Here is an 81,288-nt window from a genome sequence, read left to right as displayed (position 1 = left end):
TCGCGGGTTTCCTGCAGGCGGGTCCGAATATCATGCAACACTGACGATAAGGTGTTTTCGCATCGGCAGCCCATTGTTGCCGGAATTATCGTCAGCGACCGTCATACTGAGACTGGCAATCAGGCTCTGTACATCGCGCAGATAAAGATCGGCCGCCATCCAACGACCCAGCAGCAACACTTCACGCGTCACCTGATGAGTCACATTCGGATTGCCGTCCCGATCGCCGCCCATCCAGGAATAAAAATGGAACGGACTGACGTCCCGCGATATGCCCTGACCGGTTCGGCGACGGGCAATGGCATCGAGCTCACGCAGAAAATCGGGCACGGCGCGCCAAAGTGAGTTCTCGATGACGGCAAAGCCCCATTTGGCCTCGTCCACCGCCGTTGGCCGCTCTTCCCGGACCTCGTCGGTGTGCCAGATCTCATCCACCGTCGAGCGCAAGCGCTCACGAATCTGGTCCAGCTCGTACTGATGCAAGTCAGTACGACTGAGATCATTCAGCGATTTCGACACGTTTTCGTACTTACGTATCAAGGTTCGACGGGTCACTTCCGTCGGGTGTGCGGTTAACACCAGTTCAATGTTCAGTCGATTAATAGCGTCCGCCAAAGACTCTTTGCCCAAATCATCGACCAACTCCTCGATGGTTTCTTCCAGGATGTCCCGGGTATGGGCTTCGGCACTTGAAAAATATTGTTGTTCGGCAATGTTGGCGAGGTTTAAAAATTGGTTAAACGAACGCGCGATCGGCAAAATATCTTTGTCTTCCAACTCAGACAACACTCGTGTCAATGGCGTCGGATCGCTGTTTTCGCTGCGATTGACCTCTTTGCCCAGTCGTCGGATTTCTTCCACTTTTCGAAACAGCTCAGGACCATGGCTTTCCATGATGGTATCCCCTAACAGCTCGCCAAGAATGCGCACATTCTGTCTCAGGGTATCCGGTATTACGGTCATTAATGCTCTCCTTGTTTACACAAGAACATGAATTAATCAGGTTAAGGTCAGTCCAGCAGCGGCCGGACGTCGATCGCAGTCATACCTGCGGCGCGAATGGCTTCCAGGCCAATATCAGTGTCTTCAAACGCAACGCATCGCTCCGGAGCTATCCCCAGGGCAGCCGCCGCTTTCAGAAAGACATCGGGTGCTGGCTTGTGGTTTTCAACATCATCCGCCGTCATCACAGCCTGAAACATCTCAATCAGCCCTAACCGGGTCAGTATAGACTGTGCATTGTTGCGACCGGCTCCGGTCGCAATAGCCAAGGGTTTCGTGTTGGCATATTGTCGTGCCACGTCAGCGATGGGGGCTATTTCCGTCACTTCACTGACGTACTCGCGATACAGCCCTTCCTTACGGGTTTTAGCTGCATCAAGATCAATGCTTACACCAGCCTCCGCCGAGAGTATCTGTAAAGTTTGATACGTCGGCACACCACCGAGTTGATAGAAACGGTCACGATCCAATGTCAGCCCATACTCATCAGCCACCTGGCGCCACGCTTGATAATGCGCAGGCATGCTGTCTATCAGGGTCCCATCCATGTCAAAAATCAACGCATCGGCCTGCTCAATCACTTCAGACCAGTCTGAAATACGACTCATAGCGTTCTCTGTTCAGCTTTAGGGAGGTGAAGCATATCACGAGTGTGAATGCCGGAAATTGCCCGATTTGCATTCGAGTATTGCAGGAAACTTCGGAAAATGGCGGTTTCCGCAGGAATGAGTGGCTAATTAGGGAAAAGTAATAACGTCTGCGGATTTTACAAAAGACAAAAAAAAGCCCCAAACAACTAGGTTTAGGGCCAGCAACTTAATGCAAGAGAGTCAAAATCAAGAGATATTTTACTGACCATTTGGTCACTGTAAACCCTACCGACCTTGACTACCGTTTTGTTAAAACGGCAAATTTTGTAAACTTACAGATACACCTTAGTTTTCACCCTCGACCTGAGGTGAGCCGTTGATGTAATTCCCTTCAAAGATGTCATCCACACTTGGCTGTTGAATTGAGGATTCATCTTTAATGGTTTGAATTCGCAGCTCCCAAACACCATTCAAACGATTCGCCCGAATCTCATCCATATTGTCTTCAATGACACTGGGTTTAAGAATGATCAGTAAGTTGGTTTTCGTTTTAAGCGTCGATTTGGACTTAAATAAATGACCAATGATTGGAATGTACCCCAGAACAGGCACCCGGGACTCCAGTTCACTGACCTGATCCTGAATAAGCCCTCCTAAAACAATGGTTTCTCCACTGTTAACCAATACTTGCGTCGTTACCTGTCGCTTCTTTGTCACCACGTCGGATGCATCGTAGCTGACCGTCTCATCAACCGATTCCACGATCTGATCGACTTCCAGTCGAATCGTACCGTTTTGCTGAATATGAGGAATGACCGTCAACGTCGTCCCCACATCTTGCCGTTCAATCGTAAATGGATTGTCTTCATCTCCGCTGCCGCCGGTTTTAAATGGCACCGAGTTACCAACGGTGATCACCGCTTCGCTGTTATCCAACGTGAGAATGCTGGGCGTAGACAGAAAGTTCGTATTGGATGCCGACTCCAATGCCTGAATCGCGACGCCAAAATCGACTCGGTTACCGAATGGATCGGCCAACCCCATAAAGGTTCCTGCCGGCACGCTGGTCAAGGCACCTAAAGGCGAGCCACCGGCCTGACTAATGCCCTGACCAACAGACTGCGCCAGATTGCCCACCGACGCCCCGGCCACTTCAGACGACACCGAAAGGAAGGGCACGCCGTCCTGAACCACTTCCGGATTAGTTGCCCACTGCACACCCAGAGTGTCGGTATCATTACCAGTCACCTCGACAATTGCGGCTTCGATCAGTACCTGTTCGCGAGGAATATCCAATTGACTGATGATCGACTCCAGTTCTTTCATGTCACTCGGTTCAGCTCGGACAATCAAGGCATTCTGTTCTTCGTCGGCAAGTACGGAGATTGGTTGGGATGGCGGTTCGTTTTGCCCGGAAGCCCCCTGACTCGTGCTCGCAATACCTTTCAGAATCTCAGCCATCTTAACGGCGTCAGCATTGTTCAGGAAAATAACCTTATAGGACGCATTCTCCTGGGAAGGTGTGTCCAGCTTTTGGATCAACTCAATGATCTGCTGCCGAGCTTCGGTTTCCCCTTTTACGATGATTCGGTTACTGCGCTCATCCCCAACCAGCGTCACCGTTCGGTTTGAGCCGGAACGAGCGCCTTGGTTTCCAGCGGCGACGGCCGTGGGTGAAATGCGCTCCAGCAAGGTAATCATGGCACCAACCCAGGCGTGCTGGAGGTTAACAACTTCAATCTCTTCACTACCGGCTTTGTCCAGCAAATAGACAATCTCTGACAGCCGATCAATGTTGGTCGCTCGGTCGGCCACAATCAGGACGTTAGCTGACGGCACACCGGCAAGATGGCCATAATTAGCCACCATTGGGCGTAAAATAGGCACCAGTTCCATGGCGGATGCATTCTGGATTGGGAACACGCGGGTAATAATCTCTTCACCAACACGACCACCCTGCGTTTCTACTTCAATACCTGCAGACTTAATGTCCGATTGACCAATAATCTTAGTTACATCACCGGCCTGAACCGCTGAAAAACCATACACTTCAAGCGTTGCCAGGAACGTTTCATATATCTGGCTCTTCGTCATCTCTTTGTCGGAAATGACGGTGACCTTACCTCGAACCCGCGGATCAATGATAAAGGTACGACCAGTGACTTTGGCAACCAGATCGATCACCTCGGTGATATCGGCTTCCTGCATGTTCAGCGTATAAGTCTGATCGTCCGCAAACACACTCACCGTTGTCAGCAACAGACAACAAGCCAGTATCACGTTTCGAAACATCCCCGACATGGCCATGAAATTTTCCTTATTCTTAAAAAGTTGGTATCGATTGATAAATGGTAAAAGAGCGTGATCCCCGGCGGATCTGAATCTTCAGTTCCCCACCGGTCTGGAGAATCTGATTGAGCAGTGCCTGATCGGATTGAATGTTCCCAACCGGTTGATCATTCACGGAAGTGACAATATCGCCCGGCCGCAGTCCAACCATCTGTAACTGACGAGCGCGCCGGGTCACCTGATACCCTTCAGACGTTGCTTCCAGCCCCATCTCCTGTACAAAGGCGGCCGGATCTTCGTTTGCCCGCTGAGTGACGTAGTTCACCATGCCTTGTACTGATGAAGCTAAATCACCACCTCTGGCAACCTGCTCATTGGCCTGACTGAGCGCTTCCTGAAAACTGTCGGCCGAATCGGTTTGGATCACGTCGTCACGGCTGTTACTGACCGACTGCAACAACGAAGACGACAACTCTTCATAGCGAAGCGTTTCTAACTGCCCCCGACGGTCGATGATGACGCGATCGCCATAAACGGCCTGCAACGCCGCCTGTCCAAACAGATCATCGCCGACGCCGAACACCTTACCACTGCCGCTGCGCTCACCGATAACGGCAAAGCCCCGGCCTTCACCTGTCGCCATGACCGCCTGCAATGTCAGGTTAAGATTGGTTTCCGGTGCATCCACAACCTCGGTCGGTTCCTCAGCCGCTTCAACCACAACGTCGCCAAAGAACTCACGCTGCGATAACTGCGAACCCAGTTGTTGCCAGTTGGTGCCCGCATTAGAACTGGTGCTTGAGGCTGGTCGAATCGTCGGAGCTGCCAGTTCAGGTTGCGGATCCAGAATCATCCAGGTGATTTGTGCCAGCCAGACACCACAGAGAATCGTCGCAAGACCCACCAAAAGAGATTGCATCGGTGGCCAGATTTTTTGAAGCTGTGAGTAAAGTTCCATCAGTACACAACCTCAAAGGATCGTTTCAACAAATTATCACCCATATCCGGTAACGGAATGTCCATAGCCTGTGCCAACGCGGTTTTCACCGCATAGGTTGCGACCCAATCCCGCGTCAGGTCAGCCTCCAGCATGATGGCCTGATCGGGTCCTGTGACCTCAGCTTTCCAACCGCGATCATCGGACTGAATGGTCCCTAGCAAAGTAGGCACGTTATAGGTTTGAGTCGACCGGCCGACGGGCACGGTCACCGGTCCGCCTGACCAACTCAGATCGCCACTGGCATCACCAAGCCGGCGGTTCCATCCGATATCTGCAGACACGCCGTTTAACTGAAGTCGACCTGACAGCGTGGCCCGATAAGATCGATAGACCGATTCAAATGCTTTTTCGTCAACATGGCCGCTAACGTCGGTAACGGAGAGCCCAAAAGGCGACAAACCAAGTTCGCCAGAAACGTCCAGATAGGTGTTTGACAGAGTGACATCGACAGGCAGTGCCAGCCGAAACAGGCCTGAGGCCCGGGTATCCCACTGCACATTGACCGTGCCCAGCTGGCGCTCAATAATCTGACCCTGACCGGACCACAGATTACCTTCCATCTGATTCAATCTGACGCCCGCCTGATTCAGCTGTGGCTCAACCAACGGCGTAAGCCAGGACAGCGGGATCATGGCCACCAGTGCCAGACTGTAGCTGATCACCAGCAGAGCCAGAATCTTTAAGTTAACTAACTTCATGAATTAAAAAGCATTTCCGTCGCCTATACGTGAGCGACAGTGTATATGAGCCCTCAGGGCTCCACAATTGGTTTACATGCTACATACCGACTGGCGTTCGAACCGACTTATTGGCCTTAACAATTATACCAAACCAGAGCATAGGCCTTGCTCAGTGACAGAAGTGATGGACTGTCAGACAACAAAAAAGCCGCACGTTTCCGTGCGGCTTTCTAACTTCTACGCTGGGTTTTGGGCCCGGGCAGGCGTCTGTCGGGTAGCCAGGGCGCATTACTGCGCCCCAGCCCCCTAAGAACCGTACGTGCGAGTTTCCCCGCATACGGCTCAAGCCTTTTTAAGTTTGTACGAAGTACAAACCAGCATCTATCACATCAGCCTTTTGGTGGATGCGGATCATTTCCGTACGAATCTTTGTCCCGGATTTTTCCGTCTCTTCCATGTATAACCACCTCAGACTTCTGGTTTCTAGCGATCTCTACAGCAGCTTGTCTCGCCTCCTCCTGAGTACGATGATGCGAAGTATCTTTCTTATTACCCGCACCTTTGACCGCCCAGCCATCGTCACGCTTAACTACATGTTGATTTTTACCAGACATACAAATCTCCTCATACTTAAGAAAGCACCAGACCAGTCGAATGATGAACCCGAGGTTTGAACCCAAAAATCTGGGCATTACACCAGCAGTCATCTTTATTGTGATACCCCTCGCTTGAGGCACCAATAATTCGACCATTTGTAGCCCGGCATCTCCAACGCCATTGGGAACTTGAGTCCTTATAAAAGTCCCATTCAAAGTCATCTTTCATCACACACATATTGTCGATCTCCGTATTGCTATGACCAACTCAGTACAACTAAATCTGAATATTGGTTAATTTTAATACAATATTAAGACTAAACACAATACCTAGTGTTAAAAAACCTAAATGACCACTACAAATTGCGCAGGATAAACATACAGCTGTTTATAAAACCATACTATGAAATTGCCGATGACAATTCGGATGTAACAACACCAGATTATCCAACTGATCACTGCCGCCTCTGTGTTTCTCTACCACATGATGGATATTCCATCCCGTTTCCGGTGTGATTTTCTGATTACACATAGGGCAGCAATAATTCTGCCGGAGCCAAAGTGTGCCAACCTTTCTTTTCCCTTCCATTGAACTTCTGAAAGTCGCTTCAACACGATCCTCAAAATACATCTCAAATTCAGGGTCGTAAGGATTGGCTTCTCCTTTAACCTTTTTGTGTCGCTTTATGGGTATGTCATTGGCGTACAACAAATCCCAACGATCCCCATATTCATCAAGCCCATGAAATATCCAGCTTCTGGTTTTGTTTCTAGCAAAGTACTTTTCTCGTATCCAACGCTTCCCCTTGTTAGGGTGACGTCGTTTACACCATTGCCAGAGCATCTTCCAGATGCGGTAGTCCACATAGTTAAACGTTTCCTTCGCTACTACACCGCGATGATAATTTGCCCAACCTCGAATCTTAGGATTCAACGTTTGGACAACCACTTTCGCAAGCACAGTTTTGTTGGCATTCAACCAGTCTCTGAGACCACGCAGAAATGTTTTAACGTTCTTCTGGCTCGGCTTTATCAAGCACTTGCCGTCATACTTGCGAACATTCTGCCCCAGAAAATCAAACCCTTGCTCAATGTGCGTAATCACCGTTTTTTCTGGTGAGAGCGTTAACCCCCGTTCGGCCATAAAGGCCTCGACGAGTGGTTGTACTTCGCGCTCAAGCAGCTCTTTCGAGATGCCAGTAATGACGAAGTCATCCGCATACCGCACATAATTCACCTTAGTTTTGTAGCTAGCTTTCGTGTTTTTCTGACCAAACTGATCTTCTAAACACTTTTCCAGCCCATCTAAAGCGATGTTGGCCAGTACAGGTGAGATAATCCCACCTTGAGGTGTACCAGCTTCTGTTGCAAAGAGTTGACCGGATTCCATGAACCCTGCTTTCAACCATTTCTTGACCACGAGCTTGTCCAACGGGACATGTTCGATGAGCCAATCGTGACTGATATTGTCAAAACACCCCTTAATATCGCCCTCTAGCACCCATTGCGCAGATGATTTCCGACTGAGATTGATGAACAATTGCTCAATCGCGTCTGCCGTGGAGCGCATCGGGCGAAACCCGTAAGAGTTACGATCCGCCGTTGTTTCCGATACGGGTTCAAGAGCCAGCAAGTACAATGCCTGCATCGCCCTATCCCTCATGGTCGGAATCCCTAAAGGTCGCTTCTTGCCATTCGCCTTGGGTATATAAACCCTTCGCAGTGGCATTGGGCGATAACCTGTTCGGGTTAACGTACTGATTGCATCCCATTTTGCGGTTGGAGTATCCCAACGTTTGCCATCAACACCCGGAGTACTTCTACCCCGGTTTTCTGTGACTCGTTTTACTGCCAGTACTTTTGCTGAAAACGAGCGAACCAACATCCGTTGCAGAGCTTTCACTTTGCGCCATTGTTGATTCTTCGATGCCTTCGCGATTCGTACCTGTAGCCGCCTCACTCTGAGATGACAGGTTTCCCAGTCAACCTCGTGCCAACCAGTTGGCGAGTGGGTGAATGCAGGTACTTCTAGTGAAATACTCATCTTGCTATTCTCCTCAATGCTTTAGTTAAAAACCCATGAGAAAAACAGACAGACGAGCCCCAAACGGGGAAGTCAGTTGCTTTCCCCGTTTGGGCAGTTAAATGTGCGCCGGAGCGATTGCACTCGCATCCGGAATTTCTTTAGGTGGCTTTACACGTTTGCACGCGATAAAAGACCAGAACGAAGTGGGCATCCTTTCAGATCAGGGCAAAGTTCGAACCCCTATCTCAGCCATTACAGCCAAGCATTCGCTTTTTCGCTCCTCCTCTACCCACTGACTCAACAGATCATCTTGCGAATCACCTGCCTTCAGCATGAGCTAAGGCGAGTCATTGGGCTTACCGAGTTCCATTATTGTTACACGACCAAGTTAGGATCTACCTATCCACCGATAGCTGAACGTCAGCGTATTCCCAGATGTAAGAGGAATAGCCAGCTACATACCTTTTGGTTAGAGCCTGACAGCAATTTTGGCTCGTCGCGGTTGACGGTGTTTAACAGCAGTTCACGTACGTTATCCATATTGGTCAGCCTAGCGCCTCATCCGCGTATTGCTCGCAGAATCCGATCAGAAACTTCACAGCTCTGATTGCTTCAGAAGAAGGGCTACATTGTCAGGAAGCTTCGCACCCCACCGTTACCAGTGACGCACTATCCGTAGACTACGAATGGCTGAACATTCGGTCTCACTACTCTTTCGAGCCGAGACAATAACAACAATGGCTTACGCCGGATGGTCACAGACCAATAGCATAATCCCATCGATAAGTTTTCAGCAGCCGCAAAGCTACCTACCACCTTATTAGCATGAAATAATTCTGCGTTAGCAGAGAGTGAAATGCGCTCGTTTAATTCCTGTGAACTATCCACAGAATGAGCTAACTCTTTAGTTCAGCCGACGACTCGCCGACGAAACTCCTAGAAAGGAGTCCCGATTCGGACGAAATCGCCCGATATCGGGATTAGTAAAATGCTATCTTTTGCGGGACATTGGGAAGGCGATACATCAGTATCGCCTTACGGTGTAGCCCGCGAGGCTAGCGACCTCCGCGACTCTCGTCGCACTACATCATGCCGCCCATACCGCCCATGCCACCCATGTCTGGCATGCCGCCACCAGCAGAACCGCCTTCTTCAGGCTTATCAGCAATCATGGCTTCTGTGGTAATCATCAGACCAGCAACAGAGGACGCCGCCTGCAGTGCAGTACGAGTCACTTTCGCTGGGTCGATGATACCGGCTTCGATCATGTCCAGATATTCACCGGTCGCAGCGTTGTAGCCGAAGTTACCGGAACCGTTTTTGACTTCATTCAGAACAACAGCAGATTCATCACCGGCGTTTTCAACGATCTGACGCAATGGCGCTTCCATCGCTCGCAGTGCCAGAGCAATACCGACGTTTTGTTCTTCGTTGTCACCTTTCAGGTCAGCAACGTTCGCCATGGCACGAACCAGAGCAACACCACCACCAGCAACAACACCCTCTTCGACGGCCGCACGGGTCGCATGCAGAGCATCGTCAACACGGGCTTTTTTCTCTTTCATTTCAACTTCAGTAGCTGCACCAACCTTAATGACCGCGACACCACCGGCCAGTTTAGCAACACGTTCCTGAAGCTTCTCTTTGTCGTAATCAGACGAAGACTGCTCAATTTCTGCGCGAATCTGTTCGACACGAGCATTGATGTCCGCTTCAGAACCGGCACCGTCGACGACAACTGTGGTTTCTTTAGTCAGGTTCACTTTCTTAGCAGAACCCAAGTGCTCCAGAGTGGCACTTTCCAAGTCCAGACCGACTTCTTCTGAAATGACGGTACCGCCAGTCAGAATCGCCAGGTCTTGCAACATCGCTTTACGACGATCGCCAAAACCAGGCGCTTTCGCAGCGGCGACTTTAACTGTGCCACGCATGTTGTTAACAACCAGAGTGGCCAGCGCTTCGCCTTCGATGTCTTCCGCGATGATCATCAATGGACGGCTCGCCTTCGCAACAGATTCCAGGACCGGAATCAGATCACGAATGTTAGAGATCTTTTTGTCCACCAGCAGGATGTATGGGTTTTCCAGCTCTGCAGCCATCGATTCCTGGTTAGTCACGAAGTAAGGTGACAGGTAACCACGGTCGAACTGCATACCTTCAACCACGTCCAGCTCATCAACAAAGCCACTGCCTTCTTCAACAGTGATCACGCCTTCTTTGCCGACTTTTTCCATTGCATCAGCAATCAGCTGACCAATGGTGGCGTCAGAGTTGGCAGAAATGGTACCGACCTGAGCAATCGCTTTGTAATCGGTGCAAGGCTTAGACAGCTTCGCCAGCTCTTCAACAACAGCCGCCGCCGCTTTGTCGATGCCGCGCTTCAGATCCATCGGGTTCATGCCCGCAGCAACGGACTTCAAGCCTTCGTTAACGAATGCCTGAGCCAGAACGGTGGCCGTAGTGGTACCATCACCCGCTTCATCGTTCGCTTTTGAAGCAACTTCTTTAACCATCTGTGCGCCCATGTTCTCGAACTTGTCTTCCAGTTCGATTTCTTTGGCAACAGACACACCGTCTTTGGTGACATTCGGTGCACCAAAGGATTTATCCAGAACGACATTTCGGCCTTTAGGACCCAACGTCACTTTTACCGCGTCAGCCAGCAGGTTAACGCCGTTTTGCATTTTGTCTCGAGCAGAGATACCAAACAAAACTTCTTTAGCAGCCATGATACTTACCTTGTTAAATCTGAGTGAGAATTAGGTTTATTCAATTACGCCGAAGATGTCGCTTTCGCTCATGATCAGCAGTTCTTCACCGTCGACCTTAACGGTGCTGCCTGAGTACTGACCGAACACAACCGTGTCGCCGACTTTAACGTCAACTGCGCGCACTTCACCGTTGTCCAGTACACGGCCGTTGCCTACAGCGAGAACTTCACCCTGGGAAGGCTTCTCTTTGGCTGAGCCCGGCAACAAGATCCCACCAGCTGTGGTCTCTTCTTCTTCTTTGCGGCGTACAACGACGCGATCATGCAAAGGACGAATTTTCATGAATAAATCTCCTGAATATCGGTTGGGAGTATTGTTCTGGTTTAACCTCAGACAGCGCTATTCATTGCGCTGCCTGGCATTTGTTTCATTGCAGGCGGTAAATTGGGGGCGGCAAAATACTTTTCAACACCTCTGCAACACATTTTTTTACAGAAATTAGTCACTTTCGCGCTTTCTCTGGACGAGAAAGGGGTTTTCGGGTGATCACCCACTTAAATATGGCCTGTACAGCGTTTGAACCTACCTACTCAGGTATTAATATGACGATTTCCATCAACCATGACCGTCCATTGGTCGGATACTCGCACTTTGCGGTGTTCAAAGCTTGCTCAGAGACCTTTCCGAACACTATACTGGGCCCGTTCTGAAGGAGATTCAGCCGCCAACTGACTGGCGCTGACAGAACTACATCATAGGACGGGACTCACCGTACCTGAACAGGGAATTTGCTTTCGCAGGCAGGGATAATGCAGCCAAACTCAACCTCCATACTGATCGTAGACGATACAAAATTCAGCAGCGCGGTGGTTAACAAAGCGTTGAAGAATGATGGCTTCACCGATATCCGGGTTGCTGATAACGCTATTGACGCCCTCTCCATGATGAAGGAGCGCAGCGTTGATATTCTGATCGCCGACTGGCTGATGCCCGGCATGGACGGACTGGAACTGACTCAGCTGGTTCGTGAGCTGAACCGGCGCCAAAACCATTTCAGCTATGTCGTTCTGTTAACCGCAAAAGAAGAAAACGACGATCTCAAAGAAGCTTTCGCCAAAGGCGTTGACGATTTCGTTGGTAAAACGACTCTGAAATCGCACTTGCTACCGCGTATACACGCCGCGCAGCGCATGGCACGGTTACAAAACTCACTATTGCGACGCGAACTGGCGTTGAAGGAACAGTTCCGGGGTCTGACGCTGATGAACCGGATCGATCCAACCACCGGCGTTGGTAATCTGCAGTTTCTCGAACAGCAACTCGGTCGTTACCTTAAGCAGCATCGCGGTCGCAGCGGGTCTATCGGGTTACTTCTGTGCCGACTCGACAATCTTCCGGAACTGAAACTGCAGCACGGCGAGGCCCTAAAGAACCGGCTCGTCAAACAGGCAGCCGAACGGCTTCAGGAAGCAGCCCGCCCCATGGATGACGTGGCCAGAATCGATGAAAACACACTGGCACTGGCGCTCTACGGCCGGGAACCAAACTTCATTACGCACGCACTGGTTCGGAGAATCCAGGAAGCCCTGCTTATTCGGGCCTACCCGACAGATAATGGCTACTGCACACTTGAAGGAAGCATTCAGTACGATGTTATTGACGCCAATGGTCATGCCAGTGCAGTGCAGGCTGACGAAGTCATTCAGGCGGCCATGCAGCGGCTCAGCGACTTGCCTGCAGGACAATCAGTATACTTCTGGGAAGCCAATCAGGAACTGGCATAGCAAAACCAGCACCGGAGCGATCACATATCTTTTAAGGTAGACTCGCTCCGAACTTCACAATTCAGACAGCCCATGTCAGATTTTTCATCACTCATTATCGGCCCCGGAGCGATCGGCTCACTTGTTTGCGCAGAAATTCAGCCATTCAGCCGGGTGTCCGTATTTGCACATCGCCAGAACCTGACTCTGGCGACTCACCTTGACCTACCGGGTAAAACACTGGCGCTGGACTGGACCGTTACTCCGGCACCATCGGTTGACGTCATCTGGGTTTGCTGTAAAGCCATGCACGCTGAACAATCGACACAACAAGCCCTGGCAAGGTACTCGAACGCGACCGTCGTCCTGTTACACAATGGTATGGGTCCGCAACAGGCATTAAGCGAAGCGTTTGGTGATCAAATCATCTGGGGGTCGACCACCTGTGGTGCCTTGCCGATCTCACCTCAACACTATGTGCAAACATCTTTTGGTCACACGCTGATGGATCAACGAGCCGCTCACGAGCGGCCAGACTATTTTAATGCGCTTATTGCCAGAAGTGACCAATCCAACATTCTGAAGCCCGCCGCCATTGAATCGATTGAAGCTGTGCTCTGGCAGAAAATTCTGGTCAATGCCTGCATCAACCCTTTGACGGCCTACCATTCGGTTAAGAACGGCCAACTCAGTACGAACGATCATCAAAGGGAAATCTGCGCCATTCTTAATGAAATCACCAAGCTGATACAGGCAAAACACCTGACGCTCAGCGAAGACCCTCTCACCATGGTCAATCAGGTTATCACCAACAGCGCCGAAAACTGGTCATCGATGGCGAGGGATGTGCAGGAAGGACGGAAAACTGAAATCGACTTCATTAACGGCTTTCTGATACGCGAAGGGGCTCGGCTCGGTATCAAAACGCCTGTACTGGAACGGTGGTACAAACGAATTGCACAACGCCAAGTTTCCTGAGAGGCTACGATGAGAACTCAGCCCATGCCTTGCGACTCATGATGAAATTCCGATCCCTCAGTCAACGACTGTCCTTTGGCTACATCAGTGGCACGGTCATACTCGGCGCGTTACTGACCCTCTTCGATGTGACCGAACTGGGCATGATGGCTCAGTTCGCGCTTTCGATTCTGGCGATTGTCGCAGTCTTTTTGGTCATCCATCTGTTCTTCTATCGTCACTTCCTGCGACCGGTGCATCATTTGATTCAGATAACCCGCGAGCTGGCTAATTCAAACAACTCCCAGGTCCGCGCGCAAAAGCTGTTTGACGATGAACTGGGTGATCTGGTCGATGCGCTCAATGAAATGATCAATCAGATTCAACTGCGCGAAGAAATCATCATTTCGGAAAGAGATCGGGTAGCAATCGCATTAGAACAGGCCGACGACTACGCCCGGGTCACTCAAAGTACCAACAAAAAGCTGGAGTTCGAAGTCAAGGTTCGAAAGCGTATCGAGGCCAAGTTAACGGATTTCCAGAAGTTTCTGAACTCCATTATCAACTCCATGCCTTCAGGCCTCATTGCAGTCGATGAAAATCTGACCGTGACACAATGGAATCAGGAGGCGTCAAACATCAGCGGCACACCTGACTCCAATGCCATCGGCCGTCCGGTACAAGACGTTTTCCCGTTGTTTGGTGGACACAAAGATTGGATCGCCGATGTCTGGCGCGACAATAAAAACCGTACACTGCGTAACCAACTCTCCCCCTACTCGGGTCGCCGCTTCGACATTGTGGTTTATCCATTAAAAAACACTGAGACGCCAAGCGCGGTTATTCGCATCGACGATGTCAGTGAAAAATACAAAATGGAAGAAGCCATGGTGCAGTCTGAGAAGGTCAAGTCCTTGGGTGGCATGGCTGCCGGTATGGCTCATGAAATCAACAACCCGATCAGCGCGATTATACAAAACGTTCAGAACATTCAACGCCGACTGGACCCGGAACTCTCAGCCAACATCGAAGTTGCACAACGCCATCAGGTGGACCTGCACCAGATGCAAGCCTACATGAAAGATCGCCGCATCTTGTCTTTTTTAAATCATATTTCCGAGTCTGGCGTGCGTTCCTCGCAACTGGTCACCAACATGCTGCAATTTAGCCGGGCGAGCGACCTGAGACTGCAACCGTGCCTGATGGTCGACGTTCTGGAAAAGGCCGTTAACATTGCCGTCACCGATGACCAACTTTACGGCGTCAAAGGGGCGTTTGAGCTGAACATTGACCAGGATTTTAAAGCGCCCGAAGCGACGGTCATGGGCGTGTTTAATGAGCTGGAGCAGGTCTTTCTGAACCTGATTAAAAACGCGGCACAAGCTATCAATGAACGTCGCCTGACGCTGAACGATATTGATGAAGGCATTATCACGCTGCAACTGACCCAGTCCGACCGTCATTGCCTGGTGCGAGTCAGTGATAACGGCATTGGTATGGAAGCCAACACCCGTAAAAAAATATTTGAACCATTTTTCACCACGAAGGAAGTCGGTGCAGGAACAGGGCTGGGGTTATCCGTCAGTTACTTCATCGTCCGCTCACACCACAATGGCCAGATGACCGTTGAATCCAGTTTTGGATCCGGTACCGTATTTGAGATTTCGATTCCATTAGCAGAGGGTTAACACCGTGGGCAACCGCCTGACCAAAATCTACACCCGAACCGGAGACGCCGGAACGACTGGGCTTGGCATTAACGAACGTATCGCCAAAGACAGCCTGCGCATACACGCCATTGGCGACATCGATGAACTGAACAGCGCGATGGCTCTGGCCGCTGAAACCTTAACGGAGCAACCTGACGTCTTGGCCGATCTCCGGCAGATTCAACACGATCTCTTTGACTTAGGTGGCGAACTGGCCATGCCCGGTCACAGTTTGCTGGATGAAGCCATTGTCGCCGAACTGGAAGAAAAAATTGATGACCGAAACGCCGAACTGCCCCCGTTAAAGAACTTCATTCTACCTGGCGGCAGCGACGCCAATGCTCGTCTTCATCTGGCGCGTGCTATTTGTCGGCGAGCAGAACGAACCGTGATTACGTTTAACCAATCGGAAGATCACCCTCATTTGTTGGCTCAGACTTACCTGAACCGACTGTCCGATTTCTTGTTTGTGTTGTCGAGGTTCGTCCTGAAGCTTCAAGGTGGTGACGAAGTACTGTGGCAAACTCGGCATAAGCCATGATCCAATTATTACGTTACTCACTTATTAGTGGTCTCGCCCTACTTCTGACAGGCTGTGCGTTGCTGGCGCCCAGTTACCCAGCGGCATCAGCAATCACTGAGCAGCCTTCTTATCAGACCAGCCTAAGCGAAACAACCGGTTGGTTGGTGTTTTCGCCCACCACTCCTGTCAGTACCGGTGTCGTTTTTTATCCCGGAGGAAAGGTTCAACCCGAAGCCTATGCCCCTCTGGCAGAGACCATCAGTCAGACCCTGAATGCCACCGTGATTATCGTGCCAATGCCACTGAATCTTGCTGTTTTGGGGGCATCCCGGGGTGAAGAGGTGCCTGACGCATTCCCATCGATACAGCATTGGTTCATTGGCGGCCATTCTCTGGGCGGTACCATGGCCGCATCTCGGGTATACAAACACCCCGAACGGTGGGATGGTTTAGTGCTGCTGGCGTCTTATCCTCAGGACAGCCATGATCTTTCACAATTGGACCTACCCGTCATCAGTATTATTGGCGACCGTGATGGTCTGATTAACCAGGACACCTGGCGCGCATCCTTACAAAGACTGCCAGCGACTGCGCAACGAGGTGTGATACCAGGTGGTAACCATGCCGGCTTTGCCGACTATGGGCCGCAGGAGCAAGACAACTTCGCCGGTATCTCACCGGAACAACAGCGCGCCATGACAGCGGAATTTCTGGCAGACTGGCTATCCGAGGAAAGCCATTCTTCGCCGTGAAGCAAGATGGAATATTGTGAACCAGACAACACATTTCTCATTCATGTTCTGAGATAACTTGCCGATAGCTTTAGCAACGTTCATCAACCAAGGGGCCAATGTCATGGCGGCCATCATTCTCGGCAAAAACCTGCTGTCAGACGACGAGCTGATAGAACACGCTTTCAGCGATCAGAACCAAGGTAACCGCAACCTTGTGCAACTCAAATCTCTTGCGGCCGATGCTGCAATTCAATCCTCCTTGCTGCTGATTCGTATGATGAAAATTGAACGCATCTATGTCGATCCGGCGCCAAGAATGTCAAGCCAATCGCCTGCCTCTCCGACTCAAAAGTCACCCTGGAAGTGATAATCCATTAAGCCCTCTGAACGATCAGCGGGCTTATCATTCTCTGTAAAACCCTCAAGACACCTGACCGATCGTTCAGATCCTGAACTCTGAAATGACAACAAATGGCAAAATACGGTAGCCTTGCCAGACTTTTCATAACGGAGATTGGTCAGGTATGGCTAAACAGACCCCGCTTTTTGATGCGCATCTTGATAGCGGCGCAAAACTGGTCGATTTCGGCGGTTGGGAAATGCCCATCAATTATGGCTCGCAGATCAGTGAGCATCAGGCTGTGCGCGAATCTGCCGGCATGTTTGATGTCTCTCATATGACCATTGTCGATATCCTCGGGGACGACGCTCAAGCCTTTTTACAGAAACTGCTGGCGAATGACGTTGCCAAGCTCAAGACCCCCGGCAAAGCTTTGTATACAGCCATGCTAAACCCTCAAGGCGGGGTGATCGATGATCTGATCGTCTATCGCCTCGACGAGGGTTACCGAACGGTTGTGAACTGTGCCACCCGTGAAAAAGATCTCGAATGGATTCAGCAACAGGCCACCGATATGGCCGTGACTATCAAAGAGCGCGATGACCTGGCCATGGTTGCCATTCAAGGGCCACAATCGGTAGAAAAAGCGACGGTGGCCTTGGGTGAAGAACACGGTCCGATTGCCAATCAGGTAAAGCCATTTCAAGGCCTGCCCAGCGGCGACTGGTTTATTGCCCGAACCGGCTACACCGGCGAAGACGGCCTCGAGGTCATGGTACCGAATAACGAAGTGACCGATTTCTGGTCCAGACTGCTCGACAATGGCGTACAACCCTGCGGTTTAGGCGCACGAGACACGTTGCGTTTAGAGGCAGGTATGAATCTCTACGGCAACGACATGGATGAACAAACCCACCCGTTGGAGTCCGGCATGGCCTGGACCGTGGCCTGGGAACCGGAAGAACGTGACTTTATGGGTCGCGACGCCCTGACCAAACTTCGGGAACAAGGCGGTTATCGCAAACTGATCGGTCTGGTTCTGGAGCAGCGCGGCGTTATGCGGGCACACCAGACATTGCACGCCAGTGAAGACGGCCCCGCAATTGGCGAAATTACCAGTGGGACCTTCTCCCCGACCCTGAATCAATCCATTGCGATGGCACGGATCGATCGGGAGGTCAAGGACTCCTGTTTTGTTTCAATGCGCGGTAAGATGCTGCCGGTAAAAATCGTGAAACTGCCGTTCGTCCGAAACGGCAAGAAGCAATTTGATTAATCGTTAAACTCTCTGTTAAAGGATACGCCCATGAGTAACATCCCTGCCGATCTGAAATATGCTAACTCCCATGAATGGGTCCGCGATGAAGGTAACGGAATCGTTACCGTCGGCATCAGTGACTTCGCTCAGGAAAAACTCGGCGATGTGGTCTTTGTTGAGTTACCGGAAGAAGGGGCGACAATCACCGTCGGTGACCCGGTCGCGGTCGTTGAGTCGGTAAAAGCGGCGTCTGACATCTACGCTCCAGTCACCGGAACCGTGGTCGAAGTCAACAGCAGCCTGGAAGACTCTCCTGAACAGGTTAATGAAGACGCCTACGAAGACGGTTGGTTTTTTAAGGTTCAGGTTGCAGACGACAATGAAAACGTCGACCTGATGGATGCCGATTCTTATGCGGACGTTTGCGCTGAAGACTGATACATCATCGCAGACAGCCCCAACCGCAGCCTCCACGGTTTCCTGACCTGAACACGGCTATCCACTGAAAGCGGACAATAATAACGGCATGCCATGAACGCATGCCTTTGATTTATCGAGAGTACGATGACTTCCCTGACTGATCTTGAATACCGCAATGCCTTCATCGACCGCCACAACGGTCCCGACCCTCAACAGCAGCAGGACATGCTGAATCAGGTCAATGCCAAAGACCTGGACGATCTGACCCAACAGATTGTGCCGGCCAACATTCTGTTGAACGAACCACTGTCGATGGAGGATGCGGTTCCGGAAGCTGAAGCACTGAGTTACCTGAAAGCGGTTGCGGACCAGAATGATGTCTTTACCAGCTACATCGGCATGGGCTACCACGACACGCACGTGCCGAACGTGATCTTGAGAAATGTTTTGGAAAACCCGGGTTGGTACACGGCCTATACACCCTATCAGCCGGAAATCGCGCAAGGCCGCTTGCAGGCACTGATCAACTACCAGCAGATGGTCATTGACCTGACCGGTATGGAAATCGCCAACGCGTCGTTACTCGACGAAGCAACGGCCGCCGCTGAAGCCATGGCCATGGCCAAACGCTCTGTCCGAAAAAACAAATCACAGTCATTCTTTGTCGACGCGAATGCCCACCCACAGACGCTGGATGTCCTGCGAACACGGGCTGAGTATTATGGGTTTAACATTATCACCGGCAAGCTCAGCGAATTAGAAAACCACCACGTCTTTGGTGCCCTGATTCAATATCCTGGCAGTAATGGCGCGGTTGTCGACCCGGAGCCCTACATTCAGGAACTACACCGAAAGGATGCGTTAGCCATCGTTGCCACAGATTTGATGGCCTTATGCCTGCTGCGGTCGCCGGGTGAAATGGGCGCCGATATTGTACTCGGTAACAGTCAGCGTTTTGGTGTCCCGATGGGCTTTGGCGGTCCGCATGCGGCATTTTTTGCCGTGCGTGAGACACACAAGCGTGCCATTCCCGGGCGTATCATCGGTGTTTCCAAGGACACCACCGGAAAACCGGCTCTGCGTATGGCCCTGCAAACACGTGAGCAGCACATCCGCCGGGAAAAGGCGACGTCGAACATCTGTACCGCTCAGGTTTTACTGGCCAACATGGCCGGATTTTACGCCGTTTATCACGGCCCGGAAGGACTGAAACGTATCGCGGAACGTATCCACCGCCTGACCGGCATTCTTTCCGAAGGTCTCGAAGCCAAAGGCGTACGGGTTGTCAACTCACACTTCTTCGACACCCTGACCATTGATCCACTGCATAATCTGGAACTGATTCAGGAGCGCGCCGAAAAACATCGGGTGAACTTCCGCGTCACTTCCGATGGCCGAATCGGTCTGTCGGTAAACGAAACCACGACCCGAGACGACATTGAAGAGCTGTTCGACATTCTGCTGGGTGACAATGACCTGGATGTCAGTGACATCGATCGGGAACTGGAAGCACAGAACACAACGTTCCTTCCAGAAAACCTGGAGCGAACCACGGATTACCTGACTCACCCGGTCTTTAACAGCCACCACAGTGAAACCAAGATGCTGCGGTACCTGAAAATGCTGGAAAACCGGGATCTGGCGCTCAACCACAGCATGATTGCGTTAGGTTCGTGCACCATGAAGCTGAATGCGACGGCACAGATGATTCCGGTCACCTGGGAAAAGTTCGGTCGCCTGCATCCCTTTGCACCGGCCACCCAAACAGCTGGGTATCAGACCTTGGTCGATGAGCTTCAGTCCATGCTCAAAAGCATTACCGGGTTTGATGCCATCAGTCTGCAACCCAACTCCGGCGCACAAGGCGAGTACGCCGGCTTGCTGGCAATCCGCAAGTACCAGGAAGCCAATGGTGAAGGCCAGCGAAACATCTGTCTGATTCCCCAATCGGCACATGGAACGAACCCGGCCTCCGCACAGATGATGGGCTTGAAAGTCGTGGTGGTCAAAACCGACGATCAGGGTAATGTCGATCAACAGGATCTTGAAGCCAAAGCCGAACAAGCCGGCGACCAGCTGTGTTGTCTGATGATTACCTACCCCTCCACCCACGGCGTCTACGAGGAAGGCATTCGCCATATCTGCGAAGTCATCCACCAGGCCGGCGGACAGGTCTATATGGACGGTGCAAACCTCAATGCCCAGGTGGGCTTAACCCGCCCAGCGGACATTGGTGCCGACGTCTCCCATATGAACCTGCATAAAACCTTCGCCATTCCTCACGGTGGTGGAGGCCCTGGCATGGGTCCGATTGGCGTGGGTGCGCACCTGGCACCCTTCTTACCGAACCACTGCGTGACCCCCATTGAAGAGCGAAACCCGCTGATGGGTGCCGTCTCTGCCAGTGCTTACGGCAGTGCTTCGATCCTGACCATTTCCTGGATGTACATCCGCTTACTGGGTGCCAATGGCTTGCGCAAAGCCACGCAAACGGCCCTGCTCAACGCCAACTACCTGGTCGAGCGATTGAAGGATTACTACCCGATTCTCTATACCGCGCCCAACGGCCGGGTCGCACACGAATGCATTCTGGATTTACGACCGCTGAAAGCGCAGACCGGCATCACGGAAGTGGACATTGCCAAACGACTGATGGATTACGGTTTTCACGCGCCGACCATGTCATTCCCGGTGGCCGGTACTTTTATGGTGGAACCGACGGAATCAGAGTCCAAAGATGAGCTGGATCGATTCGCTGACGCGATGATCGCGATTTATCATGAAATTCAGAAAGTGGGTAACGGCACCTGGCCCGCAGAGGACAACCCGCTGGTCAATGCCCCTCACAGTCAGCAGGATTTGATCGGCGACTGGAGCCATCCTTACAGCCGGGAAACCGCGGCCTTCCCGTTAGCCTGGGTCGGCGACAATAAATTCTGGCCGGCCGTCAATCGCATTGACGATGTCTGGGGTGACCGAAACCTGTTCTGTGCCTGCCCGACCACCGATTCGTATGCGGAGAACTGAGATGGAACTGATACTAACCGTAATGGCTGAAGACCGCCCAGGCATTGCCGAGCGACTGGCCCGAGAGATTGAAATCAATCAGGGCAACTGGCTGGAAAGCCGCATGGCGACCATGGCCGGAAAGTTTGCCGGCATCATCCGGGTCGATGTTAAAGCCGAGTCGGCGGATGCCTTGACGTCAGCATTGTCGGCGTTAAGCAAAGAGGGTCTGAATGTTCAGATAGAATCCGGTGAAACGGCCGATGCGGAACTCAATCGATACTGCTTTGAAGTGGTCGGTAATGACCGTCCGGGTATTGTCCGGGAAGTGACCAATGCACTGGCGTCCGTCGGAGCCAATGTCATCGACTTAAACACGGTCATCGAGCCGGCGTCGATGTCCGGTGGTGAGCTGTTCAAAGCCACCATAGAAATCACTCTGACGCCGGAACAGCAAATGGATACCGTTGTCCAGGCTCTGGAACGGCTATCGCCGGATTTAATGGTCGATCGACCGTAATTATCATGTCTGAACAAAAAAGGGGCTCAGGCCCCTTTTTTATTGTGTTTACCAATAACGAACGTCAAACCGGCTCAATCGTCTTTTACATCGGCAACCGGCTGCATTGTTTGCCCATCGGCATGATTGTCCGATGCAAACTGCAGATCGGCTAAGCGCTTGTACAACGGCGAACTGGCCAGCAAGGAACGATGTGTCCCTTCGGCAACCAGTTCACCTTCGTGAAGCACGACGGTGCGGTCCGCGCCGAGAACGGTAGCCAGCCGATGAGCAATGATCAGCGTTGTCCGGTTTTTCATTAATTCATTCAGTGCCTGCTGGACCTGGTACTCGCTTTCCGCGTCCAGTGCACTGGTGGCCTCATCCAGTAACAGAATGTCCGGGTCATTCAAAATCGCCCGGGCAATGACAATCCGCTGTTTCTGGCCGCCGCTGAGCCGAACGCCGTTTTCACCAAGATCGCTGTCAAACCCTTGCGGCAGATCCATAATAAACTCATAGGCATGCGCCGCTCGTGCTGCTGCAATCACTTCATCGTCTGTCGCGTCTGGCCGGCCATAACGGATGTTATACCAAACATTATTGCTGAACAGGACGGGCTGCTGTGGCACCAGCGCCATGGGACGACGAAGGTCCTCCAGCGCCAGTTCGGATATGTCCGCTCCATCCATCAGAATGCGGCCTTTTTGCGGGTCATAAAACCGGAGGATCAACTCAAACAAGGTCGACTTACCGGCCCCACTGGGTCCAACCAATGCCACCGTTTCACCCCGCTTCACTACCAGATTCAGATCATTCAGCGCGGCTCGATCCGGACGGCTTGGGTAGAAAAAGCGAACCGATTCAAACCGCAGGTGTTCACTCACCGACGAGTCTATCGACTGAGCCTGATCCGGATCTTTAATTAATGACGGTTCCGCTAAAAGCTCCATCAACCGTTCGGTCGCGCCCGCGGCTCGCTGAATCTCACCATAAACTTCAGAAACACCCGCCACGCCAAAGGCCACCATCAGCGCATAAAACACGAAGGCCGCCAGTTCACCGCCGGACATGCGACCGGTCATGACATCGTAGCCACCGACCCAAACCATCGCCGCGATGGCCGTAAAGGCTAGCATGATTACCAGACCAAGCAACAACGACCGTTGTCGAATGCGCTTCTTGGCCACTTCAAATGCACGGTTCACTTCCGCACTGAACGCATTAATTTCAAACTGCTCCCGAGAATAGGACTGAACCGTTTTCACCTGACGAATTACCTCTCCGGCATAGCTGCCGACGTCAGCCACGCTGTCCTGACTTTGGCGACTCAGCGTGCGAACCTTGCGCCCAAGTAAAATGGCCGGTACCAAAACGGCGGGCACTCCAAGCATGACCACGGCCGTCAGTTTCAGGTTGGTCACGAACAACATAATCAAACCACCGGTTACCGTCAGCGCATTACGCAAAGCAAAGGACAGGCTGGACCCAATGATCGATTGCAGCAGTGTGGTATCGGTGGTCAGGCGTGACATGATCTCGCCGCTTTGGTTCTCTTCAAAGTAACTTGGGTGCATCCGCACCAGATGACTGAAGACATCGTTACGCAAGTCTGCCGAGACCCTTTCGCCTAACCAGGTCACCAGATAGAACCGAACGAACGTACCGATGGCCATGGCCACTACCAGAATCAACACCAGGCCCAGCATCTGATTCAACGCCGTCATTGACTGTGACAAAATGCCGTCATCAATCACCAGCCGGACGCCCTGTCCCAGGGCGAGGGTGATCAAACTGGTAAAAATCAGCGCTGTGGCAGCTCCGGTCATGACCTTTTTGTAGCGAGAAAGGTACGGCCACAACTGCGCCAGAAATGAGACCGGAGGGACCGGTTTTGGCTGTGTATCGGCGTTGTCAGATGAAGTGGCGTCGGTCATGGCGGGATCCTTGGTAATGTCGGACACGTCCGCCCATTATCAGGGCTAACCGCCCGATTAAAAGCCAAGCCTCGGTTAAAGTGACTAATGGCCCATCGCTGCCAAAACGTTCGCTCACCGTGAGATATGGCCGGACTAAGGCAAATTCAGCGCTTCTGGCTGAACGCCAGCCAGGGCTTTCAATTGGTCGTAGTGCTGCAGCCGCCCGGCCTGAGAGGCATCAAACTTTGTGGTGTACCAGCGCACATCAACCACGTCATTGCTTGTCTTTGCCGGCAAACGACGCCGAACCTCCATGGCAATGGCGTCACTGGTGTCAATGACTCGGGCCCGTGCACCCGCCAGCTGTTCAATCTGCGACCGTATCAACGGGTAATGCGTGCACCCGAGAACAACCTGATCAACACCTTCATCAAGCAGCGGGCACAAATATTTCTGCAACAAAGCCGGAATGGCCTCAGGGTCAGACTCAATCGCATCCGCCAGACCCGAGCAACCCTGGCTAATTACCTGAACATTGGGCAAAAACGCCTGAATGAGTCGTTGATAGCGTTGCGAAGCAACGGTGTTTTCAGTGGCCAGAATACCAATTTTCCGAGTACGACTAAGCAAAGCGGCAGGCTTAACACCCGGCTCAACACCCACAATAGGTACTGAGAACTCCCGGCGCAACTGATCGATGGCGATGGCTGTAGCCGTATTGCAGGCAATGACTATGAGCTGGCACCCCTGCTCGATCAGCCATTGACTGATTTCGCGACTGCGCTGAGTGACGGTTGCTTCTGACTGATCTCCATAGGGTGTATAGGCCTGATCGGCCACGTAAATCAATGCCTGATCCGGCAACAGACTACGGATACTGTTTAAAACGGTTAAGCCGCCGAGGCCAGAATCAAATACGCCTATCATGTTTCGCGATCATCACAACAAAACGGGCAGTTTATCCGACTTATGAACACTGGGGAAATAGCTTGAAGTCAGGCGGCCGTCAATCGGCCGCCTGTGGAGAAAGGAACATCAATCAAATTAATGCAAGTGCATCTTCCGCTGAGACATGTTCCAGGTTCTGATCATCAGCAACGCTCTTGTAAGTCACTTTTCCGCGGCACACATTCAAGCCATCCAACAAATGCGGGTTGTCCGCCATGGCTTGTTTCGCGCCTTTGTTTGCCAACTGAAGGACAAAGGGCAGCGTTGCATTGTTCAGCGCCATGGTCGACGTTCGGGCAACGGCACCAGGCATATTGGCCACACAGTAATGCACCACACCATCGACGATGTAAGTTGGCTCTGCATGTGTGGTGGCTTTCGAGGTTTCAAAACAACCGCCTTGATCGATCGCGACATCCACCAGCACCGCACCTTTCTTCATACGACTGATCATATCGCGGGTAACCAGCTTCGGTGCCGCCGCCCCGGGAATCAATACCGCACCGACGACCAGATCAGCCTCAAGCACATGCCGCTCAAGCGCTTCTTTGTTTGAATAAACGGTCTTAATTCGATTGCCATACTGCTTGTCGAGTTGACGCAATACATCCACATTCTTATCCAAAACGACAACATCAGCGCCGGTTCCCACGGCCATCGCAACCGCGTTTTGTCCGACAACACCGGCTCCGATTACGACGACTTTGGCGGCCTCGACTCCTGGCACACCGCCCAACAACAGGCCACGACCACCCTGTGCGATTTCCAATGAATGAGCACCCGCCTGAACGGACATCCGCCCGGCCACTTCCGACATCGGAGCCAGTAATGGCAACTGACCTCGTGCATCCGTCACCGTTTCATAAGCAATGCAGACTGCGCCCGATTTAATCAGGTCCTGCGTTTGAGGAACATCCGGAGCCAGATGCAAGTAAGTAAACAAAGTGTGCTCTGGCTTTAGCATGGCACGTTCAACCGCCTGAGGCTCTTTGACCTTGACAATCATTTCTGCCCAGTCAAACACATCGGCGGCCGTATTCAGAATCTGCGCGCCGGCGGCCTGATACTGTTCATCACTGAAACCAATGGCATCGCCTGCCAGTGTTTCGACAGCAACGTCATGGCCATGGTGTGTCAGTTCAAGCACTGCCATCGGCGTTAAACCAACGCGATATTCGTGATTTTTGATTTCCTTCGGGATACCGATTTTCATAACTAATCTCCAGGGTGACATTCGTTCTGCAGTTATAGCGATGTTTTGACTCTGCGTTGCATGCCGTAGCAGACGAACTTATTTATTTTTCCGACATCCACACTCAAACCGGGAAGCCGATGTTATCCATGGAAAATAGTATAAAAATAAGTGTTAAAAATGAGTCTCTGAATCAGACCCATCATTCAAGAAGATTAACCACCAGGACTCAATATATAAGTCCAATCATCTGATTTCTCGCCATAATACCGAGCATTATCGCGCAATCACCGATTGTCTCTCTATCAGTCTCGGCGTAAAACGCAGCGATTGATCGCGGTTGATCGGGCTGTCGTCCATCGAGGAAAGCGCGAGTTTCGCGGCCAGTGCGCCCATTTCATTAATCGGGTATCGAATGGTCGTCAGGTGGGGCTTCAGAATCCGCGCGAGAATAACGTCATCAAACCCTACCACCGAGACTTCCTGCGGAATGGCCCGGCCAGAGTCCTGTAGCATGACCATGGCACCCGCTGCCATGGCATCGTTATAGGCAAAGAGCGCCGTAATCCCCAGATCCCGGGACATAACCTCCGACATCGCGTAGTTACCGCCTTCTTCATCCGGAAAGGCTTTTACGACCATTCGGTCGTCATAAACGATGTCCGCCTCTTCCAGGGCTTTTCGGTACCCGGCTAATCGGCTTTCACCATCTTCAATGGCGATGTTGGTTCCGATGTAAGCAATCGACCGATGACCGCGACTGAGCAGGTGCCGGGTCGCGAGATAGGCACCGTATTCATTATCCAGATACACGCACCGATCTTCCCAACCAACAATCACACGGTTAATGAGGAACACCGGCGTGTCCAGCTTCAACAGCTCAATGAGCTCATCATCGGGGATGGCTTTTGAGTGAATGATCAGCGCGTCGCAGCGTCGTTCCTGCATAAACTGAATGGCTTTGCGTTCGAGGTCCGGCTGATGATAGCCCGCGGTCACGATCACGTGTTTGCCGGCCTCCATCACCACCCGATGAACGCCCGCCATTAATTGCGCAAAAAACGGGGAATCGATCTCACCGACCAGCAAGCCAACACAGTCTGATCGGTTACTGACCAAGGCACGAGCCAGCGTGTTTGGTTGGTATTTAAGCTTTTCCATGGCCACCAATACGGCTTGTCGCTTATCCGGTACCACCGATGCCGAGTTATTAATTACTCGTGACACCGTTGAAACGGACACACCCGCTTCTTTTGCGACGTCTTTGATATTGGCCATGCAAGGGCACCCCAGATGTTTGAAACAGGTTTCAAATAGTGACCCATTTCTTGATTTTAAACAATGGGATAGCACTTGAAAACGTTTTCAAACTAGGTAAAATTCGAACACTTTCTTTACAAAAGGGTGAGACCGAGATGGCCAACGACACTTTTGACCCAACAGACCATCCACACAAACGTTATAACCCATTGACCGATGACTGGGTGCTGGTCTCGCCACACCGGGCCAAACGCCCTTGGCAGGGTCAACAGGAAGCCGCCGACATTCCGCAACTGCCCAGTTACGATGACCAGTGTTTTTTGTGCCCCGGGAATACCCGAATCAGTGGTGCAACCAATCCGGATTATCAAACGACCTTTGTTTTTGAAAATGACTTTGCAGCCCTACAGAAGACCACACCGTTATCGTCTCAACAGGACCCGCTGTTCCGCTACGCCTCAGAACAGGGTGAGGCGCACGTCATCTGTTTCAGCCCTGATCACAGCAAAACATTGCCTGAACTGCCATTGAGCGACATTTTTGCCGTCATCAACACCTGGATAGAGCAGCACCAGCGACTGTCACAGAGCTACGAATGGGTACAGCTGTTCGAAAACAAAGGTGAAATCATGGGGTGCTCACAACCACACCCACATGGCCAGATCTGGGCAAATACCACAGTACCCACGCTGCCTGCCCGCGAGCACAATCAACAACAGGCTTACTTCCAGACTCATAGCAGTGCGATGCTTCTGGATTATGCGCTTCGGGAGTCGGCCGATGGTGCGCGCACCGTCGTCGAAAATGACGATTGGATTGCGGTGGTCCCCTATTGGGCCGCCTGGCCCTTTGAAACCCTGTTGTTACCAAAGTTCGCCTGCCGACATATCGGAGAACTCAGTGAACCACAGCGCCATACACTTGCGGCCGCACTGAGCGAACTTACTTGCCGGTACGACAACTTGTTCAACACTTCATTCCCCTATTCAATGGGCTGGCACGGTGCGCCGAGTTCCGAAGCCGAAAACCCAGCCTGGCAGTTACACGCACATTTCTTCCCGCCTTTGTTACGCAGCTCAAGCGTTAAAAAGTTTATGGTGGGTTATGAGATGCTTGCTGAAGCGCAACGTGACCTGACACCGGAGCAAGCCGCTGAAAAACTGCAGACCGTATCGACTACGCATTTTAAGGAGCACTCTGAATGAGTCTGACAGCCCAGGTAATATCCGGTTTCAAAGAGGCCTTTGGCTATGAACCAGCCAGCACTTATCACGCCCCCGGACGAGTCAATCTGATCGGCGAACACACGGACTATAACGACGGATTTGTCCTGCCGGCAGCGATAAACTTCGGTACCGTCGTAGCCGCATCGCCCCGTTCAGACAACACCGTCCGCATTTGCGCGCTGAATTTTCATCAAGAGGTCGTTGAGTTTTCGCTTCAGGATCGCCTGGAGAAATCGACGACGTCGACCTGGGCAAACTATGTACGTGCGGTGGCCGACACACTGTTGAAAGCCAACTTCACGCTTCAGGGTGTGGACATCTGTGTGATTGGTGACGTCCCATACGGCGCTGGATTAAGCTCATCAGCAGCGCTGGAAATTGTTCTGATTCGCATGTTCGCCGACCTGAACCAACTCAGTATTTCGTCTGTCGAAGCCGCACAATACGGTCAACGTGCCGAAAACGATTTTATTGGTGCTCAAACCGGGATCATGGATCAGTTGATCAGCGCTCAGGGGCAGGACAATCATGCATTACTGATTGATTGCCGCTCACTGACCAGTCAAGCCGTTCCCATGGACGCGGACTTCCGGATCGTGATTTTCAACTCGAATGTGCAACGAGGGCTCGTCGACAGCGAATACAACACGCGGCGACGGCAGTGCCAGCTTGCCAGCGACCTTTTAAAGGTTCCGGCACTCAGGGACGCCTCGCTAGACGATTTGGAACGGGCACGTCCATCTATGGATTCAGTCATCTATCGCCGGGCGCGGCACATCATCAGCGAAAATGCTCGCACGCTCGATGCCGCCACTGCATTGCGCGATCGAGATTGGCAAACCATGGGGCGTCTGATGCATGCTTCTCATGAGTCGATGAAAGACGACTTTGAAATTACGGTTCCGGCGATTGACGGCTTGGTTGACATCATCAGAGACGCTCTCACGGGTAAACCCGGCGGTGTTCGAATGACCGGCGGTGGCTTCGGCGGCTGTGTTGTCTCGCTGGTTCATCGCGATCAGGTCGACGCAGTCATTGCCCGAGTGGCGGATCAGTATGAAAAACGCTTCGGTATCAAAGAATCGGTTTACATCTGCCGAGCCGTGAACGGAGCCTTTGTGGCATAATCGCGGCTTTGCAGTAAACCTTTACGGATACGTTTATGACCGCGAGCATTTCCGAGCAAACCTTCGGCCATCTGCCAGATGGCACGGAGGTCAAACGATTCACTCTGACCAACGCACGAGGCACCCGCGCCCAGTTCAGCAGCCTGGGGGCTTCTTGGCTTGGTTTTACCCGGCCGGAAGATGCCGAAAGTCTGGTTTTGGGTTGCGATACGCTGGATGCACAAAACAGTCAGCGCGGCTTCATTGGCGCGACCGTTGGTCGTTTTGCCAATCGCATCGGGCATGGCAAACTGACGGTTGATGGCACACCGCTGCAACTGGAAGTCAATCTTCATCCTCACCATATTCACGGTGGTTCAACCGGGTTGGCCAGCAAAGTCTGGGACAGTTACCTCACCTTAAAAAATGATCACATTCCGACCCTGACTCTGCGCTGCCAATCTAGGGCGGGCGACAGCGGGTATCCTGGCAATGTTTCTTTCGAACTGGTCATAACGCTCAGTGACGATGATCGCGTCCGCTTTGAGTACCGTGCTGAAACCGACGCGGCCACTCCCATCAGTATTACCAATCACACCTATTTTAACCTGGCTGGAGAAACCACCGGTCATTTAAATGGTCAACTGGTCAAAGTCGACAGCGATCAGTTTCTGGAAGCCGATGAGCAGGCTCTGCCAACAGGGACAGTCGCATCGGTTACCAACACCGGACTCGATTTCACCCAATGGAGCGATGTCGCCGAGCGACTTGAACAGTCCAATGATACCAGGTTGCAAAGAGCCGGCGGTGTTGATCACTGCTACTGTTATCCGCAGGATCGCGCCTTTCGTCGCCTAGCCTCGGTCCGGCTGCCTGCGCGAGACGTTCAACTGGAGTGCTGGTCCGATTTGCCTGGCATGCAGCTCTATACCGGTAATTTTGTCGGCGGCTCGCCCAAGAACGATCACTATCGTTTCCAGCAACATGGCGCGTTTTGCCTGGAACCCGGCTTTTGGCCGGATTCGCCGAACCATGCACACTTTCCAGATTGCATCATTGACCCGGCTAAGGCCTATTCCGCTATAATCGAATACTCATTCCAAACCATAAACGAGTGACCATGATGAAAAAGACGATTCTTGCTGCGGCTGTCTCTGTCGCGTTAGCAACTCCGGCATTTGCCGGCGGAAAAGGTGGTACCGAGCTGGCACTGGCAAACTACAGCGGCCTCGGATTTGTAGCGTCTCAGGGCATCCCACTGGACATCGCGTTTTTGCGCTCTAATGGCATCAACACCTTTGGTGAGATTGAAGTCGGTGCCGGGTTTGCGGATGGCTTAGCCATTGGTGCAGAACTGTCTGGTGGCCTGCTCATTGGTCTTTCAACCGGTTTGAGCCTTTACGGCAGCCTGGGCCCAGCCATCAGTGGCGGTGAATCAACCCAGTTTGGTCTCGGTTTTGAAGTGGGCCTGAACATCGATGTCAATCAGAGCTCCATCGTCATCGAAGGCGGTTCTCACCCGTCTGAAAGCTATGTCGGCGTCGGTCTGCGTTTCTGATCGATGAAGGGTGAGTGCTTGTGCACTCACCCTTAGCTTCCGTTTACCCTTTCATCAGCCATAGCTTTTAAGCGATTACAGATTCTTCATCAGCAGACCGTATTGCTCAGCGTCTTGAGCCAGCGCTTCCGGCACTCGAATACGCACTCGATAACCGGCCCCAGGTACTTCTTCCATATCGTGGTTATTTTTAGCATTTTGCACATGCTCTAACACGAAGGTCTGGTTACCTTTTGGCGTCATCAATTCAACGGAGTCGCCGACGGCAAACTTATTTTTAACTTCCATGGTCAGCGCTTCGCCATCGCGCTCTATCACTTCTGCAACGAACTGCTGATGCACACTAATGGATCGGCCCGTCTCATAGTTCTGATACTCATCATGAACGTGTCGGCGATAAAACCCTTCTGTGTAACCCCGATGCGCGAGATTTTCCAGAGTATTCATCAAGCCTTTATCAAAGGGTTTACCCGCCGCGGCATCATCAATGGCCTGGCGATAAGCCTGAGCCGTTCTGGCTACGTAATAGTGGCTCTTGGTGCGGCCTTCGATTTTCAGACTGTGCACGCCCATTCGGGTCAGCGTATCCACGTGTTGAATCGCACGCAGATCTTTAGAATTCATGATGTAGGTACCGTGCTCGTCTTCATAGGCGGGCATAAACGTCCCCGGCCGGCCCTCTTCTTCCAGCAAGAACAGCTCATCCGTCGGTCCACCTGCGCCTAAGGTCGGCGCATCCGAGGCAATTTTCTGCTCCGGTGGCGTCCAGATTTCAGGGTTGGTCGGCACCACATCGCCGCTGTCGTCTTCGCGCGCTTCATGGGCATTGTATTTCCACCGGCAGGTATTGGTGCAGGTCCCCTGATTCGGGTCGCGTTTATTGATATAACCACTCAACAGGCAACGACCGGAGTACGCAATGCACAACGCACCGTGGACAAAGGTTTCAATTTCCAGATCCGGGCAATGCTCGCGGATCTGCGCGATCTCTTCCAATGACAGCTCGCGCGACAGAATAATCCGACGGATGCCCTGCCGGTACCAAAACTCCGCGGAGGCATAGTTAACGACGTTGGCCTGGACCGATAAGTGCACCACCTGATCCGGGAAACGATCACGCACCATCATAATCAGACCGGGATCGGACATGATCAAGGCATCCGGCTTCATCTCGATAACCGGTTCGATATCGCGCATGTAGGTTTTGATTTTGGCATTATGAGGCGCAATGTTACTGGCCACATAAAACTGCTTGCCCAAGGCATGTGCCTCGTTGATCCCCTGCTCCAGGTTCGCCAGCGTAAAATCATTGTTGCGCACCCTCAGGGAATACCGGGGCTGACCGGCATAGACCGCATCGGCACCATAGGCAAAGGCATAGCGCATGTTGCGGATCGTGCCCGCCGGAGACAAAAGCTCTGGTTTAAACGTCATGAACGCGCCTCCGATTTCAGGTTGAGTTGACGCTGTGCTTCCCGCTCGCGTTGTTTGCGTGCCTTTTGTTCAGCGATGGACTCAGTGGCGTCAGCACCCAAATGGGCCATCCCCCGTTCACGAGCAATATCAACCTGCTTTTGCCGTTCTGCAAAGCGTTGTTTCTGTTTTTCACTCAGTTGGTCATAACAGTGATGGCAACTCAAACCGGCCTGAAAGTGTTGATGCTGTCGATCCGCCGGTGACAACGGTTTACGACAGGCGTGGCAGAGCTCGTACTCACCCACTTTAAGCTGGTGACCGACCGTTACGCGGTAGTCAAAAACAAAACACTCACCCTGCCATTTAGACTCTTCCGCTGGCACCTCTTCGAGATACTTGAGGATGCCGCCTTCCAGGTGATAGACCTCGTCAAAGCCCTGTTCTTTCAGGTAAGCCGTCGATTTTTCGCATCGGATACCGCCGGTACAGAACATGGCGACTTTTTTATGCTTAGTCGGATCCAGATGTTCAGCAACATACTCCGGAAACTCCCGAAAACTGTCGGTATTCGGGTTAACGGCATTTTCAAAGGTGCCAACGTCATACTCATAATCGTTACGGGTATCGATCAGCACCACATCCGGGTCCGAAATCAGTGCATTCCAGTCTTTGGGTTTAACGTAGGTACCGACTACCCGATTCGGATCTATGCCTTCAACGCCCATGGTGACGATTTCTTTTTTCAGCTTTACCTTAGTCCGGTAAAACGGCTGTTCATCGTGATAGGACTCTTTGGCTTTGACCGCGTTAAGTGGCGGGTGTTCATCAAACCAGCGATAGAGCTGATCGATCGCATCCCGGGAGCCGGATACGGTGCCGTTTATACCTTCAACGGCGAGAATCAGCGTTCCGCGGATATTGTGATCTTTCAAGAACGTCAGTAGCGGCTCTTTCAGGGTTTCGGGGGATTCCAGGCGCACAAAATGATAGAGCGCCGAAACAACGATGGGCTTCATAAGGACCTCTGCTCACTGCAGCGTAAATGCAGCGCAAATTGGATGATTTCACAAGGGCGCGGATTCTATCAGACCCGACGACGCCTGCAACTGATCGTTTATTGAACATGACCAGCAGGCAGGCTCCTACAAAAACACCATCACCCTGTAAGAGCGAGCCTGCTCGCGAACAGTCCGACTTCAAGAAATCACATTGGTCTTCAGAAAACTCATCATATCCGCCAAACGCTGCTCTGTGGCTTCAGGCCGTACAATGTCACCGGCAATGACATGATTATTGTCGTTTGGCTTAGCCGCCACAGCGATGCGGTGTTTGATATCCGCCCCCCAACGCTTCATTGCCCGGTCGGTATATAAAGCACTGACGACCTGATCGTCATCGCTGTAGATAAAGAGCGTGGGCGCGGTAATGGCTTCCAGATTGCTATTTCGAACGGCCTTGACCAAGGCCGCCATACCGTAAACAGCCGAGACCGGATAACGGTAAGTCCAGTATTTTGCGCCTAAATCATTGGAAGGTTCCCAACCATAGGTCGGACCGGATAGCCGTGGCAGCCACCGTCGGGCCAATGGCCAGAGGAACATTGGTGTTGCCCAATGCCCGGGCTGAAAGTTCGGAGAAACCATTAACAAGGCCGCTAAGTAGGGCTGCACCTGATGCTGTTGTGCTAACCAGGTAGCCAGGGTGGCACCGGTTGACGTGGCGATGACAATGACCTGATCGCCCAGTTGTCGGGCAACCTGCCAAGCTTCCATCACATCAAAAATCCAATCTGATGGGGTCGCGGCGGCCAGCGCTTCACCATCCAAGCCATGCCCGGTCAGCCGAGTCGCATAATAATTTGCATGTAAGTTCTGAGCGATGGTTTCAGGAATCGGAGAAATTTCCTGCCGGGTGGCCGAAAAGCCGTGTATGTATAGCACGACATAAGGCGTTCTCTTAGGTCGGGATTCAGCCGAAAACCGAATGGCTTTTTCAGCACCATCGGTGACATCGGGGTACTCAGCCTCCTGCTCAGCAATTTGCTCTCGCAGTGCTCGCAAATCGGCGGTCGTCAGATCCTCCAATGGCTTATCCACGGTAAAACGTCCGCTGTCTGTGCGCCAGAACAGCGCAACCCGCTCTCTTGGCGCCCAAAGCCAGACCCCGATGACAATTAAACCTATCAGCACTAACCCGACTATCATTTGGACCTCCCGTCCAGAAAATCTCATTTGGTATTAATATTAACGCCATTTAAAAGGCATTTCAGTAACCACGTCTATCTATACGCACCCGTTTAAAGAGTTTTTCGATCGTCATTTCATTTTAGATCGCACGCACACTCATTGAACGAAAACTGGTCTACTCTGTGCAATGTTTAATCAACATCGGTTTTTCGGACAACTGACTGGCATCAGCCAATCAGGGCCATAAGGACAAACAACCACAGCCTGACTCTACCTTGCTGTGGTTACGGTTTTACCCACAGCAACCCGGAGACACAAAACCATGGCGATCAAAAAGAAGTTCCTGAAGACAAAACCCATCTGTAAGTGCACATTCTCGTTGCCAAAAGACGCCGCCCCTGAAGCGACCCGAGTCGCGTTGGTCGGCGACTTCAATAACTGGCAACCGGAGTCGCATGAGCTCAAACAATTAAAAACCGGCGACTTTAAACTGGAGGTCGACCTTGAAACCGGTCGAGAGTATCAGTTCCGTTACCTGATAGATGGTGAAATCTGGGAAAACGACTGGCAGGCAGACGATTACATACCAGTACCCGAATTTGGCACCGATAACTCTGTAGTCACACTCTGAGATACTCGCTCACAGCACAGAAATGGTGCGACGAATCACGCATCCGCACCATTTCACACCAAAAACCAGCCGTCACTTGCTTCGTTATTGACCAATCAGCACAACCCGAAGAGATCAAACTCAGTCCGCACTAAGAAAACGCATACCTTCGACCCATTCGCACTCATTCGGCACACTTCTCGCTATACCCTGCCTCGAATCACATAAATCACACAATAAAAGCACCCTATCGGTGCACTCTCAATCATTGGAGGTAATCGTGGACCCGATTAACAGTGCCGTCGAAACACTTATGAGCGGAACCAATACACTTTTCATCCTGCTGGGCGCCATCATGGTGCTGTTCATGCACGCGGGATTTGCGTTTCTGGAAGTCGGCACCGTTCGCCACAAAAATCAGGTTAACGCGCTGGTTAAAATCATCACCGATTTTGGTATTTCAACCATTGCCTACTTCTTTATCGGGTACTGGGTCGCATACGGAGCCACCTTCTTCTCCGGCGCTGCCGAACTGACTCAAAACAACGGCTATGACCTGGTTAAGTTCTTTTTCTTACTGACATTCGCGGCCGCTATACCGGCCATCGTTTCTGGCGGTATCGCAGAACGGGCTAAGTTTAATCCGTTCCTGATTGCGTCCTTCTTTATTGTTGCGCTGGTTTACCCCTTCTTTGAAGGCATGATCTGGAACGGTAACTTTGGCTATCAGGCTTGGTTAGAAGCGACTTTCGGAGCCGCTTTTCATGACTTTGCAGGCTCTATTGTGGTCCATGCTGTTGGCGGTTGGGTGGCCTTTGCCGCGGTTTATCTGCTGGGTTCCCGGCAGGGTCGCTTTCGCAACAACAAACTGGTGGCTTTTGCACCGTCTAACATTCCCTTCCTTGCGCTTGGTGCATGGATTCTGACCGTCGGATGGTTTGGCTTTAATGTCATGTCTGCACAAACCATCGACGCCATTTCCGGGCTCGTTGCCGTTAACAGCCTGATGGCGATGGTCGGCGGCACGCTGGTCGCGTTAATGGTAGGCAAAAATGACCCGGGCTTTATTCACAATGGTCCCTTAGCGGGTCTGGTCGCAGTCTGCGCAGGGTCTGACATTATGCATCCCATTGGCGCCCTGCTGACTGGCGGGATTGCCGGCGCACTCTTTGTCTTTGTATTTACCTGGGCTCAAAACAACCTGAAGTCATTTGATGACGTACTGGGTGTATGGCCGTTGCATGGATTGTGTGGCCTTTGGGGTGGTTTGGCGGCTGGTATCTTTGGGACAACCACCTTTGGTGGCCTGGGGGGCGTGAGCTTCTTAGCGCAGCTGGTTGGCTCACTGACGGGTGTGGCCATTGCAACGCTGGGCGGATTTATCGTTTACGGTGCCGTTAAACAAATCTCGGGCTTGCGATTGGAGCCGGAAGATGAGTTCCAGGGCGCAGACCTGGCGATTCATAAGATTGCGGCTTCGAGTATGGATGATTAATAAAGCGGTCAGTTAATAGCGATCAGCTATCGGATAGGGATGACGACAACATCCCAACTGATAGCTGACAGCTTGCAGCTTCGAACTATCTTTTATTCTTTCGAAGCATTCATCGCTTCAAACTGCTGAGTTAAAAAGTCTTCGGTTGTTTTCAACTGACTGATGAGTTTATCGTTATACAGAAACTTAGAGCGTAACCTCGCTTCAAAAGCAGCGGTACGCTCATCGACCTCAGTGCGTTCTACCTCGATGTCATCCATTTCGTCTTCGAGGTTCTGCTCTTTCACCGTCAACAATCCATTGGCATTGAGGATGCTATCAAACAGATCATCCAGCTTTTTCATCACGCCTTCGACATACGACACGCTGCCACGGTCACCCGTTCGAGTGCCTGTGACTTTCAGCATCAACCCGGCAGCCTCATCCACAGATCCAACCGTATCTTTACCTTTCACGCCCTGCGTTGAGGTCGTGAAGCCAAAGACATCAATAGCGCCACTGGCAATTTCAGAGACTCGTACCGTCGACTCAGCCCCTTTAGAGATAGAGAATATCCCGAATGTCGCAGTGTCTTCATCATATTGAACATCGACAGCTTTGTTCGCTGCCTGCAGGTTTGAATCGGCATTGATTTGTGCTTTCAGTTCAGCGGCCAACGCATCGCCAGAAGCATAAGCGCCGCTGGTCAATGTCACTGTGTTGGTTTCCACGCCATCAATCACAACTTTCAACGTATTGTTTGAGCCATCAATAATTTCTGCGGAGGAAAAGTCAGATCCCGTTCCACCAAGCAGATACCCGTTGGTCGCCGCTTCATTGCCTTCAGACGCGGTCAAATATTGCCCTCGACCGGTGGCTTCCACGCCATTAATGGTCCCTTCGACATCCTGACCACTTGTTGAATCGTTGACAGCCTGGTTGCTACTCGACATCCCCAACTGAGCAATGGCATTGTTCGAGACGTTGCTGAGCGTGATATTAGTGCTGTTGTCGAAACTGATGACGAATCGACCTTTGCCATCCTCATCGGCCTGATAACTCACGCTGGCTTGTGAATCGAAGCCAGTGTAGACACCTTTGTCCAATCCAAACCCGTCGAAACCATTCACATTGGGCGTACCTGCGGAGACCCCTAAAGCACTATTGGCATTAGCATCAGCCGACGTTATCTGAATAGAAGCGTCCGCTCCAAATGTGGTTTCAGTAGCCACCCCGTTTTTGGAGACGGTTTCGAAATAAAGTTGGTTAGAACTGTCAAGTTTGGCAACAACGTCACCTGCTGAAAACTCACCGCCACCGCCAGCCGCGGAAAGCGCGGTATCTAATGCCTGTTGAATTACGGACAGGTTGGACTCACCATCATTTGATCCCGCCGTGCCATCGCCATTAACGGTAACGTCAATACTTTGACCATCAACCAATAAACTAAAGGTTGCCGGTGTTGCCGAAAAATCGACACCCGTTGATAGGTCAACGGTTCCTGGCGCAGTGGTCGCACCAATGCCGTCTCGCTTGACTTCCAACGTCTCAGACGCTCCCGTCGCGGCTGTCGTCAACACCAGACCATTACTGTCCAGACTTGCAACTACGTCACCGGCACTGGCCCCACCAGCGATCAATGAAGTATCGATGGCCGTTTGAATAGAATCTAGGTTATCAGCACCATTCGCATTCACCGTGACTTCAAAATCGGTACCGTTCAAAGAGAAAACAAACTGCGCTTCATCCGAAGAGAAATCAATTGCCGAACCTATATCGCGCGACCCTTTTTCAGTCATGGCCCCTTGGGCACCTGCTGCAATATTTGGATCCGCATTAATGGCACTTTCCATTGCAGCGGCCAGATCGGCTGCAGTTTCATAGTTTCCATCGGGGACATTAATTGTCGCCGCTGAGCTGACGGATCCATAGCGATTGCTGTAAGAAAGATCGAAGCTATTTGAAGTGACACTCACGCCAGAGCTTGTCGTACCGTCGGTAATCCCCAAGTAATCTACACCTGTTACCGAGGTATTCGCGATGGTAATGCTCTGCGAACCTGCCGCGGGATCGGTTCGAAATACCAAACGATCGCTGCTGTTAAACTCAGCAGTGACCACACCGGCTAACCCAGCGTTATTCAACTCACTCTGAATATAAGTCAGAACATCTGCGCGATCTCGGTCAGTCACAATCTCGCCATCGGTGTCTAACACATCGGCCCAGTCTTCATCCAAGGTGATCGATTTCGTTATACCGTCTTCAGATGAGCCGGTACCATTAACCGTAATATCAAACGACACAGGATTGGTGGAAAAGTCGACACCTTCTTCGGCCCCTAAGGCTTGAGTACCCGGTGCTGTTGATGCAGCAAAAGCCGCGTCGTTCAACGTAGAGAAGTACGCACCGGCATACTGACCACTACCTGCCGTGGCAAAACCAAAAGTATCCGCAACCAGCGCATCACCACCGCCGAAGCTGACCGAGGAGGAGCTACCAAACTTGCTTGAAGTGATATTAAAACGATCATTAGCATCATCAAAATCCACAGTGACACTTTGACCGACGAATGCACTGTTGATGGAAGTCTGTAACATTAACGCCAGGTCTTCACCAGAGCTGTAGGTGCCCTGCTCCAAAGAGACAAGCTTACTGGTTCCATCGATGTTCATAGAAAACTGATCGTTCAGATCGGAAACAATTACATCGTCCGCAAAACTTAAAGCTGCTGACGATAGACCGGTGTAGGTTCCCTGAGTCGCGGCTTTGGTAATATTGACATCGTAGCTACCCGGTTGCGTGTTTGGCCCAACGGTCACCACACTGATTTGTGCATCACTGGCTTGCTTGTCTGTTGCCAACAAACCCACCACACTTTTCGCATCGTTGGCCATGGCTTCTTCGAACTTGGCACGGTTGAACACCAGATTAAAATCATCGTTCTGGTCAGTCGACAAACCGATTTCAATCATCGATGAGTAACTCGATCCTGTAAGACCGGTTATGACTTCGGATATACCGGCCCTTAATTGAGTTTGAACGGTACGCAACACATTATCGCCCAGCAAAATGCCACCGATTTCATCTGATGGGTCGTACTTGGTTAATTCGTCATACAGTCCTTTGTACTCATTGTATTTTTCAACGAAAGTATCAATCTTATCCGCAATATCGCTAACGTCACGGCTGACATTTAAAGTCACAGCACTGTCACTGGTTTCCGTCAGGTTAATGGTGACGCCTTTAATGACTTGGTCCAGGCTGTTATCGGTGCTGGTGATGGCAAGGCCATTGATACGGACAGAGGCATCGGAGCCTTTTTGGGTCTCTTCCATGTTTGTGCCGGCTGTATTTTGTGCCCCGTTATAGGCTAATGCTTGCAGTCCAGCATCACCGGAAGCTGTAATCTCCATACTGGTTTCTTCGCCGGTTTCGTCACTGGTCAACAGCAAGCGATAGCCGGTTCCGTCATAAACAACAGACGCGCTGACACCAAAGTCCGCGTTATTAATAGCATCACGCACACCACCAAGCGTATTGTTCTCCGAATTGATCTCGATACTGGTGACTTCAGAATCAGCGCTTTGTTCAAAGCTCAGATAACTGTTATCCGTATCGTAATTGGTGGTACCGAACTTAAAGGTAAGTGTACCGGTACCAATGGTGTCATCGACGGAGTTGTACTGTTTGCTGGCCAGCGAGTGAGATTTAGCTATTTCATCAACATTTATTCGATAAGATCCCGGTTCTGCCGTACTACTGGTAGAAGCCGTCAGAACCGAATCATTTGAGGAAGTCGCCGAAGAACTTTGGATGGTGGCAGCTTGTGACAGGCTGGAAATGCTCGAAGACAATCCATCAAGCATATTACGCACTTCCGCATAAGCGGTAATTTTCGCCTCAACCCGAGCCGTTCTTGTATCCAGGCGGAGATCACTTGCCGCCCGTTCCGCTTCAACTAACTGTTCGACGAGTTCTGACGTCAGCAGCCCTGAACCGATACCGAGAGATTGAATGCCAGCCATGCGAATACCCTATTAATCGAACACTTTTTGATAGCAAGAACTTTACCAATGGGGTAAAGATAGACTATCTGCTGAACTTTATAGCGGCAGGATTCTCGAAAACTTTAGGTTTGTTGGGCTGCGGGCTGCGGCGAACAGTGTTATTTTCCTGACGACTCTGTCAAGGAATGAGTAAAAGGAATATGAATTTTGAGAAACTGGATGTGTGGAAGCTCTCTGCGCAATTAAGCAGTGAACTGTATCTTGAGCTGAAAGATCTAAAAGACTATGGGTCTAAAGACCAGATGACGCGATCTGGGCTCAGCGTCCCGTCAAATATCGCAGAAGGCATGTCTCGAGAGAATGTCGCGGAAAGAAAACGCTTTTTGAATATCGCCTATGGCTCTGCTGCAGAACTGAAAACCCAGCTCTGGATTGGAATGAAAATCAACTATATCGATAAAGTAAAGGAAAACCTTGGGTCACAACCATAGACCAAATTTCAGCAATGCTCACCAGCCTGGCACGGAAAATCTCGTAGCTCGCAGCCCGAAGCACTCAGCAAAAAAAACCGCCTTACGGCGGTTTTTTTTTCAGACCTGAGCACTAAACAAACTAAGCGGCTCTTCCTGATTCAGCCGTCTCGCGAGCTCCACGGCTTCTTCATTCGGAATCTGTCGAATCAATTCATCTGAGTTCTTGTCATAAACTCGGACGATAGTATCACCCGATTCGTCATCTAACTGAAATTCCAGTTTCCGTTCAGTGTTTTGAACATAATCGTTAAGCTGTGCTACCGCACGCTCGACATTTTCATCCTTTTGTTCCTCAGCTCTCTGTTTCTGCATTATCTCCAGTGGAGAGAGCCCTGATGCCTTTTCGGTCTGGCGCGCTTCCGACGCTTGACCCTTAGATGACACATCCTGTGCATCGGCACGTTGCTTACCAGCATCTTTGGCGGGTGCGGAAGCTCTAGCAGTCAGCGTTTGCTGAATACTGATATCACTCATAAACACCTCCGATCACCAATCAGTTAACCCCTTTCGGGAAGCTTCAGGCTAGGCCGCTAAACGGCCTGCCTGAGAGACGTTATTAACCGAGCAGTGACAGTACCTGCTGTGGTCGCTGGTTAGCCTGGGCCAGAATCGAAATACCAGCCTGCTGCAGTACCTGGGTTCGGGACAGTTCAGCAGTTTCCGCTGCAAAGTCCGCATCCCGGATTCGAGAGTTCGCAGCCGCCAGGTTTTCAGAGGTAATCTGAAGGTTAGAGCTGGTCGACTCGAATCGGTTCTGCAAGGCACCGAGCTCTGCTCGCTGACTGGCCACCGTCTTCAAGGCGTTATCGATGGCTGTAATGGCATCCTGTGCACCCTGGAACGTAGAGATATCCACATCCTTAAGGTAGGTACCGTCCATGCCCCCACCGTACTCACCTCGTGCAAAACCAGTGTCAGTCAAACCTGTTGTACCGTTAGATCCAGCATCGATATCGATGGTACCCGCAGACTCCAAACGAACCGTTGAGTAAGTAGTCGAAGCACCAGTATCGAACGTGGCAGCTGCCAGGGTTGACGTAGCGCCATCCGCAATCGCACCAATACCGTCGACGGTTTCACTCAGGCCGAACTGCCCCTGAGCAGCCGTTCCGGCACCCGTTTCAACCAGCGCAACGGAAATGTTTCGACCGTCGGCTGCTGTCAAGGTAATACCTTCACCGTTATCGGTTGCCATCACACCAGTTTGACCCGACTTGTTGTTAATCGCATCAATGGTCGCTGCGCGGTCTTTCTGTATATCGCCTTGCGACACAACATCACCGATGTCTACGCCGTTGATCATGATGCCGATGCTATCCCCAGCAGTTGCTGCAGTTGCAGCACCCGTGACACCCACTACAACGGTTTCATTGACGTAGGCGGTTACACCGGTGTCATCTGCAGAACGGTTAATAGCGGCGGCAACGGCAATACCGGAAGCAGAAGCGTCAGAGGAGTTCGCAACCGTATCCGAAGCTTTATCGTCCACTGAAGAAGACGCTCCGATGGTTACGCCGTTGATCACCAAGTCACCTTCAGCAATGGCAACGTTAGTTACACGGGCGGCCGTTGCCGCCGTGGCAGAAGTCACGGTAACGGCTTCGGTAGAGTAAACCGACGTTTCACGCTTGTAACTACCTTCTGTCAGACCAGTATTCGCAAGATCGCCGGTACCAGTACCATCACCACCTTCGATATTGATCGTTTTGGTATCGCCATTTGCTACAAGAGTAAAGCCGGCTTCATACACACCGACCGATGTACCGGTGGTTTGTGCTGCAGCGGCAGTATGCACTGTACCCAGACCGAAGGCTTCTTCAGTAATCTGAGTAGCACCACTGGTCAGAGTAATGTTACGACCGTCTTCGGCAGTCAGAATTACACCGTTTTCGTTACCACCATCGGTCGCAACAACACCTGTCTGGTCGGACTTGGCGTTGATTGCTTCAATAACCGATTGACGAGTCGCCGCTTTCTCCACGTCATTGTTGTTCGTGGTGGCCTGCAGATTAATGCTGACGCCATTCAGAATCACGGTCGCGGTTGTACCACCGTTTGCTGCCATGGTAGAGCCGTTCACTTCGTTTTCATTGGCAAACGCAGTAACACCAGTCTCATCGCTGTAGCGGTTGATGGTCGCCACTTTCGCAATGGCTGAGGCGTCACCACCGATAGTGGATGCGGTGTCGTCCGTAGCAGAAGAAGGGCCGATTTGGACACCATTCAACACCAGGTCGCCATTGGATATGCCGTAGTCGGTGCCGATAGAGGACACACCAACCTGGTCGGAAGCACCCAGTTTTTCCGCAGTGAGCTCAGAAATCTGTACGTCGACCGTCTGGCCAGCGTCGGCGCCAATCTGGAAAGTCCCCTTAAAGGTACCATCCAGCAGGTTACGGCCGTTAAAGTTGGTTTCAGAAGCCGTACGGCTGACTTCAGCCATGAGCTGTTTAACTTCCTGTTGCAGTGCAACTCGGTCATCGTCAGAGTTGGTGGCGTTAGAGGACTGTACCGCCAGCTCACGAATCCGCTGCAGGTTTTCAGTCATCGACCCCAGCGCACCTTCCGCTGTCTGAGCCAATGAGATACCGTCCCCTGCGTTACGAATAGCGACGTTCAGACCTTTCACCTGAGATTCAAACTTGGTAGAAATGGCCAGACCGGCTGCGTCATCTTTAGCACTGTTAATACGTAAACCTGAAGACAGACGCTCAAGAGCTGTAGCGTTCGCACCTTGAGAAGTGTTCAAATTACGTTGTGCCGTTAAGGAAGCAATGTTTGTGTTAATAATTTGAGGCATTTTTTTCTCCTAAGCCGACACCAATCTTCTGTGAAGGTGCGACGTTGTTTGCTTACAGTCTCTATAACGGCCACGACTTGAAAATCTTTTATATCTTTTGGATATATATTAGTCTTTTTATATGCTAACCGAGTATTAAATAACCATTGCGTGTCTAGGCACAGTTAGTGCTTTACTGATAGATGCACTCGTTTATGGACAAAAAAATGACGTCACCACAGCAGATGCTCTCGGAAATCACGGCCCGAAAAACGAAAAACCTGGCCTTTTTCCAGAAATACTTTCCGGACACCTACAATGCATTCAAAGATCGGGTGCTTGAAAGCCTGAAAATCAACATTGACCCGAATACCCTGACCTTTGAAATCATCGAAAACGACAAGGCTATCTACAACGGCGATGTCTATAAAACATCCATCAAGGAAGCCCGAACCTTTTCCAACGCGTTTCAAGCAGGCAGTTCCAACCTGCCATTGAGACAATCGTTCGCTGACGAGTACAACTGGAACCGCTTTTTTCATGGTTCAATTGGTCGATATTTGCAAGAAGCCGGTTCGGTTAAAGGCAATGTAAAGCCCTATTCTTTTGATTCTGAACTACCACAGGTTGTTTTTCTCGGTAGCGGTGCCGGTGTCCATGTAGCCTCTTTAGTCAAAGAACGGCATATCAGGCATGTGACACTTGTAGAGCACAATCCGGACAAATTCCTGGCTAGTATGTACTTTACCGACTGGGAAGAAGTCATCATGCCTTTCATCACTGATGCCACCCGGTCATTTGTGTTTTCAGTCGGTGACACCTCTCACTCCGAAAACAAAGACCAAATTCATCAGGCGTTTGCTTCAGCATGGAATGGCATCTGCCTGAACGTTCCCTTTATGCCCATCCAAACTGTTTATTACGTTCATCAGGGCGATGCTTTCTACACCCAAGTCGCCAACCGGTTGAATAAAGAAATTGAATCTTACATAACAGTTTGGGGATTCTATGACGATGAAATAAACCAGCTGAATCACATTAAACACAATCTGACCAGCGGCACTCCTTTACTGAATGTTCAGGATTACTCCGGTTTGTCAAAACCTGTAATCATCTGCGGGAATGGTCCGTCGCTGAATCATTACGTTGACATCATTCGAGAACACCGAGATAGCCTGACTGTTGTCGCAGCAGGGAGTGCGGCCTATTCTCTCAGCAAAGAGGGGATTCAACCCGATATTGTTGTCACGTCTGAATCGGACTTGGTCGCATACCGAGCCTTTAAATTGCTCGACCGGGATGCATTTAAAGACACGTTAATTATCGGCGCCTCACAGATTCACCCCCGGACCTGGGAACTGTTCGGACACAGCCTCGCATATATTAAACAGGAAACGGCTACTTCCGAAGCGTTTGAAAATCTCACGCATTCAGTAACCTTTGCAACACCGAGTGCTGCTAACGCAGCCCTTGCGGTTATGCTGGATCTTAAGATTCAGAATCTGTTCATGGTCGGCATGGACTTCGGTTTTACTAAATCCGGTAAAACCCACGCAGATTCCTCATTCTACTTTGACGAAAAACATGACAAGGTTGAATTAATCCAGAGGGCTAAAGACTACGTTGCCAGCGATACTTTCTTTCTGGAAAAAAATCAATATGGTGAAATTCATACCACGCCCTTCTATAACAACTGCAATCTTTTCACACAAAAGAAACTTCGAGATGTCAACCGAAAAGATATCATCAACTTAAGTCGTGGGGCAACGGTAGAACTGGCCGAATTTGGAACACCAGATGACCTGCTGAATGCCATCCATGCCTGGACGCCATCTGAAACCGATATCGATCTTAAAGCTGAACTGATAAAAAACGCACACACCATTAGCCGGCAGCAGTTCGATGATGCTATTAAGTTCATTAAAACCGATATGGAACAACGACTTGCGAAGATGCGAAAAGAAGTTGCTCAACTAAAGCCAAACCGACAATCGATTGATACAGCGCTCACAAACATCAACCGGGTGAATGTTAAAAACAAAAAAGCGTCTGGATCATTGTCAATGCTTTTACGAGGGTCGATCTGGTATTGGTTGTACAACTTTTACGCATTATCAAAGCAAATCAATCCGGAAAAATCACTCGAGGAACAAACAGAAATTTTCCGACGGCATTTTCTCAGATTTGCAGACCGACTTCCTGATCACTTTTCGTTTTATCTGTCTACAGAAACGAATGACCTCAGATTGGAACGAACAATTCTGGAAGCCGAACCCGAGATTGAAGCTTGGTTCGAGGACTTTGAAGATCAGTAAAAATAATGTGAGATCAGCTCATTTGAACCCGACACTATTTTAGTGTCGGGGTATGAGCCAACCACCGTTGAGTCATCGGGTACCTTCACGCCTTTGACAAAAGTATTGGCACCAAAAACACAGCAGCTGCCCGTTTGGACATTGCCAATCGCACTCACCCCGGAATATAAAACACACCCTTCTCCAAATTGTGGATAGATGCCATCAATATCCGATCCAACAGTCACATTCTGATACACCACTAACCGATCCGAATAATCGGCGTTACCTAAAACCGTGCCTAACGGATGCACCAATAAAAACACCTCGGGAAGTTCGACCGCATAAAATGCATCCAGTCCATGTAAAGCCTTGTTGAGCGCGAATACTTTTTCAGCGACCGGTTCAAACCTCTGTCGATAGAGTTCATTAGACAACAAATACAGAAAAGCAGCATAGTGATCCGTGTTCAAATGATTAAAAAACACGTCATCATTCTGGCGATAGTAACGACTTTTAATACGTGAAAATGACGCCTCTACCCTTTCTAGGGCTGCGCCAATGACCTGGGCGACGCCGGATGTTACAGATTTATTATCAGGAAAAAATTGTTGTAGCTGCTTTACAACGTAATGGGTCAGTTCGGTTTGCGTCATACGTGTTTTCATCAGTGAGCCACTATAGTGTGAAGCCGTCATCAACAATCAGGTCTTGCCCATTGACGTATTCGGAACGATCGCTGACTAAAAACTCCATGGCTCCGCACAGATCCTGTGCATCTAACATCCCTTTGTTTAACGTTTTCGAACGGTAGGCTTGTAAAAAAGAATCCGGTTGACCATCGATGATGCCACCAGGGCTCAGTGAATTAACTCGCACCTCATGTCCCGCGAGGTACCGAGCGAAGTAGCGAGTCAAATGAATCACACCCGATTTGATGACAGAATACTCCACAGGCATAGTCATGTGTGTGTTCTGGTATATTTCAAACTTTGGCGCAACACTGCCATAAATGCTGGCAACGTTAACCATAGAACCACCACCATGATCCATGAAGTGTTTCGCGAATACCTGAGAGCATAAAAAATACCCTCCCAGATTCAGACTCACGTTCTCAGTAAAGCTATCGTAAGAAACCTCAAAAAGCGATCTACCGTATTCACGATTCCTGGGGTAAATGTTATTGATCAATCCGTTTACTTGCCCGAATGCATCGATTGCGCTGACTAACAAGCTTTCAACGCTGAGTTTATCTGTCGCATCGAACTCGCAAATGATGTGTTGTGAAAAGCCCTTCAAAGAAAGCGACTCGGATTGCTGCCTCAATGCATCGACGTTGATGTCTGCCAGAACCAGACGATAGTCTTTTGTCAGTAAGTATTCACTGAAGGTACGGCCAATCAGACCAGCGGCGCCAGTCAATACAATAACCTTGCTCATTCAAGTACCGCATTTTTCATCAATTAAAGGTCCGAAAAACCGGTTTGACAACCGGCCCCTGAAGCAGTCCATCCACCCCTGTTGACATAGCTCGAGCAACCATACTGAAGGCTTTACTCACAGCTGTTTCCGTCAGCTCAAGCTCATCTTGGCCCATGCGATAACACAACGCAATCCATGGCATCATGACGCCCTCTTTGAACATTTCCTGCATAAAAAGCGTTCGAAGTTCCGCTGAGGACGCCTGGGAACAGTCCCGAAACATATAAAAAGGGCTGCATGGCACGCCCCCCGCTTGAAAAACCGAGACAACACCCTGTTTTTCAGCAACCTGATTCAACAGACCAATCAAACGGTCGCCATATGACCAGTAATGCGGAATCACGTCGTGCTGTTGCATAAATCGATAGGTGGCCACAAATGCACCCAGTCCAGACATTTCGGCGCCATGCGTTGTGGACAATAAAAAAACCCGTTCCTGTCCTTCAAGCTCAATGGACCCGAGCTGCATGAGTTCGCGCTTCCCTCCAACCGCTGCAACCGAAAAGCCGTTCGCCATGGCTTTGCCAAAGGTACACAGGTCTGGTGAAATGCCATAGTAGTCTTGCGCGCCCTGCTCGGCCCAACGAAACCCGGTGATCATCTCATCCAGAACAAATACGATACCGTGTTTTTTACACAAACGCTGAACATCATGAAGAAATGTTTCACCGTCGACATCACGAGACGGCCCAGGATGAGCAAGCGTACTGGCTTCAAGCACCACGCAGGCAATGTCGTTCGGATAACGATCTATGAGTGCTTCCAGCGTTTCAATCTGGTTATAGGAGAATATTTTGGTTTGATCAATCACTGGCTGCGGAACGCCTTTCGGGATGTTGGTAGACCCGATAAACCAGTCATCAAACGAGAAGAACGGATGATCAACGCATCTCGCTATAAGCTCTCGCCCTGTGGCCGCCCTGGCCAGTTTAACGGCCGCGGATACAGCAGTAGAGCCATTTTTAGTGAACTTCACCATGTCCACACTTGGTATCGCCTGCACAAACAGTTCGGCCGCTTCCAGCTCAATTAATGAAGGTCGAGTCAGATTGTTACCGAACCCCATATACTTAGCCGCTGCGGCATTGACTTCGGGTTCGGCATAGCCAATTCCCACCGACCGCAAGGCCATTCCATAATCCAGATACCGACGACCGTCGACATCAAACGTATAAGCGCCTTCCGCTCGCTCAAGAATGTCTGGTGCGTTACTGGGGAACTGATCAAAGCCTCGAGAATAGGTGTGAGCACCACCTGGAATAACGTTCAATAGTCGTTGTTGGTAAGAATCAGACATGACCGCCTCTGTTAAATCAAATGGTGGTGACGCGCAATGGCTTCAACAATCACAAAATCCAAAGGCGTATCAATTTCATAAGCCATCCAGTCGGGGACAACGTTGGCCATCGTCCGCTCATGATAAAAGCTCTCCGTTGCCAAGAGTGCCCCTACAGTGCTGATGTAACAAGAACCTTCTGGCCGATAAACTGCGGTTAAATCCTGTCGCCTCAGTCCCGAGCCAATTGATGCTGCAGAAGTCGGTTTTAGCAAGTCACCCGGACCAAGTGTAAACAAATAGGAGGGATGCGCATTGATTTCCTGAACCATACCGACACTGGCGTCAGCATGGACCCGGTTTTTATCCAACTCGGACAACCCTCGGTCAATAACTTCCGGACTCGTCAATGGTGAGGTCGGTTCCAGCAATACCACATAGTCATCCGAGGACAGGTTCATCCCCGATTCCTGAATGGCATGTTTGATTACATCAACTGATGTCGCGGTATCTGTTGCCAGCTCAGCCGGTCGAAGAAACGGTACGGTCGCACCCTCTTCCCGACCAAGTTCAGCGTAGTCTTCTGAATCAGTCGAGAGGATAACGCTATCAATATATTCCGACCGACGCGCAGCCTGTATCGGCCATCCAAGCAGCGGTCGCCTCCCCAGCAAAGTTGTATTTTTGCCGGGCATACCTTTACTACCGCTTCTGGCGGTAATGACAGCCATCACCTGACGTCCGCCTATCACCGTTTACCCTCTGGCGGCCAACAGCTGACGACGAGAAAAGCGCGATGAATAGTCGATCTGAGCCTGTTCAAAATCTGGTAGTTGGCCAATATCAAGCCAATACTCATGAATCGGAAACATCGAGACTTTTCGTCCCAGCTTAATGCGACTTTCTATCAAGTCCGGCATGTCCAAGACATTAATGCCATCCACCGCGAACGCGGCCGAGGGTGAAATGCAATAAATACCAGCATTAATAAAATAGTTTTGAACCGGTTTTTCAACGATGTCTGAGATAACGGAGCCCTGATGCTGTACGACACCAAAGGGTACCTGCATCTGATACTCACGTACCGCAACACTGACGTCAGAGCCTTCTCGCATATGGTACTCAAGCAGCTCGTCAAAGTTTACCCGAGTCAGCAAATCTCCGTTCATCATTAAAAACGGCAGCTGTTTCGCGCTTTCGGGCAATAAACCGATCGCACCTGCCGTTCCCAGCGGGGTTTGCTCATTAATATAGGATATACTGACGCCGTAGTTGGCACCGTCGCCGAAATACGCTTCGATCTGCTCATTGAGGTAATGTGTCGATATAAAAAAATTATGGAAACCAGCATCGATAAACTGCTCAAGAATGGTTTCCAATATGGGCTTATCTCCCACCTTCAACATCGGCTTCGGGCAATTATTCGTCAGAGGACGCAGACGCTTACCAAACCCCCCTGCCATCAGGAAGACCGCATTGTCTTTACGTTGGCAGGCCGGCTTCAAACCCAAAAGGTCGACCACACGCTGTTCGTTGTCCAATTGCGGAACACCATTCAATCCGTACTGAAGCATGAGCGCTCTGGCCTGGCGAATACTTCCATCCAACCCCAAGACTTTTGGCTGGGTTTCCATGAACTCATTGACCGGTGCATTCAGAGGCAGATGCCTCAATAGGCCACGTCGAATATCACCGTCCGTTAATGTACCCAACAATCGATCTTTATGATCGGTTACCAGAATGAGCTTGATTTTGAGCCGGTTCAACAACTCCACCGCGACCTCGGCAGACGCCGTTGGCGGCAAAAAATGCTGTTGGATGCCTTGATAATTCATGTTTCGAGCCTCTTCTCACCTCAGGGCGTTTTACTGCGATCGTTTGACGCAGATTCCTGCCTTAATGAATGTATCGGCAGATAGTGAGATCTCTTGAATAACGGTTGCGCCTGCACCGATGTGAACTCCGGTACCAACCTGTACTGACCCGCATAAAACGGCGCCTGGCGCGATGTGTGTAAAATCACCCACCATGGCATCGTGGTCCACAGATGCCTGAGTATTGACGATTACAGCTATACCAAGCACAGATCGTGCCTGCACGATACTCCCGGCCATTACCTGCGTACCTTCGCCGATCTGAACAGTCGGTGATAACCAAGCCGACGGATGAACCAGTGAAGGGAAACCGAACCCCTGTTTCGAGTATTGCTGATACAACGATTGTCGGAGACCTTTATCACCAACCCCCAATGCCAGCAGCGTATTTTCGGGCGCGTAAGCCGCTGCAAATTCAGCATCCGATCCGAGTGATGGCAGATCTTGATAAACCAACTGCCCCTGTGGCACGTTTGGCGTCACAAACCCGGCGACCTGCGAGCCAATGGATTGGATTAGATCGGCGATCACACAGGCATGCCCGCCACCCCCTAATATGACAAATTTGTGATCACTCAATAAACTCATCGGCTAGGTAATCCCGAGTTGCGGTTTGATTGAGACACGAAAATAAATCCTCCGGGGGCCTTCCCGTGCCAGGTCGCTTGATGGCTAGATTTTCAGAAGTAAAAACATCACCCTTCCGGATAGCTGTCTTAGCCACCAGACTTTTTCGAGCGGCTTGTTTGACATCCATTTCGCTGGTTTGAGGTTGTTTATTCCCATCACCCAGCATGCTGACTGCCTCTCGGCAGACCGCGACCCATTCGTGCAGCTCCGCTGGAGACATTGACGCCCGATGATCCGGTCCGGACAACGTTTTATCCAGGGTGACATGCTTCTCAATCACACGAGCCCCCTTAGCAATAGCCATAATTGAGGCAGTTGTCCCCTGTGTATGATCCGAATAGCCGACCGGCAGTTGAAAAATTTCAGCTAACGTTGTCATTGCCCGAATGTTCACAGTATCAGGCGCAGCAGGATAGGAAGACGTACAGTGCAATAACGTCGTGTTCAAGGCAACGCTTGGATCTCGCTCTATCCACGCCTTTCTTAATGCCGAAATCGAGGGTGGATAGTCTTTCTGAACCCGACCCCAGTAGATACTCGCTAAAGCCAGCTCTATTTCACCAAGCGTGGCCATACCTGTACTGAGTATCAGATCTTGTTGTAAGGCCGCATGTTCAATCAGAAACGGAAGATTGGTCAGTTCGCCCGATGGAATTTTATATCGTCGCACTGCCAATTGACTAAGTAAGGCTAAACTTTCGGATTCGAAGGCAGTCGACATAAACTCGATGGCTTTTGAATCAGCATAAGCCTTCAGTTCGTCGAAAACAGGCAATGGCAGCGCTAACGCCTGCAACATAGCGAGTTGTGATTCTTCATGCGCCGTCTTTTGATAGCCTGCTTTCCTAGCAGTTGTAGTGACCAATGCTTCGGGAATGAAAGTTTGAAACTTGATCGCATCTGCTCCCGCTGCGGCAGCCAGTTCAATGAGCTCTTTAGCGAGCTCCACATCACCATTGTGATTAACGCCGGCTTCAGCGATCAGAAAAACCGAATCATTCTTCATTGGAAAGCGCCTTAGTCAGCAACGTCTCTGACAGATCGGAAAAGCTTCGCGGAGTTGAAAATAGTGACGTAGATGTCAATGTTTCGAGCAGCCAGTACGACAATCTTTGAGCGAACCCTGCTTCGCCATATGGGTTGTCAAACCGGGTCGGGGCCGTACGAAAAGATGGATCTGTCACAGCTGATAACGCTTGTTGGATAGCCTCAGCCTGAATGGGTACGTGTAACACGCTGCTGGCCGCTTCCCTACCTGCCTGTCGGGTACCAATGTCTATGGTTGGCGTATTTAAGGAGGGGACTTCAATAATGCCACTGGACGAATTACCGACAACCGCAGTCGCGAGGCGGGCAGCCTGAATATATCGCTCCAGTCCAAGACTTTTGACTACGACCATCCGATCACCTAGCCGGTTATTCATTTCGGTCAACTGATCAATGATGATTTCATAGCCTTCGTCCATATTCGGATACGTTGCTAACACCTTCATATCCGCAAAGCCTGACAGTGCAGTCTCAATCGCAGGCAGAATCTTTCCGGTATTTTCCGGATGCTGAGTCTCAGGGTGAACAGTCACCAGGACAAACGGCAAACTGGACATGCCGAAACCTGATAATAAGGTGGCAGGCTCTATATGAGCAACTTGAGCAGTATTGTCCTGACCGGGAGCCCCTAATTTCAGAACCCGATGTTCCGCAAAACCCAGCTGAATGCAGCGTAACCGATACCGTTCAGTCGCACAGACCAATACACTGGCCAGCTGAGAGATGCTGTGCCGAATAAAATCATCTTGCGCGCCGTCAGTCCGCTCACCGGCATGCAGATGAACAATGGGCACCCTGGCATAGAAAGCAGCTTGCGCGGCCGCGAGGGCTTCATAGCGATCCCCCAGAATTATCAAAACATCAACCGAGGACAGAATACCGTTTTGATCAATGAGTCGAATCGTCTCAGACACCTGGCATGCGACGGTTGTGTTCGAATCATCTGAAAGACGTGCTGCACACCAGATGTCAAAACCATCTTCGATAATATCTCGATAGGTTTCACCAAAGACAGTCGAAAAGTGATTGCCGGAGACAATAAAACCAACCTCGACCTGATCGCTGCGCTGCAATTCGGCCGCGGTTGGTGCCAAAAGCCCATAGTCTGCTCGGCCACCGGTAAAAAACGCTACCCGATACACAGCCGCTGCCTCAGGTTTGCACTGCTTGGAAGACTTACTATCTGTTCATAACTTCTTTCGGCGACAGGACAAGTCATACGTTCACAGGGCTGTAAAAACGGAGTCATGTGCATGGGGCGCCATAAAGGCCGGGTCTGGATGCCCGCTTGGTTCGTGTCTTCTAAAAACCGATCACGCTCCTTTAAAGACGACAGCCGAATATTGTTAAGCCAGTAATTCGAACGGCCATAATCCGGTTCCAGCAATAACTCACCATCCCGTTCAGAAAAAAAAGATTGATAGTGCCGAGTCAGATCACGTTTCAATGACAGTCGTTCCGGTAAGACCTCCAACTGTGCACATCCCAAGGCCGCATTAAGATTAGGAAGTCGATAGTTGAAAGCAGTTTCCTCGTGAAGAAACTCATAAGGGTGCGCTTGCTTAGCGGTCGTTGACAACGATTTTAAGCGACGTGCCAAAGTTTCATCATTGGTGGTAATCATGCCGCCACCACCAGTGGTTACAATTTTATTGCCGTTAAAGCTGAAAACACTGGCTTTCGTATGTTGGCCAATACGCTTCCCCTGAAACTCAGTACCAAGTGCTTCTGCAGCATCTTCAACAACCGGCAATAAAAACTCGTCGGCAACGGATTGAATCGCATTCAGGTTAGCCGGCATGCCAAACACATGCATAGGCATAATGGCAGCAACTCTCAGACCAGTTTTACGAGATCGCAATACGCCTTTATGATCACGTTCAGTCTCAGATGTAAGATAGGACTTCAGTTGCTCAGGGCACAAGCCAAGTGAATCTTCGGCTGAATCGAGCAATATTGGCGACGCGCCTGATTGTAAAATGGCATTACAGGTAGCCACGAAGGTCAGCGATTGCGTAATGACGGCGTCACCATGTCGCACACCCATCGCGGTCAGTAAAAGATGCAAACCCAAGGTGCCGTTGCCTACAGCGACAGCATAGTCTGCATCAACAAAGTCTGCCATCCCGGATTCAAACTGATCAACATACCGACCAACGCTGGACACGAAGGTGGAATCCAGCGTATCTAAGACATAAGTGCGTTCGTTTCCATAAAACTCAGGTTCGTGCAAGGGCACAATGCCTTCAGGTATTGCTGCACGAAAATGTTCAATAAATTCAGTTGCTAAGTTCATTACACGTTATACAAATCAGATTTATACCGACGCAGGTTTTCGGCCAACAAAAACCACTCGATGGTTTTAGTCAGTCCGGCTTTAAGATCGTGCTGGGGAACATAACCAGTCAGTTCCTTGATTTTCCGATTGTCGCACCACAAGCGATGAACTTCTGATTTTTCCGGTCGCAACCGGGCTTCATCAGTTTGAATCGCAACATCCGCCTGCATTATCTGACGAATCAGCTCGAGAGTATCGTAAATCGAAATCTCAGAGTTTGAACCTATGTTAATGATTTCACCTTCCGTACCCTTTGCCTCAGCGATGCTGAGAAAACCGTGGCATGTATCGGTAACATAATTGAAATCTCGAGTTGGACTTAAGTCACCAAGCTTCAGCACTTTTTTACCACTGGCGATCTGAGTGATCACCGAGGGAATGACCGCGCGAGCTGACTGGCGAGGTCCATACGTGTTAAAAGGTCGGGCCACGCTCACCGGCAAACCAAAGGCATTGAAAAAGCTCAAAGCCATGTGGTCACCACTCATTTTGGAAGCGCTATAGGGTGATTGCGGTTGTAATGGGTGCTGTTCATCGATAGGGACGTATTGAGCGGTGCCATAAACCTCACTGGTTGACGTGTGTATGACCTGCTCAACACCATTGTGCAACGCCGCCTGACAGATATTCAAAGTACCCTTAACATTTGTATCGACATAGCTGTCGGGGGCAGTATAAGAGTATGGAATGGCGATCAATGCGGCCAGATGAAACACCCAATCTATGTCTTTGGTCAGCGTTTGGCAGAAATATGGATCTCGCACGTCACCGCATACAACCTCGACCTGGTCAAGACAATCCAGATCTTCCAGCCAACCCCAAAAGTTGAAAGAATTATATTGCGCTAAAGCTCGGACCTGATATCCCTTCGCAACCAGCAGTTCAACCAAATGTGAGCCGATAAAACCGTCGGCGCCGGTCACCAATACCTTCTTTTTCACTTCCGTCTCGCCTATTCCCACTCGAACGACCGATTATGCCCGAATCATTTAGAATGCTAAGTGTATTTTTTGGCTTTTTTTGCCTTTAACGGGTTGTCTGTCCCCGTTTCTAACTCCGACTTTAAAGACTTCTGATGTTTTTCCAGCAACGCCCGATTTTCCTCAAGAACAGACTGCCAATGGCTCATGTATGATTCAAACTCTCTGATCTGACTATCATCGTCAGTCTGTTTCGCCAAAAAATCACGGACTAATTGCTGCCACTTGTCCAGCAATGCGGGCATTTGAGCGGTGTTACGCCAGATTTGATGAAAGGCCTGATCCAGATCTTTCAGGGTAAGTTCGTTGGGCATGTTAGGCTCACTATCCTCCTGCCATCGCTATCAACAACTAACATTAAACCCGTTAACACTGTCCGAGCTGAACGTCACCTAGCGGATAAAATCAAACAGGTTCAATTGGGTTGTCGTTGCAAAACTCTGCTGGGTCGCCTGCAAAATAAACTCTTCCAGCTGCAGCCGACTTACCGCTTCAGCATAGTCGAGATCACGGATATCTGCCCGGATATCCTGCGCTGCCAGCTTGTTATCTGCATGTTGATTTGCCGTATTTTCGGTGGTATTGAGCCGAGCACCGATTCTGGCACGAACCTGAGAGACATTCTGTAAGGCATTGTCGATGTTTTCCAATGTATTGGAAATCGCCGTGTCGTACACATCAGAAAACTCAGGCGAGGTGCTGTAGTTGTTCAGCGCAAAAGTCAGCTTTTCGACAGTGACCATCATGTTCTGAGAGGGAGAGGTCTCGACGATAAATTGATCACCCGGTGCCGGATTCCCGATAACATTGACATTCATCCCGGCGAACCCGATGGGAGAACCCGAGTTGTAGGGAATGTTTTCTAATCCGTCGATGACCCGGCCGTCTGACTTTTGACGAACGGTGTAGTTCTTTCGAGGCGGGTCCACGTCTAACGGGTTTTCGAAGGTGATTACCGCATTTTCCGGGAAAAACTCATCCAATGCTTCCTGATCGACAGTAATACCCTGAGAAATAATCCCCGGTGGATTGCCTCGATTCTCATTGCTCGCATAGCTGTTAAACGATGGTACGGTGGCAGGTACATCCATGAAGATGTCTTTTCCCGTATCGCCAGAAGCCATGGTAATGGTACGACTGATCTGCAGAAAACGAACGCCTTCATCCCCCTGATAACCATAACCACCACCCGGGTTCTGAACGAAGGTCTGCTTTTCACCCTGGAAACCGGAAAACAGATACTCACCGCTGCCGTCCCGACTGTTGGCCAGGTCGAAAAGCTCTTTAAGCCGCTCATCCAGCTCCAGAGCAATGGCCTGCCGTTCTGATTCGGAATAAACAGCGGCATTACCCGCCTGCACAGTCAGCTCGCGAACCCGTTGCAGTACCGAGGTGACGCCATCCAGCACGCCCTCTTCCTGCTCAAGACGGGAGTCCAGCAGGGTTATGTTCCTCTCGTACTGATTCAGCAGTGCGATTTCCTGATCCAATTGCAGCACACGGGCTGCCCCCACTGGATCATCAGCCGGTGACAGCATTTTTTTCCCGCTGGCAATCTGTTCTGATGTTTTGTTCAGGTTCGATTGCAGTCGGAGCATGTCATTTACTGGACGCTGAAACGTCCAATAGGTTGAGACTCTGTCGACCATGGTGTTCTCCTTTTAGACTGCGAGCTTCTGGCTGCGAGCCGCGAGCTTTACGGCACCGACCTAGTATTGTTTGCCAGTTTAATGGCTGAACGGCACGTAAAATTAGTTAATAAGCACTAGGCGTCAACACTCGAAGCCCGAAGCCCGAAGCCCGAAGCCCGAAGCCCGAAGCCCGAAGCCCAAACTTAAAACGCCGCCAAAATCGAATCAAACAGTTCTTGTGCAACGGCGATGACCTTGGCATTTGCGTTATAAGCCACCTGGAACTCGATCAGTCTGGCGGCTTCTTCGTCCAGATTAACGCCTTGCACGGAATCGACTTCAGATTGCGTGCCTTCCAAAACAGCGCGTGATGCATCCGAACGGATTTGAGCCTGGCTTGTCAGGGTGCCAATTTGCTCGACCGTTTGGCTATAAGATTCCGTGAAGGTCATCCCGCCGTCGATGTCATTAATGGTATCAGTGGTTTCTAATCCCACTAGGTCTAAGGCATTTCGGTTGTCTGACACACCCGCATCGTTCCATTCAATGGTGAACTCGTCGCCGGCTTCGGGACGACCACCAACTTGAAACTGAAACCCCATATAAGATGAGCGCGCGTCTGGTACACCATTGAAGATGCCCCCGACTTCCGGATCGGTTTCCAACCGAATGCCATCGGCCATCACGACATCGACCTGACCTCCGACATTGACTCGCGACACCGCCTGGGTGCCGGTCCCTTCGACTCGCATAAACACTTTGTAGCTGACGTTACCCTGCTCATCGATGTCAACCTCGGCTCGACCCGGGCTATCCAGTTGCGCTTGAATCTGTTCTTCGAAGGCGGCCTTGACGGCGTCACCATCGGCATAGATGCCATCCAATCGGACGGTCCCCGTTCGACCGTCTGGCAGATACATTTCATATCGGTACGGCCCGCCTTCGGAGAAATCATAACCGTTCAGATTACTGAGTTGACCGTTCGTATTTCCCTCAAAGGGATCAACTGACCAGCTTTCGCCGGTACTGATTTCAAAGGTATCGCCCGGATCGATGTAGTCCGTCACATTGCCAGGAATGCCTGGAGGCAACACAGGCGCTCCGGAAATCACTGGTTGCGGTTTATCGCCCCGCATTTCAACCAAGATGTCATTGCCGTTTTCATCGGTAATGGTCAGCGTTTCACCATCGCTCTTAGCAGTAATCCCCAACTGCTGCAGTTCATAATGATGGTTAATTCGATCCGCCAGGAAGTTTGGATTCATCTCTTCAGGCACTTCAACCGGAAAACCGTCCATGTAGATGTTCTGATTCTGGTTCGGAATCTCCTGCGTCAGCTCAAACCCGTTCACCCAGACTTCCATCGGGTTATGCGGGTTGTAAGTTGGCGCACCCGAGGTATCCGTTGAGTTACTGAAATTACTGAGCTGTACTTCGGTATAGGCTCTTGCTGTGACGCCCTCAACCAGGTTCAGTTCCTCAGCAATTTCGTAGGCAGATGCGCCGTATCCAGTCGAAACCCGATCCAGCTCTGTTTCTTTGCCGGTCACCGGATCGGTTTGAAAGAACTGAAATCGTTCCGGATTAATGCCGTTGTAAAGGTAAGCTGTGGACGGTCCACCATTTCCGATCGCGGGTGTTTGTGGTAACCGTGCCCGCCAGGAACTGACGATGGTTTCGCCGGGATCATCTGTAAAAATGGTGTTGGCCGTACCCGGTACAAAGGGAATATTTTCCAACGGCGGCTCCAGTGGTACCGGCCTTCCGGGGTCAGAGTTGTCGTAGACCGAATAGCGTGTCGGGCTTTCAAACTTAATCACCAGCGGCGGCGTCAATGCCCCATCAACGGCAAACGCTTTCGAGTCCCGACTGAGCATCTGGCCTTGGTCGATGTATCCACTGCCGACATTACTTAAGCTGGATTCGGCGCGCACTGGATACGCCAGCGCCAACTCGGCCGGACGTTGGATCATTTTCTCAACGTCTTCGGCGGCGAATCTCAATGGCGCGATGGTAAAGGTATCCCCCTGTTGGAAGGTGCCCGATTCCAAGGTGACCTTGAGCCCGTCAAACTCAATCGCCTGCGGATAATCACCGGTCAGCGCACCCTCTTCAACCACCTTACCATCGAATTTTCGAATCACCTCAAACCGTGACGCATCCGGGCCGGGCAAATTCAGGGTGTACTCACTGGTGGTCAGCTCTTTGGTGTTTTCGAAGGTAACATTAAACACACGATCGTTTGGCGGTTTATTGGTGCCGTAGGCATATACACGATCACCGGTCAGTGACGGGTCGTTCATATCACGGAAAAAGTCGTTACCAAACCGACCCTCCAGGTCAATCCCCTGCTTATGCTGAGCATTCGTTTCCTGAACGAAGGCGACAGCCAGTCGACCCAGGCTATTGACTGCCAGGTCTAAGGCTTCTGAACGAAACTCAAGCCGCCCACCAATGGAGCCGCCGGTGATGTTGTCGGTAATGTCGAGGTTTTCAGTCTTACTGGTATAACGAATGCCATACCGGTTCGGGTCTTCCAGACTGGGGGTTGCTTCCAGGCGATTCGCGTCGTATTTCAGTACCAGAGGCTGTCCATTGCCTATGGCGATGTTGTAGGTTTCACCCACTTTTACCACGTCGACTTCGACCAACTCTGACAGCTGACGAACCAGTTCATCCCGTTTATCGTAAAGGTCGTTGGGCGGTTGTGCCGCGGCATCACCGCGTGCCGTAACAATTTCCTCGTTCAGCTCGGCAATGCCTTTTGCAATGGCATTTACCTGCTCGGTGGAGGTTTTCAGCTGCCCGTTTAAAGTGCTGTTGATGTCCTGAAGGTATCGCGAGATGGTTTCAAACCTGTCCACTAACCCCTGCGCTTCGCCGAGAACGACATCACGCGAGGGAATGTAAGCCGGGTTGTCAGCTGCGCCTTGCAATGCGGCGAAATAACGATCCAGCTGAGGCTGAAGCCCAGTCGCATCATCGGCCAGAATACGGTCGACCTGTTCGATGCTTTCCCGATAGGTCTGTAAATCGTGGAAAGTCGAGGTGTCCTGGCGCAATTGAATGGTGAGAAACTCATCGGTCACCCGACGGACGGTCGAAATATTAACACCCTGACCAATATAACCCACGCCTCGAAACAGCGGATTATTGGTGGCCATCACCGCTTCCTGGCGCGAATAGCCGGGCGTGTTGGCATTGGAAATGTTATGACCTGTGGTTTCCAGCGCGGTCTGATGCGCTTTGATTCCCGTGATGGCTGTACTTAATAGACTCATGGCAACCGACCTCAGGCGTTGTCAAACCAGGCGCTGTTGGCGATGCCCAGTATTTTGTTGGCGTACTCAGGGTCCGTCGCATACCCGGCATCCTGAAGCGCTTGCACATATCGAGACGGGTTTGATGCGTTAGCCAATGCAGGCTGATACCGTTCTGATTGTTTCAAAAACTGCACGTAATCGGCAAAGCTGTCTTCCGGAGAGGCATAAGCCCGGAACGGTGCCGATACGGTCATGGCCTTACCGCCCAGAAACTCGGTGGTCTTGGTCATCGCAGACTCACCGTCCCAACGATGATCGGCCTTTATGCCGAAAAAGTTATTCGAGTTAGCGCCGTCAGATTTAGTAATCATCCGCTGCCCCCATCCGGTTTCGAGTGCAGCTTGGGCCAGCAATACCTTGGGATCGACGCCCAGTTCATCCGCCTGTTTTTCAGCGATTGGCATCAGCGTGGCGATAAAATCCTGCGGCGAAGAAAAGCCCTCATCGACACCGCTGGTTGGCGCTACCGGCAATTCAGGTGACGGCGATTCAACATCATTTCTATGATTGGGTTGCGGTGGTATCACCTGAGGGCGGATGGAATTTTCCATCGACTTAATATTAATGGTGTAAGGATTAAAGGGTTCTGGATTTTTCGATTGTGACAGCTGCTCATACAGAACATCGGCCAAGCCGAACCCGCCGTTTTGAGCCAGCGACAGCGTGAGCTGCTGGTCATGCATATCACGATAAAACTCAGTCTGATAGCTGCTTTCCAGATCGGATTTGATCACATCCGTTGCATCGCGCATGGACTTCATGATCAGACCCATAAACATCGACTCAAATTGTTGCGCGACCGCTCGCAACGCTTCCGGGTCATCTTTACGCGCACCCGACTTCAGAGACTCAAGGCCCTGAAGGTCGTTATAGTTAAAGGCGGCATCGATTTGAGCTGACATCGGAATCTCCGGTTAAACTTTGCCGGTTTTTTTGGCGGCATACAGTCGTTAAATATGACTATACAAAGGTTGTGCCAGTTGGGTGGGAAATAGTTTTTAGATCTCAGGAAAACGAATAACTGAAGTAACCGGTACGAGTGAGCCTGCTCGCGACTAAGTGCCGCTCGAGTATGGTTTCGCCAGCAAGCTGGCTCTTACCGTTGAGTCAGTCCGTGGGAGGGAGCGTTGCTCGCGAAGGTGTGCCACCTGGGTACAGTTTCGCCAGCAGGCTGGCTCCTACAAGAGCAACCTCAACAGACTTCTCTTCGCGAAAGTTAAATCACAATCAGCTCAGCTTTCAACGCGCCAGCTGACTTGAGCGCTTCCAGGATCGCCATGAGATCGCCAGGTGCGGCGCCGACTTCATTAACCGCATCCACCAAATCACTGAGTGTGACGGTTGGACCGAACAGGAACATCGGGTTCTGTTCTTCTTCTGCATTGACTTCTGCGTCCGGCACGACGACGGTTTCTCCGGCGGACAAGCCTTCGGGTTGAACGGCTTCGAGATCATTCTGAATGGTGACCGTTAAATCGCCATGCGTGATCGCAACCGGTTCGATTTTCACATGTTGGCCAACCACGATGGTTCCGGTACGGCTATTGATGATGACTTTGGCGGCTTCTTCCCCGGGGGTTACTTCAAGGTTTTCCAGCACACTGAGAAAACTGACGCGCTGGCTGGCATCGCGCGGTGCTGTAACTCGAACGGACGCGGCATCAACAGCGTAAGCAGCGTCAGGACCGAGCAGCTCGTTAATCACCTCCTGCATACGTTTAGCCGTTGTGAAGTCTGGCCGGTGCAGGTTAAAGGTCAGGTAATCGCCCTGTGAAAAAGCCGTTGGCACTTCACGCTCAACAATGGCCCCATTCGGTATTCGCCCTGCGCTCTGAATATTAACTTTAATCGAAGAGCCATCTTCACCTTCGGCGCCAAAACCGCCGACAATCATATTGCCCTGCGCAACGGCGTACACTTTGCCATCGGCGCCTCGCAACGGTGTCAGCAACAAACTACCACCGCGCAGACTGTCACTGTTGCCAATGCTGGAGACGGTCACATCAATTTCCTGACCGGGCTTGGCAAAGGGTGGCAAGGTTGCGTGAACGGACACGGCCGCCACGTTCGCCAGTTTCGGGTCCTCGCCTTCCGGAATGGTAATGCCGAACTGTTCCATCATGTTGCGAAACGTTTGATTGGTAAACGGAGCTTTATCGCCGGAGCCGTCGAGACCGACCACCAGGCCATAGCCGACCAGCTGATTATTGCGCACCCCTTGCACAGCTGACAGATCTTTAATGCGATCTGCAAACGCAAACGACTGGAGCAGGCACAATGTGAAAATCAAAATACGGGTCATGGCTGTCATCTCATTGACGAAACGATGGAGTACCGTCTATCAAAGCAATTCTCAGGCCAGACCTGGTGACTTAAATCCCCTCTTCGTCGGCAATCAATCGCAAGGCGGCTTCAACATCCTGTTGCGCGTCTCGGATATGGCGAAAAATTTGCTGATGCACCCAGGCTTGCTGCGCGTTCTGCGTTTTGCAATCCAGGCTGTAATAGGCAAATGACCGAAGTTGTTTCAGTATGCCGGCAATGTGGTTCGGGCATTCGCAATCCAGCTCTGGTTTGAAGGTTAAAAAGCGTTCAAGATCCTCATTGGTAAACTGTCTTTGTGCCAACTGGTTGTTCAATCGCTGCGTCAGCCAGTCCTCATTGACCGGGCCGGTCACAGCATCGTAGCCCAGCGCGCCAATGGCCTTTTGCATCGGGCGACTGGCGTACTGGTAGATGACAATGTTCAACTGCTCTGAACTCACCGGCGTCAGCATTTTCAATGCGTCCTCCGTCACGGTGTCCATTTCAAACACCCGAAGTGCCTGGCTTTGAGCTCCAGGATCGTCCGATAGCCACTCGATGTCGGCAAAACTGGCCTGCAATCGCGTCCGAGCCGGTCCTGACCAGTATACCCGGGGTTCCCCGCCCTGTGATCCAACGGCTTCCGCCAGTCCGGCAATGGACAGCCGCGCCAGATCCATCAGGCGGAGACCTTTCTCCCGTCCCTGAACGATCAAGGTCAGACGCTGCAAGTCCTGCTCACTGTATAGTCGCTGCCCGCCTTCTGTCCGATGACTCGCCGTAATCCGGTAGCGGCGTGCCCACTGCCGCAGGGCGTGCTCACTGATGCCCAACAACTGCGATACCTGTCCAATTCGATAAAACATTGTCTTTGTCTCAATTTCGTCGCAGTTAGTACGGAAAAATCGCTGAAAAAGATCTTTTTTCTATACAGAAACGAACCTTCTGTATCACTTTCAGAGGAGTCGTTGTATGACCAAGCAGGAACTGTCTATCGAAATAGAACGACACCTGTCAGGTTATGATGTCTGGTCAGATCAGTACCCCCTGCTCTCGGCAGAGACGGAGCGAGATCGCCTGTGGGAGCATGAGCAGGCCTTTCAAGCCCTCGTCATCGGGTGCGCAGAGCATCATCCCGACTGGTTTCGGGATAAGTACACAACGTTGGATTTATCCGGTCCGGACTGGCTAAACGTACTCTGGGAACGTCGTCCCACCGGCAGTGACATTGTCGAGCTGATGCGTCTCGAATCAAAACCGGACTTAAACCCGATCTTTGAGCGATGGCTATCGGTTCGGGAATTTTTGATTGCAAGCAACATTCGCCTAGTATTTAAAGTGGCTCATCGCCATACCGAACGGGGTTTGTCTTTGCTCGATTTGGCGCAGGAGGGGCAATTCGGGCTCGTTCGTGCACTGGAACGTTTTCGCTGCGATAAAGAGTTGCGCTTCTCAACCTATGCGACGCACTGGATCACGCAATACATTCGGTTGGCGATTAAAAAACAGACGCGAACGGTGCCCATCCCGACCAACGTGCAGGATGATTTGGCCCGGACCAATCGGGCCTTGGCCCGCGCTCAACAGCAGCAAGGGCGCCCGGTGAGCGTGACAGAGTTCGCCCGTCTGTCCAATCAATCAACCGATGCCGCCGAGCATCTGATGAGCCTGAATGCGCCGGTTCAATCCCTTGATGAACGATTGTCCGATGACTCCGAAGTCTCTGCGCTGGACTTGCTCGACAGTGATCTGGCCCGCCCGGAATCTGAGCATGAACGATCCGATAACCAAGAACGGGTACAGGCGCTGTTGGCTCACCTGACGAGCCGCGAACAACAGATTCTTGCCATGCGTTATGGCATTGGAATGGGGGCTGAGTATGGCTACCGGGAAATTGCCGACCAGTTGAACTTAAGTCGTGAACGGGTGCGTCAGTTGGAAAAACAGGCGCTTGGGTTTCTCAGGGCGCAGATGGAGAAAACGACTCATTAAAGCCGTTGGTCGGCTTTAGCTGTAATAGCCGACCACGCTAAGAGGATCGCGAGCAGGCTCGCTCCTACATGAAGTTTGGTGATTTGTTCTCAATGTAGCGAACACAATCTCCAATCTTCTTATTACCACCGAATCACTGTGTCGTTAGAACGGAAAGACCGGTGAGTTAAAAAAAGCGCTGAGCCAGCCCTGTTTGCTGGAGTTAGCGATGGCACCGGCCCCGCTGTATGAAATGCGCGCGTCGGCAAGTTTCTGACTGGATACAGTGTTATCGAGGTTAATATCATCCGGACGTAACATGCCCTGAATGCGAATGAACTCGGACCCGTTGTTTAGCGTGATCCACTTTTCACCGCGAACGCGCAAGACACCATTGGGTAGAACTTCTGAAACCGTGACCGTGATGTTACCAGACAGAGAGTTCGACTGATCCGCATCACCACGTCCACTGAACGAGCGATCCCCCTGAATCGATGCGCCGAGTTGATCAATCGGGCCGATACCACCCACCGAGGGGGCCGAGATCGTAGCTTCACTGGTCTTGCTGGTGTTGGACGCTGACGATTTGCTGCCCTGCGTCTGTTCATCCAACAATACCGTAATGATGTCACCCACCCGACGGGCTTTTTTGTCCCCGTACAAACTCATGCCGTAAGCATCAGCATAGAGCGAGCCTCCGGTGTTCGGTGGTGGCACCAGTGAATCAGACGGTACCGGTGCGAACTCCGGATCACCCGGCTGCGGCGGGGACGGCAGGTTCGCAATCTGCATGGAACCGCAGCCGGTCATGATCACCGCTGTCAGCCCTATGAGCAAATTTCTGAGAATTGACATAATACTGGCCCCCTTAGCCGTTATTCTGCGTACTTAGAGATTCGACGTAATGAATCCAAGCATCTGGTCGGCAGTACTGACCGCCTTTGAATTCATTTCGTAGGCACGCTGGGTCGAAATCATATCGACCATTTCTTCCACAATCGTCACGTTCGAATTTTCCAGTGCGCCCTGGATGATGGAACCGAAACCGTCCAAGCTGGGGACGCCTTCTGCCGGAGCGCCACTGGCTGCCGTTTCCAGAAACAGGTTATTACCGATAGCCTGTAAACCGGCCGGGTTAACAAAGTCGACAATGTCGATATTGCCGATTTCGACCGGATCATTGTCCCCGGCCGAGACCGCAGTCACGATGCCATCGGTGCCGACGGTGATGGTTTTGGTCTGTTCCGGTACCTGAATGTTGGGTTCCAGAAAGTATCCATTGGCCGTCACCACATTACCTTCAGCATCGAGGTGAAAAGTACCGTCTCGGGTATAAGCGATGTTGCCGTCCGGCATCAACACCTGAAAGAAACCGCGGCCGTTAATCGCCATGTCCAGCGGTTGTTCCGTCATGTTCAGATCGCCCTGGACAAACTGCTTTTGCGTGCCAACAGTTCGAACCCCGGTACCCAACTGCAGACCCGAAGGCAGCTGCGTATTTTGTGAGCTTTGTGCACCGGGCTGCCGCTGCACCTGATAAATCAGGTCTTCAAAGACCGCCCGTTCTTTTTTGTAACCCGTGGTTGCCGCGTTTGCCAGGTTATTGGAAATGGTCGACAGCGCAATGTCCTGCGCTTCCAAACCCGTTTTTCCGACCCATAATGCCTTGTGCATATTGTTACCCTCTCAAGCCTGCTGCGACGTTCGGTTCAGTGTGCGCAGCGACTGAAACAAATCGATTGTTTAACTCAATTGCAGAATCCGCTCGGATGCTCTAGAGACATCATCGGCAGTCTTCATCATCTTCACTTGCGTTTCGTACTGTCGGTTCAATGCCAACAAGTTGGTCAGCTCATGAACGGAGTTCACGTTACTCGCTTCAACAAAACCGGACACAACACTCAGTAATGGATCGTCCGGTAAAATCGGCGCGCCTTCGACAGGACGGAACAAACCGTCTGTGCCCTTTTCAAAATCCTGAAAGTTTGGGTTCACTATTTTCAGTGCATCAACGGCGATCATTTCATTAGGTCCGGCACCGGCCGGCCGAATTGAAATGGTGCCATCGCCGGCGATCTCGACTTTTTCATACGGCGGCAACACAATCGGGCCGCCTTCGCCGATCACTGACTCGCCCGCACCGTTGATCAACTCACCCAATGGTGTCACTGAAAAATCACCACGACGGGTGTAAGCCTCCTGCCCTTCGGCATCAAGCACGGCAAAAAAACCATCGCCGGTGATGGCGGTATCCAGTTCGTTGCCTGTTTCAATCAGGGCGCCGTCATTAAAGTCGGACGCTGGACGTTCGGTCATGGAAAAGGCTCGGGAAGGATGGTGTTCGCCCCACACCGGGATCGCGCGCGCCTGAGCCCAATCGGCTTTAAAACCAAAGGTTCGGGCGTTCGCCAGGTTATTGGAATGTGACGTCTGCGCCATCATGTTGTTCTTGGCGCCTGTCATCGCAATGTAGATAGCACGATCCATATCCGGCCTCCTGAAAATAAGTGTCAGAAGTTAGATAGCGAAAGGTGTGCCAGTTTAAGAGAAAGTGTTTAGTTGTTAGCTTTCAGCAGTCAGTAAGGGCGGGCTGCGGGCTGCGGGCTGCGGGCTGCGGGCTGCGGGCTGCGGGCTGCGGGCTGCGGGCTGCGGGCTGCGGGTAATCAGTTTTCCGGTTGCACTGCATACAACAACCGCTTGAATGGGGAAATTCGTTGCCACTAAACCAAAAAGCGGCAAGCCGGATTGCCGCCAAATTAATACCAAGCCAATGACTTCGAAGCGGCGACACTCATCTCGTAGCTCGCCGCTCGAAGCCCTTAGCGGATTACCTCAGATTAATAATCGTCTGAGTCACCGCGTTGGCCGTTTCAATGGTCTTGGCGCTGGCCTGATAATTTCGCTGCGCGATAATCAGATGCACCAACTGCTCGGAAAGGTCGACCGTTGAATCTTCCAGCGCGGCTGACTGCAAGGTGCCCAGCAAGCCGGTTCCCGGCTCGCCGATGGTGGCATCACCGGACTCAAAGCTCTCCTGCCACTCGGTTTGCCCGACTGGATTTAACCCTTCCATGTTGGCAAAGGATGCCAATGCCACCTGCCCCAGGACCTGCGCTTCGCCGTTGGTGTAACGGGCATAGATGGTACCATCATCGTCAATCTCCAGATCCTTCAGTCGACCACTGGCGTAGCCGTCCTGCTGGAAGTTGTAGCGGGCAAACGGTCCGCCGTACTGCGTGGTGCCACCAAAGCTGACGGAGAAGTTCGAGTTGGTGTTGGGATCGGGTATGGGCAAGCTGCCGCCTTCAGCCACGTTCAACGATGTGTAAGCACCGTTGGAATCGCCGTTTTCGTCCACCGGATCCCAGTTGGAAATCAGCCATTCACCGGTGTTCTCTTCATCCAGCGTTCCGTCGGCATTGAAGTAGAGTTTGAACTCCGCATAGGTTGGCTCAATGTTTTCCGGGAACGGCAGGCTGGCGTCCGGGTCACCGACATTCTCACCGTCGATCTGTGCATAGACGGTCCAGCTGTTCAAAGCCTGCGGGCGAGCCGGATCTTCCGGATCTTTCACATAAAACAGCTGCAGTCGATGCTGGTTACCCAATGAGTCGTAAACCGTTAACGAGGCCGACTCATTGTAGGTTTCCGGATCGTCCGGATTAAACTCGTTGATCACGTACTCTTCGAAACTGGACTCGGTCAGGCCGTTAAACAGACCCGCGACACGAGGGTCCGGCTCGGTCATGGTGTAGCCTTCGTTGAGGACGATATCCACATAGCCACCAATACGCGCATTGGTTTCAGCGTCCGCGCCCCGCCCCAGTGTGACCGGTGGTGTGCCGGTATAACCCTGAACGGTTAAGCCGTCCTGCTCGCGAGGCGATTCAATAGCGACCGAGATATCAATACCGATACTGGAGTTGATGAGGATGTCACCGGTTTCATCATCAAGGTCAGCACTGATGCTGTTCAATGATGTACCGGAATAGCTGTTGATTTCATCAACGATGCCCTGGAACGTGTTGGCTTCAATGATCTGGCCATTGATGTACAGCTCCATGTCACCGCCGTTGACGTAGTCTTCTGCCAAGATCCGGACATCGGTTTCCGCAGTGGCCGTCACACCGGCATTTGCAGACAGCTGAGAGGCAATGGCTGACGCCTGTGTGCCTTCATCGATGGTGATGTTGGTCCTTACGTCGTTTTCTTCATCCAGCAGAACAAAACTCTGTTCAGGATAACCGTTAGTAATCGCCGGTTCGCCAATGGTTAACAGCTCAGATTCATACTGGTCCGATTGCAGCAAGGCATAAAGCTGTTCAACATCCAGATCATCACCGGGCGCCTGAATGTTGGTGATCGAAATCTGCGACGCTTCCCCACCTTCAGTGGCTTCAAAAACCAAAATTTCGTTATCGTTTTCGTCGCGTCCAACAATGGCTCGAACGCCGATATACTCATCTTCCGGTACCGCGGCCAGTTCACGATTGATCGCCGCCGCCAATTGATCAACCGAGTAAATGGTTTCATCGAGGCTGATCGCTACCGAGCCGGAACGGCCTTCTTCATCAGGCAGTGGTACCGTCAGATTGATACGGAACGAATGACTGCGATCAATCGGTTCTTCACCCAGCGTTTTTGTGGTGCTGGTCATTCCCAGATTCGCCAGCGATGCCGCCGTACCAGTGACGTCTATGTCAAGCGGGAATGCCCCGGTATCCGTTCGTTCGAAAATCAGTCGGCCGTTCACATGGGAGACCGAAACTTCACCGGCCAGATTCGGGTTCGACGAAATCAGGTTCTGAATCTGCTCGACCAGCTCATTCTCGGTAGTGTAGACACCTTCCGGAATGGTCAGGCGCTGAGCGGCGCCACCATCAATTGAGATTTCAATCTGGTTATCAAATGGAATGACAGCCTCACCCAAAACAGTGGTGGGTTGCGGTGTGGAGTTTGTCGCAATGCCCAAGGTTGTTGGCGTCACTGTCGAAGTACTACCCACATCGGTAATGCTGATCGTTTGTGGACCAATGCCCATATCATCAGCTGTGATTTCCATCCGGTTGGTCACCGCATCGGCCGTCACACTGACGGAGTTCAAACCGTAGGCGGCGGTAAAGGCGGGCTGCGAGTTTACGGCGTTTTCAAAGTCGTTCAGAAAGGCATTCGTTGTCGCCCAACCACCGGCTGGGACCGCTAACGTCACGTTGCTGGTCACACCCCCCAAGTTCATCGAGAAATCCATCACCGTGCCACCCGGAGCGGTCGCTTCAATCGGTGCTGCAGGCAATGCAACGGAGCTCGTTAACTGCGTCAATGTACCAGGCACCTGATCGGTGAACTCCAGATTGGTTTGATTGTTCGCCTGCACGGTGGCATTGGCACCCGGGTCGGAAGTCAGATCGATGAAACCATCGTTAGCAAACAAGTCCAGACCGGCAACCGCCGACACGGTTTGTGGTGTGGTGTATTGCGTAGGAGAATCGACTCCCATATAGGACTCAGCTAACGGATCTTCAACAAAAGCGCCATCGGTAAAGTTAACGTTTAACGTATCGCCCACGGTGGGGTTATCGATGCGTGCAAAGTGCAGTACACCACCGACGTGATACGCCTCAACTTCGTTAGCCAACGGGGCACCGGCGGCGGTGATCTGCGCATTAATATCGGCGACCAATGAGTCGTGGTCTGCATGATTCACGGCAGACAGTGTTAGGTTAGAAATCGAGCCATCCACATCAAACTGGATCAAGTTGTTCTGCGCCTGACCTTCCGTCAACGTTGGAGGGAAGATGGCATTGCCGGTCATACCCAGCTCATCCATAGTGATAGCACTGGTGGTCCCAGTGGATACCGCCGTCACGGACACGTTGGTCGGTCCCAGGTTACCGGCACCGGTCACCTGGAACTCCAATCGCCCGGCGTTAATCTGGAACTGGCCTTCCGCCTGAAGCCCTGCAGACGCTTGTGCGTTCAAATCGGCAGCAAACGCACCAAGAGTTGCGTAACCGGCCGCATTGAACGTGAAGGTCTCATTAGCAAACAAAGTGCCGCCAATATTGACGTTATAAACAAGATCCTGACCGGCGACAGCCGCACCATCGAAGAAGTTCACCGTGGAATCGAGTGAGTTCAGGTTGCGACCACCCGTCAACCGGGAGCCGGTATCCGCACCGGTTATGTTCAGTCCGGCCACGGAGTTACCCGCAAAGGTAACGCCCGTACTGCCGAAGTTCAGATACTCCGGATCAGAGAGATTGTTCACGTTATCGGCAATGGACACGATGTTGGTACCATCAGTCGCATAGGTGCCTGCGGTCTCAAAAGTAATACCGCCAAAGTTGTTCACAACGGCCTGGACTTTACCCGCGAGGTCCGGGTCGCCATTAATGCTGGCGTTAATGGAAGACACCAGATCATTCACATCGTCATAAATAATGGAATCGGAAAATGGTTGAACGGTCGCGGTCAGAGGCGACAACCCTCCGTTAATGTTCGGTCCCTGAAGCGTAAAGTCGATGGTCGATGATGCTTGAGACGTATTGGGCTGCCATGGGAAATTGATCCCCGGTACCGTTCCTGAGAAACCAATCGGACCGCCTACAATTTGTGAGGCCGTACCTTCGGTTGTTGGAATGCCGATTGGAGTCAGTGTCGTCGTCGTATCCTGCGCCGGGCCTACCTGAGCGACACCGACAGCCAGACCGGTGGTCCGGGTCGTTGAGCCGATGGACTGCAGCACATTAGCACCCGCCGGTACATTCACCTGAGCTTCCACACCGTGGGTTCCACGCGGAGGCTGACTGCCGGCATCCACACGCAAATCCGTCAGAATACCGGAGACAATGCCGTTTTCATTGACACCAAAGCCCTGAAGTGTCGCACCCTGGTTACTGACGATGTAACCATCTTTGTCGATACCAAAAATACCGGAGCGCGTGTAGGTCACTGAGTTGTTCGGATACTCTGTGACAAAGAATCCGTTGCCGTCAATTGCCAGGTCCAGCACAGAGTTGGTCTGAGAAATATTGCCCTGCTCGAACTTCTGGCCCACGTTGTTGACATTGACACCAGAGCCAATCGGGTCTTGTCCCATGCCCAGAATCGAAGTGGTGTAAGCGTCGCCAAACTCAGCCCGACTGGCCTTAAAGCCCGTCGTACTGGCGTTGGCAATGTTGTTACCCGTGATTTTTAAATCTTTATTGGCGGCGGCAACGCCACTCAAACCTGAACCAAAACTCATGTGCGGTTACCTCTTCTGGTCTGACCCGGTATTCAGCCGAGACCGAACCCGGCCACGGGATGAAACCCTTTCTGTTGTGCTTCGCTGTTCAAACCGTCTATCGGTTAGGATTAATAGACGGCGTTAATCTGTTTCACATCGGCCATGGTGGCAGTTTCGCCGCTGGCCAGGTTCAACTGGATATCGTTGTTACCAAGGATCGTCACCGAGTCAACGCGATCAGACATGGACACATCCATGACCTGAGCCTGCCCCACCACGCTGCCCTGAATTCGAAACGTATAGTCACCAGCCGGATGCGGAATAATGTTGCCGTTCTCGTCGGTTTCGAACTTGCTGTAATCGATGTCCGCCAGTTCGCCATTCACTTCAAGATTGGCACCATCCCACTTGAAGGTGAGCTCACCATTGGGCTGATAACCCAGCGGCACATCTTCGATTATCTGACCGGTCGAATCCTCAATCTGCAAAAACAGATTGTCACTGCCGGACGGAATCTCAGCGCTGCCATACACCAACTCACCATGGCGTAACTTACTGCTGGTGTTACCATCAATGGTGACAGCACCACCAACTAAGGAACTGGCTTGCAAGGCCTGAGAAGACTTGTAAGACGTTGCAAGCTCTTCAAACCCGGCACTCATATTCTGAATGCCTTCAACCGTGGAGAACTGAGCCAGCTCAGCAATAAACTGAGCATCGTCCTGTGGCTTTAACGGGTCTTGATTGTTGAGCTTGGCGATCATCAGCTCAAGAAACTCGGTTTTACCCAACTCGTCGTTGGACGTTTCCTCTTTTTTCTTATTGCCGATGTCATATTGACCCAAGGCCGAATTGACGTTATTCACATCCGTCATGACGGTTCTCCTTATTTACCCATGGTCAGGGTTTTCTGCATGAGTGTCTTCGCAGTGTTGAAGACCTCCACATTCACCGTAAAGCTGCGGGATGCCGACATCATGTCCGCCATTTCCTCGACCACATTGACGTTGGGGTAATAAACATAACCCTCTTCATCAGCCATCGGATGGGTTGGTTCATACCGAATTTCCAGTGGCGCGTCTTTTTCAACAATGGCCGCCACTTCCACGCCATTGCCGACGTCATAGTCCATATCGACCGGCACCAGAGAGCGATCGATGTATTGCGACTGGATGTGCTGGAACACCGGCTTACGTGCACGATACGTTTCATCGATACTCGAGCTGACGCTCTGCGCATTCGCCAGGTTACTGGCGGTGGTGTTCAGCCGGATCGACTGCGCATTCATGCCGGATCCGGAAATGTCAAACACATTACCCAAACTCATGATTATTCTCCTCGAAGCGCGCCGGTCAGGCCTTTGAACTTGCCGTTAAGAAACTCAAAACTGGCGTTATAGCTCATCGCGTTTTCTGTGAACTCTTTGTTTTCTACGTTCTCTTCTACGGTATTACCATCAATGGATGGCTGCAGCGGGTGCCGATAGAGCTTTTCCCAGCCTTCGTGCTGTCGTCCTGGAATATGCCGGCTGTTGGTTTCCGCCATTTCCAGACTCTGCTGCTTTTCCACCTCGCCGCGAAGAATGGCTTTAAAGTCCATATCCCGGGCTTTAAACCCTGGGGTATCGGCATTGGCCAGATTGTTTGCCAGCACGGAGGAGCGTTCTGAACGCACCAGTAAAGCGTTATCGTGTATGCCCAGAGAGTTTTCGAATCCGAGTGCTGACATGTGTTGCCCCTTATTGCCGCTTTTTTTAAGACTTACTGGGATATAGCAATCCCGGTGCCAATATAAAAAACCTATATTTTTCAGTGGGTTAGCAAGGATAGAAGTCGATAAACCGGAGCCCCCTGATGAAACCGGCAACGGGGTTCCGCTTTAGAATCGGTTCACAGTATTTCCGATTAATCAGCAGAGGTTCAGACCAGTCATAACTCGAGATAAGGCCGTGTCGCACGACTTAAGCGCTCGCTTGGAGCCTGTTACCCTGCGAGACAGTCAGGCAAGTCGACTACGTCCGAAGAGCAGGCAACCACAGGCTTTAACAACTAAACTGGCAATTCAGATATTCTAGGAAACAACCACGATGAACCGGCGAGACTTTCTCGGCTATATGCAAGGCTTTTTACTCACAGCCTTATACCCGTTAAACGTTGCTGGCAGCACCCAGTCCACTTTGCGTTTTGCATCAGCAACAGACAGCGCACCGATCAGTTATCAAACGGCCTCAGGCGACTCAGGTGGGTATCTGCCAGATCTGGTCCGGGCCTGCTGCGCGTCATCAGAGTCACTCGATTGCCGCGTCGAGTTGTTCCCCTGGTCGCGAGCTCAATGGATGGTTCGTGAAGGCGCTGCTGATGCGTTTTGTACCTACCCTTCAGACACTCGTAAAGCCTATGCTCTGTTTACACAGACGCCTCTCTTTACGATGAACTTTGGCAATCTGGTGTTTCGTCACGACCATCCCAGAAAAGCAGAACTGATCAATGCCAAAAGCTGGGACGACCTGAAAACTTTCACGCTCGTTGGTCAGCAGGATACTGACTGGGAAACGGAAAACATTCCACCGATCATTCGACGATCGCTGTATTCCGATCAACAGGAAATGATGCAGGTTCTGTTACGTCGGGGCGAAGGAGACTTTCTGGTCATGTCGTCTTTAGAAGCCTCACATCTGCTCAAAACCCTGAATCTGACAAACAAAGCGCAACAGCAGCCGGTAACCTTTATCGACAACAGTCTGATCCCATTTCATATAGGCATCAGTAAACAACGAGATGATGCCGCAGAACTCGTGCAGTATTTAGACGGGCGCATTCAGTCGACCGAATACCAGACCGAAAAACGCCGCATCGATCATCAGTACGGTGTCCACATCTGATCATTGCCGTATTTTTGGGAAGAATGACGTTGTACTCAGCGCTTACGGTAGATAATACCCGGTCGGCAATGCACCATCTCATAAAGGTCTGACAAGCCATTCACGGCTTCTGACGCCCCTACCAACAAGTAGCCACCGGGGTTCAGCGTAGCGTGAATGCGGGTGAGAATGTCCTTTTTAAATTCGGCCGTAAAATAGATGAGCACGTTTCGACAGAAGACGATATCGAACTTGCCGAGCAACGCGTAGCTGTCCTGCAGGTTCAATAGTCGGAACTCAATAGGCGCTGCAATTTTCGGGTTCACCCGAAATCGACCGCCCTGCACTTCCTGAAAATGTTTTTTCAGATTATTCGGGTCCAAACCACGACCGATGGCCAGCGTTGCATACTCCCCACTTTTGGCTTGTTCGATTGCCGAGGGGGAAATGTCCGTTGCGATGATTTTTTCGCCAGATGAGAAGACCCGATTACGTTCTTTATAATCGTTAATCACCATCGACACGGAGTACGGCTCTTGGCCGGTTGAGCAAGCGGCAGACCAGATACGCAGCGGCCTGGAGGCTTTTTGGCCATAAAACTCCGGCAACAACCGATCTTGCAGAATCCGAAAAGGATGATTGTCCCGGAACCACAGTGTTTCATTGGTCGTCATCGCATCAATCACCTGCGTTTTAAGCCGGGACTGAGACGGTGACTGAATGCGTCGAATTAACTCATGCAGATTCTTAAGTTCGTTTTCGGCCAGCAGGCGTCGCAAGCGACTGGACACCAGATACTGTTTGCTGGCACCCAAACAGATTCCACTGTGCTTTTCCAGAAACGCGCAAAATTCGTCATACCCGGCAGTGACGTCAGACATTCCTTTTTAAGCCTTTTTTATTAAGTTGCATCTATGGCGCCTGTTGCATTAATCAGGCTTCACCTTCACTGGGTGGCAAATCGATACCCAAAGACGTTAACCGATCGATCACCAGCTGCCCCAACATATCCGGTTGGAATTTTGCCAGGAAGTCATTGGCGCCGACTTTTTGCACCATCGCCTTATTAAAGACGCCACTTAATGACGTGTGCAAAACGACGTACAGATCCTGCAGTTGAGGATTATTACGAATTTCAGCCGTCAAGGTATAGCCATCCATCTCCGGCATTTCGATATCGGAAATGACGATGGGGTACTTGTCTGACGGTTTGATGCCTTGATCAATCAAAGACAACAAGTGGTCGTGCGCTTCTTTGCCGTCATTAAACTGAACCACTTTAAACCCAATACGCTCCAGCGTTTTGCAGATCTGTTTGCGGGCAATTTTAGAATCGTCCGTAATCAGAACTTCGACCTCTGAAGCTCGCTTGGTGATTTCTTCCGTCACCAGATCTTCCGAAATATCATCATCTAACGGCGACACCTCGGCAAGAATCTTTTCAACGTCAATAATTTCAACCAACTGATCGTTATATTTGGTCACAGCAGTCAGGTAGTGCTCGTGACCGGTGCCCTTAGGCGGTGGCTGAATGTCTTCCCAGTTCATATTAATGATACGTTCAACACCGTGTACCAAAAACCCCTGCACCCGAATGTTGTATTCAGTAATGATGACAAACCGTTCAGCCAGGTTTTCAATAGGCGGATTTCCGGTCGCCAGGCTCAAATCCAGAATGGGAATGGTCCCACCCCGAATGTGGGCCACACCACGAACGACGGAGCTGCTGCCCGGCATGTTTGTCAGCTTCGGACACTGCAGCACTTCTTTCACCTTAAACACATTGATGCCGTAGATTTGCTCCCCGCTCAGGCGGAACAACAGCAACTCGAGGCGATTTTGCCCCACCATCTGGGTGCGTTGATTGACGCTTTCCATTACTCCGGACATAACGGACTCCATAAAGCCGGCACAGCAATTGCAGCAACCCGCTACAGACCTTTGCGTGCCAGAATACTGACTTTTTATGAGACATAAGCATAGCCGGCAAATCAGGCTCGACAACCGCAATGCCACACTATTTTATTCGTTATCGGCCGACCGAGCCGGATTTTTACCCGGTTTGATTAAAAAAACAGGGGCGGCACTGAGCGCTGTCGCTTTTCTGATCAGCGCTCCAGGGGCCATTGCGGACTCCATTGACCACATGCCACAGATACATCAGTTCATCGCTTCCGAGTTGGCGGTCCATTATCCCGATGTACCCGAATCGGATCGAACCTACTCGATGAACTACCCGGAACACATTTTGAATCAGAAAAGATGTGAGACTCCGCTCCAGTTCGAATGGCGTGGCGATGTTGCAGCTGGCAGCAACACCCTGAACATTCGTTGCCCGGATCCCGCCTGGCAGGCCTACCTGCCCATAGCCGTTCAGATTTTCAAACCCGTCGTTATTGCTGCAAGACCACTCGATCGCAACAACAATGTTGCCGTCGGTCAACTGCGCCTGCAACGTCGGGACATCGGCGACCTTCGCCAGGGCTATTTCCTGGAAGCGGCAAAAATTGAAGGGTACGCCTTGCGTCGAACGGTGAAAGCTGGCCAGGTCATCACCCCTTACATGGTAGAAGCCCCGTCTCTGATTGCCCGGGGTGACTGGGTGACCGTTATTTCAGGTCGCGGCGCACTGACAGTGACAACCACAGGCGAAGCCCTGAAAGATGGCGCACTGGGTGAGCAGATACCGGTGAGAAATCTGTCCTCAGATGAAACGGTTCGTGCCTGGGTGATACGTAAAGGGGTGGTTTCTACTAAACGGAGCGATCTTTGAACAGCGATCCAGGCCAGATAGACACTGGCCTTTTGAATTAATTTGCAGAAATACGAAAAAAAAACATTAAAGTTCCTGATAAATTCGCCGTTAACACCTACAGACAAGTTTATTTAGAGAGGACAACCTCATGCCTATCAACATCAATGGCCCCACCAATACTCAGGTGAATGCCAACAAAACGCAGAAGAACGCGGATGCCGAATCACTGGCAAATGCAAAAAGCGGCAATGGCACGGAATCTGCTAAACAGTCAGATGACGTGGTTGAATTGTCCGATCGCGCCCGGGTTCTGAAAGCGGTAGAAAGCCGAGTCAATCAGATGCCGGATATCGATCAGGACAAAGTCGACCGCATTCGAAATGCAATTTCGAATGGCGAGTATCAGATCGATTATGACAAGCTCGCGGCTGCTTTCCGACGTTTTGAAACGGGACTCTGATTCCATGTTCACTGCGGCCGGACTGCACCGCGCAGCCCGACTCAGAGGCAGTGAACATGAATCAACAAGAGCTTTCACAATTGCAGGAGACCCTGCGCGCTTCCACTAGCGTTGCTCAGGAATTCAGCGACCTTCTGGAGAAGGAAAAACACGCCCTCACCTCGTTAGAAAAAGACACGGTGACCAGCCTACTGGAACAGAAAGAGCTCCTTATTCAACAGCTCTCGGCCTATCAGAAAACCATCCTTCATTTCTGCGAAACTCACAAAACCGAACCCAGTTACAGCGCCCTCAGGTCTTACCTGTATCGCCTGGGTCTGGAACCCGAACGGGCAGAGTCTATACTCAAAGACTGGACTCAGTTAAAAAACAGCCTGATCAAAAACCAAGCACTGAACAAAACCAATGAAGCCATCCTGGAAGAGTTGATTCGACGTAATCAGATCAAACAGCAGATTTTCCATAACCTTGGTCGCCGTTCGGACACCTACTCCGCGAAAGGTCAACAGACCAGTCAGGCAGCTCAAGGCTGGGTAGAACAGGTGTAAGGCAGTTACCTATGTATATCGACCCGTTAACACTGTTTATCCTGGGAGAGTTTTTGGTGGTGTATATCATCATCAATGTTTTCCTGTTCTATAAGGGTCGGCTGTACAACGTCCTCGTCGCCTTGCTCAAAGAAATGCGCTTTGAAAAACTTCGCCGGCAACAGGAAAAACAGAAAGAAATGGCCGCTTTGCGCGAATCCAACAAAGGCCTGCTCAGCAAAAACCGATCGCTGACCGAGACGGTCAAGTCCGCCGGTAAAACCATTCCGGAACAATTGGAAGAGCGGATAGCTTCACTTCACGAAGACCATCCCATGGCAAAAGACCTGCTCAACAGTATTGAGCTGGATGAGTCTGCACAATGGTTACGATTACGCATTCTTGAACTGGAAAAGGAACTGCTCAGTGGCGCTATCAGCGAAGAGCGTTGGGAAGAGCTGGCAACAGAAGCGATCAGTCGCTTACAGTCCGATCAGGCCAGCCATCAGCAGTCACTGGAGAACCGACGCGACAATGCTGAAGAAGAACGTTACACCGGTCAGCTTGAAAATGATCTGGGTGAAGCCCAACGTCTTTTCGAAGATGCCAAAATACGGATTCGACAGCTGGAAGATGAGCTGGAAAATTTAAAAACGATTAACAAACCCTCTGATAATCTTCTGGAAACCCCAAGCCGAGGGCTTTATGAAGATGAAATCTACCGCCTCAAATGCGACAACTTTGATCTGCATGAATCCATTAACAAACTGAAGCTGGAACTGCAGCAATCGGGTGCCACCATTGGCAGTGATGAGTACACCGCACTGTTGGAAACTCAATTGGCGAACATGGAGCAATACATCAAAAGTGCCGATATCGCTTCTGGACTTATGGAAAAAGAACTCAGTGCGGCCAATGCTGAGATTCAAACGCTTGAAAACCAACTATCAAATCTGGGCACCGCCTCAGACACAATCGACTTGGCACCATTAAAAGAACTCGGAGAGCAGGAAGAAGCGAAGACCGATACCTTATCTTCCATCAAAGAGACCATTACCCGGCTTAAAAATGGCGAGGCACCCGAAGCGGTTGCCGCTGAACAGGAAGCCCACATTGCCCGTCTGGAAAACATCATTTTACAGAGTAATCAGTGCATCGCTGTGCTGGAATCTGAGTTGTCACAAGCCAGTCGAGACAAAGCCCGACTGGAAGACAAACTTGATCAAAGCAAGGCCGACCTGTTAGCGGCGAAACTCAGCGAACTGAGCGATACTTCAGCTGGGCAAAAGCAAGGTATGAACTCCATTCGAGACATCATAGAAGACATGCGCGGTGGCAGTGACCTGGAGACAGCCCTGAACAAACAGGAAACTGAAATCTCCCGCCTGGAAGGTTTTTTAACCGAGTCCGATACCCTAATCGGACAGCTCGAAACCGAAATCGAAGATTTGAATGCGCGCTTGGAAGCCGCTCTCTCCTCCCCCGCAGCAGCGGACTCAGACTCTGAATCGACCCGACCTAACAGCGATGAAGATTTAGAAGAAATGGAAGCACTGTTGCAACAGTTTATCAGCGACATTCAGGGTCTGATGCGGCAAATCAACCTGCTGGACGATCGAAATAAAAAGCAGCAGGTGCAGATTAATCAGTTACAAACTGATCTCGAACAAGAACGCCAACAACGTCCGGAGTCAACCACAGATACCCTGCTTGAGGACGATGACGTACCGATCATGACAGACATTGAACTGGATCAGGAGCCAGAGTCTTGATCGCAGCCTGGCTGCTTATAAAGACTCAATATCCGACAGACAACGCTCCCCTTCTCTTAAAATCGCCTGCTGCTCATCCTTACTAAACCGACGCCAGTTTTTGTAAACCAACGCTTGTCGAGGGTTCTGTTGAAACGCATCCTGATGCCGATGCATAAAATGCCAATACATGGGATTCAAAGGACAAGCTCGCGGCCCGGTTTTTTCACGAACCCGGTA

General features: G+C 51.2%; 70 protein-coding genes (1 of these 70 only partly in view). 24 read left to right on the top strand and 46 right to left on the bottom strand.

What is annotated here, in order from left to right:
- Positions 1-30: 30 nt before the first annotated feature.
- The 10 genes from MED297_RS17180 to groES form a co-directional block, all read right to left on the bottom strand.
- Entirely contained in the window at positions 31-963 is a 933-nt protein-coding gene (locus MED297_RS17180) for a phosphoenolpyruvate carboxylase (protein ID WP_008047168.1), read from the bottom strand.
- A 47-nt stretch (positions 964-1,010) separates the two neighbouring features.
- Positions 1,011-1,610 carry an HAD family hydrolase gene (locus MED297_RS17175; RefSeq protein WP_008047167.1) on the bottom strand — a complete coding sequence of 200 codons (600 nt, stop codon included), beginning with the start codon at positions 1,608-1,610 and terminating at the stop codon, positions 1,011-1,013.
- Between the two features lie 327 nt (positions 1,611-1,937).
- Positions 1,938-3,899, bottom strand: a complete 1,962-nt coding sequence (gene gspD / locus MED297_RS17170; RefSeq protein WP_008047166.1) for a type II secretion system secretin GspD — start codon at positions 3,897-3,899, stop codon at positions 1,938-1,940.
- A 16-nt stretch (positions 3,900-3,915) separates the two neighbouring features.
- A complete protein-coding gene (locus MED297_RS21540; protein ID WP_008047165.1) occupies positions 3,916-4,839 on the bottom strand; it encodes a type II secretion system protein N in 924 nt (307 codons plus the stop codon).
- Positions 4,839-5,579, bottom strand: a complete 741-nt coding sequence (gspN, locus tag MED297_RS17160; RefSeq protein ID WP_008047163.1) for a type II secretion system protein N — start codon at positions 5,577-5,579, stop codon at positions 4,839-4,841. The genes MED297_RS21540 and gspN overlap by 1 nt, the downstream gene beginning before the upstream one ends.
- A 371-nt stretch (positions 5,580-5,950) precedes the next feature.
- Entirely contained in the window at positions 5,951-6,175 is a 225-nt protein-coding gene (locus tag MED297_RS17155) for a DUF2188 domain-containing protein (protein WP_040557578.1), read from the bottom strand.
- 16 nt (positions 6,176-6,191) lie between these two features.
- Complete coding sequence (locus MED297_RS21960) at positions 6,192-6,386, bottom strand: YegP family protein (protein ID WP_083779476.1); 195 nt, start codon at positions 6,384-6,386, stop codon at positions 6,192-6,194.
- Positions 6,387-6,545: 159 nt separating this feature from the next.
- Positions 6,546-8,201 carry a group II intron reverse transcriptase/maturase gene (gene ltrA, locus MED297_RS17150; protein WP_083779469.1) on the bottom strand — a complete coding sequence of 552 codons (1,656 nt, stop codon included), beginning with the start codon at positions 8,199-8,201 and terminating at the stop codon, positions 6,546-6,548.
- 1,064 nt (positions 8,202-9,265) lie between these two features.
- Positions 9,266-10,912: a chaperonin GroEL gene (groL, locus tag MED297_RS17145; protein WP_008047160.1), complete on the bottom strand. Its 1,647-nt coding sequence runs from the start codon at positions 10,910-10,912 to the stop codon at positions 9,266-9,268.
- Between the two features lie 36 nt (positions 10,913-10,948).
- Positions 10,949-11,236 carry a co-chaperone GroES gene (gene groES, locus MED297_RS17140; protein ID WP_008047159.1) on the bottom strand — a complete coding sequence of 96 codons (288 nt, stop codon included), beginning with the start codon at positions 11,234-11,236 and terminating at the stop codon, positions 10,949-10,951.
- Between the two features lie 467 nt (positions 11,237-11,703).
- Here groES and MED297_RS17135 point away from each other — a divergent pair, with 467 nt between their 5' ends.
- From MED297_RS17135 to MED297_RS17090, 10 genes are all read left to right on the top strand, one after another.
- The gene (locus tag MED297_RS17135; protein ID WP_008047158.1) at positions 11,704-12,678 is read left to right on the top strand and encodes a GGDEF domain-containing response regulator; all 975 of its coding nucleotides are present in this window, start codon (positions 11,704-11,706) and stop codon (positions 12,676-12,678) included.
- Positions 12,679-12,750: 72 nt separating this feature from the next.
- Complete coding sequence (locus MED297_RS21535; RefSeq protein WP_008047157.1) at positions 12,751-13,635, top strand: ketopantoate reductase family protein; 885 nt, start codon at positions 12,751-12,753, stop codon at positions 13,633-13,635.
- Positions 13,636-13,673: 38 nt separating this feature from the next.
- Positions 13,674-15,302 carry a sensor histidine kinase gene (locus tag MED297_RS17125; RefSeq protein WP_008047155.1) on the top strand — a complete coding sequence of 543 codons (1,629 nt, stop codon included), beginning with the start codon at positions 13,674-13,676 and terminating at the stop codon, positions 15,300-15,302.
- 4 nt (positions 15,303-15,306) lie between these two features.
- Positions 15,307-15,864 carry a cob(I)yrinic acid a,c-diamide adenosyltransferase gene (locus MED297_RS17120; RefSeq protein ID WP_008047154.1) on the top strand — a complete coding sequence of 186 codons (558 nt, stop codon included), beginning with the start codon at positions 15,307-15,309 and terminating at the stop codon, positions 15,862-15,864.
- Positions 15,861-16,598, top strand: a complete 738-nt coding sequence (locus MED297_RS17115) for an alpha/beta hydrolase (RefSeq protein ID WP_040557488.1) — start codon at positions 15,861-15,863, stop codon at positions 16,596-16,598. The genes MED297_RS17120 and MED297_RS17115 overlap by 4 nt, the downstream gene beginning before the upstream one ends.
- 58 nt (positions 16,599-16,656) lie before the next feature.
- Positions 16,657-16,947 carry a hypothetical protein gene (locus MED297_RS17110; RefSeq protein WP_154650985.1) on the top strand — a complete coding sequence of 97 codons (291 nt, stop codon included), beginning with the start codon at positions 16,657-16,659 and terminating at the stop codon, positions 16,945-16,947.
- Between the two features lie 157 nt (positions 16,948-17,104).
- Positions 17,105-18,196, top strand: a complete 1,092-nt coding sequence (gene gcvT / locus MED297_RS17105; RefSeq protein ID WP_008047148.1) for a glycine cleavage system aminomethyltransferase GcvT — start codon at positions 17,105-17,107, stop codon at positions 18,194-18,196.
- Positions 18,197-18,226: 30 nt separating this feature from the next.
- Positions 18,227-18,616: a glycine cleavage system protein GcvH gene (gene gcvH, locus MED297_RS17100; protein WP_008047145.1), complete on the top strand. Its 390-nt coding sequence runs from the start codon at positions 18,227-18,229 to the stop codon at positions 18,614-18,616.
- Positions 18,617-18,742: 126 nt separating this feature from the next.
- On the top strand, positions 18,743-21,625 hold the full coding sequence (gene gcvP, locus MED297_RS17095) for an aminomethyl-transferring glycine dehydrogenase (protein ID WP_008047142.1): 2,883 nt from the start codon (positions 18,743-18,745) through the stop codon (positions 21,623-21,625).
- Between the two features lies 1 nt (position 21,626).
- Entirely contained in the window at positions 21,627-22,124 is a 498-nt protein-coding gene (locus tag MED297_RS17090; RefSeq protein ID WP_040557486.1) for a glycine cleavage system transcriptional repressor, read from the top strand.
- A gap of 74 nt (positions 22,125-22,198) precedes the next feature.
- Here MED297_RS17090 and MED297_RS17085 read toward each other — a convergent pair whose 3' ends face one another.
- The 4 genes from MED297_RS17085 to MED297_RS17070 all read right to left on the bottom strand — a co-directional run bounded on the left by MED297_RS17085 (position 22,199) and on the right by MED297_RS17070 (position 27,440).
- The gene (locus MED297_RS17085) at positions 22,199-24,040 is read right to left on the bottom strand and encodes an ABC transporter transmembrane domain-containing protein (protein WP_040557485.1); all 1,842 of its coding nucleotides are present in this window, start codon (positions 24,038-24,040) and stop codon (positions 22,199-22,201) included.
- Positions 24,041-24,175: 135 nt separating this feature from the next.
- Complete coding sequence (gene murI, locus MED297_RS17080) at positions 24,176-24,949, bottom strand: glutamate racemase (protein WP_008047139.1); 774 nt, start codon at positions 24,947-24,949, stop codon at positions 24,176-24,178.
- Positions 24,950-25,061: 112 nt separating this feature from the next.
- Positions 25,062-26,183, bottom strand: a complete 1,122-nt coding sequence (gene ald, locus MED297_RS17075) for an alanine dehydrogenase (RefSeq protein WP_008047138.1) — start codon at positions 26,181-26,183, stop codon at positions 25,062-25,064.
- A 255-nt stretch (positions 26,184-26,438) separates the two neighbouring features.
- Positions 26,439-27,440: a LacI family DNA-binding transcriptional regulator gene (locus MED297_RS17070; protein ID WP_008047136.1), complete on the bottom strand. Its 1,002-nt coding sequence runs from the start codon at positions 27,438-27,440 to the stop codon at positions 26,439-26,441.
- A 137-nt stretch (positions 27,441-27,577) separates the two neighbouring features.
- Between MED297_RS17070 and MED297_RS17065 the strand changes: the two genes are divergently transcribed.
- From MED297_RS17065 to MED297_RS17050, 4 genes are read left to right on the top strand one after another with little or no spacing between them, the layout of a single operon-like run.
- On the top strand, positions 27,578-28,627 hold the full coding sequence (locus MED297_RS17065) for a UDP-glucose--hexose-1-phosphate uridylyltransferase (RefSeq protein ID WP_008047135.1): 1,050 nt from the start codon (positions 27,578-27,580) through the stop codon (positions 28,625-28,627).
- Positions 28,624-29,775, top strand: coding sequence for a galactokinase (gene galK, locus MED297_RS17060; RefSeq protein WP_008047134.1), 1,152 nt, complete (start codon positions 28,624-28,626; stop codon positions 29,773-29,775). Before MED297_RS17065 ends, galK begins: the two co-directional genes overlap by 4 nt.
- A gap of 35 nt (positions 29,776-29,810) precedes the next feature.
- Positions 29,811-30,872, top strand: a complete 1,062-nt coding sequence (locus MED297_RS17055; protein WP_008047133.1) for an aldose epimerase family protein — start codon at positions 29,811-29,813, stop codon at positions 30,870-30,872.
- Positions 30,873-30,874: 2 nt separating this feature from the next.
- A complete protein-coding gene (locus tag MED297_RS17050; protein WP_040557484.1) occupies positions 30,875-31,312 on the top strand; it encodes a hypothetical protein in 438 nt (145 codons plus the stop codon).
- 75 nt (positions 31,313-31,387) lie between these two features.
- Here MED297_RS17050 and trhP read toward each other — a convergent pair whose 3' ends face one another.
- The 3 genes from trhP to MED297_RS17035 all read right to left on the bottom strand — a co-directional run bounded on the left by trhP (position 31,388) and on the right by MED297_RS17035 (position 34,932).
- Complete coding sequence (gene trhP / locus MED297_RS17045) at positions 31,388-32,746, bottom strand: prephenate-dependent tRNA uridine(34) hydroxylase TrhP (RefSeq protein ID WP_008047131.1); 1,359 nt, start codon at positions 32,744-32,746, stop codon at positions 31,388-31,390.
- A complete protein-coding gene (trhO, locus tag MED297_RS17040; RefSeq protein ID WP_008047130.1) occupies positions 32,743-33,744 on the bottom strand; it encodes an oxygen-dependent tRNA uridine(34) hydroxylase TrhO in 1,002 nt (333 codons plus the stop codon). The genes trhP and trhO overlap by 4 nt, the downstream gene beginning before the upstream one ends.
- A 180-nt stretch (positions 33,745-33,924) precedes the next feature.
- On the bottom strand, positions 33,925-34,932 hold the full coding sequence (locus tag MED297_RS17035; RefSeq protein ID WP_040557483.1) for an alpha/beta hydrolase: 1,008 nt from the start codon (positions 34,930-34,932) through the stop codon (positions 33,925-33,927).
- 304 nt (positions 34,933-35,236) lie between these two features.
- Here MED297_RS17035 and MED297_RS17030 point away from each other — a divergent pair, with 304 nt between their 5' ends.
- Together MED297_RS17030 and MED297_RS17025 are read left to right on the top strand one after the other, a co-directional pair.
- Entirely contained in the window at positions 35,237-35,545 is a 309-nt protein-coding gene (locus MED297_RS17030; RefSeq protein ID WP_040557482.1) for an isoamylase early set domain-containing protein, read from the top strand.
- 259 nt (positions 35,546-35,804) lie between these two features.
- Positions 35,805-37,019 carry an ammonium transporter gene (locus tag MED297_RS17025; protein ID WP_040557481.1) on the top strand — a complete coding sequence of 405 codons (1,215 nt, stop codon included), beginning with the start codon at positions 35,805-35,807 and terminating at the stop codon, positions 37,017-37,019.
- A gap of 92 nt (positions 37,020-37,111) precedes the next feature.
- Here the strand turns inward: MED297_RS17025 and fliD are convergent, their stop codons facing one another.
- Complete coding sequence (fliD, locus tag MED297_RS17020) at positions 37,112-41,023, bottom strand: flagellar filament capping protein FliD (RefSeq protein ID WP_008047124.1); 3,912 nt, start codon at positions 41,021-41,023, stop codon at positions 37,112-37,114.
- A gap of 182 nt (positions 41,024-41,205) precedes the next feature.
- Between fliD and MED297_RS17015 the strand changes: the two genes are divergently transcribed.
- A complete protein-coding gene (locus tag MED297_RS17015) occupies positions 41,206-41,496 on the top strand; it encodes a four helix bundle protein (RefSeq protein ID WP_008047123.1) in 291 nt (96 codons plus the stop codon).
- A 99-nt stretch (positions 41,497-41,595) separates the two neighbouring features.
- Here MED297_RS17015 and MED297_RS17010 read toward each other — a convergent pair whose 3' ends face one another.
- Both MED297_RS17010 and MED297_RS17005 read right to left on the bottom strand, forming a co-directional pair.
- Positions 41,596-42,012, bottom strand: a complete 417-nt coding sequence (locus MED297_RS17010; RefSeq protein ID WP_008047121.1) for a flagellar protein FlaG — start codon at positions 42,010-42,012, stop codon at positions 41,596-41,598.
- Between the two features lie 82 nt (positions 42,013-42,094).
- Entirely contained in the window at positions 42,095-44,338 is a 2,244-nt protein-coding gene (locus tag MED297_RS17005) for a flagellin N-terminal helical domain-containing protein (RefSeq protein ID WP_008047120.1), read from the bottom strand.
- Between the two features lie 182 nt (positions 44,339-44,520).
- On the opposite strand from MED297_RS17005, the gene MED297_RS17000 reads away from it, so the two are divergent.
- Positions 44,521-46,632, top strand: coding sequence for a 6-hydroxymethylpterin diphosphokinase MptE-like protein (locus MED297_RS17000; RefSeq protein ID WP_083779466.1), 2,112 nt, complete (start codon positions 44,521-44,523; stop codon positions 46,630-46,632).
- Here MED297_RS17000 and MED297_RS16995 read toward each other — a convergent pair.
- From MED297_RS16995 to MED297_RS16920, 16 genes are all read right to left on the bottom strand, one after another.
- Positions 46,626-47,267 (bottom strand): hypothetical protein, encoded by a 642-nt coding sequence (locus MED297_RS16995; RefSeq protein WP_008047115.1) that lies wholly within the window; start codon positions 47,265-47,267, stop codon positions 46,626-46,628. The genes MED297_RS17000 and MED297_RS16995 overlap by 7 nt on opposite strands.
- A 22-nt stretch (positions 47,268-47,289) precedes the next feature.
- Positions 47,290-48,051, bottom strand: coding sequence for an oxidoreductase (locus MED297_RS16990; RefSeq protein ID WP_008047114.1), 762 nt, complete (start codon positions 48,049-48,051; stop codon positions 47,290-47,292).
- A gap of 19 nt (positions 48,052-48,070) precedes the next feature.
- Positions 48,071-49,390, bottom strand: coding sequence for a glutamate-1-semialdehyde 2,1-aminomutase (locus tag MED297_RS16985; RefSeq protein ID WP_008047113.1), 1,320 nt, complete (start codon positions 49,388-49,390; stop codon positions 48,071-48,073).
- Positions 49,391-49,401: 11 nt separating this feature from the next.
- On the bottom strand, positions 49,402-50,100 hold the full coding sequence (locus MED297_RS16980; RefSeq protein ID WP_008047112.1) for an acylneuraminate cytidylyltransferase family protein: 699 nt from the start codon (positions 50,098-50,100) through the stop codon (positions 49,402-49,404).
- A 24-nt stretch (positions 50,101-50,124) separates the two neighbouring features.
- Positions 50,125-51,204, bottom strand: coding sequence for a nucleotidyltransferase family protein (locus MED297_RS16975; protein WP_008047111.1), 1,080 nt, complete (start codon positions 51,202-51,204; stop codon positions 50,125-50,127).
- Positions 51,205-51,234: 30 nt separating this feature from the next.
- Positions 51,235-51,831, bottom strand: a complete 597-nt coding sequence (locus tag MED297_RS16970; protein WP_008047110.1) for an acetyltransferase — start codon at positions 51,829-51,831, stop codon at positions 51,235-51,237.
- Complete coding sequence (neuB, locus tag MED297_RS16965) at positions 51,815-52,879, bottom strand: N-acetylneuraminate synthase (protein WP_008047108.1); 1,065 nt, start codon at positions 52,877-52,879, stop codon at positions 51,815-51,817. The genes MED297_RS16970 and neuB overlap by 17 nt, the downstream gene beginning before the upstream one ends.
- Complete coding sequence (gene neuC, locus MED297_RS16960; RefSeq protein WP_008047106.1) at positions 52,869-54,062, bottom strand: UDP-N-acetylglucosamine 2-epimerase; 1,194 nt, start codon at positions 54,060-54,062, stop codon at positions 52,869-52,871. Before neuC ends, neuB begins: the two co-directional genes overlap by 11 nt.
- A complete protein-coding gene (locus MED297_RS16955) occupies positions 54,050-55,216 on the bottom strand; it encodes a LegC family aminotransferase (RefSeq protein WP_008047104.1) in 1,167 nt (388 codons plus the stop codon). The genes neuC and MED297_RS16955 overlap by 13 nt, the downstream gene beginning before the upstream one ends.
- Complete coding sequence (locus MED297_RS16950; RefSeq protein WP_040557479.1) at positions 55,216-56,199, bottom strand: NAD-dependent 4,6-dehydratase LegB; 984 nt, start codon at positions 56,197-56,199, stop codon at positions 55,216-55,218. The genes MED297_RS16955 and MED297_RS16950 overlap by 1 nt, the downstream gene beginning before the upstream one ends.
- 56 nt (positions 56,200-56,255) lie before the next feature.
- Positions 56,256-56,552: a hypothetical protein gene (locus MED297_RS16945; protein ID WP_008047100.1), complete on the bottom strand. Its 297-nt coding sequence runs from the start codon at positions 56,550-56,552 to the stop codon at positions 56,256-56,258.
- A gap of 78 nt (positions 56,553-56,630) precedes the next feature.
- Positions 56,631-57,887: a flagellar hook-associated protein FlgL gene (gene flgL, locus MED297_RS16940; protein WP_008047098.1), complete on the bottom strand. Its 1,257-nt coding sequence runs from the start codon at positions 57,885-57,887 to the stop codon at positions 56,631-56,633.
- Between the two features lie 185 nt (positions 57,888-58,072).
- On the bottom strand, positions 58,073-61,150 hold the full coding sequence (flgK, locus tag MED297_RS16935) for a flagellar hook-associated protein FlgK (protein ID WP_008047096.1): 3,078 nt from the start codon (positions 61,148-61,150) through the stop codon (positions 58,073-58,075).
- An 11-nt stretch (positions 61,151-61,161) separates the two neighbouring features.
- The gene (flgJ, locus tag MED297_RS16930; protein WP_008047094.1) at positions 61,162-62,094 is read right to left on the bottom strand and encodes a flagellar assembly peptidoglycan hydrolase FlgJ; all 933 of its coding nucleotides are present in this window, start codon (positions 62,092-62,094) and stop codon (positions 61,162-61,164) included.
- Positions 62,095-62,408: 314 nt separating this feature from the next.
- Positions 62,409-63,503 (bottom strand): flagellar basal body P-ring protein FlgI, encoded by a 1,095-nt coding sequence (locus tag MED297_RS16925; RefSeq protein WP_008047092.1) that lies wholly within the window; start codon positions 63,501-63,503, stop codon positions 62,409-62,411.
- Between the two features lie 61 nt (positions 63,504-63,564).
- Positions 63,565-64,362 (bottom strand): MerR family transcriptional regulator, encoded by a 798-nt coding sequence (locus tag MED297_RS16920; RefSeq protein ID WP_008047090.1) that lies wholly within the window; start codon positions 64,360-64,362, stop codon positions 63,565-63,567.
- Between the two features lie 106 nt (positions 64,363-64,468).
- On the opposite strand from MED297_RS16920, the gene MED297_RS16915 reads away from it, so the two are divergent.
- A complete protein-coding gene (locus MED297_RS16915) occupies positions 64,469-65,488 on the top strand; it encodes a sigma-70 family RNA polymerase sigma factor (RefSeq protein ID WP_008047087.1) in 1,020 nt (339 codons plus the stop codon).
- A 144-nt stretch (positions 65,489-65,632) separates the two neighbouring features.
- Here the strand turns inward: MED297_RS16915 and flgH are convergent, their stop codons facing one another.
- The 7 genes from flgH to flgB form a co-directional block, all read right to left on the bottom strand.
- Positions 65,633-66,322, bottom strand: a complete 690-nt coding sequence (gene flgH / locus MED297_RS16910; protein WP_008047085.1) for a flagellar basal body L-ring protein FlgH — start codon at positions 66,320-66,322, stop codon at positions 65,633-65,635.
- A 33-nt stretch (positions 66,323-66,355) separates the two neighbouring features.
- Positions 66,356-67,141, bottom strand: a complete 786-nt coding sequence (gene flgG / locus MED297_RS16905) for a flagellar basal-body rod protein FlgG (protein ID WP_008047083.1) — start codon at positions 67,139-67,141, stop codon at positions 66,356-66,358.
- Between the two features lie 69 nt (positions 67,142-67,210).
- Entirely contained in the window at positions 67,211-67,954 is a 744-nt protein-coding gene (locus MED297_RS16900) for a flagellar basal body rod protein FlgF (RefSeq protein ID WP_008047076.1), read from the bottom strand.
- A 340-nt stretch (positions 67,955-68,294) separates the two neighbouring features.
- Positions 68,295-72,713 (bottom strand): flagellar hook-basal body complex protein, encoded by a 4,419-nt coding sequence (locus MED297_RS16895; RefSeq protein ID WP_008047075.1) that lies wholly within the window; start codon positions 72,711-72,713, stop codon positions 68,295-68,297.
- 110 nt (positions 72,714-72,823) lie between these two features.
- The gene (locus tag MED297_RS16890) at positions 72,824-73,570 is read right to left on the bottom strand and encodes a flagellar hook assembly protein FlgD (protein WP_008047073.1); all 747 of its coding nucleotides are present in this window, start codon (positions 73,568-73,570) and stop codon (positions 72,824-72,826) included.
- A gap of 11 nt (positions 73,571-73,581) precedes the next feature.
- Positions 73,582-74,022 (bottom strand): flagellar basal body rod protein FlgC, encoded by a 441-nt coding sequence (gene flgC, locus MED297_RS16885; RefSeq protein ID WP_008047072.1) that lies wholly within the window; start codon positions 74,020-74,022, stop codon positions 73,582-73,584.
- Between the two features lie 2 nt (positions 74,023-74,024).
- The gene (flgB, locus tag MED297_RS16880; RefSeq protein ID WP_008047070.1) at positions 74,025-74,423 is read right to left on the bottom strand and encodes a flagellar basal body rod protein FlgB; all 399 of its coding nucleotides are present in this window, start codon (positions 74,421-74,423) and stop codon (positions 74,025-74,027) included.
- Positions 74,424-74,781: 358 nt separating this feature from the next.
- Between flgB and MED297_RS16875 the strand changes: the two genes are divergently transcribed.
- Positions 74,782-75,576 carry a substrate-binding periplasmic protein gene (locus MED297_RS16875; protein WP_008047069.1) on the top strand — a complete coding sequence of 265 codons (795 nt, stop codon included), beginning with the start codon at positions 74,782-74,784 and terminating at the stop codon, positions 75,574-75,576.
- A gap of 35 nt (positions 75,577-75,611) precedes the next feature.
- Here MED297_RS16875 and MED297_RS16870 read toward each other — a convergent pair whose 3' ends face one another.
- The gene (locus MED297_RS16870; protein ID WP_008047068.1) at positions 75,612-76,436 is read right to left on the bottom strand and encodes a CheR family methyltransferase; all 825 of its coding nucleotides are present in this window, start codon (positions 76,434-76,436) and stop codon (positions 75,612-75,614) included.
- 52 nt (positions 76,437-76,488) lie between these two features.
- Complete coding sequence (locus tag MED297_RS16865) at positions 76,489-77,445, bottom strand: chemotaxis protein CheV (RefSeq protein ID WP_040557478.1); 957 nt, start codon at positions 77,443-77,445, stop codon at positions 76,489-76,491.
- 76 nt (positions 77,446-77,521) lie between these two features.
- On the opposite strand from MED297_RS16865, the gene flgA reads away from it, so the two are divergent.
- The 4 genes from flgA (at position 77,522) to MED297_RS16845 (ending at position 81,069) form a co-directional block, all read left to right on the top strand.
- A complete protein-coding gene (gene flgA / locus MED297_RS21530) occupies positions 77,522-78,328 on the top strand; it encodes a flagellar basal body P-ring formation chaperone FlgA (protein ID WP_008047066.1) in 807 nt (268 codons plus the stop codon).
- Positions 78,329-78,458: 130 nt separating this feature from the next.
- Positions 78,459-78,770 (top strand): flagellar biosynthesis anti-sigma factor FlgM, encoded by a 312-nt coding sequence (flgM, locus tag MED297_RS16855; RefSeq protein WP_008047065.1) that lies wholly within the window; start codon positions 78,459-78,461, stop codon positions 78,768-78,770.
- Between the two features lie 56 nt (positions 78,771-78,826).
- Positions 78,827-79,318 carry a flagella synthesis protein FlgN gene (locus MED297_RS16850; protein ID WP_008047064.1) on the top strand — a complete coding sequence of 164 codons (492 nt, stop codon included), beginning with the start codon at positions 78,827-78,829 and terminating at the stop codon, positions 79,316-79,318.
- An 11-nt stretch (positions 79,319-79,329) separates the two neighbouring features.
- The gene (locus MED297_RS16845) at positions 79,330-81,069 is read left to right on the top strand and encodes a coiled-coil domain-containing protein (protein WP_008047062.1); all 1,740 of its coding nucleotides are present in this window, start codon (positions 79,330-79,332) and stop codon (positions 81,067-81,069) included.
- Between the two features lie 15 nt (positions 81,070-81,084).
- Here MED297_RS16845 and MED297_RS16840 read toward each other — a convergent pair whose 3' ends face one another.
- Positions 81,085-81,288, bottom strand: the final stretch of a protein-coding gene (locus MED297_RS16840) for a cryptochrome/photolyase family protein (protein WP_008047059.1). Its footprint extends 1,368 nt past the window's final position; only the last 204 of its 1,572 coding nucleotides appear in the window; its start codon lies beyond the right edge, outside the window — the gene reads right to left on this strand; the stop codon is at positions 81,085-81,087.

Origin of the sequence: Reinekea blandensis MED297, from assembly GCF_000153185.1 — a bacterium.
Lineage (GTDB): Bacteria > Pseudomonadota > Gammaproteobacteria > Pseudomonadales > Natronospirillaceae > Reinekea > Reinekea blandensis.
The sequence above is the reverse complement of the archived record's forward strand: the minus strand, read 5'-3'. Positions and strand labels throughout refer to the sequence as shown.

What these genes read in the sequence shown, in the direction of transcription:
- neuB (WP_008047108.1), bottom strand. Translation starts at nt 52,879, where the DNA reads ATGAAGAATGATTCGGTTTTTCTGATCGCTGAAGCCGGCGTTAATCAC.
- MED297_RS16980 (WP_008047112.1), bottom strand. Translation starts at nt 50,100, where the DNA reads ATGGCTGTCATTACCGCCAGAAGCGGTAGTAAAGGTATGCCCGGCAAA.
- ald (WP_008047138.1), bottom strand. Translation starts at nt 26,183, where the DNA reads ATGAAAATCGGTATCCCGAAGGAAATCAAAAATCACGAATATCGCGTT.
- MED297_RS16945 (WP_008047100.1), bottom strand. Translation starts at nt 56,552, where the DNA reads ATGCCCAACGAACTTACCCTGAAAGATCTGGATCAGGCCTTTCATCAA.
- MED297_RS17175 (WP_008047167.1), bottom strand. Translation starts at nt 1,610, where the DNA reads ATGAGTCGTATTTCAGACTGGTCTGAAGTGATTGAGCAGGCCGATGCG.
- flgG (WP_008047083.1), bottom strand. Translation starts at nt 67,141, where the DNA reads ATGCACAAGGCATTATGGGTCGGAAAAACGGGTTTGGAAGCGCAGGAC.
- MED297_RS17070 (WP_008047136.1), bottom strand. Translation starts at nt 27,440, where the DNA reads ATGGCCAATATCAAAGACGTCGCAAAAGAAGCGGGTGTGTCCGTTTCA.
- MED297_RS17090 (WP_040557486.1), top strand. Translation starts at nt 21,627, where the DNA reads ATGGAACTGATACTAACCGTAATGGCTGAAGACCGCCCAGGCATTGCC.
- trhP (WP_008047131.1), bottom strand. Translation starts at nt 32,746, where the DNA reads ATGACGTTTAAACCAGAGCTTTTGTCTCCGGCGGGCACGATCCGCAAC.
- MED297_RS17015 (WP_008047123.1), top strand. Translation starts at nt 41,206, where the DNA reads ATGAATTTTGAGAAACTGGATGTGTGGAAGCTCTCTGCGCAATTAAGC.
- MED297_RS21960 (WP_083779476.1), bottom strand. Translation starts at nt 6,386, where the DNA reads ATGAAAGATGACTTTGAATGGGACTTTTATAAGGACTCAAGTTCCCAA.
- gspD (WP_008047166.1), bottom strand. Translation starts at nt 3,899, where the DNA reads ATGGCCATGTCGGGGATGTTTCGAAACGTGATACTGGCTTGTTGTCTG.
- MED297_RS17055 (WP_008047133.1), top strand. Translation starts at nt 29,811, where the DNA reads ATGACCGCGAGCATTTCCGAGCAAACCTTCGGCCATCTGCCAGATGGC.
- murI (WP_008047139.1), bottom strand. Translation starts at nt 24,949, where the DNA reads ATGATAGGCGTATTTGATTCTGGCCTCGGCGGCTTAACCGTTTTAAAC.
- MED297_RS16915 (WP_008047087.1), top strand. Translation starts at nt 64,469, where the DNA reads ATGACCAAGCAGGAACTGTCTATCGAAATAGAACGACACCTGTCAGGT.
- MED297_RS16890 (WP_008047073.1), bottom strand. Translation starts at nt 73,570, where the DNA reads ATGACGGATGTGAATAACGTCAATTCGGCCTTGGGTCAATATGACATC.
- MED297_RS16895 (WP_008047075.1), bottom strand. Translation starts at nt 72,713, where the DNA reads ATGAGTTTTGGTTCAGGTTTGAGTGGCGTTGCCGCCGCCAATAAAGAT.
- MED297_RS16955 (WP_008047104.1), bottom strand. Translation starts at nt 55,216, where the DNA reads ATGAACTTAGCAACTGAATTTATTGAACATTTTCGTGCAGCAATACCT.
- gspN (WP_008047163.1), bottom strand. Translation starts at nt 5,579, where the DNA reads ATGAAGTTAGTTAACTTAAAGATTCTGGCTCTGCTGGTGATCAGCTAC.
- MED297_RS17005 (WP_008047120.1), bottom strand. Translation starts at nt 44,338, where the DNA reads ATGCCTCAAATTATTAACACAAACATTGCTTCCTTAACGGCACAACGT.
- MED297_RS17125 (WP_008047155.1), top strand. Translation starts at nt 13,674, where the DNA reads ATGATGAAATTCCGATCCCTCAGTCAACGACTGTCCTTTGGCTACATC.
- gcvT (WP_008047148.1), top strand. Translation starts at nt 17,105, where the DNA reads ATGGCTAAACAGACCCCGCTTTTTGATGCGCATCTTGATAGCGGCGCA.
- MED297_RS17000 (WP_083779466.1), top strand. Translation starts at nt 44,521, where the DNA reads ATGCACTCGTTTATGGACAAAAAAATGACGTCACCACAGCAGATGCTC.
- galK (WP_008047134.1), top strand. Translation starts at nt 28,624, where the DNA reads ATGAGTCTGACAGCCCAGGTAATATCCGGTTTCAAAGAGGCCTTTGGC.
- MED297_RS16970 (WP_008047110.1), bottom strand. Translation starts at nt 51,831, where the DNA reads ATGAGTTTATTGAGTGATCACAAATTTGTCATATTAGGGGGTGGCGGG.
- MED297_RS16865 (WP_040557478.1), bottom strand. Translation starts at nt 77,445, where the DNA reads ATGTCCGGAGTAATGGAAAGCGTCAATCAACGCACCCAGATGGTGGGG.
- MED297_RS16850 (WP_008047064.1), top strand. Translation starts at nt 78,827, where the DNA reads ATGAATCAACAAGAGCTTTCACAATTGCAGGAGACCCTGCGCGCTTCC.
- flgB (WP_008047070.1), bottom strand. Translation starts at nt 74,423, where the DNA reads ATGTCAGCACTCGGATTCGAAAACTCTCTGGGCATACACGATAACGCT.
- MED297_RS16995 (WP_008047115.1), bottom strand. Translation starts at nt 47,267, where the DNA reads ATGACGCAAACCGAACTGACCCATTACGTTGTAAAGCAGCTACAACAA.
- MED297_RS16870 (WP_008047068.1), bottom strand. Translation starts at nt 76,436, where the DNA reads ATGTCTGACGTCACTGCCGGGTATGACGAATTTTGCGCGTTTCTGGAA.
- MED297_RS17135 (WP_008047158.1), top strand. Translation starts at nt 11,704, where the DNA reads ATGCAGCCAAACTCAACCTCCATACTGATCGTAGACGATACAAAATTC.
- MED297_RS16925 (WP_008047092.1), bottom strand. Translation starts at nt 63,503, where the DNA reads ATGACAGCCATGACCCGTATTTTGATTTTCACATTGTGCCTGCTCCAG.
- MED297_RS17155 (WP_040557578.1), bottom strand. Translation starts at nt 6,175, where the DNA reads ATGTCTGGTAAAAATCAACATGTAGTTAAGCGTGACGATGGCTGGGCG.
- groL (WP_008047160.1), bottom strand. Translation starts at nt 10,912, where the DNA reads ATGGCTGCTAAAGAAGTTTTGTTTGGTATCTCTGCTCGAGACAAAATG.
- MED297_RS17050 (WP_040557484.1), top strand. Translation starts at nt 30,875, where the DNA reads ATGATGAAAAAGACGATTCTTGCTGCGGCTGTCTCTGTCGCGTTAGCA.
- fliD (WP_008047124.1), bottom strand. Translation starts at nt 41,023, where the DNA reads ATGGCTGGCATTCAATCTCTCGGTATCGGTTCAGGGCTGCTGACGTCA.
- MED297_RS17035 (WP_040557483.1), bottom strand. Translation starts at nt 34,932, where the DNA reads ATGATAGTCGGGTTAGTGCTGATAGGTTTAATTGTCATCGGGGTCTGG.
- MED297_RS17085 (WP_040557485.1), bottom strand. Translation starts at nt 24,040, where the DNA reads ATGACCGACGCCACTTCATCTGACAACGCCGATACACAGCCAAAACCG.
- ltrA (WP_083779469.1), bottom strand. Translation starts at nt 8,201, where the DNA reads ATGAGTATTTCACTAGAAGTACCTGCATTCACCCACTCGCCAACTGGT.
- gcvH (WP_008047145.1), top strand. Translation starts at nt 18,227, where the DNA reads ATGAGTAACATCCCTGCCGATCTGAAATATGCTAACTCCCATGAATGG.
- MED297_RS17065 (WP_008047135.1), top strand. Translation starts at nt 27,578, where the DNA reads ATGGCCAACGACACTTTTGACCCAACAGACCATCCACACAAACGTTAT.
- MED297_RS21540 (WP_008047165.1), bottom strand. Translation starts at nt 4,839, where the DNA reads ATGGAACTTTACTCACAGCTTCAAAAAATCTGGCCACCGATGCAATCT.
- MED297_RS17115 (WP_040557488.1), top strand. Translation starts at nt 15,861, where the DNA reads ATGATCCAATTATTACGTTACTCACTTATTAGTGGTCTCGCCCTACTT.
- flgJ (WP_008047094.1), bottom strand. Translation starts at nt 62,094, where the DNA reads ATGTCAGCTCAAATCGATGCCGCCTTTAACTATAACGACCTTCAGGGC.
- flgA (WP_008047066.1), top strand. Translation starts at nt 77,522, where the DNA reads ATGAGACATAAGCATAGCCGGCAAATCAGGCTCGACAACCGCAATGCC.
- gcvP (WP_008047142.1), top strand. Translation starts at nt 18,743, where the DNA reads ATGACTTCCCTGACTGATCTTGAATACCGCAATGCCTTCATCGACCGC.
- flgC (WP_008047072.1), bottom strand. Translation starts at nt 74,022, where the DNA reads ATGAGTTTGGGTAATGTGTTTGACATTTCCGGATCCGGCATGAATGCG.
- MED297_RS21535 (WP_008047157.1), top strand. Translation starts at nt 12,751, where the DNA reads ATGTCAGATTTTTCATCACTCATTATCGGCCCCGGAGCGATCGGCTCA.
- MED297_RS16920 (WP_008047090.1), bottom strand. Translation starts at nt 64,362, where the DNA reads ATGTTTTATCGAATTGGACAGGTATCGCAGTTGTTGGGCATCAGTGAG.
- MED297_RS16975 (WP_008047111.1), bottom strand. Translation starts at nt 51,204, where the DNA reads ATGAATTATCAAGGCATCCAACAGCATTTTTTGCCGCCAACGGCGTCT.
- MED297_RS16985 (WP_008047113.1), bottom strand. Translation starts at nt 49,390, where the DNA reads ATGTCTGATTCTTACCAACAACGACTATTGAACGTTATTCCAGGTGGT.
- trhO (WP_008047130.1), bottom strand. Translation starts at nt 33,744, where the DNA reads ATGAAGCCCATCGTTGTTTCGGCGCTCTATCATTTTGTGCGCCTGGAA.
- flgK (WP_008047096.1), bottom strand. Translation starts at nt 61,150, where the DNA reads ATGAGTCTATTAAGTACAGCCATCACGGGAATCAAAGCGCATCAGACC.
- groES (WP_008047159.1), bottom strand. Translation starts at nt 11,236, where the DNA reads ATGAAAATTCGTCCTTTGCATGATCGCGTCGTTGTACGCCGCAAAGAA.
- MED297_RS17180 (WP_008047168.1), bottom strand. Translation starts at nt 963, where the DNA reads ATGACCGTAATACCGGATACCCTGAGACAGAATGTGCGCATTCTTGGC.
- MED297_RS16875 (WP_008047069.1), top strand. Translation starts at nt 74,782, where the DNA reads ATGAACCGGCGAGACTTTCTCGGCTATATGCAAGGCTTTTTACTCACA.
- MED297_RS16990 (WP_008047114.1), bottom strand. Translation starts at nt 48,051, where the DNA reads ATGAGCAAGGTTATTGTATTGACTGGCGCCGCTGGTCTGATTGGCCGT.
- flgH (WP_008047085.1), bottom strand. Translation starts at nt 66,322, where the DNA reads ATGTCAATTCTCAGAAATTTGCTCATAGGGCTGACAGCGGTGATCATG.
- MED297_RS17030 (WP_040557482.1), top strand. Translation starts at nt 35,237, where the DNA reads ATGGCGATCAAAAAGAAGTTCCTGAAGACAAAACCCATCTGTAAGTGC.
- MED297_RS16845 (WP_008047062.1), top strand. Translation starts at nt 79,330, where the DNA reads ATGTATATCGACCCGTTAACACTGTTTATCCTGGGAGAGTTTTTGGTG.
- flgM (WP_008047065.1), top strand. Translation starts at nt 78,459, where the DNA reads ATGCCTATCAACATCAATGGCCCCACCAATACTCAGGTGAATGCCAAC.
- MED297_RS17010 (WP_008047121.1), bottom strand. Translation starts at nt 42,012, where the DNA reads ATGAGTGATATCAGTATTCAGCAAACGCTGACTGCTAGAGCTTCCGCA.
- flgL (WP_008047098.1), bottom strand. Translation starts at nt 57,887, where the DNA reads ATGGTCGACAGAGTCTCAACCTATTGGACGTTTCAGCGTCCAGTAAAT.
- MED297_RS16900 (WP_008047076.1), bottom strand. Translation starts at nt 67,954, where the DNA reads ATGGATCGTGCTATCTACATTGCGATGACAGGCGCCAAGAACAACATG.